The organism is Exiguobacterium sp., assembly GCF_020832205.1.
In the GTDB taxonomy this organism is placed as follows: Bacteria; Bacillota; Bacilli; order Exiguobacteriales; family Exiguobacteriaceae; genus Exiguobacterium.
In genome coordinates this window covers 57,672-171,596 of record NZ_JAFIFD010000033.1, presented here as the reverse complement: position 1 = coordinate 171,596, position 113,925 = coordinate 57,672, and the positions used below count along the sequence as shown (strand labels likewise).

The window sequence follows — 113,925 nt, the reverse complement described above, 5'->3', positions numbered from 1 at the left end:
GCCGAGGCGTTTCGAAATCGAGTCACGACCGTTTTTAGTCGATCCTACTCCCTTTTTCGATGCGAAGAACTGAAGGTTCAATTGTAACATGAGGTCCACCTCCTATTGTTCAATTTGGATATAATCACCGTAACTATGGGCGATCGTGTCTAGTTGCACGAGCATCCCTTCTAATAACAGTTGGGTGCGAGCCGCGTCCTCCGGTGATACATCAGGATACGTCTCGACATAAAAGTAGCCACCCTCTGTTTTGTCTGCCATTTCTACAAGAAGCGACTGGCCTGCGAGTACCTCGACAGCGTTATACGCCCCAAAGATGATGGCGGAAACGCCGGCACACACTAAGTCAGAACCGGGTTCAGCAAAGTTGGCGTGACCTGTCACTTCGACGGAACGAATCGACTTCGTCTCGTCTCGTCTGACCGTTACTCGAATCATAAATTACGCTTCGATTTTCTCGATGCGAACTTTCGTGTAAGGCTGACGGTGACCTTGCTTACGACGGTAGTTTTTCTTAGCTTTCATTTTGAAGACAGTGATCTTCTTCGCGCGACCGTGTTTAACGACAGTTGCTACGACTTTAGCGCCCTCTACGAGTGGAGCTCCGACTTTAACATCGTCACCACCAACGAAAAGAACTTCACCGAATTCTACAGTACCCTCGACATCAGCATCGAGTTTTTCGATGTAGATCTCTTGACCTGCTTCAACTTTGATTTGCTTACCACCAGTTTTGATGATTGCGTACATATACGTGCACCTCCTTGTTTAACTCAGACTCGCCATCCAGGGCAGGGCAAAACCGTTTCAACCCGTTCTGTGCGGTTGTAGCCATTTGGGTGCTTCCAAACGAACTAACGTTATAGATGATACCACTCTCGTTCAAACGTTGTCAACGACGTTGTACGAAATTTTGACATTCCTCGACCGTACCGAAAAAGGCGATGCCGGGCTCTCCGTCAACGAACAGTACTTCAAAGCCGAACGCGTCCCAGTTCCCGTCTTGCCATTTCTGTGGCAGCGACAACACGACGGCGTCGTGCGTCCCTAAATCGAGCAACGCCCGTTCGAGCCGCGAGAAGACGGCGAGCTTCGACGGACGCCCGTCACGCACCATCCGGTCTTGAATCGAACGGCCGGTCCGCTCCCGTGACAGTTCGAACAATCCCATCTTCGTGAAGCCGTACACTTCGACGCGGCGCGGGTCGCGCGCCCCGACTTCTTTCATTTTCTTCAATAGGCGTGTCTGTCCGTCTTTGGAGCCGCGCAAAAAGTCGATGACGACCATGCCGCCGATGTTGCGCAGCCGGAGCTGTTCCATGACCGTATAGAGCGCCGCCTCGTTGATCGTGTCGGCGGCCCGCCCTTTGTCTTTGACCGCGACGTTTTTGCCGCTGTTGACGTCGATGACGGTCATCGTCTCGACTTGTTCGATCAAGACGTACGCCCCGCCTTCGAGCCAAGCGACACGGCTCTCGAGTTTCTCGATCGCATCGTCCAGTCGGAGCGCTTCTTTCATCCGTCCTTTGCCGACGTGGCGCTCGACCGGGACGTCGAGCCGCTCAAGGCGTCGCTTCGCCTCCGCGTCGTTCGTCATGACGGACTCGATCGCGTGTCGGCGGGCGAACTGCTCACAGAGGAGCTCGTCTTGGCCGAAGCGGTTCTGTTCGACGTCCCGGGCCCGGGCGCGCAAGAGCTCGAGCTCTTCTTGCAGCGCCTGAGGGCTCGCTTGTCCCGACTCCGTCCGGAACAACACCCCTTCAGTCTCGTTGAGCGTGAACACTTTTGACAGCCGGTCTTGTGTGACGAGGTCGAGCTTGCGGCTGTACAGTTGCCGCCGCCCGTACGGGAAGTAGACGACATAGCGCCCACCGAAGCGGATGTTCTCCGTCACTTTATGGTGTTTGCCGTTGATGCCTTCTTTCGTCACTTGGACGAGCCGTTTCTCACCGACGACCGCTGCTTGTCCGATCGTCGGGACGTCCGGATACGCGGCGAGCGCTCGGAGCGTCTCGGCGATCGGGAGGAAGAACGTCGTCGCACCGTCGGTCAAAAACGCGGCACCGAGCGACGGGTGAATGCGTTCGACCGCCGCCTCGACGATCGTCCCGACTGACAGTTGGTCGATGAACCGTTCCTCGACCTCGAGCAATCGCTCCCCGTCAACGAGCATCGCCCGTTCGATCGACGGCGTCCGTTCATAGATGAGTTTCATGCACGTCTCTCCTTTCGACACAAAAAGGCAACTTTCGTTGCCTTCACGCTTTTTTCATTCCAAATTTCATCATGAGCCGTGTCCAGAAACCGACCGGCTTTTTATCTGTTTGAATCGACATGAGCGGAACCGACTCGCCGAGGATACGGCGCGTAATGTTCCGGTACGCTTGTCCGGCGTTGTTGTCCGGATTCATCGTCACCGGTACCCCGCGGTTCGCTGCGGCGATGACTTCCTCATCGTCAACGACGACACCGAGGAGGTCGATCGACAAGATGCGCATGATGTCATCGATGTCGAGCATGTCGCCCGATTCGACGAGGTGGTTCTTCACGCGGTTGACGATCAGTTTCGGTGCGGCGACGTGTTCGGCTTGCTCGAGCATGCCGATGATGCGGTCCGCGTCTTGGACGGCCGCCTTCTCCGGCGTCGTCACGACAACGGCCTCGTCTGCCCCGGCGATCGCGTTCATGAAGCCTTGCTCGATGCCGGCCGGGCAATCGATCAACACGAAGTCATATTCTGTCTTCAACTGGTCGATGATCTCTTTCACTTGTTCCGGTTGAACCGACGTCTTGTCTTTCGACTGGGCGGCCGGGAGCAAGTACATCTCTTCGAACCGCTTGTCGCGGACGAGCGCTTGATGCAGCTTACACTGGCCGTTAATGACGTCGACGAGGTTATAGATGCTTCGGTTGTCGAGTCCGAGGACGATGTCTAAGTTCCGAAGACCGATGTCCGTATCGACGAGACAGACCGAGTGTCCGGATAACGCAAGACCGGTCCCGAGGTTCGCGGTCGTCGTTGTCTTACCGACGCCACCTTTTCCCGACGTCACGACGATGGCCCGACCTTTCTTCACTTCTTTCGCTGTATGTACAGGCTCTACTACTTGCTCCATCAAACTCACCCTCTCTGTAATTCCATTGCATATGCGTCTTTTAATCCTGTCATCACTTGACGAAGACGCGTCATTTCAATGCCCTGATTTGTCTGATACGCGCAACCCATCTCGATTTCCGGAAGCGGTTCGTCGCCGTCTGACGCGAGCACGTGCTCGCCGATTGCCAGAAACTTTGGATGGAGCAGACTCGCGGTGATCACCGCGTCCTCCCATCCTTCGACACCGGCCCGGACATTTCCTCGTATCGTGCCTAAACAATAGATGCTTCCCGTCGCCCGGACTTCTGAACCCGGGTTGATATCCCCGATGATGAGCACCGAGCCGTCGAACGAGAGCACTTGTCCGCTGCGGATCGTCCCGCTATGGTAATGGAACGTCTTCTTGCCGTACGTCGCTTTCGCCTCTTCGGTCAACATGACCTCGCTCGAAAGCTCCTCGATATAAAAAACGCCATGACGAGCAACGACTTCACGAATTTGACGTGACAGCTCCTCGTCCAAATAACGAGTTCCCGCGTGCAATTTGAGTGCAATCTTCCCAGAGGGCGGCTCCATTTCTTGCAACGTGGCCTCTAACTCTAGGAGCACCTCATCGATGCCACTTCTTGGATTGAAGTGGATTGCAATCCCGTTGCGATGTCCTTTAATCGTAATGTGTCGTTTACGCTCCATCATGGCTACCCTCTCTTCGCTACAGGTCGCGGCGCCACGTATCGCGTCATCGGGTAATACAGTACCGCGATGGCGATCGCATTGACGACGAGCGTCCCTGGAATCTGTTCAACTAATAGTGTTTGAATGGTCATGGTCGTCCCGCCGATCGCTGCCATCACACTGTAAATCGTGAAAGAGAAGACAAGCATCATAAACGTGAACGTGATGACGACCGAGAAGAAGTTCTCACCTATATATTTTAACACGAAGCTGACTAAGAGAGGAATGAGTGAAAAAGTAAATAAGTAAATTCCGAGCAAGTCGGTGTAGACGATGTCATACAGTAATCCGAACACGAGCCCGAAACCGAGTGCCGACTCCCAGCGGCCATACAAACTGATATACATGAGCCCGATCAACGTCAAAGACAAAAACGGGGTCATGTAGTGCCACGAATAAATGGCGGCCCATGTCCCTTCAATAAGAAAGAGGAGGAACAGGGCGATGAACACTCTCATGTTACTCACCGGCTGCTCCTCCTTCCTCAGGACCCGTCAAGAACGGCTCTACGAGCGTTCGATCGATGACGAACATTTGTGAAAACTCGTTGAAGTCCGCCTCTGGCTTGATGCGGGCGACTTGAGACACGCCGTACTCGTCGGTCTCGATCGATTCGACCGTCCCGATGACGAGACCGGCCGGATAACGTCCGCCAAGCCCTGACGTTGACACGATCTCGCCTTCTTTCAACTCGACGCTATTCGAGATCTTCGTGAAGAAGAGCTCGTTCGTCTCGCTGTCGAAGCCGTCGATCGTCCCGTACGTCGCTTTGCCGTCCGCGTCTTTCACGACCGCCGAGACGTTGTTCGTCCGGTTGTTGTCGCTTAGGAGCTGGACTTGCGACGTGTAGGCGCTCGCCTGGATGACCCGACCGACCATACCGCCGGCGGCCGTGACGGCCATCCCTTTCTCGACGCCGCGTTCTTGACCGACGTTGATCGTCACGTAACGCTGCCAGTCGTTCGGCGTGCGCCCGATGACTTCGGCCGGGATGAGGTCGAAGTCACGAAGCGACGTCTCGCTCGCGTCGATCATTCGGCGCAGCTCCTCGTTCTCCCGGCGAAGGTCGTCGGCCTCGACCGACACTTCCGCATATTTCGTCAAATGTTGTTTCAACTGACGGTTCTCTTCATAGATATCCCGGACGTCCGAAATCGAGGACACCGTGCTGTCCATCCAGCCGATCGGCACGGTGAACACCCGTTGGAACGTCCCGACCACATCACGCGTGACGTCTTGGTACCAGGCGGATTCCGACCGTCCTCGAATCGAAACCCCTAAAATGACGACGAACAATATAATACCGATCAGCGTGATGATGAGCTTTTTATTGCGTACGAACCGGCTCATCGCTTTTCACCTCTCATCGACGCGACGAGATGCCTGATTTTGAACGGAGGACGTCCATCATTTCGAGAGATTTTCCTGTCCCGATCGCGACGCAGTCGAGTGGCTCATCCGCGACGAGCGTCGGGATGTGTGTCTCATCCGAGATGACATCGTCTAAGTTTTTAAGGAGCGCCCCGCCGCCTGTAAGGACGATTCCGCGATCCATGACGTCAGCCGCGAGTTCCGGTGGCGTCTGCTCGAGCGTTTGTTTCACGCCGGCAAGAATCGCTTCGACCGTATCCGACAACGCTTCACATACTTCAGAAGCCGAAACTTCGATTTGTTTCGGAAGACCCGTCACGAGGTCGCGACCGCGGATTTCCATCTTCTCGCCTTCGTTCGAGGCATCGATGCGGGCCGAGCCGATTTCCATCTTGAGCGACTCAGACGTCCGTTCCCCGATCATGAGGTTGTATTTATTTTTGATGTAACGAATAATGGCGTCATCCATTTCGTCACCGCCGACACGAATCGATTGGCTCGTCACGATGCCGCCGAGTGAGATCACTGCGACTTCGGTCGTACCGCCACCGATATCGACGACCATCGAGCCTGTCGGTTCCCAAACCGGGAGACCGGCGCCGATTGCTGCCGCGAACGGTTCTTCGATTGTATACGCTTCACGTGCGCCCGCTTGCTTGGCCGCATCTTCGACGGCACGTTTTTCAACAGACGTGATGCCGCTTGGTACGCAGATCATGACGTTCGTCTTCGACGAGAACAAACCGCTCTTTGACTTTTGTGCTTGCTCCATGAAGTACTTGATCATCGTTGCTGTCGTTTCAAAGTCAGCGATGACCCCATCTTTCATCGGACGGCGTGCCGTGACGTTGCCCGGCGTACGTCCAATCATATCCTTGGCCTGGTTACCTACGGCCTCAATTCTACCTGTATCTGTACGGAACGCCACTACGGACGGTTCACGAACGACGATGCCTTGACCTTTTACATAAACGAGCGTGTTAGCCGTTCCAAGGTCGATTCCGATTTCTCGGTTAAAACTACGAAACATACGTGCTGCTCCTCTCTTGATTACACTATTTTTTATTATAACGGAAAAATCATGTTTGAAAACGTTCATTCGATTACAGGTTATTTACAATCCCTGCATCTCAGTCCTGTCTCACCGTCTATTAGTGTGCCTTCTTTTTACGAAAAACGCAAATCAAAAAGCAAGCACGTGTAAGCGCCTGCCACAAGAACTCTTTCATCGTCGTCAAATCGTTTTCAAGGCGAGAAGCACTGCCGTTTGAAGAGTTTGCCGGTTCGTCTCGTGCGATTTGATGAACAAGCTCTTCAAGAACGTTCTCATATTATGGACGATGTGCCAATACTGTTCGGGTTCGAGTTGCTGTTTTTGGGCGCGCAACGTCGCTGGCAACTCCTCTAACAGGACGAGTACTTCCTGCTCGTCCATGCCTCGGTCGAGCAGTGCGAAGATCGGGTTCAAGAGCCGCTCATCCTCGTCATGCACATACACAGTCGGAACGAGCACTTTGTTCCATAGCGCCTCAAGCACCTCACCAAACTCCGTCTCGTCAAGCTGCGGATGCAAGACGAGCTCTTCGAACGCGTCGGCTACATGAGCGATGGAATGGGCCCAACCTTTTCCTGTCACATATCCTCTCGTGTCGATTTCACAGTCGAGATACGCCAACAGCTTCGCTTTTAACATGTCGATGTCCGTTTCAGACAAGAAGCGCTGTTGACGGTCTTGACCTAGAATCAGCGCAATCAATAGAGTCGAGAATGATCGGGTGAAGACCGTATCTGTCCCTGCTTCGCCGATGCCGTGGAATAAGTGATATTTGAGCGTCGTATGGAACATGTCCGCCAATTGCTCGCTCGTCAATTGCTCGTCTTCGATGATGAACCGATAAAAGAGCGTGTAAATCAACTGGTCTCGAAGCTCGGGATCCGTCGAACCGATATGATGAAGCATCGATTGGATGACCCGTTCCTCGTCAAGTTCCTGCAGACGAATCGTCCCGTTCTTGATGTCCGTCAACATCAATTTCAAATCCCGCTCCTGATCAATGATATCCTCATTCATGCTGCCTCACCTTCCCTCTCAATTCACCTGATGGTAACGTTTTCGACACCGTGTTGAACGAGTCCTCTACACACAAAAAGCAGGCGCGTATACGCCTGCTTCATATGGATGATCAACTCCGCGTCGAAAGGGACAGCAACAGCATCGCCCCGTAACAGATGACAGAGATGACGAGAACCGGTTGAAAGAACCGGGACGGCTTTTGCCGTGTCGCCCCGGCCATAAAGCCAGACACTGTTACTACGAATAAGTACACCCCGACGTACGTGAAGACGAGTTGCCCGATCATCTGAAACACTTGTGAATCGAGCGTAGCGTTCCCCCATGCGAGAAACAATGCCAAATAGGCGATGAAGGCGACGATCCCGAGTCCAACGATGATGAGCGGGGACAAGCGGTCGGCCCAGTGGCCTTCTCGAAGACGTTGAAACAACGCCATACTGATCAAGACGAATAGCACGAAGACGACGAACGTCAACACGAGCGGTTCGAGCGGGACGAAGCTCGCTAGAAACGCGAAGCTGATGATTAAAAGCCAAAGCAATTTTTCCATTGTGAACACCTCGTCTGCCAGTATAGCAAACTTAGCACACATTTGGAAAACTTTTCCCAAATTCAGCCATTCATATACCCACGCTGTTTCATGCTGACGTAATGGTCCTCGCCGATAATGACGTGGTCGAGGCAAGCGATGCCGACGATGTTACCGGCTTCGACCAATCGCTCCGACACTTCGATGTCTTCCCGGCTCGGGGTCGCGTCGCCGCTCGGATGGTTATGCACGGCGATGAAACATGCCGCCGACAGCTTGAGCGCCTCACGGAACACGTCCCGTGGATGGACGATTGACGAGTTCAACCCGCCGACGAAGAGCGTCTTCCGGGCAATAAGCTGATTTTTCGTATTCAAATACAGACAGACGAAATGCTCTTGATTGAGGAGCCGCAGCTCGTCCCGGAGCAGTTCATACGCGTCTTGCGGCGAGCGGATCGTCGGCATCTCCGACTTCGGTTCTTCGACATAACGGATGCCGATTGTGAACGCCGCAAGCAACTGTTCGGCCTTCTTCTTCGTCATCCCTTCGATTTGACAGAGGTCGCTCACGGACGCCTGCGACAGCGCCCGAAGCGTCGGATATACGTCGGACAGCCTCCGGGCGGTCGCACGCGGGTCACCGCCCCGTCCTCCGATTTGAAGCAGTCTGGCGATGGCGGTTTCCACACTTCGGTCGAGCACCATGGTCATTCCTTCACCTACTTTCGCATCATTCACAGAAAGCGCGGCGTCACCCCATGGCCTTCAAGCGTCCGGACGAGCGGCTGGAGCGGCAGTCCGACGACGTTGTAATAGTCGCCTTCTAACCGCTCGACGAACAGACCGCCTGACCCTTGGATCCCGTAGGCGCCGGCCTTGTCATACGGCTCCGCTGAATCGAGATACCCGTCGAGCCACGCTTCCGGGATGTCGATGAACGTGACGCGTGTCGCCGTGACGAACAAGTCCTGCCGCTCGGGTCCGAGGATACTGACGCCGGTGAGCACGTCATGCGTCGCCCCCGACAACTGCTCGAGCATCCGTCGCGCCTCTTCCCGGTCGCTCGGTTTCTCAAGAATGTTCCCGTCTAATACGACGACGGTGTCCGAACCGATGACGATCGCGTCACGATTGTTTCTCGCCACGTCGAGCGCTTTCTCACGGGCGAGACGCCCGACATAGTCATCTGGCGCTTCTTGTCCGTTGACGCCCTCGACGACGTTCGATGGAATCACTTCGTGGTGAATGCCGGCCTTGGCCAATAGTTCGGTCCGCCGCGGTGACATCGAGGCGAGGATGACACGTTTCTGTGTTGATTTCATTGTATCGACTCCTTCTCATCTGTTGTAACGGGCTTCCTTCCCGTTTCACGCTTCCCTGTTGATTGTAGGCAAAACGGCAGCCGAACACAATGTCAGCCGACTGAAAAACGCCCCTTCTTTTTGAAGGGACGTCTCGTTATGGCGAAGTATAATCGTACACCGGGATGTCTTTTCGCGGGAACGTTTGCGTCGGCACGAACCGGTCTTCGATGAGTTGCGTCAAGTCCGGACGATAGAAGGCGTCGAGTTCGACGGTGAAGTCGAGCGGCGCGATCACGTCCGTCGTGTTCGGTCCCGTCTCGGCCGGTCCAGTGAATTGAACGGTCCGCAAGATGTGGATCCGGTTCATCGACTCGACCGACTCGAGGAAGAGGACGAGCGCGTCATACGTCTCGGCTTGGAGCGAAACGGTCGCCCGCACCGAGGACGCGTTCACCGGAGTGATGTCGACCGGTCTCGCCGGTTCAGACGTCGCACTGACGTCCTCCGGGTCAATCGGTTCGATCGTCTCGGGCACTTCCGACTCGGCGAGGATTCCGTCCGCGAAAGCGATGCTCGTCACGTTGACGCTTGAAAGCTGGCTCGCCTGTGACAGCGCCTCGACGACGGTGTCTAACGCAGGCTCGGCCGGCACGCGCGTCTGGAGTCGCTGCGAATCGGCGACATCGACGGCGCGGCCTTCTTGCCGCATAAGCTCGAGCTTCGTCTGTTCAAGCGACAGTTCGCGCTCGAGTGCTTTCACGTCACTTTGTTTCATCACGTACGTGTAGCCGAAATAAGCCGGGACGGCGATGGCCGTGAACAGGCACAGTGTGAACAACAAATAAATCGTCGAGCGTTTCATTGGCTCACCACCTCCTCATCGGTCGTCGCTTCGGTCTCTGGCTCTTCGGCGTCAACGAACGTGAACGTGAATTCGCCGATGTAACGCGGGAGCGGCTCGTCGGTCAGAGGAGTCGGTTCGTCCGTGTCCGTCTCTGTGTCGGCTTTCGTCTCGGTCGTGACGCCGAGCAGTTTGACGTTCTCAAACCGCGGGTCGGTCAAGAGCGCGCGTTGGAACGCGTTCAAGTCCGGCAACGTCTCGAACTGGGCACGGACGCTCATGAGCGAGCCGTCGGCGTAGTTGTACGTCAAGACGTACCCGGTCGGCGGCAATTGCTCGGTGAGCGCACGAAGCGCCGGCACCGCTTGTTTCTCTTCGTTCGCAAGCGACGTCACCGTCTGTTCGAGCGACAGCACTTGCTGCCCTTTCGAATTCACTTGCTCCGTCTGATAAATGCGCACGAGCTGCAACTGTTCGTTCACTTGCGCTTCTTGCCGTTCGAGCCCTTGCACTTCATAGTACAAGAAGCCGGCGAGCCCTCCACCGATAAGGAGGGAGACGAGACTCGCGACGATCGGCCAGCGGAGTGTGACGTCGGTCGAATTAATGAAGTTCGCGTCACGGTCACGGTCGAGTGTCGCCATCCCGAGGAGCGGCAACATCTGGTGCGACAGCGGCGTCGCGTGTGACAACGGGAGCGGGTCATCGCTCCGTTTGACCGGCACCATCGCTTCCGCCTCGATTGTCTGGACGAGGTCATCGAGTTCCGGGATCGTCCCGGAGACGAGGAGCTCGTCGATCGGGCGACCGTCCGTGCGGAGCGAGTAGCGGTAGAAGTCGAGGAAGCGTGACAGCTCGTTCAACCAGTCGTCGGTCTGGCTCGCGAGCGTCTCATCCGAACCGTTGAACGTGTATGTAACCCCGCCGTCTGTCGTGTCCGAGCGGTACGAGAGGTCGGTCTCGATGGCGCGGATGAAGCGGACCTGTCCTTCCTCAAGGACGAGCAACTGGTGCGCGAACGGCGTCACGTGCCAAAGAAGCGTCGACTTGAGCGGGTCGAGCGTCTCAAGGCGGGCCACACCGTTAGCGACAGCGACCGGGCGCGGAACGATCTTCTTCAAGACGAACCCGCGTTTTTTCATATAACCGCGAATCGCTTTCGTCAACTCGACCGAGACGGCGTGCAGCATGACTTCGGTCTTCGTCTCCGTTTCGCCGAGCACCTCGTAGTCGAAGGCGACGTCGTCGAACGGCAAGATGATCGAACTGCCGATCTCCATGAACAAATAACCGCGGATCTCGTCTTTCGGGATGTTCGACGGGATGTCGACTTTTCGAGACAACACTTCCGTCTCGGCCATGTCGACGGCACAGACCATCCCTTTACGTACTTTCAATTTTCGGCACAACTCGTCGAAAGCGAGGCCGAACGCGTTCTCGTCTTGGATCCGTCCTCCGGCATAGGCGTTTTTCGCCAACTGGACGGAAGCGCTCCGTTTGAAGACGCCTTGTTTGATCACGGCCCCGTGGATGCTGAGCGCATCGAACGAGAAGTACGCGACCGTTCCTTTCTCTATAGCCCGGCTCATGCTAGTTTCCCCCTACAATAAATCAAAATACCAATCAAAAAAGCGTTCGCTGAACCAAAACGTCAGCATCGTCCCGAGTGCGATTGACGGGACGAACGGGATCGGCTGTTTGCGGCCGATCCGTTTCAGCCCGATCAACGCGAGACCGACGACGGCACCGATCAAGCTCGCGAGGAACAACGCGACGAGCACGTCACGCGGTCCGAGCACGAGTCCGATCACTGTAAATAGTTTGACATCGCCGGCCCCAAGTCCCCCTTTTGAGACGAAAAAAACGGTGGCGAGGACTGAAAATCCTAACAACGCCCCGGCGAGCGGCCCCCACCACGTCGCCCCTGACAGATAGGCGAGTGCGAGCAGGACCGGTGCCGTATAGAGCAAGATGACGTTCGGCACGAGCATCGTCGACAAATCCGACATCGCCAAAGCGAGGAGTGTCGACAAGAAAACGAACGCGAGCAGCGTCGTCCCCGAGAAGCCGTACAGCCAAAAACTATAACCGTAGCCGATCGCCCCGAGCAGTTCGAACAGCGGATACGTCGGCGCGATCCGTCCGCCACAGCCGCGGCATTTGCCACGGAGGAACAAGTAGCCGAACACGGGAACGAGTTCCCATGCTGACAAGACGTGGCCGCAAGACGGGCAGTGCGACCGTGGCGTCACAATCGATTGCTTCTGTGGCATGCGGAGCCCGACGACGTTCGTGAACGAAGTGATGATTGCTCCGAGCACGATGCTGTAAATGAGTCCAATAAGGTCAACCAATTTGGTCACTCCTTCTGTAAGTATATGCCAAAAATAGAAAACCGGCTAGGCTGAGCGAGTGCCCAGCGCCAGCCGGAGGGATTATTCGGTGTCTACGATTGCATCTTTATTAATTGCTGATTCTGCCACAGGTGTAGAAGCACCAATTGCTTTTTTCCCAACGAGTTGAACAGAATAGCTGTATTTGTTGCCATCTGGTGTAATAGTTACAAGTGCTTTAGAGTATTCATCTCCAAAAGGATCGTTAAGCTTGGAAATATAACTTTGTCCAACTTCTTTTGTAAAATCTAGACTTGCAGCTTCAGGGTTCGATGCTGTATGTAACTTCGCCGCACTCACCATCTGTTTCGCATCCGCAACCATCGCATCCTTCTTCGAGTTCTCAATAATTCCACCAATCGCGACAACAGCGATGGCTGCAATAATTCCTAAAATTACGACGACGACGAGTAACTCGACGAGTGTGAGGCCGCGCTCATCTTTCAATTGTTTCGCATCTTGCCAAATCATTTTCATTTTATCCAACATGACTGATTCTCCCCTTTTGTGTGTTGTGCTGTGTATTGTGCTGTATTCATTACCTAAGACCTAGAACAAGTAGAACAATTTTACTATACATTCAAAATTTGGTGTTGAAAAGTAGTTTATGTGCATAAACTAAGAATTTTCTACTGATTTTGGATATCCCCATAAATTTGGAACATCGGGACGACGATGGCGATGACGATGACGCCGACGATGCTTGCGAGCACGACAATCAGGAGCGGCTCAATGATTGACTTCAACCGGTCCGTCGTCGTCTCGACTTCAGTCTCATAAAACTCGGCGACTTCGTTCAACATCGAGTCCAAATCCCCGCTCTCCTCGCCGACCGCGATCATTTGGGTCATGAGCGGCGGGAAGTTGTTGTTGCGCATGAGCGGCTCGTGGAGCGGAATCCCTTGCGCCATACTGTTGCGCGCCTCACCGAGTCCTTTACGGATGACACGGTTCGAGACGATCTTTTCCGTGATCTCGATCGCCGACAAGATCGGTACGGCCGCTTGCAGCAAGACGGCGAGACTGCGCGTCAGTAACGCGATTTGCGACTTCAGGACGATTGGCCCAAAGATCGGCAGCTTCAACAACAGACCATCGATGATGAATCGTTCTTTATCCCGCTTCAACATCCACGTGAAAATCAGTATGCCGAGGAGCGCCACCCCGAAGATGAGCCACCAGTAGGCGGCGACAAAATCGGAGACGGCGACGACGAGACGGGTGATGAGCGGCAATTCGCCGCCGAGCTGTCCGAAGATGCTCGCGAACGTCGGCACGACGTTCACCATGAGGAAAGCGACGACACCGATGGCAACGATCGAGACGACGAGCGGATACGTCAACGCCGAGATGACTTTTCGTTTCACGTCGTACTGCTTTTGAAGCTGCAGCCCGATTTGATCGAGCGCTTCCTCTAAGTTCCCGCTCGCCTCGCCCGCTAGCGCCATCGAGCTGAAGAAGTTCGAGAAGACGCGCGGATGCTTTTTGATCGCCTCGGAATAGGCGATCCCTTCTCGAAGATCGTCCTCGACTTGGCTGAGCGTTTTTTTGAGCACTTTTGATTCGGTCTGGACGCGCAAAATCGACGTCGCCCGGACGATCGGCACGCCGGCTCGGATGAGCGTCGCGAACTGGCGCACGTACATAATCAAATGTTCGATTTTCACCCGCTCCGGGAGCAGGTTGATCTCCGTGTTCAGTCCGGTCGACTCGAGTTCAGACAGTTCGGTGACGAGAATCGACTCTTCGCGGAGCTTCTCTTTCGCCTCGCGAATCGAGACGGCCGTGATGCGTCCTTTTTTACGACGTCCGTTCAACAGCTTGCCTTCATATTGGAATATGGCCATACGGTCACCTCATTTCTTCGTTCGGCACGGCGTTCGGGTTAATGATGCCTTGCCGGACAAGTTGCTCGATAGATGCGTCCATCGATTGCATCCCGCTCTGCCGGTTCGTCTGGATGACAGTCGGGAGCTGGAACTCTTTTTCGTTGCGGATCAAGTTGGCGACGGCCGCGTTCCCGAGCATGATCTCCATCGCGGCGACGCGTCCTTTCGGGACGTCGACACGCGGGAACAACCGCTGGCTGACGACGCCTAACAACACGTTCGCGAGTTGCGTCCGGATTTGGTCTTGCTGCTCGGCCGGAAACGCGTCGATGATGCGGCTGACGGTCGACATCGCGCTCGACGTATGGAGCGTCGCCATGACGAGGTGTCCCGTCTCGGCCGCTGTCATCGCCGTCGAGATCGTCTCGAGGTCACGCATCTCACCGAGCAAAATGACGTCCGGGTCTTGTCGTAGCGCGGCCCGGAGACCGTTCACGAACTTCATGACGTCCGAACCGATCTCACGCTGGTCGACGATGCTCTGGTTATGGGAATGCAAATACTCGATCGGGTCTTCGAGCGTGATGATCCGTTTACGCTGCGTCCGGTTGATTTCATGGATCATCGCGGCGAGCGTCGTCGATTTCCCCGATCCCGTCGGCCCGGTCACGAGGATGAGGCCGTGCGGTTTCTCGATGAGCCGTTTCAATACCGGCGGCAAATCGAGCTCGTTTAGCGTCGGGATTTCCCCGGAAATGGAACGGAAAGCGATGGCGACCGTTCCCCGCTGGTAGTAGGCATTGACGCGAAAACGCGACACGCGCGGGACACCGAACGAGAAGTCGAGGTCACGCTGGACTTCTAAGCGTCCCCGCATCTCCTCGGTCATGATCTCTTTTAAATAACTTTCGATGTGATTCGGCAACACTTTCTCCTCGCCCATCGTGACGAGGCTGCCGTCGATGCGAAAAATCGGCGGCGAACCCGCGGTCAGATGAATGTCCGAGGCGCGCTGTTCGACCGCTTTCGTCAATATCACTTCAATCGATTGATGGATCATCTCATCACTCCGTTATGACTGTTCTAAGGATCTCCTCGGTCGTCGTCAATCCTGACGCGACTTTCTCTAACCCGTCGGCGAGTAAAAACCTCGCCCCGTTTTGTTTCGCGTAGTCGACCATCTCGGCCTCGGTCGCCTGGTTCATGATCATCCGGCGTAACCCTTCATCAATCGGTACGACTTCGTGGATGGCTAGGCGTCCCCGATAACCGGTAAAGTTGCACGACGCGCAGCCGCTGCCGCGGACGACGTGCTCGATCGCCACCCCTTCGTTCGCGAACAGTTCTTGCTCGCGTTTCGAGACAGGCTGTTCGTGACCGCAGTCGCGGCAGACGCGGCGCACGAGCCGCTGGGCGACAAGGCCGGACGTCGAAGCGGCGACGAGGAACGGTTCAACCCCCATATCGACGAGTCGGGTGATCGAGCTGATCGCCGAGTTCGTATGGAGCGTCGAGAGCACCAAGTGACCGGTGAGCGAGGCGCGGATCGCGATCTCAGCCGTCTCCGTGTCGCGGATCTCCCCGACCATGACGATGTTCGGGTCTTGGCGGAGAATCGAGCGCAGCCCTGAGGCGAACGTGAGACCGACTTTTGCGTTCACTTGCACTTGGTTGATGCCGTCAAGCTGATACTCGACCGGGTCCTCGACTGTGATGATGTTTTTCGATTCATCGTTCAGTTCTTTCAACGACGCGTACAGCGTCGATGATTTCCCCGACCCCGTCGGCCCCGTGATCAAGATGATCCCGTTCGGCCGTTTGAGCATGTCGCGGTAGACGAGTTCGTTGTGCTCGCCGAAGCCGAGCTTCGTCAAATCGGTCAGCCCTTCTGACGAGTCGAGCACCCGGATGACGATTTTCTCGCCGTACATCGTCGGGAGCGTCGAGACGCGGAAGTCGTACGGCCGGTCGCGAAGCGTATATTTGATGCGTCCGTCTTGCGGTAAGCGGCTCTCGGTAATGTCTAAGTTACTCATGACTTTCAGCCGCGTCAGCATGACGCTTTGAATCTTCTTCGGGTACACCGCCTCGGTGCGAAGGTCCCCGTCGACCCGGAAGCGGACGTGGAGCTGCTTCTCGTGCGGGTCGAAGTGGATGTCTGAGGCGCGTTGGTCGATCGCGCTCAAGAACAGCTGGTTGACGAGCCGGATGACCGGTGCGTCGTCACGCGATGCCGTCTCTTGGCGTTCGATCTCGGGCGCTTCGTCTTTTAAAATCTCAATGAGCGAGGCGTCCATTTCGTAATAGCGGCTGATCGTCTTGCGAATCTGTTCGCGCGTGGCGATCCCAACTTCGATGTTCATCCCGGTTTGCAGGCGAACATCGTCGATCGCAATCAAATCAAGGGGATCCGCCGTTGCTACGAACAGCGTGTTCCCCTGTAATTCGATCGGCATGATGTCGTGCTTTTGGGCGATCGCCTTTGGCACAAGTTTTGTCACGGTCACGTTGATGTCTTGTGCGTATAACGCGATGATCGGCACGTTCAATTGTTCGTGGAGCACTTGAATCAACTGCGTCTCCGTCAAATAGTTGAGCCGCATGAGCGTATCACCAAGTTTTTCCCCGCGCCGTTTTTGGGCGAGTGCCTCATCGAGCTGGGCCGTCGTAATCATGCCCGACTCAATCAACATTTCCCCTAATCGTTTCTTCGTTCGTCTCACCTTACTTCACCATCCTCTGAGGTACCTCCTGGGCGACGTCTCGTCGTTCGATGAAGACGCTCAAGGCGGCGCCGCCCGCGATTCCGAGGGCGAGGACGAGCCAAGCCCACCACGACCGTTCGAGAGATTCCATGTACATCGTGTACACCCCGAACGAGAGCACGGCCACGAGGAGAGCGAGCAACAGCTTCGTCTCACGCTTCCGTACGTACGGGACCGACAAGGCGAACAGCGTCAGCGTGGCAAGCACCCAGAAGGCGAGCAAAATCAAATATCCAATCATCCGACTGCCTCCTCGCTTGTTTCCGGAACGGTTTCGAATACCGGCGGTTCTTCTTCAAATTCATACAATCCGTCATTCTCTACATCGTCACCGAACGGGTCATCTTCCAGTAATTCATCCGGAAAAGTTGGAATGACCGGCTCGACCGGCTCTGGCGGCGGAAGCGGGACTGAACTTTTCGTCACGATCTCAGGGACCGGTTCATAGAAGTCGAAACCGAGCAACTCGAGTGTCTCGCCGGCTTCGGTCACGCGGACGCGGTACAGCTTCCCGGACTCACCCGCTTGACCGGATTGCGTCACAGACGAGCTGCCGGCCGGGAGCGACGGGCTGAAACGGACGACGTTTTGATACGGTACGCTCACGACTTGTTCGACGCGCGACTCGTACGCCGCTTCGAACGCTTTCCCGAGCAATTGCACGGTCATCGTGTTCCCTTCGTTCAAGACGATGAGGGCATATGCCGTCTGTTCCGTGTTTTGAACGGCGAAGTTCGACCGCTCGTCGACTAAGACGTCGTAGCCGAGCTCGACATCACTCGGGAGCGTCTCGTGCGGGACGCGCTCTAAAATCTTGAACGGGGTCGCTGCGAACAGTTTATAAAGCGACTGGCCGATCGTCGTGAGTGCGTCAAAGTCGTCCCCGAACGCTTTTAGGCTGAACATGTCGCCCGCGTTCATCTCATATCCGTTCATCCGTTCGAGCGCCGAACGCATCGCCGGTGTCGGACTAATCGTCACCGTGGTGACAACTTCGTTCTCTTCGGCGATCGTCTCAAGTGCGACGTTCGAATCGAGCTTAGATGCCGATGATGTGAGCGGACCGGTCACCATCGTCATCGTCACCGGCTGATTGTCGAGGTACGGTGTGAGCCGCTCCTCATCGAGCGCTACGGCGAGCGGATAATCGCCCGGTTCGGTGATGGCGTCGAGTGTGCCGTCGACGTTGAACGTGACGACATCTTTCCCGACCTCGAGCGCCGTCCCGTCGACCATCGCGACGGTGAACGGCGTATTGTTGAAATCTTTGACGGCGTTGTCGAGTCGGACGACCGCCTCTTCTTTCGTCATCCCCGACACGTCGATGCCGGCGACACGCGTGTCTTTATATGTAGAACTCGTCTTCGCGGCCACGTCCAAATAGTTGACGAGCCCGATCGTCGGCAACGATACGAGCAGTACGAGACATGCCAGGATGAAAAAGTGCATCCCATATCGCTTCATTCCAATTCCCCCTAGTTGTGAATCCATGAGACTTTCGATGGACTATCCGAAATCACTGTAACTTTAGTATAATATGCATTGTACAGAAAATAACAATTAAATCATGGAATTAGACTGTTTTTCCCTACAGTTTTACTTTTTTTGAAAAGGAGGTCAACGTGTTGAAGCGTTCTGAACAAGGTTTTACGCTCGTCGAAGTACTCGTCTCGATTGTTATTCTATCAATTGTCTCTTTCTCCTTGTTAAATATATTTAGCCAAAGCTTGAAAACGACGAATGATAATTTGAATCGTACGATTGCCAATCAAGTCGCACAGAATACGTTACATACGTTAGATCGAAGAGCCTCTTCGCTCGAAGAAGCGCTCTCACTTACGACGCTGACACCGAGCGGGCCTTGTCCGTTTTGTGCGGAGATCAACGGACAATCTTTCAATGTAGACGTGACAGAGATCGGCCCCACCCAATCCGGTCATACGATTGAGCTTGAAGTATCTGTCACGACAGACACAATGTCCTCCCCCGTCCGATTGAAAGGAGTGATCTCGAATGCGACGTTACGTGAGCCGTTCCCTGAAACGGCTGTCCCAGAAAGCGAAAACGTTAAGTAAAGAATCAAACGGGTTCACTTTAGTCGAATTGCTTGTGACAGTCGTCGTTGCCTCCATCTTGAGCGGCGTCATCATAACGGCCTTCATCTCAGGCACGCTCGGATTCCGCTTGACGAATGAAACAAGTGAGCTCCGTAGTGAGGCGGACTACTTGGTCTCATCCATCCTCTCGGAGGTGAACCGAAGTCAATTCGATGCGGTCACTCAAATCGATGACACGTTTCAATTCCATCGCCTGTCAGACCCAAATATAGCTGAATCAGGCATGATTTATCGTGAGGCCGGCTATGAAGCCATCCCACTCAACCTATCAAACGAGTCATATGAACCGAGCAATCCAAACATCGTACTTGAAGCAATCTCAATTCAACTTATCGATCCAACTTATGACAAGCGTCGTCCGAGTTATATGACAAGTGGCTTACTTGAAATCGAGATGCGGTTATCGCTCGCTACTAATCCTGAATCAGCGAAGACGTTTAAAAGTTCTATCCCATTCTAAAGAAAGGAGGTCCTCCTCATGCAAAAACGTGAAGAAGGATACGTGCTCGTCCTTGTCCTCGTGACGATGGCAGCACTCGCGGTGCTGTCACTCGCCGCGATGCAAGTCAACCTCGTCACGAACAAGTTGACCGTCATCCGAACCGAAGACACACAGTTAAACGAGGATGCGAAAAGCGCCCTCAACTTGATTGCGGCGGACGTTCGCAACAAATTCCCACTCCATGACGCACAAGCCGTACCTGAGCACATGGTGTCAGAGGCCGCGTTCGATAGCGCGATTCAAGACGTGCTCGCAGTGAATTCGCCATTTGAATCGTTAGCTGAAACGAGCGACAGTACTATCACCTACTCGATTCGTCTTAAAGAAGACGAAGCCGCAAATCTGCTTGAGACAGCTCCTTTCACAAAGATTTTGCAAGTGAATGTCATCGCGAGCCGCCAGATGAACCCCGAGCAGCCACGCTTATCCGTCGAGTACACACAAGATCTCTATTTGACGGCGTTGCCCTCTTTCTTATACTACGTGCTCGGTTCCGACCAGCAGTTAGCCGTCAATGGTATGCCCACCGTGAAAGGGAATATTTACTCGGGTGGTCCGTTCACGTTGACGCGCCCTGCCAACTACCAATTGAACGGCGAGGCAAAGCAACTCCAAAACTTGTCCACAAGCCGCTTTTATTTAGATGGACGAATCGACGTGCCGGACCTTTCCTCCTGCAATGTGTGTCGTCAGCCGAACTATTTCACAACCGGAAACAGCGTCGCGAACGAGTTTCCAGACGCCGGACCGGTCACGAGCCAATTCTCACCGTTCCAATTTGATTATTCTATTATCGAGTTCGTGAACCGGCGACTGTCTCAAAAATTACCATACACGAACACGGTCGAAGCTACACTTTTCAAACAGTCGACACTTCCTCGCACGAACCTCGTGTTCGAGACAGAACGTGTCATCAGTGACGATGGCTCAACCATTATCGAACGTCCGAGTCCTTATTTGGCAAAACGGCTCTATGACCGTTTGACCAATCCGACTATCGTGACGCTACCGCCTTCTTTGACGGGAAGCGCGATGGTGATTACCGAGTCAATTGCGAAAAACGAGAATCCGCTCCTGTTTGACGGCGACCTCACGATTGATTCACTTAACCATATTTCAATCGATCGGCCGCTCATCGTAAACGGTGACTTGACGATTCAAGGAAACGTCTCGTTTGAATCTACCGTCTATGTGCTCGGTGATAGCGTGATTGATCGTGCAAACATTCGTCCACTCAATGAAAATGACCTCAACTCGCTCGTCCTTCTTTCAAAAGGAAAAATCTTACTGAATCGGATTAACGAGTTTGAAACAGGTTCGACGTCCCTCCAAGCCTTTTTATATAGTGACTCCTTAGAAAAGACGCAAGTGTATGCGGTGGGGTCGGAGCTCCAAATAAAAGGTGGACTGTATAGTCGAGGTCCGCTCGACGTGAACGTCTTCCGTGGCCGTTACCCAGAGGCGAAAGGACTTTCGGCGACTCAGTACTTTGAGCAAAACGTTCCCGAGCAAGCGCCTGAGCATTCTCGACTCCAATTGACGTATAACGATGCGGTCTTTAATCAATTGAACACGTTGCCTGTTACCAATCAGCTTCAATTTTTCGTCAGCCAACCAGTCCAACTTCAATAGACAGCTAAGACCCGCGCTCAACCGACTGAGCGCGGGTCTTTTTTAACGTTGATTCATCCAATTCAGGACGGCATCTGATCGAAAATCACGGGCCAACTGTTCGTGTGTCGACGTCCATAGCGCCCCGTTCGCGATTAACCGTTCGATGAGCGTCACATGATTATGTCGAACCGCTTGATATAAAATCGATTCTTTCGCTTGTATCGGAATGTCCGCATCTGCATCAAGTAATGAAGTAACGGCGTCCAAGTCAAGCGCATCGGCTGCGAGTACGAGCAGCCGATCATCGCGTACTTCTTCATGTACGACTTTCCATTTCTCGGCATCGGCGTTCTCGCCGTATACTCTTGCCATCAACGGCTCACCGTTCACTTCTGCGAACGGGTTCGCCTCATGATTCAAGTAGGTCCGAACCACCTCGCTCGTTCCAAGTTGTAACGCTTCTAGGAATAGCTCCGGCGTCGGCTTGACTTTCTCTGACTGAATCGCGAGTTCAACCGCTTCCCACTCGCCTCGCTGTTGAAGCCGGTGAACGTCTTCCGTAGTCAAATCGCGTTTCGAAGCAATGGCTTCTTGTAATTCGTTACCTTCAAGGGAGTTGAGATCGACTGTCGCTATGTTCCAAACGTATAGACCAAGTAAAACAACGACCACTAACGCAAACAGCATCCATTTTCGTTTCAATTGATTTCCAACCTTCCTGGATCAATAGCGATCATCTTTACTCTCCCCAGACGTCTCGATGACGCGGACATAGAACGTGTCGGTGACAGGGACGAACGTTCTGCCGCTCGGAAGCGTCGTGTACACTTGGACTTTCGCGATGCCCGGCTTGATTGGAACGAGCTGTTTCCCAGATCCGTTCACTTTCACAAACGCCTCACCTGACAATACGTTCAATCGATAGTCTCGCCATGTCGAGGTGGTCGGCCAGAACTGGAGGGATGGGTTTCTAGGTGCTTCCCCCTCCCCGATATTAATTGTCACATCTTGTGCCAACACTTGATTCGGATACTCATTTACACGAATCATCGTCGGATTGGATATAACGTTCTTAAGTGCCGTTTCGACAAAGGTGGTCTGTAACGAGATTGCAGTCGCAATCCCATTCGATCCATGCCCGTGGTTGGCACGAACCGTGTATCCAGATTCAGTTTTCGTCACCGTCAACGCAGCGGGTACTGTTCCAATCAACGTCGTCTCTTTTCCGACTTCCGGGTTTGATACAATTTGAATCAAGGCCGTGTCGTTCACACGCTTCTCAGCGTCAAGGCTATCCCACACCCATAGGTCGAGTTGTTCCGGCGTCTGTGTCAATGAAGGGGCTAAAACGTTTACGGTGAATGTCGTGGACGGCATGCTTACATTCAGGTTGCTGAACACATCACCAGCGTCCACCGTCGCTCGAATTACCGTATTGCCCGGTTTTAGTCCGCTAATTTCGAGCGTCGCGCCTTTTTGAACGAACGAGACGCTGTCACCTGATACGGTTTCATAGCGCACTGTCTCGTATTGTGCCGTACTTGGCATGACACTTGGGTTAACCGTCACTTTTTGGCCGACGTATAACGATTGCGCATTGATTTGGATTTGCTCGGGCGGGCTGATAACTTTCACAATCGATTCAGCTGTAATCGCCTGACGTCCTTCTCCTGGTTCAATCGTTAAGCGTAGTTTCGCTTGCCCGGTCTTGATCCCTTTAATAACAGCGTTATTTCCCGATCCGCTCAATTGAACGAAGCCGTCGTTGCCCACGACTTCCCACTTCAGTGTTCTCCAGTTCGGGTTCGTAAACACGTTCCCTTTCGCATCCGTGATGACCGGACTGACGACTTGTTCCGCTCCGATTTGTAGCGTCACGTCTGGAATCCTCGCCTTATAAGCGAACGGAGAACCGATGTTGATAAAGAGATCTGGGAACGTTGAGGTGATGGTCGTCTCTTTATCCCAGTCGTTATGTTTATCCAAAATATGATCTTGCTTCTTCGAATATTCGATGTCCGTCTTGAGGACGTTATCGTCTTGTTTCAACTGAAGGATGGAAGCGGAAGGTTGTATGGCTCGGACAACGACGTCAAACGCAAGACGGCGGTCCCCACTCTCTTCTGGTAAAAAGACATTAATCGAGCCATTTCGTAAATAATATAGTTCTAACGGGAACGAGACCTCAATTTTTTGAGCGTTTGTGACGGGCAACTCATTTCCTGCCGCGTCGCGAATCGCCACGACTTCAAGTTCTTTCGGCAACTGTTCCGTGAATGACGCCATGTTGATGCGGATGAACTTATCTCCTAACTGGTTCGGTAGGCGGTCGAACTGTTCAGGATACTCGATTTGATACTTGATTGTCCCTGTCTCATAAAGCGATATGGTAGAAGGGTTAATCGAGCGCGTCACTTTGATGAGATCTGTGACCGACTCAGGCCGTTTGACGTTGATCGTCAACGTATCGGTCACTTTCGCATTCCGTTTGTCCGTCGTCTCAATCGAAACGGATAACGGTTTCCCTTCGATGACGTCAGCGGCCGGAATGACGAACTCTCTCACTTCGTAGTTACGTAAGTTTTCAAACGTCGTCGATTTGCCGTTGTACGTGAACGTCGAAGTGAGTGACTGGTCTTGGAAATCATAATCGCTCGGCCGCCACATGATCCGGACATCACGTCCGGCCGTCACTTCGAGGGTCTTTGTTTTCATGTCTTCTTTCGAATACGCATTCACTTGATCACTGACGGACTCGATGACGTTATAGGGCTTGTGGTTGGCCCCGATGAAAGCCCGATACATCGTATTGATAAAGATTTTTTTCTCATCGGACTGCGTGAAGCTATTTGTGTGCCCGGCACCCGAGTAAGTGAAGTTATTTTTCGTATACGTGTAGTAATGGTTGTTCGCGTCTCCATATACCCGATTTCCACCTGTAGAGTACAAGTTATACCAAGGTGTTACTTCAGGGTCATTTAAATCGAGCGTGAAATATTGATTATGGGTATTTGAAATATTTTTTGGCGCGTCATCCAACTTGAACGGATAGTTCGTGAAAATCCCGTCTTGCACTTTGATCGCACGTGACGTTTGTTCCGGTGCACCGAAGCCCATATTCGTATACGTCCGTTGACCTGAAACGTTCAAGGCAGGATCTTGGTGAACGAACTGACGCTCCCACTCTGATGTCGGCGCATCCGCACTGTTCGTTCGGAAAATCGTGTCATGCGTCAACATAACCCCTTGTCCGGTCTCACTGAACCGTTTCACTTTATTCGTCGCGGTCTCACTCATGCTCCCTGAGACGTTATACGAGTCTTGGAAGCCGAAGATCAACATGTCGTAGTCGTTCGCCTTGAGCGCGGCGTCGTACAACCCCTTACCGAAGCTGTCGGTGTTCCCGTTCGTCAGTTTAAACGCATAGTTTCCGGCCGGGTCGACGAGCATGTCCGACAAGTCTCGCGAGATTTGTCCGTTCGTGCTCGTCCCTGCCGTTAGTTGTAAAATGTTCGCTTGTACTTGTTGGTCCAAGTAGACGAAACTTCCTTTTTTATAGTCGGCTCGTCCTGTGATCGTGTCTTTTACAACGAGCATCCAGTTCTTTGGACCACTGAACGTCGGGCGAGATAATGTGAAGTCGATTGTGCCAGAGAGTTTGGCCGCTTGCTCGACGACTTTCTCTTGCGGTTGGAAGCGATCGTTATGGTCGAAGTCGATATACAGTTCGACGATCGTCGAGGCGTTCGGTTGCGCCGCCAGATTGTATATGAAATTGATTGGGGACCGAACGTCGTTTCGCACCGTGATCGTATTATTCACAAGCGGTTGTTGATTATACGTGACGTTCGTCGTCTTTAATCGTGGGCGGACACTCGACACTTTATTGAGTTGTTGCGCCATTTCTTGATCGATGTTTTTATTCGTCTCTTTCGGGAATAATTTCACATTCGAATAGGTCGCATAAGAGGCGAGCCGCTTCAATTGCGGGCCGCCCGTAGCGGCATCTTCGTGCAAGTAAAGCGGTAAGCCGACACGGACGATGGTGTTGAACAGCTCATCGACTTTGAGGGCAGTCAAATCGTTGAACAGAAGGGTCGTATCGTGATTGGTGCTACGTCCAATTGTTCCCGTCTGATATTTTGTCGACAACGGGCTACTCCCGATCATGACAGCGTCATACGCCCCGCTCATTGGGAAACGGGAGGCGTTGAATTCTTTAATCGTCATAAACTGTACGTTCAGTCTTGACGTATCTAGATTTAACGAGCTTCGATACGAATCGATTGCCGCTTTGTATTGATCGACGGTCAGAATTTTTGAGGAACTGTATGCATCTCGTAAAATAAGGATGTTCAATAAAGGCTGGTCTGTATTCGCGTGGCTGGTTTGAGGCACGGTTGATCCGAGCATGACGACAATGATAAGTACGTGCAGAAACTTACGCAACGTGAGTTCCTCCTCAAATTTGATGTTTACTCTTCATTATCACACCACTTTACCAGAACTTACATAGCTTTCTTTAATCATTGGTAAATGTTTCATGCAAATACGTTCTTACTTCGCTGATGAAGTAAAGTGACCCCGTCACGACGAGCGTCTTCGACTGCGGCGCCTTCACCCAACTGTCGAGCCAAGCTTTCCAATCGACGTAGTCGGCCCCGTCCTCGATCAAGCTCTCTTTCGTCCGCGTCCGCGGGAAATCGAACGTCGTCTCATACACTCGTCCGACCGTCCGGAGCGACGCCACCATACTGGCTCGGTCTTTATCGGCGAGGATAGCCGCAAGGATCGTTACGTCGTCTTCGAGTTTTACTTGCTCGATGAGTGCGGCGACCCCTTCCGCGTTATGCGCCCCGTCGAGGAGGATACGCGGGGTTTTCGACACGAGCTCGTACCGTCCCGGATGTTGGGCCGTCGCAAGACCCAACCGAATCGCTTCTTCTCCCCATCCGAGTTGCCGTGCGACCGCGACGGCGCACGCCCCGTTTCGCGACTGGTGATGCCCGGTCAGCCCGAGCGTCACTTTCTCCAACCCTTCATACGTGACGACCGTCTCGCGTCCGTCCTCGATCGTTTTGATGAGCGGTGTGATGTCGACGACTTGTGAAGCGAACGCCGTCGCTTGTTGTTCTAACACGTGAATCAAGCGCTCGTCGTCAAGACTATGGAACATCGGCACACCGTGCTTCATGATCCCGAACTTCTCTTTGGCGATTTCTTCGAGCGTATCCCCTAATATGCCTTGATGGTCGTGCCCGATCGACGTGACGACGGTCGCGAGCGGACGCTTCAACACGTTCGTCGAGTCAAGACGGCCGCCGAGCCCGACTTCCCAGATGACGAGGTCGGGCTGTTGCTCGTGGAAATAGAGCCATGCCATGACCGTGAGCAACTCAAACTCGGTCAACGTCTCTGGGGATGAGCTCGCACAGTCTTGGACGCGGTTCGCGATCCGGACGAGGTCATCCTCCGCGATAGGGTGTCCGTTCAACATGATCCGCTCCTCGAACTGGATGATGTATGGGGAGATGAACGTCCCGACACGCAGCCCTTCCGCGACGGCCATCGCCCGCAAGAAAGCGACGGTCGAGCCTTTCCCGTTCGTCCCCGCGACATGGACCGACGGCAACTCTTCAATCCCGAGCCTCTCTAACATCCACTCGATTCGTGCCAGTCCCGGTTTGATCCCGAACCGAAGCTGTCCGTTCAACCAATTCAATACGTCTTGTCTCGTCTCCATCTCCATCCACTCCTATATGTACACTTCCTCCCCATCTTACCAAAATTCGCGATTCCTTACGTAGGGAATCGGCTGTGCTATACTCGAGGCGAAGAAGGAGGGATCGCTATGACAACCAATTGGAACTTCGAGGCGACGTACCTTGAACTCCGTGACATGTTTTATCATCGTGGACCGATTCATCCGGTCGACACACCTGAACTCGTCTTATTTAACGAGGCCCTTGCCGCCTCACTTGGACTCGACGCCGAGGCGGTAAAAGAAGACGTCGCGCTCTTAGCTGGCAATATTCAGACCGACACATCGTTCTCTGAGGCGTATGCCGGGCACCAGTTCGGTCACTTCACGATGCTCGGGGACGGGCGCGCGCTCATGCTCGGGGAGCACGTAACCCCGAACGGAAAACGAGTTGACGTGCAATTGAAAGGATCTGGCCCGACCGAATACTCGCGTGGCGGAGACGGGCGGGCGGCCATCGGCCCGATGGTTCGTGAATTTCTCATCAGTGAGGCGATGCATTCGCTCGGTATCCCGACGAACCGTGCCTTAAGCGTCGTCAAGACCGGCGAACCCGTCATGCGGCAACGTCCGGAGCAAGGCGCTGTGTTGACACGCGTCGCCTCGAGCCACTTACGCGTCGGCACGTTCCAATACGCGGCCGCGGCCGGCTCCATCGATGACGTCATCGCGCTCGCCGATTATGCGATTCGTCGTCATGACCCGGATTTAGCCAATCAGCCGAATCGCTATGAACAATTTCTCGGGCGCGTCATCGCGCGTCAGGCGAAACTGATTGCCGACTGGCAGCTCGTCGGCTTCATCCACGGTGTCATGAACACGGACAATACGTTCATCAGCGGCGAAGGACTCGACTATGGCCCGTGCGCTTTCATGGACACGTACCATCCGCAAACCGTCTTCAGCTCGATTGACCGCGAAGGCCGATATGCCTATGCGAATCAGCCGTATATCGGGTCGTGGAACCTGGCCCGCCTTGCTGAGACGTTGTTGCCACTTCTCGCGGACACACAGGAAGTCGCGATCGACATCGCCAATCGTTTGTTGAATGATTACACGGAAACCTATAAAACCGCCTACTTCACGGGCCTCGCCCATAAGATCGGCCTCTACGTCCGGAAAGAGGAAGACGACGCGCTGACGGACGAGTTGCTTCGACTCATGATGGAGACCGAGTCCGACTTCACGAACACGTTCCGCTCGCTCACGCTCGGTGAGTTCGAATCGCTTCCGTTCGCTTCACGCGACGACGGGAAAGCGTGGCTTTCGGCATGGCAGAAACGTCTCGGCGAACAAGGCTTGCCGGACGAAGACGTGACCCGGCTCATGCGCCAGCATAACCCGGCCGTCATCCCGCGCAACCATCACGTCGAGTCAGCGATTCAAGCGGCCGCTCGCGGCGACTTCGCACCGACCGAGATGCTGCTCGCCGTGTTGCGTAAGCCGTATGATTACGAGACGGACCACGGGCGATACGTCTCACCAGGACCGCCGCGTTCGTACCCGTACCAGACGTTTTGTGGCACATGAACCATCCCGCTCGCGCGGGATGGTTTTTTTAGGAACCTCTCCGTTCCAATCGACGTATATGTGAATATCAACGATTAGGAGGTTCCTTATGCGTCTACTTGCGTCACTCATCTCACTCGGCTTCGCTTGCCTCATCTCGCTCGAACTGTGGCAGCTCCCGTTCGTGAACGGTTGGATGTGGGGCATGCCACTCTTTTTCCTCGGCGTTTCGTTCTTCCAATTCATGAAACATGTAAATGAACTCGAATGGAATGAAACAAAGTGAAGGTCATGATCCCTGTACTGATTTTCCTCATCGTTTCGGCGTCTTATACGGTGTATAGTCTTTACCTATCCCTCACTGGACAACCGATTCAACCACAATTGACCGGACTTGCCGTCGGGGCTTTGTTCACTTCATCGTACTTCCTATTGACCAAACAGCTACCAGGTTGGGACGGAAGTGATTACGAATGAGGATTGTCTACTTCATTTTGATGCTGCTCGCAGCGTTCCTGTATGCCGTTTACCTCGTCCATTTGTATCGGGTCGGACTGACCGATTCGCTCTACATGCATGTCCTATGGATCACCGGATTTGGCTTGTATGTTTTATGGCTACGCAAACGAACCCCCAAACGTCATTCCTGACGTCGGGGGTTCGTTTTGGTTAACTGCCAAAGTGAAGCAAGTCTTATTTACGCAACTCTTCCAAACGCGCGCGGACCGCGTCTCGCTTGTCGAGGTAGTCTTTTTCTTTCGCTTTCTCTTCGTCGATGACGTGAGCCGGCGCCTTGCCGGTAAAGCCTGGGTTGCCGAGCTTCTTCTGAACACGCTCGACTTCTTTCTCATACTTCGCCACTTCTTTTTCAAGACGGGCGATCTCTTCTTCGAAGTTAATCAAGTCAGCGAGCGGGATGAACAGTTCCGCACCCGTCATAATGGCCGACATCGATTTATCTGGAGCCGTCAAGCCACGCGCGATTTCGAGCTCGGTCGCGTTCGTGAACTTGCCGATCGTCACTTCGTTCTCGCTCAAGTAACCTTGCGTCGTGTCGTCACTCGTCGCGATGAAGAGCTGGATCGGTTTCGACATCGGGGCGTTCACTTCTGAACGGATGTTGCGGACCGAACGGATGACGTTCATGACCGCTTCGAACGCTGGGACCGATTCCGCGAAGTGGAGATCGTCACGACGTGTCGGGTAGCTCGCCCGGACGATTGAATCGCCTTCGTGCGGCAAGTGCTGCCAAATTTCTTCCGTCAAGAACGGCATGAACGGATGCATGAGACGCATGATCGAGTCGAGCGTATGCGCGAGCACTGAACGTGTCGTCGCTTTCGCCGCCTCGTCCTCACCGTAAAGCGTGAGTTTCGCCATCTCGATGTACCAGTTACAGAACTCTTCCCAAATGAAGTTGTAGAGGTAACGACCGGCTTCGCCGAACTCGTACTTGTCGACGAGACGCGTCACTTGGTCGACCGTGTCGTTCAAGCGCGTGAGGATCCACTTGTCGGCGAGCGTCTTCTCGCCTGAGAGGTCGATGTCCTCGAACTTCATGCCGTCCATGTTCATGAGAGCGAAACGGCTCGCGTTCCAAATTTTGTTCGCGAAGTTCCATGTCGACTCAATTTTCTCCCAATAGAAGCGGAGGTCGTTCCCTGGCGTCGATCCTGTGAGAAGGAACCAGCGGAGCGAGTCGGCACCGTACTGGTCGATGACTTCCATCGGGTCGACACCGTTTCCGAGCGACTTCGACATCTTGCGGCCTTCCGAGTCGCGGATGAGACCGTGGATGAGCACGTCGTTGAACGGTTGCTTCCCTGTGAACTCGAGCGATTGGAAGATCATACGCGATACCCAGAAGAAGATGATGTCGTAACCGGTGACGAGCGCGCTCGTCGGGAAGTATCGTTTGAAGTCTGCTGAATCCGTGTCCGGCCAGCCCATCGTCGAGAACGGCCAAAGCGCTGACGAGAACCATGTGTCGAGGACGTCTTCGTCTTGCGTCCAGTTCTCGCTGTCAGCTGGTGCGTCTTTCCCTACATATACTTCACCTGTCTCATTGTGATACCAAGCCGGGATGCGGTGGCCCCACCAAAGTTGACGGCTGATACACCAGTCGCGGATGTTCTCCATCCAGCGGAGGTACGTGCCTTCGAACCGTTCTGGGACGAAGTTGACTTTCGTGTCAGCGTGGCCTTGTGCTTCGAGCGCTGCTTTCGCGAGCGGCTCCATGTCGACGAACCACTGTTTCGAAAGATACGGCTCGATGACCGCGCCTGAACGTTCCGAGTGACCGACCGAGTGCGTGTGCGGCTCGATCTTGACGAGCGTGCCGTCCGCTTCCAAGTCTTTGACGAGCTGTTTGCGGCATTCGAAGCGGTCGAGCCCTTCGTACTTGCCTGCGTTCTCGTTCATCTTGCCGCCTTCGTCCATGACGAGGACGCGCGGAAGGTCGTGACGGTTCCCGATCTCGAAGTCGTTCGGGTCGTGCGCCGGCGTGATCTTCACGCAGCCCGTTCCGAACTCCATGTCGACGTAGTCGTCAGCGACGATCGGGATCTCACGGTTCATAACCGGAAGCATGATCGTCTTGCCGACGAGGTGAGCGTAACGTTCATCTTTCGGGTTGACGGCGACGGCTGTATCGCCGAGCATCGTCTCCGGACGCGTCGTCGCGATCTCGATGTGGCCTGAGCCGTCAGCGAGCGGGTACTTCATGTGGTAGAACGCGCCTTCGACTTCTTGATAGATGACCTCGATGTCTGAGACGGCCGTCTTTTGAGCCGGGTCCCAGTTGACGATATACTCGCCGCGGTAGATCATGCCTTTCTCATACAGGCGGACGAACACTTCCTGGACCGCTTTCGAGAGCCCTTCGTCGAGTGTGAACCGTTCACGTGAGTAGTCGAGACCGAGGCCAAGTTTTGACCACTGGGCACGGATCGTGTCCGCGTACTCGTCTTTCCACTCCCACGTCTTCTCGAGGAACTTCTCGCGACCGAGGTCGTAACGCATGATGCCGTCCTCGCGGAGTTTCTGTTCGACTTTCGCCTGTGTCGCGATGCCGGCGTGGTCCATCCCTGGTAACCAGAGGACGTCATAGCCTTGCATGCGTTTCAAGCGCGTGAGTAAATCTTGGAGCGTCGTGTCCCACGCGTGGCCGAGGTGAAGTTTCCCTGTCACGTTAGGCGGCGGAATGACGATCGTATACGGCTCTTTCGAGTCGTCCTCGTCTGCTTTAAATACGTCGTTCTCTAACCAGTAGTCGTACCATTTCGCTTCCGTCGCACTCGGGTCGTACTTCGTCGGCATGGTAATTTCGTTTGTCTCGTTGGCCATGTGTAATGCCCCCTCTATTAAATGTAAACACAAAAACGGCTTCTCTCGTCCTATACGCTAAGGACGAAAGAAGCCGAATCTTCCGCGGTACCACCTTAGTTCGCCAAACACGTTGGCGCCCTCAAAATCGAATAACGGTCGATGGACCGGACCTCTCTACTTGCGTTCAAAAGGTCAGCTCCGAGGCGACTTCCGCACCATCCTTCGCGGCCTCGCACCAAGCGGCCGCGTCTCTGGGAAAGGATGTTTGTTGCGTACTATTCCTCATCATAGCTTTTGTTCGTATCTGTTAAACAATTGTAGCGACAGAAGATGTTTCCGTCAAGATTAGAGTGAAAACTCTTCTTGCAACTCTTTGAACGTCGCTTCGACGGCCGCGATTGTCTGCTCGATATCCTCGTCCGTATGCACGGTCGAAAGGAACAAGCCTTCGAACTGCGACGGTGGCAAGAACACGCCGCGTGCCGCCATCTTCTGGTAGTACGAGCGGAACATCTCGAGGTTGGCCGATTTCGCCTTCTCGAAGTTCGTCACTTTCTCGTTCGTGAAGAAGAAACCAAACATCGAGCCGGCACGGTTCGTGTCGTGCGGGATGTTGTACGTCTCGCCCGCTTTAGTGAACCCTTCAGCGAGACGGTCGGCTTTACGCTCGAACTCCGCATAATGCTCAGGCTTGAGTTGCGACAGCGTCGTGTAACCGGCGATCATCGCGAGCGGGTTACCAGACAGCGTTCCGGCCTGATAGATCGGGCCTTGCGGAGCGATCTGTTCCATGATCTCGCGTTTCCCGCCGTACGCGCCGACCGGAAGGCCGCCGCCGATGACTTTCCCGAGGCACGTGAGGTCAGGCATCACGCCGAAATAGCCTTGGGCACAGTTGTAGCCGACACGGAAACCGGTCATGACCTCATCAAAGATGAGGAGCGCGCCGTTTTGTTCCGTGATTTCACGGAGTCCTTCGAGGAATCCGGGCTGCGGCGGGACGAAGCCCATGTTGCCGGCAGCCGGCTCGACGATGACGCCGGCGAGGTCGTCGCCGTACTTGTCAAAGACGAGACGAACGGCGTCTAAATCGTTGTAAGGGACCGTGAGCGTATGGCTCGCGAGCTCTTTCGGCACACCTGGCGAGTCCGGGAGACCGAGCGTCGCGACGCCGGAACCGGCCTTGATGAGGAGCGAGTCACCGTGGCCGTGGTAACAGCCTTCAAACTTCAAGATCTTCGTCTTGCCCGTGTAACCGCGAGCGAGGCGGAGTGCCGCCATCGTCGCTTCCGTACCCGAGTTGACCATGCGCACCATCTCGATCGATGGGACGCGGTCGATGACGAGTTCGGCCATCTTCGTCTCGAGTTCTGTCGGCGTCCCAAACGTCCAGCCTTTTTCGGCTTGTTCTTGGATCGCCTTCGTGACGACAGGGTCACGGTGTCCGAGGATGAGCGGTCCCCATGAGAGGACGTAGTCGATGTACTCGTTGCCGTCGATGTCGTAGACGCGTGAGCCTTCACCGCGTTCGGCGAAGATTGGGGTCATACCGACCGATTTATAGGCACGGACCGGGCTGTTGACACCGCCCGGCATGAGCGGACGTGCTTGTTCGAACGCTGCTTCTGAGCGTGTTTGTTTGTATGTCATGAGTAGTCTCCTTCCAAGTAGCGACAGACGTCTTTTGCGAAATACGTGATGATGAGGTCAGCGCCGGCCCGTTTGAAGCCGACCATCGTCTCCATGACGATGCGCTCTTCATCGACCCAGTCGTTCAACGACGCGGCTTTGATCATCGCATACTCCCCGCTCACGTTATACGCCACGATCGGCATATCGAGCGAGTCACGCATGTCACGAATGATGTCCATGAACGCGAGCGCCGGTTTGACGATCATGAAGTCAGCCCCTTGCTCGACGTCCGATTGTGATTCGCGGAACGCTTCGCGGCGGTTCGCCGGGTCCATCTGATAGCCTTTCCGGTCGCCTTCACCCGGTGCCGACTGCGCCGCGTCACGGAACGGTCCGTAGTACGCCGATGCGTATTTGACACCGTAGCTCATGATCGGGATATGGCTGAACCCGTGTTGGTCGAGCCCTTCGCGGATGGCGGCGACGAAGCCGTCCATCATTGAGCTCGGCGCGATGATGTCTGCGCCCGCTTGCGCTTGCGTGATCGCCGTCTGGACGTGGAGCGGTAGTGACGCGTCGTTATCGACGTCACCGTTCTTCACGATGCCGCAATGGCCTGTCGACGTGTATTCACACAAGCACGTGTCGGCGACGACCGTGAGCTCAGGTGCCCACTGTTTCACTTTACGGATCGCTTCTTGGACGATGCCGTGGTCGTGATACGCCTCGCTGCCTTCCGGGTCTTTATGTTCCGGCACGCCGAACAAAATGACCGACTGGATGCCGAGGTCGACGATCTCCTTGATCTCGTCTTCGAGACGGTCGAGCGAGAAGTTGAAAACGCCAGGCATCGAGCTGACTTCGCGTTTCACGTCTGTCCCTTCGATGATGAAGAGCGGGTAAATCAAATCTTCTTTCCGAACATGGTTTTCACGTACGAGTGCACGCATCGACTTCGATGAACGAAGGCGACGGTGACGGTCGAACTGGTTCATGAAAAATCCTCCCCTACACACTGTATTAATGCATCCATAGTATAACATTCTGGTACTCGGACCGGTAACGTCGACACTTCCCGGACAGCCCGCTCGGTCACTTCACCGATGGCGTACCACGTTCCGTGGAAGCGGTCGAGGTACGGTGCGAGCGCGTCGACGGCCGACGGACTGAGGACGAGCATCGCTTTCACATGCCCGAGCGCCTCGAATTGATCGGGCGTGAGCGTTCGTTTCACCGTCTCATAAACGACCCAGTCGCATACGTGAGGCAACTGCTTCATATGTTCCGTGTTCGCCAAATCGCCCCGGGCGAACAAGACGACATCGTCCGCTTTGACGACAGCCGCCATATCCCGGAACAGCGCTTCGCCTGTATACGTCTTCGGCATGAGCGAGACGGTGAATCCTTCTTCGATGAGGGCGCGTCTCGTCTTCTCCCCGACCGCCGCGACGCGGACGTCGCGCGATACGTCACGCAGCGCTGGCACCGCGTTCTGGCTCGTGACGACGAGCCAGTCGAACGCACGCGTCGGTAACGGTGCGTCGGTCAATCTCGTCTCGATGAGCGGGACGTGATGAACGGAAAGACCGCTCGCCTCGAGCATGGCCCGTTGCGAAGCGGTCAATCGTTTTGTCCCTGTGTACCAGACGTCACACATTGACCGAGGCGAGAATTTCACGCCCGCCGCGCCCGAGAAGGTCATCTGCCACTTCTTGACCGAGGGCGACCTCGTCTGTCGACGTCTTCGTCACGCGGAGCACTTCTTTCCCATCAACCGAGGCGATGAGGCCTGTGAGCGTCACGTCGTTCCCGTCGACCGTCGCATAACCGCCGACCGGCACGTGGCAGCTGCCTTCGATCGCTTTGAGGAACGTCCGCTCCGCCGTCGCCGCTTTCGCTGTCACGTCGTCGTGCAACAGTTGTAAAATCGCGGTCACTTCAGCATCGTCTTTCCGGCTCTCGATCGCGAGAACGCCTTGTCCGACGGCCGGGACCATCATGTCGGCGTCAAGCGCCTCAAAATCGACGCGGTCCGTCCACCCCATGCGCTCAAGCCCCGCTTTAGCGAGCAAGATGGCGTTGAAGTTCTCCGTCTCGAGCTTCTTCAAGCGCGTGTCGATGTTCCCGCGAATCCATTGAATCTCGAAGTCCGGACGTGCCGCGAGCATTTGCGCCCCGCGACGGAGCGAACTCGTCCCGATGACGGCCCCTTGCGGAAGCGTCTCGAGCGTGTAGCCGTTCTCGCAGATGAGGACGTCACGGGCGTCGACCCGTTTCGGCATACAGCTGATGTACAGCTCTTCCGGCAGTTCGGCCGGTACGTCTTTCATGCTGTGGACGGCAAAATCGATGTCACCGGCGAGCATCTGTTGTTGGATTTCTTTGACGAATAGACCTTTACCGCCGACTTTTGACAGTTGGACGTCGACGATTTGGTCGCCTTTCGTCACGATTTCTTTAATCTCGAACTCGTTTTCTGCTCCGGCTTTCTTCAATTGCTCGATGACCCATTTCGTCTGTGTCATCGCAAGTTGTGAACGGCGTGAGCCGACAATGATTTTACGCATCATAATATCCCCTTCATAGAAAAAGGCGACGGACCTCGTCGCCTTAAGATTGTGTTAGCGCATCAATGCGCGAAGTGGTGCTTTCGCCGAGATGGCTTCAGTTTCTTCCACTTCTCGTTCCGTCTCCGTTTCCGGCAATTCGACGTCTAGTCCGAACGTCTCGACGAACTGCGCGATGCGCGTGTTCGCGTCCGGTTGGGCGGCGGCGTCTTTAATGTAATCGATCGGTTCACGAAGCATCTGGTTGATGATGGACTTCATATGCTTGCCGATGACTTTCTTATCCCGGTCTGACAGGTGGTCGAGCTTGCGCTCGAGACTCTCCATCGTCTCTTCTTGAACGTTGAGCGCGCGGGCGCGCAACTCGTTCATGATCGGGACGACACCGAGTGTGACGAGCCACGCCTGAAACTCATTGATCGCTTCGTCGATCTTCACTTCAATCTTCTCCGCTTCGACGAGACGGGCCGCCAAGTTTTTATTGACGATGCCGTTCAAGTCATCCACATCAAACAAATGCACGCCCGGAAGCGCACGGACCGCTGGATCGATATCTCGCGGTACAGCAATGTCGATTAACAAGAGCGGGCGTTCCCGGCGGAGCAGTTGCGCCGCAGCCACATCATCATACTCGATGACGGCTTGTTTCGCCCCGGTCGAACTGATTAAAATATCCGCGTCAAGGAGTCCGCAGGCGATCTCGCGGATCGAGTGGGCCCGGCCTTTGAACTTGTCGGCGACCGCTTTCGCCTTGCTCTCGGTCCGGTTGAAGACGGCGATTTGTTTCGCCCCGGCCTCGAATAAGTTGAGCGTCGTCAACTCACCCGTCTCACCGGCACCGACGACGACGACTTGTTTGTCGTCAAGCGACGTGTACATCTCTTGGGCGAGCGTGACCGCTGCCGAGCTGACCGATACCGACATTTCCCCAATTTGCGTGTCCGTATGGGCGCGTTTGGCGAGCGTGACCGCTTCTTTGAACAACTTATTGAACACCGTGCCTGTCGTGCCGTTCTCTTGGGCACGGAAGAAGCTCGACTTCACTTGTCCTAAAATTTGTGTTTCCCCAATAATCATCGAGTCGAGCCCCGACGTGACGCGGAACAAGTGGCGAATCGCCTCTTCCCCTTCACGAATCGACAAGTATGGTGTGAACTGGTCCATCTCAAGGTCAAACCAATTCGCTAGAAAACGTTTTGTATAATAACGACCCGTATGGAGCTGGTCGGTGACGACGTATAGCTCCGTCCGGTTACAAGTCGACAAAATAACCGATTCAAAAATGCTCTTCTCTTCGCGAAGCGCAATCATCGCGTCCACGATTTCTTGCTCCCCAAACGAGAACTGCTCCCGAATCGCGACAGGGGCTGTCTTGTTATTCAGTCCAACGACGACAATATGCATGTACCTCTTCCCCTCATCCAAAATCCACCGACGGTTGTCTCTTCTTTATTCAATCTCTACCGTACATTATAACAGTTCTTATCTGGTAACTATAATCTTCTGTTTGATTTTCCTGAAATAAAATAAGAACTTTTTGTGACGAAAAAAAGTAGAAACGGACAAAGATGCCATTTCTACTTTTTCAGTCATTTGAGCGTCGAAGAATCCGTGATAATCGTGCTTTCTGGTTTCTCTTCTTCTTCCGCTTCCAAGTAATGCTTTTGTTCCCGCAGTTTGTAAATGCGGACGATGTTTTGGACGACGACTTTCGCCACCGCATACGTCGGTACGGCGATGAGCATCCCGATGATGCCGGCGAGGTTGCCGGCGACGAGCAAGACGATGATGATCGTGAGCGGGTGTACTTTGAGCGACTTCCCTTGGATGAGCGGGGAAATGACGTTCGATTCGATCTGCTGCACGATGATGATGACGACGATGACCCAGACGGCCATGATCGGCTCTTGAATGAAGGCGACGACGACAGCCGGTGCGGCACCGAGGAACGGACCGACGTACGGGATGATGTTCGTCACCATCATGAAGAGGGCGAGCAAAATCGCATAGTCGACGCCGACGATCCAAAGCCCGATGAGCGATGTGATCCCGACGAAGAAAGCGACAAGCAGTTGCGCATGCACGTAGTTTTTGACCGTCGTGTGCATGTCGTTCAAAATTTTGCGAGTCTCTGACTCGTAGCTCTTCGGCAACCACTTGACGATCGAGTCCGGAAGACGCTTTCCATCGAGCAGCATGTAGATGAGCATGAACGGAATGACGACGATCGTGATGACAGCCGACGTGATGAACCCGACCAAGCGGCCGACCGACGAGGCGACGTTTCCGAAGATGTCACCGAGGTACGCCGTGACGTTGTTCGTGAACTCGGTGAACATGTCATCGTTCTCGTTGACGAACCGTGACAAGAACTCGTTTTCCATGAGCGAGTCACGGACGGCGAAGATTTGAACTTGAAGTTCCTTCGCGATGCTCGGCAGCGCGTTCACGAGCGATGTCACTTGTTCGACGAGGAGCGGGCCGAGCACGCTGAAGACGATCGTGATGATGAGCAGAAGCGATGTCAACGTGATCGCGACGGAGACGCCGCGTTTCCCGGAGCGCTTCTCCAAATAGTCGACGATGCCGACGAGAAAATAAAAGAATAGTCCAGCAAGAATGAGCGGTACGGTGACGAGCGCCAAGATGACTTTCACCGGCTCGAACACGAATGAGATCTGTGTCCCGACCCAGATGACCAAGAAGATCGTCAGCGCCCAAAATAAGGCGCGGTACCATTTACTTTCAAACATAATATGCATCTTTCCACCCCGTTCAATATTCTCTTGTCCTGTATGTAGACAATTATACGCTACTTACCCGCTGCGGTAACCCTGAAAACAAAAAAGACGAGGGGTTGCCTCGTCTTCCATCAGTCTTCTTCGCGCGTCAACAAATCGTAAATCGCTTTCCACGCTTCGTCTTTTCCTTCTGCCGTCTCCGCCGAGAAGGCGACGAACCGGTCAGTCGACTCAAATTGTAGCTTCCGCTTCACGGCCGCTTCATGCTTTTGACGCTGTGCTTTCTTGATTTTATCCAGCTTCGTCGCCACGACGATGACCGGAATCTCGTAGTGCTTCAAGAAGTTATACATCGTCACGTCGTCATTCGACGGCTCGTGGCGAATGTCGACTAACAACACGACACCTTTGAGCGCGCTCTGCGACGTCAAGTACTGCTCCATCATGACGCCCCACTTCTCACGCTCGGTCTTTGAGACTTTGGCGTAGCCGTAGCCCGGGACGTCGACGAACATGATCTCATCGTTAATGTTGAAGAAGTTGAGCGTCTGCGTCTTCCCTGGTTTTGAAGATGTGCGGGCGAGTGCTTTACGCTGACAAATTTTGTTGATGAACGACGACTTCCCGACGTTCGAGCGGCCGGCAAGGGCGACTTCCGGCAACTCGTGCACCGGATAATGGTCCGGCGCGACGGCGCTCGTGATAAATTCTGCTTTAGTGATTTTCATTTAATTTCCTCCAAATGCTACTTCTAATACTTGATCGAGCATCGTCACAGGCACGAACGTCAGTTTTTCACGGACCGTGTCTTGAATGTCATCGATGTCACGTTCATTGTCTTTCGGGATGATGATTGTCGTGAGCCCGGCCCGGTGTGCGGCGAGTGCTTTTTCTTTCAAGCCGCCAATCGGCAGGACGCGGCCGCGGAGCGTGATCTCACCGGTCATCCCGATGTCGCGGCGGACTTTCTTCCCGGTCAGTGCCGAGATGAGTGCTGTCGCGATCGTGATGCCGGCCGACGGACCGTCTTTCGGGACGGCGCCTTCTGGTACGTGGATGTGGACGTCTTGGCGCTCATAAAACGACGGGTCGATGCCGAATCGTTCGGCGTTGGCACGGACGTAACTGTACGCCGTCTGAGCCGATTCTTGCATGACGTCGCCGAGTTTCCCCGTCAACTGCAGCTTGCCTTTCCCCGGAGCGAGTGCGACTTCGATCGTGAGCGTGTCGCCGCCGAACGCCGTGTAGGCGAGGCCGGTGACGGCACCGATCGAATCTTCCGTCTCCCCTTTTCCGTAACGATACTTCGGTTTCCCGAGATAGTCGCCTAGGCTCTTCAAGGAGACGGTGACGCGTTTCTTCTCACCGATGGCAATCTGTTTCGCTGCTTTCCGGCACAATGAGCCGATGACGCGTTCTAAATTACGGACGCCGGCCTCGCGTGTGTAGCGACGGACGACTTCGTAAAGTGCGTCTTCTTTGATCGTCAGCTGGCTCTTTTTCAAGCCGTGTTCTTTATATTGTTTCGGGATCAAATGGCGTTTCGCGATCTCGACTTTTTCGAGTTCGGTGTAACCGCCGATTTGAATGAGCTCCATCCGGTCGAGGAGCGGCGCCGGAATTTGCGAGACGTCGTTCGCCGTCGCGATAAAGAGGACGTTCGACAAATCGAACGGTTCTTCGATGTAATGGTCGGAGAACGAGACGTTTTGTTCCGGGTCGAGCACTTCGAGCATGGCTGACGCCGGGTCGCCCCGGAAGTCGGACGCCATCTTGTCGATCTCATCGAGCAAGAACACCGGATTTTTACTCTCAGCTTGCTTCAAGCCACGGATGATCCGGCCCGGCATCGCCCCGATGTACGTCCGGCGGTGCCCGCGAATCTCGGCCTCGTCACGTACCCCGCCGAGCGAGACACGGACGAAGTGGCGTTCGAGCGCCGAGGCGATCGAACGGGCAAGTGACGTCTTCCCGACCCCTGGAGGTCCGGCGAGACAAAGGATCGGTCCGCGCAGCGAGTTCGTCAATTGACGGACGGCCAAATATTCGAGGATGCGGTCTTTCACCGATTCAAGCCCATAATGGTCGTCATCGAGCACGTCAGCCGCGTGTTTGACGTCAAGTTTATCCTCGGTCTCGATCCCCCACGGAAGCGAGGCGACCCAGTCGAGGTAGTTGCGGATGACGGCATATTCCGGGGACGTCGCCGGGACGACGTTCAACCGTTCGGCTTCCCGCATGACGTTCTTGCGCGTCACTTCCGGCAAATCGAGCGCCTCGAGCTTCTCGCGAAGACGGTTCGGCTCCGAATCTTGCGACTGGTCCCCGAGCTCTTGTTGAATCGTCTTCATCTGTTCGCGCAAGTAATATTCTTTTTGCGCTTGCTCGATCGTCTTCTTCGTCCGTTCCCGCAACTCTTGTTCGAGCTCGATGATTTCGACTTCATGCGTCATGATCTCGAGCAGCTCGAGGCCGCGCTTGACGGCGTCCGGTTCTTCGAGCATCGCTTGGCGCAAATCGACATCGATATCTAGTTTCGAGGAGATGTAGTCGGTGAGCGACTCGAGCCGCTCATACATCTCGAAGCGGCGCCGTTCATCCGGCGACAATCCTTTGATCGTGTTGACGAGCTTACCGAACTGCTCTTTGAGCAACCGGACGAGTGCCGTCCGTTCGACTTCTTCACCTTCGACGAGTTCGAGCGGTTCGACTTCAGCGAACCAACCGTCTTTCGTCTCTTCGATCGAGGTGATGTTGACGCGTTCTTTCCCGACGAGTCGGACGCGGACCGTCTCGTTCGACAGTTCGCTCATCTTCGCGATGTGGACGCGCGTCCCGATAGCGTATAAGTCTTCCGGTTCAGGTGCTTCTTTCCCTGTCTCTTTTTGTGTCACGACAATCAAATCTGTCTCGTGTTCCTTTGCGGCGAGAAGGGCCCGTAACGAGAGCGGACGCCCGACATCGATCGTCACGCCGATCAACGGATAGACTACGACGCCACGCAAAGGAAGGATTGGTAATTGTTCCATAACAACGCCTCCTGTGCAAAAAGGCCCAAAACTCGGATGTGCCGAGTGTTTGAGCCTTTTTCGTTAAAAGTTATGCTGTCTCTTTGTTGTCGCCTGTCTGTTCGACAGTACCATCGCGAAGGACGTATTTCGGACCGGCAAGACCCGTAATCGTTTCATCCGTGATGATGACTTTCTCGATATCGTCGCGCGATGGGACAGTGAACATCACATCGAGCATCATTTCTTCGATAATCGAGCGGAGACCGCGTGCGCCAGTCTTACGTTTGATCGCAAGTTTGGCAATTTCAATCAACGCCTCATCGGTGAACGAGAGTTCGACGTCGTCGAGTTCGAGCATCTTCTCGTACTGACGAACGAGTGCGTTTTTCGGCTTCGTCAAGATCTCAACGAGCGCTTCTTCATCGAGCGTCGTGAGCGTCGCCATGACCGGCAGACGTCCGATAAATTCAGGGATCAATCCGAATTTTTGAAGATCTTCCGGTAACGCGCGGGCGAGCAAGTCTTCTTGCGTCAACTCGCGGTTCTCTTGGTCGTTCCCGAAACCGATGACTTTTTTCCCGATACGGCGTTTGACGACCGCTTCGATACCGGCGAACGCGCCGCCGACGATGAACAAGATGTTCGTCGTATCGATTTGGATGAACTCTTGATGCGGATGCTTCCGTCCACCTTGTGGCGGTACGCTCGCAGTCGTTCCTTCAAGAATTTTGAGCAACGCTTGTTGGACACCTTCACCAGACACGTCACGCGTGATCGATGGGTTTTCCGACTTGCGGGCAATCTTATCGATCTCATCGATATAGATGATCCCTTTTTCCGCCTTCTCGACATCGTAGTCAGCCGATTGGATCAGCTTGAGCAAAATGTTCTCGACGTCTTCCCCGACGTAACCGGCTTCCGTCAAGCTCGTCGCGTCCGCGATTGCGAACGGGACGTTCAAGACGCGAGCCATCGTCTGAGCGAGAAGCGTCTTACCGCTACCTGTTGGTCCGATCATGACGATGTTCGACTTCGAAAGTTCGACATCATCCGAACGGCCACCGGCGTTGATACGTTTATAGTGGTTATAGACAGCTACCGAAAGCGCACGTTTCGCCCGGTCTTGACCGATGACGTATTCGTCAAGGACGTTGCGGATCTCTTGTGGTTTTGGAATGTCTTTGAATTCGACTTCTTCTTCGACACCGAGCTCTTCCTCGACGATTTCGTTGCAAAGTTCGATACATTCGTCACAAATGTATACGCCTGGACCGGCGACTAGTTTACGGACTTGTTCTTGCGATTTTCCGCAAAACGAGCACTTGAGTTGCCCCTTTTCCTCGTTAAATTTGAACATTCGGTACACCCCTTCTAAATGGAAATGGATGTAAGTGCGATAAATCGCCTATTTGTATTTCCAGGTGCGCCTGCACCATGAAAAGACATTTACATCTCTGCGTTGCAATAATTGTAGCATGAACAAATCACTTCATCAAAGATAAACACATCTAAAGTGTCATGACGAAAAAAAGGACGACTGCGCGGCAGTCGTCCTTTCAATCCAATTACTTCGCTTTACCGTTTTCGACGAGGATGTCGATTGCCTTACGGAACTTGAGGTCACCTTTAAGTGTCTCGATTCCGCCTTGTGGCGCGAGCATCGTGCGGAGTTGGTCTGGTGCGATGTTGTAAAGCTTCGACATTTCTTCGAGCTCTTTCTCAGCATCTTCATCAGACACTTCGATCGCTTCTTTTTCAGCGATTGCTTTCAAGACGAGACGAGCTTTTACGCGCTCTTCAGCTTGCTCTTTCATCTCTTCACGCATTGCGTCTTCAGAAGTTCCAGTAAGTTCGAAGTACATGTTGAGGTCGATGCCTTGTGAAGATACACGAGTGCCGAACTCTTGAACCATGCGGTCTACTTCTTGCTCAACGAGGACAGCTGGTACGTCGATTGTCGCGTTAGCCGTCGCTTGCTCAACGAGTTGGTCGCGCATCGTGCCGTCAGCTTCTTGTTTCTTCGCTGCTTCTAAACGCTCACGGATTTTCGCTTTCAATTCGTCGAGTGATGAAACTGACTCGTCGATATCTTTTGCGAACTCGTCGTCGAGCTCAGGTACTTGCTTCGCTTTGACTTCGTGAAGCTTGACTTTGAATGTCGCTGGTTTACCCGCCAAGTTGTCAGCGTGGTACTCTTCAGGGAATGTTACTTCAACGTCTTTTTCTTCACCAGCCGTCATGCCGACCATTTGCTCTTCGAATCCAGGGATGAATTGGCCTGAACCGATTTCAAGCGTGTAGTTCTCAGCTGTGCCGCCTTCGAACTGCTCGCCGTCAGCGAAACCTGCGAAATCAAAGACAGCTGTATCGCCGTTTTCGACTGCGCCTTCTTTAACAGCAAGCTCAGCGCCTTGCTGTTGAAGAGCGTCAAGTTCTGCTGTGACTTCTTCGTCAGTGACTGTTGTTTCAACAGCTTCGTACTCGAGGCCTTTGTATTCGCCAAGCTCTGCTTCAGGCTCAACAACGAACGTTACTTTGAACGTTACAGGTTTGCCTTTTTCGAGCGTGCCGTCTACATCGATGTTTTCGAGTGCGATTGGTTCGAAACCAGCTTCTTCGACTGCAGATTGAACCGTGTCACGGTAGAGGATGTCGAGTGCGTCTTGGTAGAGCGCCTCTTCACCGTACATTTTGTTGAACATTGGGCGTGGCAATTTCCCTTTACGGAAGCCAGGCACGTTCAAAGTTTTGACGACGTCTTTGAATGCTGCGTCGACTGCTTTATCAAAAGCTTCTGCAGGTGCTTCGTACGTGAGTACGCCTTGGCTACCTGATGTTTTTTCCCATTTTGCTGTCATGCTAAGTCCCTCCAACAATTCATTTATACGTACAAGAATGTACAACAATCCGTATTATAGCATAAATCAGACACGAGCACACAACGATTTAGTCGAGGAGCGACCGTGTGAACGAGGCGTCCGCCTCTAGTATTTCTCGGGCGAGAGCCTCTGCTTCCGTACCTTCGAGCATCGCCCGCTTCGCTTCAAGGACGGCCGGTTCCAACTCATCGGCGAGGTGGGGTACGAACGGATAATGGACGTAACAATAGTTCGTCGATAACTGTGTTGCGATCTCATCGCCATAAAATCGCTTTTGCAAATCACCGAACGTGAAGCCCCATTCGCGCGCGAACGTGCTCGCCTCGCTTCGGTCATACGTGTACCGTTCCCCACGGTCGACCCATTCGATCGTCTCGAGCTCGTCGATCGCTTTTTCGAGCACCATCACTTTGATCACTTTCGGCCGCTCTTCGAGAAGATACGCCTTCAACACGTTATCGAGCACGTCGTCGATGTTGAAATGGACGTGCGCGAGCATCTCGATCTGTTCGCCGACGCTCCCTTGATGCAACGTCCGCTTCAACTTCGCAATCGCCGCCGGGAATTCGGTCAATTTCAACACTTGGAGCACTTGGTACGCCTGTGTGTTCACTTGGTCGCCGTCTTGGCTGGCGAGATACTGCTCGATCCAATGCGCCGCCTCGAACGGCTGGTCACGCATGATGTAATATTGGGCGATCTGCAGCCCGCATGATTCCGGCTGTTCCGACTGTTCCATTTGCGTCGTGACGAGATCTTCAAGCTTTTCTAGCGTCTCCGGCTCATCAGGGCGCTCCATCAAACATTGAAAGATTTCCATGAACAAGTACGTGTCCCCTTCGAGTTCCTCGTACCAGTCCCATAACACCGGTTCGATGCGTTGCCGTTCTCCGGCCACGTCGGCTTCTTTCACCATCTTTTGAAGTCGCGTCCAGTTCCCCGGAAACGGATACTGCTGGTTCTTTTCCATCTCCCCACACCCTTTCTTCCACTCTTCTCCATCTTCCTTAGGAAAAAGCCGATTGTCAAATGTTTCCCGAGAAAAACGAAAAAAGAGACAGCCCCCGTGGAGGCTATCTCTATTTTAAATGGAAGTGTCCCAAGAGGGATTCGAACCCCCGACCGACGCCTTAGCTTACCACCATGGCTTTCGCCACCAACGCATGTTGTTTGTAGTCTGGACTATATCTTCACCGTTTCAGGTGCGACACGTGTAGTCTCTACGGAACCTCGCGAACGTCTCCGTTCCTTTACCGACTCTACCACTGAAAAGATGTCTCTTCAGTCCTTCGAATCAGCTTGATCTCGAAAGATACAAGTTTCCTCGGTATTACCATCAGCATGATCTGTTAAGGCTTCACCGATATAGTGTCGTCCACTTTATAGGTTTTGGTTTCCCTATAAAGGCTCCTATTTGTCTTGAAGGGCGTTGCTCTATCCAGCTGAGCTATTGGGACATTGACAAGAAAACTATAATAGAAAAATGGTTTGCTGTCAATTCCTTCTTTTCATTCCGTCACAGCTTTCCGCTCACATCGAGGTCCGGTACGGCCGAGCCGTCCTCAGACCGGAAAAAGTGGACCGAAGCCTGTCCGTTCTCGAGGTCTAGGAGCGCATACGTCTTGTCACTCCGACCGCGCGGCATCCGTATCGAGCCTGGGTTCACGTATAGGATCCCGTCTTCGATCAACGCACCGGCGACGTGGGAATGGCCGAACAAGACGACGTTCGCCCCGACTTCCTCGGCGCGGTAACGCAACCGGTTCAAGTCGTATTTGACGTCGTGGTGATGGCCGTGGACGATCAATATCGTCCCGGCCGGCGTCGTTTCGACCCGCTCGAGCGGCAAGTCCCCGCCGAAGTCGCAGTTGCCGCGCACCGTCCGATACGGGAGCAAAGGCTCGTCGACGAGCGCGAGCTGTGAATCGCCACAGTGGAACGCGTCGTCAATCTCTTCTTCGTGCCGGTTGAAGATGGTTACTAGCTCTTCTGTCAATCCGTGACTGTCACTGACTACGAGAAAACGCATACGGCTCATCCTTCCATAAACGAAATGATTTCTGCCTCCAACTTACGTAACGCTTGGCCGCGGTGGCTGACCGCTGCCTTTTCATCGCGCTCGAGCTCGGCCGCCGTCTTATGAAGCGACGGGACGATGAAGAGCGGGTCGTATCCGAATCCGTTCTCACCGTGCGGCGCGTAGCCGATCGTCCCTTCGATCGTGCCTCGAACGGTGAGCGTCTCCCCCGACGGTTTGGCGAGACAGAGGGCGCAGATGAAACGGGCCGTCCGGTCGGTCGCTCCGTTCAACTTTTCGAGCAGGAGCGCGTTGTTTGCTTCGTCCGATTTCTCAGGTCCGGCGAAACGGGCCGAATGGACACCTGGTGCCCCGTCGAGCGCATCGACTTCGAGCCCGGAGTCATCGGCGAGCACGGCGTGACCGAAGTAACGGGCCGCCTCGGTCGCTTTTAGTTCGGCGTTCGCCTCGAACGTCGTCCCGGTCTCGTCCGTCTCCGGTGCGTCCGGATAGTCGAGCAACGACTCGACTTCAAAACCGAGCGGCGTGAGCATGCCTTCGATTTCGACGACTTTCCCTTTGTTTCGTGTTGCTACAATCAATTTCATGTCGTTTCCTCCATCTGTTCACCGACGTACCACCATGAGGCGCCGAGCGCATCTTCCGCTGCTTTGAACAGCTGCTCGATCCCGCCTTGGGCGAGCAAGAGCATGTCGTTCATCTCTTGGAGCGTGAACGTCGCCTCTTCACCTGTGCCTTGCACTTCGACGAAACGACCGCTCGCCGTCATGACGACGTTCATGTCGACTTCGGCCGCCGCGTCTTCCTCATAATTCAAATCGAGGACGAGCACATCGGTCCGTCCGACCGAGATGGCGGCGACGCCTTCTTTGATCGGGGTGTCCGCCAGTTTCCCTTGGCGGATGAGCGCGTCGACCGCGAGGACGAGCGCACAAAAACCGCCGGTGATCGAAGCCGTCCGTGTGCCGCCGTCCGCTTGGATGACGTCACAGTCGATCCAAATCGTCCGCTCGCCGAGTCGTTCCAAGTCGACGACCGAGCGTAAACTTCGAGCGATCAACCGTTGAATTTCCATCGTCCGACCCGACTGTTTCCCGCGTACCGCTTCGCGCACGGTCCGGTCCCCCGTCGCGCGGGGGAGCATCGCGTACTCGGCGTTGATCCACCCTTGTTTTTTCCCGCGCAAGAAGTTCGGGACGCGCTCCTCGACAGTCGCCGTACAGATGACTTTCGTGTCGCCGATTGAGATGAGGACCGAGCCTTCCGCATGTTTGTTCACGTGCGGAATAATCTCGACTGTTCTTAATTCGTCGTGTTTACGTTCGTTACGCATTTAGCGACACCTCCACTTTCTCCGCCTCGACGGAAAGACCGAGCCACTCTGTCGCCAATCGATTGAACATGTCGACGTCCCCGGTCGCGTAAAACTGGTGAGCCGGGACGGTGTCGAGGTCGTTCTCGAGCTCTTGGAAATCGAGAATGGCCGCCACTTCGAGTGCCGTCTCATCCCCAGACGAGATGAGGTGGACGTCCGGACCGACGACGTCCTGGATGACCGGTGCGAGAAGCGGATAATGCGTGCAGCCGAGGATGAGCGTGTCCATCTCCGAAGGTTGGAGCGGACGGAGCGTCTCCTCGACGATCGACCGGACACGTTCCCCGTCAAGTTCCCCCGCTTCGACGAGCGGGACGAACGGCGGGCAAGCGAGCGAATAGACGTCGACTTCGCCCGCCACGTGACGGAGTGCCGTCTCGTACGAGTTGCTCTCGATCGTCATCTTCGTGCCGATGACACCGATATGTTTGTTGCGCGTGCCTTTGACGGCAGCGCGGGCACCAGGATCGATGACCCCAATGACCGGGATGTGAAGTCGCTTGCGCGCTTCTTTCAAGACGACGGCCGTCGCCGTGTTGCAGGCGATGACGATCATCTTCACGTTTTTGCTGAGCAGGAACTCGATCAGTTCCCACGTATATGCTTCAATCTCATCGTGCGGGCGCGGTCCGTACGGACAACGTTCCGTGTCACCGATATAGATAATTTCTTCTTTTGGGAGTTGGCGCATCAGTTCTTTGACTACCGTCAAGCCGCCGACCCCGGAATCGAGTACTCCAATCGCTCGTTTCACTATTGATCACTTCCATTCCCATCTATCTTACCAAAAAAGCCGTTCCGGCAAAAGAAACGGTCCCGTGACAAACAAAAAGACGAGGTAGCCGATTGGCCGCCTCGTCCGTTGCCCGAATTACTGAGCAAGACCTTCGCTAGTGAGCATGTCAGAAAGCGTGTTGATCGCTTCTTCTGCATCGTCACCTGCTGCAGTGATTTTGATTGTTGAGTCTTTCGCGATTCCGAGTGAAAGTACACCCATGATCGACTTCAAGTTAACTGTCTTACCGTTGTACTCGAGGTTGATATCTGATTGGAACTTAGAAGCTGTGTTTACGAGCTGAGTAGCTGGACGAGCGTGAATTCCTGAATCAGCAACGACTGTGAATGTTTTTTCCATGACGTGATGGTCTCCCTTCAAATTTCAATTCTGCGGGCGAACCGGCAGAATAATTGTTTGTGAACTCATTATCAAATGATAGCGGATTCGCAAAAATTCTGCAAGCGATTTTTATATTCTGGAGTCCATTCCGCCGGACGGCCGTCTTTCGACAAATGCACGAGGCTCGTGCGGCCGGCAAATAGCAGTTGATCTCCGTCATACGCCCCGTAATGAATATCACATGAAGTGTTTCCGACCGTCAAGACATTGGCATACACGCTCAGCTGTTGACGCGGCATCACTTGTCTTACATAGTCGCACTGGGCGTCCGCCACGACGACGAAGCCGTCTTTCAACGAAAAACCTGTCGTCTCGAGCAACTCGATCCGCGCATCTTCAAAATAGATGAACGGAATCGTGTTGTTCATGTGGCCGTACGGGTCACACTCGGAGAAGCGGACCTTGACGTCGAGGGCGACCCCTCTTTTGACACGTGTTTCCCAATCGGGTTCGCGGAAGTATTTCGTCATCGGCGACCCTTACGCCTCAACCGCAGAACCGGTGCGGCCTTTGTCGCTTCCGAAGAACGATTTGAACGAGTGAAGCGTCGTCTGACGGTTCATCGCAGCGATTGACGTCGTGAGCGGGATGCCTTTCGGACAAACCTCGACACAGTTTTGTGCGTTTCCGCACTGCATGATGCCGCCGTCTTCCATGAGCGCCTCGAGACGATCTTCCGCATGGAAGGCGCCTGTCGGGTGCGAGTTGAAGAGACGGACTTGCGAGAGTGCCGCCGGCCCGATAAAGTTCGACTTGTCGTTGACGTTCGGGCACGCCTCGAGGCAGACACCACACGTCATACATTTCGATAGTTCATACGCCCATTGCCGTTTGTTCTCAGGCATCCGCGGTCCTGGACCGAGGTCGTACGTGCCGTCGATCGGGACCCACGCCTTCACTTTTTTCAAGGCGTCGAACATGCGCTGACGGTCGACTTGAAGGTCACGGATGACCGGGAACGTCTTCATCGGCGACAAGCGGATCGGTTGCTCGAGCTTATCGACGAGCGCCGTACACGATTGGCGCGGTTTGCCGTTGATGATCATCGAACAGGCGCCACACACTTCTTCGAGACAGTTCATGTCCCAGTTGATCGGTGTCGTCTTGTTGCCTTCGGCGTTGACCGGGTTCCGGCGGATTTCCATGAGTGCCGAGATGACGTTCATGTTCGGACGGTACGGAACCATGAACTCCTCGGTATATGTCGGTTGATCCGGTCCATCTTGGCGTTCAATGATGAAACGGATATCTTTTTGTTCAGATTGCATCGGCGTCGTCATTTCGTCTTCGCCCCTTTCTTCGAGTAATCCCGTTTACGTGGCGGGATTAACGAAACGTCGATCTCTTCATACGAGATATCGACTTCCCCTTCGTTGTAACGTGCCATCGTCGTCTTCATAAACTGCTCGTCATCACGCTCCGGGAAGTCCGGTTTGTAATGGGCCCCACGGCTCTCGTCGCGTTTGAGCGCGCCGAGTGTGATGACGCGTGCGAGGTCAAGCATGTGGTCGAGTTGTCGGATGAACGATGCCCCTTGGTTGCTCCAGCGCGCCGTATCGGTCGCTGAGATGTTGTTGAAACGAGCGCGGAGTTCTTGAAGCTTTTTGTCCGTCGCGATGAGTTTGTCGTTGTAGCGGACGACGGTGACGTTGTCCGTCATCAATTCACCGAGCTCACGGTGGATTTGGTAGGCGTTTTCTGTGCCGTCCATCGCGAGGATGTCATTGAACCGCTCGATTTCCTCACGCTCGTTGAAGTTGAAGAGTGCTTCCGGCACGCTCTCGGTCGCTTGATCGAGACCGCGCATGTAGTTGACTGCCGACGGACCCGCTTCCATCCCGCCGTAAACGGCCGAAAGAAGTGAGTTCGCGCCGAGACGGTTCGCCCCGTGCATCGAGTAGTCACATTCCCCTGCTGCGAACAGTCCTGGAATGTTCGTCATCTGGTCGTAGTCGACCCAAAGTCCGCCCATCGAATAGTGAACGGCCGGGAAGATCTTCATCGGCACTTTACGCGGATCGTCCCCGACGAACTTCTCATAAATCTCGAGAATGCCGCCGAGTTTGATGTCGAGCTCTTTCGAGTCTTTATGCGAAAGATCGAGGTACACCATGTTCTCGCCGTTGACGCCGAGTTTCTGGTTGACGCAAACGTCAAAGATCTCACGCGTCGCGATGTCACGCGGCACGAGGTTTCCGTAAGCCGGATATTTCTCTTCGAGGAAGTACCAAGGCTTGCCGTCTTTGTACGTCCAGACGCGGCCGCCTTCCCCACGCGCCGACTCACTCATGAGACGAAGCTTGTCGTCGCCCGGAATGGCCGTCGGGTGGATTTGGATGAACTCGCCGTTCGCGTAGACCGCGCCTTGGCGATAGACCGCACCGGCCGCTTGACCGGTGTTGATGACCGAGTTCGTCGATTTTCCGAAGATGACGCCCGGTCCGCCCGTTGCGAGGATGACCGCATCCGACGGGAACGCTTTAATTTCCATCGAACGAAGATCCTGACAGACGGCACCGCGGCAAACACCCGCCTCATCGATGATGGCTCGGAGGAACTCCCAACCTTCATATTTCTCGACGAGACCTTGGGCTTCGAAACGCCGGACCTGCTCGTCTAGCGCATAGAGGAGCTGTTGCCCTGTCGTCGCACCGGCGTAAGCCGTCCGGTGATGGAGTGTGCCCCCGAAACGACGGAAGTCAAGGAGACCTTCCGGCGTCCGGTTGAACATGACACCCATCCGGTCAAACATATGGATGATTTTAGGTGCCGCTTCTGCCATCTTTTGAACAGGTGGTTGGTTGGCAAGGAAGTCCCCGCCATAAACCGTGTCATCGAAGTGTTGCCAAGGAGAATCCCCTTCCCCTTTCGTGTTGACGGCACCGTTGATGCCGCCTTGTGCACAGACCGAATGTGAACGCTTGACCGGTACAAGCGAGAATAGTTTAACCGGAACACCCATCTCTGCCGACTTGATTGTCGCCATGAGTCCAGCTAGACCGCCACCGATGACGATCAAACTTTGATTTGCCATGTAAATTTCCCCCTATTACAAGATGCCGGCGAACGTCAAGATTGAACGAAGTCCGACAAAAGATAGTGCCAAGAACACGGCACCTGACACGTAGCTCATGAAGCGTTGCGAACGAGGTGACTGTGTGATACCCCACGTGATCGCAAACGACCAGAGTCCGTTCGCGAAGTGGAACGTAGCCGAGAGGATCCCGACTATGTAGAAGATGAGCATGAGCGGGTTGTCGACGATGTTTTGCATCATCTCCGCGTTTACCTCGACCCCACGCATCTTCGCCAAGCGCGTTTCCCAAACGTGCCATGCGATGAAGATGACGAGGAAGACGCCTGTGAAGCGCTGTAAAATATACATCCAGTTGCGGGCGTACGAGTAACGGTTCGTGTTGATCGATCCGAGAAACGCATAGTACACGCCATACACCCCATGGAAAATCATCGGCAAGGCGATGATCGTCACTTCAAGGAAGTATAAATACGGTAAGCTCTCCATGAATTTTGCTGCCTTGTTGAACGACTCCACCCCATCGACAATATAGTAGTTGACCGATAAGTGAACGATCAAAAACAAGCCGATTGGGATGACCCCAAGTAGCGAATGGACTTTACGACTGAAATAGTCACGACGCGATGCCATTCTAGTTCCCCCTTTTTACGAGCAGTTGGCTCGTTTTGTCAATAAAAGCGTTTTCAAATCTAAATATAGCTTTCTGACTCCTATTCTACTCTTGTGAAAATTGTATGACAAGACAACCTGACCGATTTCCGGCACATTCTTTTAGAAAATTCTCGGTGACCAAATCCCAATTCGTCGTTATAATGGTATAGAGAGATTGGAGTGATGGAAGAAGATGGAAACCATGAGCCAACCCACTTTCGCGATCGAATTGCTACGCGATTATGTGTTGACAGACTTGCTCGGAGACGATTACGGCCAAGTCATCTATTGGTCCGGCAAACGGATCGCCCGCAAGTTCCCGGTCATGCCGGACGAGGAGTTGTGCGCATTCTTTGAAGAAGCCGGTTGGGGACAATTGTCGCTTATAAAAGAGAAAGGGAACAAGTTCGTGTTCGAACTCGTCCCCCCTCCTTCGACGCAACAAAAAGCGACAGGTTATTACCAGCTCGAGGCTGGTTTTTTAGCCGAACAAATCGCCGGTCGTCTCCAATGCGTGGCCGAAGGTTATGCCGACCCGGCACGTGAAGCCGTCCACATCACCGTCCAATTAGACCGAAAAGACACGTACGAATGACAAGAGCCGATGCGACCGCATCGGCTCTTTGTTATTTGAGTGAAAGATGAGTGCGCACAAAATTATAGAATACGTCTAACTCATCTGCTGCAAAGTGAATTTCTTCCCCGGCATACGCGCCAGCTGCTTTTGCAACCGTTCGGGAAACATCCGAAGGGAAACCCTTTCCTCTCGACCATTCGTATGCCTCTTGTTTCGATAGAATTAGCTGGTCGGAGCAATAGGCAAGGACGCGCGTCAGATTGAGTACGCTGTACACCGGCGCATCATGGACTGAATCAAGACAGTCGAGTGCGTCAGACATGATGGCATCCCTATAGTTTTCTTCTTTGAAGCCACTGAGCAGACTTTTGAGCGGTCGCCCATAGAGGACAATGCCACGCTCACATGTTATTCGCACATGGGCCGCCAAATCTGGGTCAGTCAGTCCTGATTGAAGCGTCGACACTTCACTGCTTTGACCTGCCAACTCGAAGCGAGTCCGCCAGCCTTCGCTGTAATGAAAGTCGAACGGGCTCGGATGTTGCCAGTTGGTCAATTCATGGACGGTGAGGACACTCAGTTCGATTGGATACGGATCATTCGATGACGTGAGGCAAAGATGAGTCAAAGCGAGCCTCTCTTCGTCAGATAACGGCCGGCCCGCGACAATCAGGAAGTCAAGGTCGCTATGGTCAGGATGAAACCCTCCCATCGCTACCGAACCATGCACATAAACGTGTGCGATCGGGACGATTTCCTTTAAGCGGTCAACGAATGCCTCAATGACGGGACGGACGAGGATTGGCAACGCTTGAGTGGCATCGTCATTCATTCATCCGTCTCCTCGTGCACGTGCTCGAGCACAATCTCGGCGAGTTTCTCGGGCAAGCCTGCCTCTTTCAACTGTTCGAGTGACGCGAGGCGGATCTGTTTCATCGACCCGAAATGGCGAATCAACTGCTGACGCCGCTTTGGACCGACACCCGGGATGTCATCGAGCACCGACTTCGTCATCTTTTTCGTCCGCAGACTGCGGTGGAACGTGATGGCGAAGCGGTGGACCTCGTCTTGCATCCGTTGCAACAAGTAGAACGCACTCGAGCGCGAGTTCAATTCGATCACTCCGCCGCCTTCACCGAACAAGAGCTGGCTCGTCCGGTGACGGTCATCTTTCTTCAGCGATCCGACAGGCAAGTCGAGGCCGAACTCGTTATGCAACACATCGAGCGCCGCGTTCAACTGCCCGATCCCCCCATCGATCAACAGCAAGTCCGGCAGCCGTTTCTCTTCAGTCAACAAGCGACGGAAGCGGCGACGGACGACTTCACGCATCGTCTCGTAATCGTCCGGTCCTTGGACGGTGCGAATCTTATATTTCCGATATTCTTTTTTGAGCGGTTTGCCGTCCTCGAAGACGACGAGCGCCGAGACGGCGTCAGCCCCTTGGATGTTGGCGTTATCGATGATGTCGACGCGCGACAAGTTCGGGATGCCGATCGCCTCACCGAGCTCACGCATGGCGAGGAGCGTCCGTTCTTCGTCACGGGCGAGCAGTTCGAACTTCTCATTCAAGGCGATTTCCGCATTCTTCGTCGCGAGGGCGAGCAGTTGTCGCTTCGCTCCCCGTTTCGGCTGCATCACTTTCGTCCCGATCGCATCAACTAACAAGTCGACGCGGACGATTTCTGGGACGAGCACTTCTTTTGGCAACACGTTTTGTTCATAGAACTGGACGATGAAGCTTTCGAGTTCTTCTGATGGTTCGCCGTGGAGTGGGAAGAGCGAGACGTCACGCTCGATCATCTTGCCGCCGCGCATGTAGAACACTTGGACACACATCCAGCCTCGGTCGAGCGTGTAGCCGAAGACGTCACGTGCCGTCGGATCGGCGGTGATCATGTTTTGCTTGTTCATGATCGACTCGACGGCCCGGATTTGGTCACGCAGTTCGGCCGCCCGTTCAAACTGCATCTCTTCGGCCGCCTTGCCCATATCGATTTCAAGCTTCGCGAGCGTCTCAGCCGTCTCGCCGTTCAAGAACCGGCGAATCTCCTGGACGATTTTCTTTTGATCGTCCGTATCGACCGCGAGCTCGCACGGGCCGAGACATTGCCCGATGTGATAATACAGGCACAACTTCCTCGGCATCGGCTGACACTTCCTTAGCGGATACAACTTGTCGAGCAGACGCTTCGTCTCGTTGGCGGCATAGGCGTTCGGGTAGGGTCCGAAATAATGGCCCCCGTCCCTTTTCAGCTTCCGCGTCGTCAACAGGCGCGGGTACGGTTCATTCGTGATCTTAATGTACGGGTACGTCTTGTCGTCTTTCAGACGGATGTTGTACTTCGGGTCGTGCTTTTTAATGAGCGTCATCTCAAGCAACAGCGCCTCGAGTTCGCTCGCCGTGACGATGTACTCGAAGTCGCGGATCTCGGCGACGAGCCGCATCGTTTTAATATCGTGCGCCCCGGTGAAGTAGGACCGGACGCGATTCTTCAAATTTTTCGCTTTCCCGACATAAATGACCTCGCCGTACTCGTTCTTATGCAAGTAACAGCCGGGCTCATCCGGGAGCAGCGCTAGTTTATGTTTAATATGGTCAGTCTGACTCAAGTTCGATCACCTCAGTTTAGCTTCCTCTAGGACGGGAAAAATATGATGAAGTCTCAGAGGGAGGGAATTGTATGAAACGGTACGACGTCATCATCCTCGGGAGCGGGTCGGCAGCGAGCCAAGCCGCTAACGTTTTGTGCGACGCCGGTAAACAAGTTGCCATCGTCGAGAACTGGACGTTCGGCGGGACGTGTCCGCAACGCGGCTGCGACCCGAAAAAAATGCTCGCGGAAGGAGTCGAGCTCATCACCCGCATCGATCAAATGAAACCGCTCGGCGTCAAAGGGGACATCACGCTCGACTGGAGCGTGTTCAAGCGGCGCATCGACGAATATCGTTTCGCCGTCCCGACGACAAAGACGCATAATTGGAAAGAGCGCGGCATCGATTTGTTCGAAGGCGAGCCCCATTTCATCGACGAAGACTCGATCGTCATCGAAGGACATGAGGTGTCAGCGCATCAATTCATCATCGCGACCGGCCTCATCCCCCGTCCGCTCGATATCCCAGGCGGAGAAGGTGCCCTCACGAGTGACGATATTTTCGACCTTGAGGCGTTGCCAGAAGCGATCACCATCGTCGGGGCAGGCTATATCGCGTTCGAATTCGCCCATATCCTCCGTCGGTTCGGGAGCCGTGTCACGCTCCTCATCCGGTCGCGGGCGCTTAAATCATTCGACCGAAAAATCGTCAACCGTCTCGTCGACGAGACGGTGCGCATCGGCATCGATGTCCGGTACGGCGTCGAACCGGTTCGGCTCGACGGGGACGTCTTGACGTTGTCAGATGACTCTACCCTTGCAGGAGTCGTCCTTAACGCCTCGGGACGCATCCCGAGCATTGAGCGGCTCCGTTTGGACGCTGCTGGCATCGCCTCCGACAAAGACGGCATTCGCGTCAACGAGTATTTACAGACGACGAATCCGTTCGTCTACGCGGCCGGTGACGTCAGTGCAAGCGACAATCCGCCGCTCACGCCGTTCGCCGGTCAAGAAGGCCGGATCGCCGCGCTCAACTTGATTCGGGGCAATACACGTCCGTTCCCGGAACGCCCGGCCCCGACCGTCGTCTTCACGTCCCCTCCCATCGCCAAGGTCGGCTTGACGATCGATGAGGCGAAAGCGCAAGGCATCGACTTCGAGTGCAAAGACAATGACTTGTCCCACTTTTTGACGTATGAGCGCATCAACGACCAGACCGCTTTCTCTCGCGTGTTGCTCAGCCATGACGGCCATGTGCTCGGCGCCCATCTGATCGGCCAGCATGCTCCGGAACTGATCAACATGTTCTCATTCATTATACAGAACAACATCAGCCATCAACACGTGAAACACTTACAGTTCGCGTATCCGACGTCCGCGTCCGACTTGTCGTACCTCATTTGAACGAAACACACAAAAGCAGGGAAGCCCCGATTGGGACTTCCCTGCTTTTTCGTCGAATCGGATTACTCGATTCCTTTATCCTTATCTTCTTTCAACGCATCTTGAAGCGACTTTTCCCAAAGCGGGACGCCTTTCGTATGGGCGGCCCGGGCGATCAAATGTCCGCCGACCGGTGCGGTCAATAGAACGAAGAACAACCCGAGCAAGAGGCGCGCATCGAACACGCGCTGGTCGACCCAGACGTGCAAGACGGCCGCGAACAACACGAACATGACGCCGAGCGTCGCCGACTTCGAGGCCGCGTGGGTCCGAGAGTAGATGTCCGGAAGGCGGATGAGGCCGATCGCCGCAACGACCGTGAAGAACACCCCGATGATCGTGAAAATGCCGGTCAATATATCAAAGATCATTGTCGCGGTCATGATGGATGATCTCCCCTCTCTCTAAGAATTTCGAGAACGCCACCGTCCCGATAAAGGCGAGGATACTAAGCAAAAGAATAACCTCGAAGAACATCGTCGTGTCGAGCAAAATCGACAAGAGGGCGACGACCGAGATGAGGGCGATGCCGATCGAGTCGAGGGCGATGACCCGGTCAGCCGTCGTCGGTCCTTTAACGACACGGTACAGCATGAACAACATCGCGAGAAGCAAGATGGCGAGCGAGATGTAAATCAAAATGTCCAAGATGTCCATCATTCCGTCGCCTCCTTAATGCTTGATTCGAAGTTATCGTAAATGTCTTGTTTCAACGCCTCTTTATCCGGCATATGGAGTGCATGGATATAGAGAGTCTTGCTGTCTTGCGAGACTTGGACGACGAGCGTCCCTGGCGTAAGCGAGATCAGCATCGACAAGAGACTGATTTTCCAACCCGTCTTGAGCGTCGTCTCGTAGCGAAAGATTCCTGGTTGAATCTCGAGCTTTGGACTGAGGACGAGGCGCAACACCTCGAAGTTCGCCATGACGAGCTCGCGAGAGAAAATGAGCAGCAACTTGAAGAGCTTGATCACGCGGGTGAAGTAAAAGCCTGTTCCGGATTCACGGAAAAAGCGGCGCATCATGAAGATGACGAGAAGACCGAGCAAGTAACCGATCAAAAAACCGTATGTCGTGAACGATCCCGTGAGGAACATCCAGATGAACGCCAAGAAAAAGTTAATCAATATTTGATAGGCCATCTTGTAGTCACTCCTTTAACACGGCATCGATGTAGAGTTCTGGCTGCGTGAGCGGTTCGATTGCCTGGGTAATATATGGATGCATCAACTCGGCACCGAAACCGTACGCGACCGCCACGGCGAGCAATAGACACACCGGGACGAGCAAGCGGTTCGTGAATGGGATGAGCGGTCCGTCATACTGCCGGCGCTCTTCTCCCCAAAAACCGTTCAAGAAAATCTTAATGACAGAGAACAAGACGAACAGGCTCGAGATGAGGACGAGGATCGGACCGAACAAGTCCCCTTCCCCGACTCCGCCTTGGACGATCAATAGTTTCCCGAAGAAACCACTGAGCGGCGGAATCCCTGCGAGCGAGAGCGCCGCAATGAAGAACGTCCAACCGAAGAGCGGGAAGCGTGTGATGAGTCCACCCATCTCGCGGAGCTGGCCGGACCTCGTGATGCCGATCATCATCCCGACGAGCATGAACAAGACGGCTTTGATCATCATGTCGTGGATCAAGTAATAGAGTGCCCCTTCGAGCGACGTCTGCGTGTTGATCGCAATCCCGTACAGGATGACCCCGACGGCGATCATGATGTTGTAGATGATGATCAGTTTGACGTCGTTGTAAGCGATCGCCCCGACCATCCCCGTAATGATCGTCAAGACGGCGAGCACGATCAAGAACGTCTGCAAGAACGTCCCGTTCACATCGAACAAGAGCGTGTACGTCCGAAGAATCGAGTAGACGCCGACTTTCGTCAAGAGCGCCCCGAACAATGCGAGGATCGGTGTCGGTGCGACGACGTACGAACCAGGTAACCAGTAATGGAGCGGCACGAGCGCCCCTTTCAATCCGAAGACGATAATGAACAGCACACCGATGACGGAGATGACGTTCGGGTTATCGACGAGCGGGATCTTCTGGGCGAGGTCCGCCAAGCTGAGCGTCCCGACAGCCCCGTAAAGATACGCGACGGCCATGACGAACAGCGCCGAGGCGAGGACGTTGACGAGCAAGTACTTGATCGACTCGCGCAACTGGACGCCTTTCCCGCCGAGGACGATCAAGACGTAAGACGAGATCAAGAACACCTCGAAGAAGACGAACAAGTTGAAAATATCGCCTGTCGTGAACGCGCCGTTGACACCGACGAGCAAGAACATCATCGCGACATACAAGTAGTTCTCTTCATACGCCGTTGAGAAGTAATGGACGGCGAACCAGATGATAAAGAATGTGAGCAGCGTCGACGTCGTGACGAGGAGCGCTGACAACATGTCTGAGACGAGCGTGATCGAGAACGGCGCCGGCCAGTTCCCGAGGTTGAGGGTCAAGATGCCCTCTTGTGACACGGTGTGCACTAAAAAGAGCGACACGAGTAACGTGACAAAAATTGATCCAAGTGCCAGGCCGCGCTGCAAGCGCACGTTCTTTGGCAGGAACATCATGATGATCGCCGCAAGCGCCGGGATGACAATCGGAAACACAGGTAAGTTAATCATTCGATTCCGTTCCTTTCATTTCCTCCATATTATCCGTGTTCAGTTCTTGGTAGGTGCGGTATGCGAGTACCAAGAAGAACGCGGTCACCCCGAAACTGATGACGATCGCCGTCAAGACGAGCGCCTGTGGTAACGGGTCGGTATAGTCGGTCACTCCGTCGACAAGGACAGGTGCGGCGCCTGTCTTCAGTCCTGACATCGTCAAAACGAGCAAGTGGGCGGCGTGACTGAACAGTGACGTGCCGATGATGATGCGTAACAAACTCTTTGAGAGAATCATATAGACTGCACACATCGTCAAGGCACCGATAATGATGCTAACGAAGATTTCCATTATTCACTCTCTCCAATCGTTTGAATGATCGTCATCGTGACACCGATGACGACGAAGTAGACACCGAGGTCGAACGCGATCGCCGTATGGAGCGTCTCTTCGCCGAGCAACGGCAAATTGAACTTATCATAGGCGTGCGTGAAGAACGGCAAGTCGAAGAAAATCGAATGCATCGCCGTCAATACCGCGATGAGCGCCCCGAGCGCCGTCATGCGGCGATAATCAAACGGCAAGACGTTCGCGAGCGTCTTCGAGTCGAAGGCGAGCAGCAAGAGCACGAGTGCCGCCGCCGTCATCAAGCCCCCGATGAACCCACCACCCGGAGAATAGTGCCCCGAGAAGAACAAGTGAATCGAGAAGACGATGATGATGAAGAAGATGATCACCGCGGCCGTCTGTAAAATGACGTCGTTGACGCGCTTATTACTTTTTGGCTTCATGTCCATCTTCCCCTTTCGTACGTTGTACCGTCGTTCTAAATTTAATCATCGTGTATATACCGAGACCTGCGACGGCGAGGACGATGATTTCAAACAGCGTATCAAAGCCACGGAAGTCGACAAGGACGACGTTGACCATGTTCTTCCCGGCAGCCAAGTCATACACGTTTTCTTTATAGTATTCCGAGATCGAGCTCGCCGACTTGTTCGAGAGGGTCATGAAGCTGAGCAACATGACGGTGACACCGACAAGGACGGAGACGATGGCGTTGCCGATTTTAAAGCGCATCCGTGATTCTTTCTTACTGATCTCCGGCATGTGATAGAACACAAGCAGGAACAACGCGACCGACACCGTCTCGATGACGAGTTGGGTGAGTGCGAGGTCCGGTGCTTCGAAGAAGACGAAGAAGAGCGCGACGCCGTAACCGACGACACCGAGCAAGATAATCGCCGGCAGACGCGAACGCATGAACAGAATCGCGAACGCGCTCAAGACGACGACCGCACCGAGCACGTACTCGTACGGGGTGACCGTAGCCATTTCTCCGAACGAGAAGTTGAACATGTCATACCACCACATCGAGATCAAGAGCATGCCCGACATGAAAACGAAAATATAAATCAAGTACGAACGGATGAAGCCCGTCATGTAATTGTCTTTAAAGCGGTACGCCGCCTTGTTCGACCAGACGAGTGAACCGTCGTACATCCCGTTGAGCGTCAAGCGGTACGGGATGCGGTTATAAATCCCCATCCATTTGTTGATGGTGAAGAATAGAATCGTCCCGAGTGCGACGATCCCGATCGTCATGAGCAGCTCCGGCGTGATGCCGTGCCAGAAGTACAGATCGACCTCGACCGCTTGCCCGCCTTCGACGAGCGTCGGATAGATCGATTCGACGGCCGGGCGGATGAGCGTGTTCGACAACAAGTTCGGCACGAAGCCGAGCACGACGACGAGAACAGCGAGGATTGCCGGTGGAATGAGCATCCCAATCGGTGCCTCATGCGGCTGTTTCGGCAGTTGATCGAACTTCGCCTTGCCCATGAACGTGCGTGTGAAGATGAGCAGACTGTAGACGAACGTGAACACGCTCGCGATGAACGCGACGACCGGGATCAATAAACCGATCGTGTCGAGCGCGAAGAAGTCTGCTGAAAACACTTTCGTCGTCGCCTTCAAGAACATCTCTTTACTGAGGAAGCCGTTGAACGGTGGTAGCCCTGCCATCGATAACGAACCGATGACGGCAATCGTGAACGTGATCGGCATGACGGTCATGAGACCGCCGAGCTTTCTGACGTCACGCGTGCCCGTCTCGTGGTCGACAATACCGACCATCATGAAGAGCGAGCCTTTGAACGTCGCGTGGTTGATCAAGTGGAAGATCGCAGCGATCGTCGCGACCATGAAGACGTTGTCGTCAATCCCGTCATAATGAAGCGCCGCGGCCCCAAGGCCGAGGAGCGACATGATGAGACCGAGCTGACTGACGGTCGAATAAGCGAGGATCCCTTTCAAATCGGTCTGTTTGACCGCGTTGAACGAACCCCAGAAGAGCGTGAACGTCCCGAACGAGACGATGATCCACAACCAGAGCGAAGACTCTTGGAAGACCGGACTCATCCGGGCGACCAAATAAAGCCCCGCCTTAACCATCGTTGCCGAGTGGAGGTACGCACTGACCGGGGTCGGTGCTTCCATCGCGTCCGGCAACCAGATGTGGAACGGGAACTGGGCCGACTTCGTGAACGCCCCGAGCAAGATGAGGATCATCGCCGGGACGAAGAACGGACTGTCGACGATGACCGCTTGGTTCGCGACCATCTCACGGATGCTGAACGAGCCGACCATCGACTCGAGGATGACGATCCCTCCGAGCATCGACAGACCACCGAAGACGGTGATGAGCATCGATTTTTGCGCCCCGTAACGTGAGCGCTCTTTCTCATACCAGTAACCGATTAACAGGAACGACGAAATCGATGTCAGTTCCCAGAACATGTACATGACGACCATGTTGTCCGACAAGACGACCCCGAGCATCGCCCCCATGAATAACAACAAGTACACGTAAAAGTGGCCGAGCGATTCTTTGTCTTTATTCAAATAGTAAATCGAATACAAGACAACGAGCGCACCGATCCCCGTGATCAGGAGCGCAAACAAGAGCCCGAGCCCATCGACATATGCCGTAAAGTTGATACCGAGCGAAGGCATCCAACGTACCGTCTCGGTCACGACACCTCCGTCACTCGTCACGCTGATAAAGCGGAAGAAGTACGCGAACAGAAGCGTAGGCACGACCAGTACGAACCAACCCGTATGTATTCGCTTCACTGCCCGAAATAGAAACGGGATAAACGGCGCCGCGAGAAGCGGCAATAAAATAGCGAGATGTAACACCGACAAGAAAATTCCTCCTTCGAACAGAGTCGTACAAGCGACGTAGCGTGCCCTTGGAAAAAAGTAGGGTCATCTGACTACATCACGTCTCTACATGAGTATAGCGCAAATTTTCCGTTCTTAGCCATGATTAAAACTTCCCTGTTTCTTCACAAATTCAAACAATTCTTAAACTATTAAATATGAAGGAACACGTCGGTAAATGTAAAAAAAATCTCACGATTCATCATCGCGATCGAAACCAAAAAAACAACCGACCGGAAACCCGATCGGTTGTTTTGGACATTATTGTGCTGTCGCGATGAACTCTTTGAGTGCTTCTTTTGGTTGGAAGCCCATTGTTTTAGAAACAGGTTGTCCATCTTTGAACATCATGAGTGTCGGGATGCTTTGAATTTGGAAAGCGCCCGCTACTTCTGGGTTCTCGTCAACGTCGAGTTTGACGATTTGGACTTGGTCGCCCATCTCTTGGTCGAGCTCTTCAAGAACCGGTGCGATCATGCGGCACGGTCCACACCAAGCTGCCCAGAAATCGACGAGGACGACGCCCTCTTTCACTTCTTGTTCAAACGTTTGAGTCGTTGCGTGTTTAATAGCCATATTGGTAATACCTCCCCAGTAAGATGAGAAAGTTCAGTTACGAACTCTCTTGCAATTCATGTTCAGAGTATACCACGGAGGGTAAGTTTCCCCAAACGTTTTGCCCATCAGCTATTGACGAGGTGTTTCCGGAACTCTTCTGTCAACAGCGGGACGACGTCGAACAAGTCGCCGACGATGCCGTAGTCGGCCACTGTGAAGATGTTCGCCTCCGGGTCTTTATTGATGGCGACGATGACTTTCGCGTTGCTCATGCCGGCCAAGTGTTGGATTGCCCCGGAAATACCGCAAGCGATGTATAAATCAGGGGTGACGACTTTCCCGGTCTGACCGATTTGAAGGGCGTAGTCGCAGTAGTCGGCGTCACATGCTCCACGTGAAGCGCCGACCGCGCCGCCGAGCAGCTCCGCGAGTTCTTCGAGCGGTTTGAAACCGTCCTCGCTCTTGACACCGCGCCCACCGGCGACGATGACTTTCGCTTCGGCGAGGTCGACTTTTCCAGTCGCTTTACGGACGACTTCTTTGACGATCATCGCGAGGTCTTTCAATTCCACACTCGGTGTCTCGACTGACACGCTCGCTCCAGCCGTGCGCGGCAAGGCGTCGATGTTGTTCGGACGGATGGTGAAGAACATGACCGAATCTTTGAACTTCACTTTCTCGAACGCTTTCCCCGAGTAGATCGGACGGACGAACTCGGCGTCTTTGCCCGATCCTTCGATTGAAACGACATCGCTGATGAGTCCGGCGTCAAGACGGGCCGCGAGTTTCGGTGCGATATCTTTTCCGAGCGCTGTATGGCCGAGGACGATCATGTCCGGGCCTTCTTGGTCGATGAGTTGACGGAGCACTTGTCCGTAACCGTCCGGCGTATAATGTTTGAGGCGTTCGTCTTCGACGACGAGGACGCGGCCGGCCCCGTATTCTCCGAGCTCATTCGCGAGCGCTTTGACGTCTTCCCCGATGACGACCGCCGTCACGTCGTCCGTCAATTGCTTCGCCGCGGCGATCGCTTCAAATGATACGTTCCGTAACGCGCCTTCGCGCGCTTCTGCGAGTACTAAAGCTTTCATATGTGATATCCCCCTTAAATGACTTTGGCTTCCGTGCGAAGTAATTGAACGAGCTCGCTCACTTGTGACGCCGTATCCCCTTCAAGGATGCGACCGGCTTTCTTCTCTTCCGGCAAGAACCGTTCAATCGTCTCGATTTTTGCTTCGATCTCATCTTCATCGAGATCGATGTCGGACAGCTCAAGTTCCTCGAGCGGCTTCTTCTTCGCCTTCATGATTCCCGGAAGGCTCGGATAGCGTGGTTCGTTCAACCCTTGTTGCGCCGTCACGAGGAGCGGGAGCGCCACTTCGATCACTTCCGTGTCCCCTTCGACGTCACGAGTGACCGTCGCTGTCGTCCCGTCGATTTCAAGCTCGGTAATCGTCGTCACGTAGTTCATGTCGAGCAGCTCGGCGACGCGCGGTGCAACTTGGCCGCTGCCGCCGTCGATGGCGACGTTTCCGGCGAAGATGAGGTCTGGTGCTTGCTCTTTTAAATACGTCGCGAGCACTTTCGAGATCGTCACGTGGTCCGCGTCCTCAACGTCGTCCTCGATCGAGATACGGACCGCTTTGTCCGCTCCCATCGCGAGCGCCGTGCGCAATTCTTTGTCCGCGTCTTCCGGTCCGACCGTCACGACCGTGACTTCTCCCCCGAGGTCGTCACGTTTTCGGATCGCTTCCTCGACCGCGTACTCGTCGTACGGGTTGATGATGAACTCAGCGCCGTCTTCTTGGATTTCCCCGTTCTCTAGCTGAATCGCTTCCTCTGTATCGAACGTCCGTTTCAGCAATACAAAAATATTCATCGTAGTTCCCCCTTTAAGTTGTTCGCACCATCATTCATGAATCAGCATTCATTTTTTGGGCCAATGAGAGGGCTTACGGTTAAGCAAGCCCTTTTTTCAACATATGGTGTACTTTCGGAAGCGTCGACATCAAGTCGTACTTGAAGCCGCTCGCCATCCAACTCGTGACCACTTCATCGATCGTGCCGAAGATCATTTGTCGGGCGAGCCGGTAATCGAGCTCGTTGTCGAACTCACCCGTCTCGATCCCATGCGTGACGACCGCATCGATCAAATTCAAATATGGTTTCAACACTTCGCTGATCTTTTGGCGAAGCGCCAAGTTCGACTGCCGTAGCTCGATTTGTGTCACGACGGCGAGGTCGTAATCGGCCGACAGCTGTTTCAGATGTGACTCGATCAAGCGGTAAAGCTTGTCCCCGGCCGTCGTCTCCTGCTCGATTTGTTGCTTCGAGTAGTCGATGAACAGCCCCATCTTCGTCTGGAACAACTCAATCAAAAGATGCTCCTTGTTTTTAAAATACAGATAGATTGTTCCGTCCGCGACGCCCGCCTCTTTGGCGATGGCTGTCACCTTTGCACCGTGATAGCCATGGTCCGCAATCACTTTCACTGCCGCATCGATAATGCGGTCACTCTTTGATCCATTCTTTGTCATAAACCCCAAGCTCCTTACCGCTGCAGAAAAATGAATGATGGTTCATTCATTTATTATTCTATCATGTGTGAAGGCAGTGTCAACTGCTTTGTTTCACTTGTTTCGCCTTCTCTTCGTCGACGAGGACGCGACGCAAAATCTTACCGACGAACGTCTTCGGCAACTCATCGCGGAACTCATATAGCTTCGGTACTTTATAAGCAGCGAGCTTTTCCCGGCAATGCTTGTCGAGTTCTTCTTCCGTCACGTTCACGCCGTCACGCGTGACGATGAACGCCTTGACCGTCTCTCCGCGATACGGGTCGGGCACGCCGATACAGACCGCTTCTTTGACGGCCGGATGTTCGTAGAGCACTTCTTCGATCTCGCGCGGGTAGACGTTGAAGCCGCCGGCAATGATCATGTCTTTCTTCCGATCGACGATATAGAAGAAGCCATCCTCGCCCATGTAGCCGAGGTCACCCGTCGCGAGCCAACCGTCTTTCAAGACGGCCGCCGTCTCTTCCGGCTTTTGCCAGTACCCTTTCATCACTTGCGGACCGTGAAGCATCACTTCTCCGATCTCACCGATATCAGCCGGCGTCTCGCCGTCCGCTTTTACAATTTTAGCAGAAGTGTCCGACAGCGGCACGCCAATCGAGCCGACGATGCGCTTATCCCATAAGAAGTTCGCATGCGTTACCGGTGACGTCTCCGACAAGCCGTACCCTTCGACGATACGTCCGCCCGTGATGCTCTCGAACTGTTCTTGCACTTCGACCGGGAGCGGGGCCGAACCGGAGATACACGCCTCGATCGACGACAAGTCGTACTTCGATAATTTCGGATCGTTGAGAATACCGACATACATCGTCGGCGCACCCGGGAAGAAGTGTGGCTTTTTCTTATGAATCGTCTTCAAGACGTCGGTCACGTCAAAGCGCGGCACGAGGACGAGCTCATAACCGTTCTCCATCCCGAAGTTGAGGCAGCACGTCATCCCGTAGACGTGGAAGAATGGGACGACGCTCAAGACGCGTTTCTCGTCCCCGCGATTGTATTTATAGAAGAAGTTCGAAATCTGATCGACGTTCGCCGTCAAGTTGAAGTGCGTCAACATGACGCCTTTTGGCAAACCGGTCGTCCCGCCCGTATATTGCAAGACGGCGACGTCTTCTTTCGGGTCGACCTCGATCGGTTTGACCGGACCAAAGTTTTTAAAGTCTTTGAATAAGACCGATCCCGTCGTATCGATGACGATGTTGTTCTCGCGTTTCACTTTAATCGGGTACAGTTTGTTTTTCGGGAATGGAAGGTAATCAGCGATGCTCGTCGTGATGATCGTTTGAATATCCGTCTTCTCTTTCACGCGGAGTGATTTCGGATAGAGGAGGTCGAGCGTGATGACGATCTTCGCGCCCGAGTCGGTGATCAAGTTCTCGAGTTCATGCTCAGTATAGAGCGGGTTCGTCTGAACGACCGTCCCGCCGGCGTACAAGACGGCATAGAACGAGATGACGTATTGCGGACAGTTCGGGAGCATCAGGCTGACCCGATCCCCTTTTTGCAGCCCTTTTGACTGAAGCATCGTCGCGAGGCGGTGCGCCGCATCATCGACTTGGGCGAACGTGAGCGTTTTTCCGATGAACGAGACGGCCGTCCGGTCCGGGAAGTCTTTTGCGGCTCGGCTGAGCGCCTCATAGAGCGGCTTCACCTCATAGTCAATCGTCTTCGGCATGTCGGCTGGGTAATCTTGCAACCACGGTTTGTTCATCGCTGTTCCTCCTTGTGAATGAATAGTGATTCAGTTACATCCATTATAATGCTAAGAAAACGCTTTCATCTACCCTTTACCCAATAATTTTCAGAAAATATCGAAAAAAAGCGATTGGATGGTAATATCCAATCACTTTCAGATGCGTTTGAAGTAGTCCTCGGTCTGTTGTTCGTTGCCGATTTTCTCATCGAGCCGTTCCTGCAAATCTTTTTCCCATTTGATCGACGAGAAGTCGATGCCAAACCACGCTTCCATCTCCGGACGAGAGAACGCGTACGTCCGGTTCGGAAAAGCGAAGCGAACGATCTCCGCGTTCTTGACGAGTGTGAAATACGTCGCAGCGTTGCGGATGGCGAGCCGTTCCTGCTCGATCCGGTCAAGCTTCGGGTCGTCATAGCGGACGGTGAGGCCGTACGGCCGTTTCTTCGTCTGCAACTCGACCGATTTGTAACAGTCATGCATCGGTAAGCTGTTAGCAATCCCGACAACGGCGCTATTGTCGCCGACGTAGGCGCCTTTATACTGGAACGGATTCGGGCGACCGGTCGACGAATCCGCACATCCCGTTAATATAACGAGCAGCAATGCGAGCAATAGACTGAGCCGTTTCATGGGAATGCCTCCTTATGATTTGAGTTGCAAGTTGAAGCGGTAGAGCAGGCGTCTCGCGAGCAAGTGGGCGAGGAAGCCGCCGATCAAGAAGCCGATGACGTACAGCGTGACACTCGTCGGGTACGAGAATGCCGAAAGAATAATGCCACCGAGCATGGCGAAACAAATGACCATGATGACATGGACGAGCCAAATCCAGCCCGTGAACATGAAGAAGCGGCCGTTATTCTCCTGCGGGGCCCGGTTGAACATGAGAAGACCAAGACCGAACGTCAACCCGATGAAGAGGAGTGAACTGAATATCCCGACTGTCGCAAAGTCACGCCACACCGAATTGTCGGTAAACAAGTTATACGTGTCGACGTTCGCGATGTTCACAAGCGGTGACAAGATTCGCATCGGGAGGCTTTCCATCGTTGCTGAGAACCAGTCGTACGAGACATATCCTGTAATCACTTGAATCGACCCGTTCACCAACGACAATATTCCAATCGGGAACAAGAAGGCAACGATTGACCAGAGCACTTGAGAGATCGCCTCGCCTCCGAACGAGCCCATCCAAAGCGACAGCGTGAAGACGGAGATGCCAATCAAGACGACCAAACCGAGGACCGCCATCACTTTCAACGTCTGTCCTTCGATTAAGAACGCGTAGCGGGACGAATAAATCACGCCGAGCATGATCGCCCCGCCGATCAGTGACGAAAGGACGATGCCGCTTACCCCGATCAACCATTTCGATATGTACAGCTGGTTGCGGCTGAATGGGAGCGACATCGAAAAGTCGGACATTTGGCTGTTGCGCTCACTGCCGATCAAGACAGAAGCCATTAAGAACCCAAACACGACGTAGAGGAAGACGACCGTCTCAATCGGCAAGAGCGTCCCTAATTCACCGATCGCATACCCGACTCCCGGAATTGTCGTGAAGAAGTCTTCCGTCTCGAGTGAAGCGACGTCACTAGGAATCACCCCGTCATCATATTGGGAAGGGTTCTGTTGAATATCACGAATCCGTTCATCGTAGTACTGCATCTCATTAAACACCGGCACCGTGTAAGCGAGAATTCCGAGCCCGATGAGTAAAATCCATAAGAGCGATACTTGTTTCCAATCTTTTTTAAGTAGCACCTTAGACAACATTCGCTTCACCTCCTAATTGGACGCGGAACACGTCTTCTAGCGACATCGGAATTTCTTCGACGAGCATCGGTTTGTAGCTGTCGACGAACGCCTCGAGCTCATCCGACCGCTCGCGCGCCATGAACAAGACGACACGACCGGTCACGCTCAAAATCTCGATATCTTTTCGTTCAAGCAATGCGACCGGCACCTCGTCTTGGAAGACGACTTGCCACTTGACGCTCAAGGCACGCGCCTCTTCAAGCGTCATCACGGCTTTGACCCGTCCCTTTTCAATCATGACGACACGGTCGGCGATGCGCTCGAGCTCGTGCAATTGATGACTTGAGACGATGATCGAGCAATCACGCTGCTCGATTTGCGTGATCATGAGTTTTAAGACGTCACTCTTAGCGACGACATCGAGTCCGTCGGTCGGTTCGTCGAGAAGATAGTACTTCGCCTGGACCGCGAACGCGAGCGACAGCGTCACCATCGCCTTCTGCCCTTTCGAGAGCTGACGAATCTTCTTATTGTCGATGTTGTATCGCGTGAGCGTCTCACGGAACGTCGAGCGGTTGAACGACGGATAGATGGATTCGTATAAGGCAGCCGCCTCGTTCACCGTGTAGTGTTTGAGCGCATCGGCCGAGTCTGGCACGAAGATGACGTCCCGCTTCAATTCCGGTGCATTAAAAATACTCGTCTTTCCATATAAGACGTCACCTGTGTCCGGACGGATAATCCCGACCATCGTCCGAAGGAGCGTCGTCTTGCCGGCCCCGTTCCGTCCGACGAGCGCGACGATCTCGCCGCGATGGACGGTAAAGTCGACCCCGTCGAGGACAGTCTGTCGATCAATTTTCTTCGTTAGTTGCTGGACTGTCAGCATGTCTCTCCCCTACTTTCTTATATTCAGTCTCGAACAACGTCACCGCTTCGTCGAAAGAGACGTTCGCGTAGTGGCAATCGATGGCGAGTTTTTGAATGGCTTCAATCACCGGTCCGCGCGAGGCGTCCTGGTCGACCCAATCTTTGGACACAAACGTGCCGCGGCCGCGATGCATCTCGAGAAGTCCTAACCGCTCGAGCTCCTGATACGCCTTGCTGACCGTATTCGGATTGATGACGAGGTCGGTCGCAAGTTCGCGCACCGACATGACCTTGTCCCCGGGCCGTAAAATGCCGCGGATGACGAGTGCTTTCGTCTGATTTACGATTTGCTCGTATAAAGGTTCCGAACTTTTCATATCGATTTTGTAAAGCAATGGCTCACACCCTCTCCCTTATCCGTTATAAGTGTATTATATGTATTAGTACACGTAAATGCAATAGTTCTTCGAGGGCATCTTTAGTTTACAGGTAATTGGAAATAATTTGTATACGCCTTTAGACCGAGACGGCTTCGGACTTTTCGGGTACATTGGAGGAGAGGTGAAGGACATATGAAAAAAAGATTGTTGATCGGCGCTGCCGGCCTTTTCGTGGCAGGCTCGATGTATGGCCGCGGCGAAGCGACGGAACGCTATGAGACGTATATTTATGAAACATATGGGGAAAATGTCGAGGTGGACGTGTCCCGTGATTGGAAAATGGCGAACTTCAAAGCGACGTTCGAACTCGAGCGTCCCCCGCTCAAAGGCACGTATCACGCCCGGACGTACGGTGACGGGTCGATCCATGACGACGTGATGCCGACTTACTGGGTACAGGAAGCGGAGTCGACAATCCATGCCCGGCTCGTCGACGCGAACGCGTTATCGGAAGCAGAGACGGTGCGCGCGACCGTTTTCGAAGGTGCCGGTCGAGGACAAGACATCGAGACGATGCCGGCAACGTCCGTCTTCGAGCTCGATACGCAGAGGTTTTTAGGTGTCTCGGTCATGTTGCATGAGGCGTGGGACGATACGGACGAGCAAAAACAGCGCGTCTTAGACATCATCCGTCTGCTCGAGGACGATGTAAGGTCGATTCATTTCTCGTTCGACGGGACACCGGACGAAGATGACGACTTCACGGAACGTTACTTGAACGTGACGCAGAACGGGCGCGCCGGTGATCCCTCGTTCGCTTCGCTCCAGACGATCGACGACTTGAACGACCATGATCGCTTATACGGATTCGACGAGGCGACGTTCATCTCTGAATACCGGTTTGACGGGACGAAGATCGACCGCGACACTGCCGACTGAGTCGGTCGTGTCTCGGTGGAGTCGCCTCGCTTTACATGGGGCTTGTCCCTTGTTATCATTTGACAAGTCAATGATTGATTTATCAAATGAGAAAGGTGGGACGCTATGGAGCTACGAGATGTGAGCCGATTGCTTTATCAAATCAAACTCGCCGATCAACGTGTCGCGACGGCGTTCGAGAACGAGACAGGCTTCAGCCTGACCCGCTATGAGATGCTCATGGTCGTGAGCGACAAAGGTGTCTGCTCACAAAGCGAGATCAAAGACGCGATGAACATCGACCACGCCGCCGTCACCCGTCACTTGAAGATCCTCGAGGAGAAAGGCTACGTCACGCGAGAGCGGAACGCCGCCAACCATCGCGAAGTCGTCGTGCGATTGACCGATAGCGCTGCTGAAGATTTGAAATCGTGTGAACGGGATCATGACGCGTCGAACCATTTGATCAGTACCTTGTCGGACGCTGAAATGAGACAATTATCCGACCTGCTTGAAAAATTGAACCAAGTCTAACAGAGAGAAAGAGGAGATTTCCCAATGGCAACTACATTTACAAACGATACATTCCAAGACGTCGTACTCGGACGCAAGTCGATCCGCGTCTACGACGAGAACGTGAAAATCTCGCAAGAAGAGATGCTCGAGATGATTCAAGAAGCGACGATGGCCCCATCATCGGTCAACATGCAACCGTGGCGCTTCGTCGTCGTCGAGAGCCCGGAAGCGAAAGAGACGCTCAAGCCGCTCATCAAGTTCAACGTGCGTCAAAACGACACGTCGGCCGCGATGGTGCTCATCTTCGGAGACATGGAATGCTACGAGCTCGGCGAACAGATTTACGACCAAGCCGTCGCCGAAGGCAAGATGCCGCAAGACGTGCGCGACCAACAGCTCGCTGCGATCATCCCTTACTACAAGAACTTGTCGAAGCAAGAGATGAACGACATCGTCAAGATCGACTCGAGCCTCGCCGCGATGCAGTTCATGCTCGTCGCCCGAGCGCACGGCTACGACACGAACCCGATTGGCGGTTTTGAGAAAGACCAACTCGCCGAGACGTTCGGTTTAGACAAAGACCGTTACGTGCCGGTCATGATCCTCTCGGTCGGGAAAGCGGCAGAGGAAGGGTACCAATCGGTCCGCCTCGACGCTGAGACGATCACTAACTTTAAATAATCGGAGGGATATCTATGATCTTAGTGAACGCCATCTTTGACGTGAAAGAAGAAGAGTTCGACCACTTCTTAGCGGATATCAATAAGCTCATCGACTCGTCGAAACAAGAAGCCGGTTGCTTGAGCTATGAGCTGTTCCAATCGACGACGTCTGAGAACCGGTTCGTCATGATTGAGAACTGGGCCGACCAGGCGGCAATCGAGCAGCATAACCAAAACCCGGACCTCATCGCCTTCGCCCAAAACGTAGGAAACTACGTGACGGCGAAGCCGGTCTTGCATGTGACGGAAGTCAACTGAATACAAAAAAACTCCGTTCCTACATCACGTAGGAGCGGAGTTTTACTTATAGGCCGATGATTGCGACCGACACACCGAGAACACCGATGAGCGCCATCGCGTAAACCGGTACGCGTGGCATCTCGCCATTGTTGTCGAGCGCCTTCCCGAACATAAAGAATACGAGCGGGTGGACGAGGAACGGCATTGAGAAGATGAGCGGGATGAGAAGCGACGCTTCTGTCCCGAACATGCCGCCTTGGATCGCCGCGAACAGACCGAAGTGCGAGATCGCTGACGACTGGGCCATTGCCGAGTAGTCGAATGCGATCGTGCTGAAGCTGAGGAGCACGAGTCCGCCGAAGACGGCCATGATCTGCCAGCCGAACGAGAACTGCATGAGCGCCTTCACTTCTTTCAAGTCTTCGCCGTTCGCACTGCGCAAGTTTTTAAGCGCGAGGAACGTGAGCGTGAGACCGACCAAGACGATGATGACCGTCGGCCAAATCCAGAGCGCCCCGTTATCGGCACTGATCGCCAAGATCGAGAAGACGAAGATGTGACCGAAGAACGGGATGTTGATCATAATTGGGGCACGTTTCGCTGCGACTTTCCCGAAGTCACCAGCCGTACATGCACCTGTAAGACCGCTGTGCGAGAGTGATCCCGCCATACCTGGTGCGAGGTTACGGATGTGTCCCGTACGGGCGAACCACATGAGGAGCGCGATCCCACCGAACATCCAGAACAACTGGCCGAAGAAACCATAGAAAAGGACCGAGTTCATGCCTTCGATGGCGAACGCGTCACCGATGCGTGAGCCGCCGACCATGAAGTTCGCTGCCAAGACGACCGGAATCCCGGCGAAGAGGAGCGCGCGAACCGTCGGCCCGTACGTCCAGTTTTGGAAGATGGCACCGAGCGCTGATGAGACGATCATCGCGAAGAAGATTTGTGGAAGCGCGATGACGGGCTGCACGAGCGTAGCGATCGCATATGAGATGAACAAGATGGCGATCAAGATCACCGTCTCGATCAATCCTTTACGCATGTACACTTGCTTGTCGTCGATTTGAGCCTTGTGGTCGATCAACAGGAACGACGCCGCGAGACCGATCAACGCGAGGATCGGATAGTAGAGCATGATCCCTTCTGCCGTTCCCGGTTGAATCATCATGCGGAAGAACCCTTCCAATCCAACGAGCAAGAAGAATGAACGGAGGATGAAGATGAACTGCGTCCGTCCCGTTCCGAGGAACATCTCTTCTTTTGACGGCACGACGATGTCTTTCACGTCGAGCGCCTGCTTGCTTAAGATTTTACGAAGCTCTTGCCCACCGACGAAGAACGATACGACGAGCGCGATGATCGTCGTCCGTGACAGGAAGTCGACGAGCGGGAACTCAGGGAGACCCGGAGTCGCGATACCCATCTCGACCATGACAAAACCGAGACCGAGACCGAAGATGACGATGACGAGGATTGGCGAGAACCGTGAACCGGCCACGACCATCCGTGACAAGATGACCATCGGGATGACGAAGGCCATTAACAACCAAAACTGGTTGAGTAATTGAACTTGAGATAACTGTTGTACAATTTCCATGGATAAACCCCTTATACATTTTTTTCACACTGTCTCGAAGTGTAACGTATTGTCGATTTTGTGACAAGGGGGTGTGACGTATTGTAACGATTGAAAGCGGAACCAAGTGATTTGGTCCCGCTTTCGATTAGTTATTCTGTTGGCGCAAGCCCCAGATGCCCTTGTTTCCCGTAGCATAAAACAAGTCTTCTTTGCCGGCGAAACTGGCTGAATCGCTCGAGTGGGCCCGAATCTGCTTGTTTACGTGCGCCTTCCAGTCTTTGTAGCGATCAAGCTCGAGTTGATAGTATGACTTCTCGATGTAGTCATAGATTTCTTTCAATGATGCCTTCCCGCCATGATGCTGGAGGGCGAATTGGATTTTGCGAAGTAGTGCGCGTTTCAAGTTAAAGACTCCTTTCCCAATCACTCTGAAGCTTTCCGACTGAAATAGTGATGCAGTCGAACTTCGACGATTTGACTGACCCATTCGTAAACCAAAGGATGAGCAAATGCTTCATTATGCTCGATATGTAATGATTCCTCTGACACGAAGAACGGTCCCTTAGCTATTTTATCAAATGGCATCCGTAAGAGTAACTTTTCACTCTTTTGCTGATTGAACGGCGATTTGAAGTCTTTCGTGTTCCCGTCAATCTGTTGCCGATATGGAACCGCATTGATGAAGTCATAAAACGGTTGGGCCGCCTCACTCGCTGAAAGTGGTTGAAGCCATCCATCGACCCCACGGCTTAACATGATTGATAACACAATCATCTTGTAACTCTTCGTCATGTCCGTGTATTCGACCTCGAACAACAATGATTTCGATTCTTCAAACAGATGACTCTCTTCATCACTTAGCTCACCCATCCGGTCAAGGAACCCGTAAAAGCCGCCATCTTTCTTCCATTCAGAACGATAGGCATCGATTGAGTATTCGCCTCGTTGAATCAACTCTAGGTAACTCGGTCTTCTCCCCAACTCTTCTTTCACCATGTTGTAGTTCCGCTCCAACTGTTGCCGGCGTGTCGAAGAACGGGTCACCATCCTCTTCAATAAGTCGACGGCTTGTAAATCAAACTCGATCGTACATCCGTTTGGTAAATCGACTCCTGTAGGAAGTGATTTGACAAGCGGCTGCCGCTTTCTCGTCAGGAGCGCCAACTTCTTATCGATATTCTTATAGTTCCCAATCAAATCGATGATTGTGCAGTGTGTTTTTCCGCTCAATAGTCGAAGTCCGCGACCAATCTGTTGCGTGAAGACGGTCAACGATTCAGTTGGACGGCAGAATAGTAGCGTATCGATTTCCGGGACGTCGACACCTTCATTGAACAAGTTCACTGCAAAGATGATATCGAGATGCCCTTCCTTCAACTGTTTGATGACGTCCGCTCGATCATATTCGGTCTGGCTATGTAACGCGACAGCCTGCACGCCTTGCATCCGGAAATAGTCGGCCAAGTACTCAGCCTGTGGAACCGACGAACAGAAACCGAGCGCACGCGTTTGATGATGCATCTGCCATGCCTCAAAGATTTTTCGGGCGACACTCTCCTTTAATTGCTCCATCAACAGTTCATCCTGGTCATAACGACGACCGTTAATCAACCTAATCTGCGAATAGTCGATTTCATCATAAACCCCGACGTAATGGAACGGTGTCAAATACGACTCTTCAATCGCTTCGGTGAAGTGCATCTGATAGGCGACATTGTCATCGCACAAAGCATAAACGTCTCCCCCGTCCAAGCGGTCCGGTGTCGCTGTCAGTCCGAGCAAAAACTTTGGCTCGAAATAGTCGAGGACACGTCGATATGACGGCGCTGCCGAATGATGAAATTCGTCGACGACAATCAAATCGAATTGGTCTGGTTTGAACTGTTCCATTCGATGTTTGGATGCCAACGTTTGAATCGAGGCGAATAACACGTCGGCCGACTCCTCACTTCTCGAATCGCCACCGAGCAAAAGACCTGTTTCCCATTCACTCGAGACTTTTTTAAAAGAAGCCTCAGCTTGAAGCAGAATTTCTTTTTGGTGGGCAATGAAAAGCACTCGTTTGAACTGTCGGGCGAAGAAGGCACTTAGATACGTCTTCCCTAAGCCGGTGGCGAGCACGAGCATCGCCTTACGTCTTCCTTCGTCCATCGTTTCTCGTAACGCCTTCAACGCAGCATCTTGAACCGTATTCGGGGTGATCGTATCGTCCTCGATATAGACCGGCGTCGGTTCTGCGATTTGCTCGTTCTCTTTCATCCGGTCTTGACCGGCATTATACTCTTCCCGATAAGGCTGTATCGAGATGGCATTCATAATTTGAGCGTAATCGCTATAGAAGAGGTCATGGAAGGATTCGACCGATTGCTCGAACACGTCCTCTGAGATACTTGCCGGAATCTCTACATTCCATTCGACACCTCGATTCAATGCACTATGTGACAGATTGGACGAGCCGACAAAGAATGTACCACCATCTTCTGTACGGAATAAATACGCTTTCGGATGGAATGACTGACCTTTTGATCGATAAAGCCGCAGCTCTAATCCCTCGATGTTCATCAGCATCTCGAGCGCGTCTGGGTTCGTCAAATAGAGATAATCCCCAATCAAAATGCGGACTTGCACACCGCGTTTGACTGCGTCCTTAAGGGAAGCGGCAATCTCTTGCACACCCGATACTTGTGCAAACGCGACGACCATATAAATTTCAGTCGCCGCGTTGATTTGATGTTGCAAAGGGATGCGTAAGTGGCTGGTGTGCAGGCGTAATTCACTCATGATCAAGAACTTCTTCCAGGAAGAGACCTTTTTCAAAACCGCCCCGCTTCTCACGCTTCTCCTCACGGATGCGATTTAATTCTTCAAAACTCGCACCATGCATTTTTCCGAGCGTATAGACGAGTTCCAAAATATCAGCAAGTTCTTCAAGCGATTCTTCATCGATGTTCGTTTCCTCGTACTCCTTGATTTCTTCGTAGAGCTTCAGGCGGGCCTGTTCGAAATGTTCGGCTTGATTGAGGTGTTTAACGACAGGAACCTTCCCTGCTTCGTGAATGATTTCAGGGATGCGATCGCGGATTAGTTTGTTATATCGCTCCATAATTTATTCATCCTTTCTATAAGGCCTGATGGTAGATCCACATTCGATTAAATATTATACTTTCATTATATCCAATTATTTGGAATAGCGCTTTAAGTGCAGGGAGGTATTTTATGATAACGTCAGAAATCCAATCAATATTTAATGTATTTAACAATAACTATGTATACGAAATACCTGATTTTCAACGAGATTTTGTCTGGGGTGAACACGAAGTAACTCAATTGTTCAAAGACTTTAACGAAGATACAGAGGAGTTTACAAAGGAAAGTTCTTTGTTAGATGGATATCTATTGGGAAATATCGTTTTAATTAATAATGACGCAACTACAACGAGCAAAATTGTTATCGATGGTCAACAAAGACTCACTACACTTTCTCTACTCTACAAAGTACTAGAAGAAACAATTGATCATCGTCTTCATCGAAAAGAAAATAGTATTGAAACCATGCAAAAATGGATGAATATGCGCGGAGAATTAAATAAAGGTTATGGTTTATTTGATGATGAAGCAAATTTTAAAAATTCAAAGATACAACATCATAAGAGTCTAGAGTTCGGAAGTATTTACCGACACATCATACGTCCAGATTCAAGTGCAAAGAATAGTTTTCAACAATCTAGTCAAATCGAAGAAGTCTATGAAGTTTTAAAAGAAGAGCTCTCAAAGTTGAGTGACCAAGAACTACCTAAATTTGTGAACTACATTAAACATAAAGTGATGCTTATTGTAACGACCGCTCCAACGTTGTCTAAAGCTTTTCAGTTATTTGAAATCTTAAACAACCGCGGTAAAGACTTGGAACCTTTAGATTTGATAAAGAATATGCTTCTCAAAAATTTGGCAAAAGAACATTATAGTGAAGATGAACGTGATAAATTTACAGAATTATGGCGGAAGTTTAATGATAACCTTGCGCTGAATTCTAAGAAGAAAATTGAGTCTTCTACTTTCCTGAAACATTATTTAGTCGGAACAACAGGAGAGAATGTCCGCAAAGATAAATTGTTTAACTATTATTCAGAATTGAACCCATCAAAAGAAAACGTGCTAATGATGGTTTCAGAAATGCATGACGTTTCTTATACTTATGGAAAACTTGAACGAAAAGAATTCGATGGCTTTATCAAAAATACACACCTGCTAGATATCCTTTTTAAACTTTTAAGTCTAAAACAAGCACAAACTATCCTGATCCCATTCTACAACGAATCTGAGCAACGTAAGTCAGAAGTCGTTGACTTAGCAATTCGTTTAGGAGCTAGTGTTATCTTCTCTTATACTCAAACAAACTATATCGAGGCTGAGATACCTTCACTAATCAAAAAATATTATGCCACTTTGGATAGAGAGGGTTCAGATCGAGCATACTTCCAATTCACAAATGAGTTAGAGCGTCGCATTCAGGAAAAAGCAAAGCTAGCTAAAGATGCTGTATCTACAAGAAGATTTGAAAATACTCGTGGAAATTATAACAAGAAAGGTTATGACCTTTTACGTTTTATTGAATCATATGGTCACTTAGATAGTGCTGTGCTTTTAACATCAAATCGAAGTAAAAAAATCACTTTAGAACACATCATGCCGAGAACACCTGTTAATCAAGAATTTATAATCGATTCCGGCTTTACAGATATCGAAGAATATAAAGAATACGTGAATCGAATCGGTAATTTTGCTTTAATACACAATGATGAAAACTCTGCTCTTTCGAATAAAAGTTTTGATCAAAAGCGTCTTGTATACGCTCGCTCGTCAATTTGGACAACCCAAGTACTTAACAATATGCTAGTTTCGACAATGAAATCTGGAAAAGAAGTACATCAGTATGAGGTAATTAATGAATCTTTGTTTGTCCATGCAGAAAAAGGAATTTGGACAAAGGAAAATATTACTGATCGTTCAGAGAAAATCGCACTCTATTTGGAGTTAATTCTTACTAAAGGCGGTAACAATTAATTTGTCTACTCCAAACATCCATTAAAGAAAGAAGCGACCTTTTAAGGGTCGCTTTTTCACTCCACAATCTCAAACGCCTTCACATACGCCACATGGTCGAGGAACAGAATCATCTCTTCATCAAACTGGACGAACCCGTCCGATGCGTGCCGGAACGCTTGATAAATCGATTCGAGCGCCGCATAGCGACTCTCTGCCTCGACGGTATACGTCAAAATCTCCTCGTTGATTAAATGAAACTCGATCTCGAACTGTTTCATCGTCTCCACTCCTTTCTCACTCGTTTCCATACTTTCTCTTACCCCTTTTCCCTATTCCGCTCGATTCTCCTTCACTACATCAAATAATACTCTGTCTTGGAAGAGATGAATTTCTTACAGGTCTCTATGGAACGGATTCTCTTTATTTCGGCTCATATCGAAACTCTGACACTTTTGCGTGTGTGCGCGAGTAGAGCGTGTCCATCCAAAAGCGATTAGGGAGACTTACGCTTCCCGCAGACACGTTCTCGATTGTTTGTTCGATATACACGTTTTCTACTTCTAGATATTCGATGACCCAGTCTTTATATTCATCGGCGGCAGCATTTTCATGCTGTAAGCCCTGAAGTTCGGCTAAATACATGTTGTTATTTGCTTGCATGCCCTCCAATTCTTCAATCGCTCCGGGAACGTTGACATCATCTCTCGGAATGCTCGATAACATGACCATCTTGATATGATGATCGCGTGCTGACGAAATAATAGAAGCGGCATCGAAATGAACGACCGGTCGATCGTCCATCATTTCGACCGTGTGCGTTTCACCGCAAGCCGATAAAGCCATCGTTGACCCTGCGAACAGTGAAGCAATTAATAGTAACTTTTTCATCAGCAATCCTCCTTCGCGCTCGTTAGACTTTTTAAGAAAGTTCATCCACGACTTCAACCACTACTCCCGTATCCCCGACTTTCCCCAAGTCTTCAACGATCGGGTCTTCATACGCCATGATGTGAAACTCTTGCTCAATCGTGCGGATCACGTAATGCGCAAGCGTCCCCCGCTCCGTGTTGATGCGCGCTGTACCCATATGTTCTGCTGCGAAGCGCGCGAAGCGAGACGTCTCCAGCTTCACGATCGGATAGGCGTTGCGAAGCCCTGCTTCATTCATCCCATGCTCTTCCAACGTGCCGAGAAACACGGCGTACTTTTCGAAACGAATACGGATTCGGTCGCGTTCCGCATCCCACGTCAGTAGCATCGTCGCGTCCCGTGCCCCAAAACACGTCCACTCGAGCGGGTAATACGTCTCGCCTTTCATTTGAAACGACTCGATGTCGAGCAGATAATCTTCGGTCGTCATCAAAAAATCCAAATCGATGCCCATTCAATCTCCTCCTGTTCAAAAAAAGCGACGTCCGCAAACGTCGCTTTCAATCAATAAAAGATATACCACAGTGCCGCTGCCACTAAAAACAGTCCGGCCCCGATGAAGAGGATCTTTGCCAATCGTTCATATACCATGTCTTCACCTCACTAACGCCGCACCGACGATGAGCGAGACGCCGATCGAGAGCAGGAACGCGAGCAAACCGACGGCGATGTTCCCTTTCCCGATCTCCTCGTTCACTTTCAAGGACGGTGTCAAAAATTCAAACAACCAATACGTGACGAGGAGCAGGAAGAATCCGAAGCTCCCGCCGACTAAAATATCGACCATGCGCTCGTGATGACTCTCGACGACACGGAAGATGTTGGCGAGACCGACGACCTTTCCCCCGGTCGCGAGCGCCACGGCGATATTCCCTTTTTGAATCTCACGCCAATTGCTGTACGGTGTCGTCACCTCGAAGATGGCGAGGCCGACGACAATCATGAGCCCGGCGATCGTGTATAAACCGAACGACTCGAGCATGACGTTAAACGATACGTTCCCCATTGTCACCATTTCCTCACTTCAACTCGACGACCGTGACCCCGAGTCCACCTTCTCCCATACCCCCTGGGCGCTGACTCTTCACGTGGCGATGTCCTTTCAAGAACTCTTGCGTCGCTTGCCGCATCGCGCCCGTACCGAGCCCATGGATGATGCGGACGTTGTCATAACCGGACACGAGCGCCTCGTCGATGTATTTGTCTAGGCGCGAGAGCCCTTCTTCGACCCGGACACCGCGTAAGTCAAGCTCCGACTTCGTCGAACTCTGACGCTTCAACGAGCTGCCTTTCGACTGGAGCGACTGCTCTTTTGACGGGCCAATCTTTTGAAGGTCGTCCGCTTTGACGTTCACTTTCATGATCCCGACCTGGACGTTGTACTCGTTGTCGTTAATCTGGTTCACGATGTAACCTTTTTGGTTGAACGTCGTCACTTTCACTTCTTCGCCTTTACTGAACGTACGTTTTTGTTGCGCTTTTTGTTTCACTTTTTGGATCTTTTTATCTTGGAGCGTCGGTTTCGCTGATTCGAGCTCTTTCTTCGCGGCGATAATCTCATGTTCTTTGACGATACCTTGCTCACGCAGCTTCTTCAACCGCTCGATGACTTCGTTCGCTTGGCGCTTCGCCTGTTCGACGGCTTTGTCGGCTTTCGCCTCGGCCTCGCTATATAACGTGTCGCGTTCTTTCTCGAACGAGGTCATCTTCGCCTCGAACGCCGTCTTCTCTTCTTCGAAGTCGTGGCGTTTCACGATGAGTTCTTGTTCGAGCTGTTCGGCACGTTGTTTCGCCGACTCGAGTTCGTTGATCATCGATTCGACCGACTCCGCGTCGGTGCCAACATGGCTCCGCGCCTTGTCGATGACGTCTTCGGATAACCCGAGACGACGGCTGATCTCGAACGCGTTCGAACGTCCCGGTACGCCGATCAATAGACGATACGTCGGGCTGAGCGACTCGATATCGAACTCCATCGACGCGTTCATGACGCCTTCCCGGTTGTAAGCGTATGCCTTCAATTCCGAATAGTGGGTCGTCGCCGCCACGCGGGCGCCGCGCCGTTTCACTTCGTCGAGGATGGCGATGGCGAGTGCGGCCCCTTCTTGCGGGTCGGTCCCGGCCCCGAGCTCATCGAACAAGACGAGCGACATGAAGTCGATCTTGTCGAGCATGCTGACGATGTTCGTCATGTGCGAGCTGAACGTCGAGAGACTTTGTTCAATCGACTGCTCGTCCCCGATGTCGGCGTAGACGGCGTCAAAGACGGATAGCTCCGTCCCGAACTCGGCCGGGACGTATAGACCCGACTGCACCATGAGCTGGAGCAGACCGATCGTCTTCAGCGTGACCGTCTTCCCGCCGGTGTTCGGCCCGGTGATGACGAGCGACGTGAACGCTTCCCCGAGTTCGACCGTGATCGGGACGACCTCGTCACGAGGAATGAACGGATGACGTGCTTGTTTCAACTTGATCTCCCGAGCGTCATTCAGCTTCGGCTCGGTCGCCTTCAATTCATGTCCGTACGCGACTTTCGCGAACACGAAGTCGAGCGTGGCGAGCACGTCGAGGTTCGTCACGACCGAATCGGCGACGCCTCCGACGAGGTTTGATAACTCGCTCAAGATACGGTCGATTTCGGCCCGCTCTTTCAAACGGACTTCTTGAATCTCGTTGTTGATCGAGACGATCGCTTGCGGTTCGATGAAGAGCGTCTGACCGGAAGCCGACTGGTCGTGGACGATTCCGCCGAACGCTTGGCGATACTCCATCTTGACCGGGACGACGTAACGGTCGTTCCGAATCGTGACGATCGCATCCGACAACATCTTGGCGTTGTTGCGGAGAATGTTATCGATGCGGGAGCGGACGCTGCCTTCGTAGCTACGGAGCTGGGTCCGGAGGCCACGGAGCTGTGAGCTTGCCGAATCTTGGACCGTCCCTTGGTCGTCGATCGCGTGACGGATCGATTGTTCGACCTCGATCAGCTTCGTCAACCGTTCCGCGTACTCGTCGAGGCGCGGGATGCGGAGGTCTTCGTTGTCCTCGTGAAGCTTCTCAAAGAAGTTTTTCACTTGGCGCCCGCTGTACATAACGGCGGCGACGGCGAGCAGTTCACTCGTCGAGAGCACCGAGCCGATCGCGGCCCGTTTCACTTCGGCACGGACGTCTGTCAGCCCGCCGAGCGGCAAACGGTCACGGAGACGGACGACCTCAGTCGCTTCCTTCGTGACGTTCAAATTGGCGAGCACCCGGTCGTACGAGTAATCGGGTTGCATCGTGAGCGCCCGTTCTTTCCCGAGCGAGCTCGCGGCGTGGCCGGCGAGCTGCTGGCGTAGTTTTTCATATTCTAAAACGCGTAACGCGTGGTCCATCTAGCATGTTCCTTTCTGTCGCTTCGCGTCGAAGAACGCTTTGGCGTCCTTAAACGAGAGGCAGTTGATGATGTCGGACGGTTCGAGATAGGCTTTACGGGCGTGCAAGACGCCGAGTGCCATATCTTCCATCATGTCCGGGTGGTGTGTGTCGGTATTGATCATCAGCTTGACACCGGCTGCTTTCGCTTTCTTCAGCGTCGACGCCGTCAAATCAAGCCGGTTCGGGTTGGCGTTCAACTCGAGCGCCGTGCCCGTCTCTTTCGCGAGGGCGATCAAGCGCTCCTCGTCGATCGGATAACCGTCGCGACGTCCGATGAGACGTCCGGTCGGATGGGCAATGACGTTGACGTAAGGCGAACGGCAAGCGTTCTCGAGCCGGGCCATAATCTCGTCGACCGATTGGTCCATCTTCGAGTGGATCGAGGCGACAACGTAGTCAAGCGTCGCCAAAAACTCCGGCTCATAGTCGAGCGTGCCGTCCGGTCGGATGTCCATCTCGACGCCGCGCAGGACGTGCATGTCGTGCTTCTTCGCGGCTTCGAGAATCTCTTCGCCTTGCGCTTCAAGCCGTTCCTCGGTCAAGCCGTTGACGAACGTCATATACTTGCCGTGGTCGGTGATGGCGATCCACTCGTAGCCGCGCGCTTTCATCGCAGCGACGAGCTCGTCGACGGTCAACTTCCCGTCCGACCAGACCGTGTGCATGTGGGCATCGGCCTTGATGTCATCGAGTGTGACGAGCTTCGACAAGTCGTGCTCGAACTCAAGATTCCCTGCCCGAAGTTCCGGCGGGATGAACGGGAGACCGTAGCGTTCGAACAGCTCCGCTTCCGTCTCCGGTTGCCAGAGGCCGTCTTCTGTCTCGACCCCGTACTCGGAGATCGACTCACCTTTTGCTTTGGCGAGTTGACGCATGCGGACGTTATGGTCTTTCGAGCCGGTGAAGTGGTGGAGCGTCGCGGCGAAAGCGCCCGGCTCGACCATGCGGAAGTCGACCGATACCATCTCTTCACGTTCGAGGACGAGCGACACTTTCGTCTCCCCGGCCGCGATGACTTCATTGATGAACGGGAGCGCGAGCAGTTTGTCTCGGAGCGCGACCGGCTCCTCGGTCGCGATGATGAAGTCCAAGTCTTTGCACGTCTCTTCGGCCCGGCGGAAACTGCCGCCGACTGAATGCCGGAGGACGAGCGGCTCGGCTTCGAGCACGGTCTCGATCTCTTCGACGACCGGGCGCATCATCGCATAAGCCAGGCGCTCCGGCCGAGATTCCAAGTTGCGTGCCGCGGCGAGCAGTTTCTCGACGCTCTTCGCACCGAATCGAGGCAGCTCTGAAGCCGTCCCGTCTTCTAGGACACGGATGAGCGACTCGAGGTCGACAACGCCGATCTCCCGAAGCTGGGCAAGTTTCTTGCCGCCGAGCCCTTGGATTTTAAGCAGTTTCATCAATCCGAACGGAATCTCTTCTTGGAGCGACTCGAGCACTTCGCTCCGTCCCGTGTCCCGCCATTCTTCGAGCACGGCAGCCGTCCCTTTGCCGATCCCGGAGATCGTCGTCAAATCGTCGATCTCGTTGAGTTCAAGTTCTGAGTTCTCGAGCGCCGTCGCCGCTTTCCGGAAGGCGTTGATTTTGAACGGGTTCTCCCCCTTGATTTCCATATATTGCGCGATTTTCTCTAACAACATCATCGCTTCTACTTTATTCATGACTTTTCCCCCTTATCCATACAGAAAAGGCCGAGACACAAGCACTTGCTTGCATTCCGGCCTGTCGTGTCACAGCATCTTATTCGAGAACCATTCTGAAAGATACGGCGTATCTTGAATGATGAACGTCGCGAGCGACGAGTTGTCGACGGCGTTTTGTACACCGGCCATCGGGACGAACGCGATCACCCAAAGGATGAAGAATGTGATGACGTATGACTCGAAGAATCCGAGCACGGCACCGATGATCCCTTTCAATTGACGCAAGATCGGCAAGTCTGTCAAGAAGTCGAGCATCGACAAGATGAGATGCAAGACGAGCTTCGTGATGACGAACAAGACGACGAACCAGAAGACGTTATAGAACGTCATCTCGATCCCTGAGAGCGAGTTCAAGTCGAGCACGCCTCCAGGCAACGTCCCGTCAAGCTGGGACGGGTACGGGATCCAAAGCTTGAACGCTTCGGCGAGGTCCCGGTAATAGGCGTTGGCGACGAAGAAACTGATGAGAAGCGCGACCCAATGGCCAAGCTGTAGAATCGCACCACGGCGGAAACCGTTGACGATTCCGATAAACAAGAAAAACAGTATAAGTAGAGTAACCATATAGTAATTTATTCTCCCGTATTTCGTTTAGATTTGACGTGATCGCTCGCGATTTGAATGGCCGCGAGAACCGCCGCCTGACGAGCGTCTAAATGAGGGGACTGTTCACGAATCTCACGGATCTTACTATCGACGAGAAAGCCCACTTCCCTCACATGATCGGCTGGCTCCTCGCTTACAATCGTATAATCTTGACCCGCGATGTGGATCGTTGTTCGTTGTACCTGCACGCGTCACCCCTCCTTTTCGTCTATTCAAAATTAATCATAACATCGATTGTATATTAGGAAAAGAAGAAGCCCCTTCCTTTTATGCGACAACAATTTATGTTACCCTATTTCAAAGTTGTCAAACGTCAATCTTCGTTGAAAATGAAAAGATAGGGTGGCAACTGCGCTGGAAATGTGCGAAAATAGCAACAATTCAAACATTTAGAAAGGATGATTTTTTTGAAATTACGAATTGGCCTTCTAGGTCGCATCATCATCGCTATCGCGTTTGGTATTTTAATCGGTAGCCTCGTACCAGAAAGCCAGAACTGGATTGTACGGACGTTTGTCACGTTTAACACGATCTTCGGGCAGTTCTTAGGCTTCGCTATCCCACTCATCATTCTCGCTTTCATTATCCCGGGCATCGGGGAGCTCGGAAAAGGTGCAGGAAAACTCGTCGGCTTGACGGCCGTCATCGCCTACTTGTCGACAATCGTCGCCGGTACGCTCGCTTACTTTGCGACGAGCAACTTGTTCCCGCAAATCTTGTCACGGGACACAGCGTCAGCTGAAAACCCAGAAGAAGCACTGCTCAGCGGATTCTTGAACTTCGAGATTCCACCTGTGTTCGGTGTCATGACCGCGCTCGTCCTCGCTTTCGTTATCGGAATCGGGATCGCCGCGATCGAGAGCAAGCGTTCACTCGACCTTGCCATGGACTTCCGCGATATCATTGAACTAGTCATCAGCAAAGTCATCATTCCACTCTTACCGATTCACATCGCCGGAATTTTCATGAACATGACGTACGCCGGTCAAGTCGCCGAGATTCTCTCGGTGTTCTCGCTCGTCTTCGTCACGATCATCGTCCTTCATGCGACAATGCTCATGATTCAATACTCGATCGCAGGCGGCCTCAACAAAGAGAACCCGCTCAAGTTGCTCAGAACGATGATGCCGGCTTACTTCACAGCCATCGGGACGCAATCATCGGCAGCGACGATCCCGGTCACGCTTCGCCAAGCGAAAGCGAACAACGTCGACGACGGTGTTGCCAACTTCGTCGTTCCACTCTGTGCGACGATCCACTTGTCAGGTTCGACGATCACACTCACGTCGGTCGGTGTCGCACTCATGTACTTGAACGGCATGCCGATGTCATACGCGATCGTACTTCCGTTCATCCTCGCCCTCGGCGTCACGATGATCGCAGCACCGGGTGTCCCTGGTGGAGCCGTCATGGCCTCACTCGGACTCTTCGGTTCAATCCTCGGTTTCGACGCGACGATGCAGAGCTTGGTCATCGCGCTCTACTTGGCGCAAGATAGCTTCGGTACGGCGACGAACGTCACAGGGGACGGCGCCATTGCCAAAATCGTTCACTACTTCAAACGTCACACGAAACTCCTTGACGACCCAAAAGCACGCGAAGAAATCGCGTAATGCACCACACGTCAGACAACGGGCAAGCCTAACGGTTTGCCCGTTTTCCATACATATGAGGGGGAAACAAAATGGAATTCAAAGTTTGGGGGGACCCTTACGCGTTCGCGGAGCGCGTGCTGCCGGAATTGATGAAGCGTGAAGCCGAGCACAGTTTGATGATCGGTGTACTTGACGACATTAAGCAAGGCAAATATGATGACTTCACACAGGTTACAATCGAAGCGAATGGCCGTCTTCTTGCATCATTGCAAGTTACCCCACCCCATCCGCTCAATTATGTCCTGTTTGATGAACAGGCGGCCGATGATGTCATGAGGTTTCTAATACCGGTTTTACTCGAGAGCGAGCTAATTTTCGATGATGTCGTATCAGAGAGGACACAGGCGATGAATTTTTATGCCTTATGGACTCACTTCACTGGAAATGAGCCAAAAATATTCATGGAACAAGGTTTCTATCGGCTTGAACGCGTGAACGATGTTGCGCTTGCAGAAGGTCGTATTCGTCAAGCGACCCCGGCCGAACGTCCGCTTCTTGAGCAATGGTATAACGCCTTTGCACATGAGAACGGGCTCGACCGTTCTGACAAGGACAAGGTGAGCCGTGTCGTCCAGGCGATGGTCGACAATGGCGACGCCTACGTCTGGGAAGTTGATGGGAAGACTGTCTCATGTGCGAAGAAGTCTCGACCGACCGAGAACGGCGTGACCGTCTCGTTCGTCTACACGGTGCCTGAGAGGCGCGGGAACGGCTACGGACGCTCCATCGTCGCCGAGCTAAGCCGCGAGCTGTTGAAGACGAAACGCTTCTGTACGCTCTATACCGATTTGACCAATCCGACTTCGAACAAGATCTATCAAGAAGTCGGGTACGAACCGATCATGGAATCTTCATGGATCCGACTCGCTAGATGAATCGCCCCGCCTCCCCTATACTGATAGGTGGAGGCGATTTTTATGAGGCAGTGGTGGAATCAAATCCCGAAACGGATCCGTCTCGTCGTAACGACCGTCCTTATCGGATCGATCGTCGCGTACATGATGATCGTCGGCGGTATGAGCGTCCTGGACGATCCGAATTGGGACACACTTTGGTTGAGCGTCATCGGCGCCGCTTTATTGACGTTCATCAGCTATCAGGCAACAAAAAAGTGATCGACGCGTTCGTCGATCACTTTGTCTGTGATTAGAAGAATGAAGCTGGGTTGACCGTGTTGCCCGCGCTCGAAGACGAGTACGAGTATCCACCACGGTGAATCTCGAAGTGAAGGTGTGAACCTGTCGAGTTACCTGTGCTACCCATGCCACCGATATGTTGACCTTGCGAGACACGTTGTCCAGCCGAGACCGACACTGAGCTCAAGTGAGCATATACTGTCGTCCACACTTGTCCGTTAATGACGTGTGTGATGATGACGTGGTTCCCGTAAGCGCCACCCCATCCTGCAGTCGTGACCGTACCCGTTTGTGCCGCACGAATCGGTGTGCCGACTGGTGCTGCAAGGTCGATCCCGTTATGGAACGTGTAGCCGTTCACGCCGCTTGCTGGTCCCCATCCTTGCGTGAGACGTCCACCTGACGGACGTTGGAACATACCACCGCTCGCTGGAGCAGATGCTGCTGGCGTCGTTGCCGCTGCGTTCGATGAAGACGCGGTTGCGTTCGATGCTTGTTTTTTCTTCGCTGCCGCAGCCGCTGCTTCCGCTTCAGCCGCCGCTTTGCGTTTCGCTTCTTCAGCCGCACGGCGTTGTGCTTCGATTTCAGCCTTGATTGACGCTTCTTGTGCTTGAAGCGTTGATTCCATCTCTTTCAAGCTCATCAATTTCGACTCGAATTTGATTTTCTCGGCGTTCAATTTCTTTACTTTCGCTGCGCGCTCTTTCATTTTCTTGTCGAGTGCCACTTTGCGTTCTTCAAGTTGCTCTTTTTGTGTCACGAGGGCATCGCGCTCTGACTTGAGGTCCGCCTGTGCTGCTGCGAGCTTCTCTTTCGTCGCTTGATACTCTTCGAAGATTTGCTTGTCGTTCTCTTGGATCGTACCGGCCGTGATCATACGTGTGATCAAGTCACCGAAGTCTTTCGAACCGAAGATGAACTCCGCCCAGTTGATCGACGTGCCGCCGTTCTTTTGCATCGTCGCCATACGCTCTTTCATGAGCTCTTCTTGGGCTTTCATTTTTGCTTCGTACTTTTTGATTTGCTCTTCAAGCTTCGCAATCTTTTCTTGTGTCGCACGAATCTCAGCTTTCTTTTGAGCCACGTCGTTGATGACGTCTTGGAGTTCAGCGTCTAGCTTGTTGATTTCTTGCTGCTCTTTGCTGATCGCTTGCTCACGCGATTGGATCGACGCGTTCGCTTTTGACTGTTCAGAACTATTCTGTTGTTGCTGCTGCTGGACTTTCTTTTGCTTGTCTGTGAGTGACGCCGCAAAACCAGGAGTCGTGCCGCTGATAAGAAGAGTCCCTAGAGTGACGGTTGCCGCAAGTTTCTTCAAGTTAACCAATGTGCTTCCCTCCGCTGAGTCGTGTGAATTTCTATATATAATAGATCAATGTTTGTCGATTTATGACGAGAACCATTCTCGCCCTGTGACTCATTATAGCAATCTAAACCTAAAGTTATTTTACACTTATATTTCATTCGCATTACATTGACCTGATTTAGGTTTTATTGTTTAAAAAACGTGGGTATATAGGGAAATTTGCTCATTTTCTTGTCACAAAGAAGATTTATAAAAAAGAAAAGCACTTCGTGGAAGCGCTTTTCACATAACAACCTATCACAATTTTGTTTTACCTCGTTGTAACGTAGCCAGCCCGGCTCCGTCTTTTTCCTTTTCGTTTGGCCAAGTAAATCCCTCCGACGAGCAACACCCCGCACAACGCACCGACACTGTCCAAGACGACATCTTGGATGAGCGGCGTCCGCTCCGGTGTCAAACTTTGGTGGAACTCGTCATAAATGGCGACCGTATTGGCAAGCGTCCAGGCGAACAACAGGATGAGTCCGGCATGGAGACGCACGCGCGCCACCGCTTTGACGAAGAGCGCCCCGAGGATGAAGAAAATCGTGAAGTGGGCCGCTTTTCGAATGAGAAACTCGATCAACCCGACCGTCCCTTTCGCCTCGAGCGACACCGGGCTGCCGTCGTATTCAAAATCGATGTCCGCGAGCACTGGTTCAGCCCAGCCCCAGTCGAATCGTTCGAGCGGCGAGACGATGCTCTGGTCTGAATAAGGCGTCGAACTCGAGAAGAACAAGCCGACGAGAATGATGGTGATCCAAATAAATTCATTTTTCAATATGTACATAACACCGTTCCTTTCATCAAGACTTTCATTATAAGAGTTTCTTCACATTTCATTGTAACAGCGACATCATCGTTTCGTGACAAATTGATTGCGGACAACCGATTCAAAGTCGAATCCATAAAACGAGATTGATATAATGAAGAAAAAGGGGGAATCCATATGATTTACCATTATGAAGCGGCCGATATGAGCGGCAAGCTCCAACCGTTGTCGAAATACGAGGGGGACGTGCTCTTGATCGTCAATACGGCGAGCAAGTGCGGGTTTACGCCACAACTCGATGGCCTCGAGAAAATGTATGCGCAATATAAAGACAAGGGACTCCAAATTCTCGGTTTTCCGTGCAACCAGTTCGGCAACCAAGACCCGGGGACGAACGAAGAGATCAACGAGTTTTGCCAACTGAACTATGGCGTGACGTTCCCGATGTTCGCCAAAGTCGACGTCAACGGCAAAGACGCGCACCCGCTCTTCCAATACTTAGCGAAAGAAGCGCCGGGACTTCTCGGTTCGAAAGCGATCAAATGGAACTTCACCAAGTTTCTCGTCGACCGGCAAGGGAATGTCATCGAGCGCTTCTCGCCACAGACGACGCCTGATGAGATCGAAAAAGCCGTCAAAAAGTTAATTTAAGTGAAACCTGTCCCGTCCTCCGTTCGTAACGTACAGAAAGGGGGATGGGACAGATGCGTTTTCATACATATGAGCGATGGCGAAGTGTCTTCCGCACCGCCGCTCTCCTCCTGATCTTATTTATCGGCTTCGAACTCGCCTTTCAAGGAACGACCGACTATATGACGGGCTTTCCTGAAGCGTCACCAAACTGGTTGCCCGAGGCGTGGACTACGAATCGCATGCTCGTCCTCTACCTCGGTGTCCTCGCCGTCCTGATCGTCGACCTCGTCGTCTCGAGCGTGATCTATCAAAAGCTCGCCTCGGCTCCATACGTGCGTCGCTTCGCCGGCCTTCAGTTGCTCGGTGTCTTGCTTCTCACGAGCGCCTACCTGGTCGCGGAACAGATCGAGGCGCGTTGGCCGTTCACGTTCATCGTCGCGTTCAGTATGATGATGTACCTCGGGCTGACCGAGAAGTACTTGAAGCCGCTCCAACCGACAAAACAGGAAGATCTCCCGAATCAAGGGTGACCTTCCTGTTTTTTAGCGTGGCGTGATGAAGTTGATCGTATAGAACGGGCTGTTGTCGTCGTTGTAGACGAGCCCGACCGAGGCATGGCTGAAATCGGGCTTCAATATGTTCTCGCGGTGCCCGAGCGAGTTCATGAGCCCCCAATGGGCATGAAAGACGCTCATCTGCCCCATCGCCAAGTTTTCACCGGCAAGGGAATACGTGAGACCGTATTCGTTCATCCGCTCGAACGGGTCACGTCCTTCCGGGTCGGTGTGGCTGAAGAAGTTGTTCGCCGCCATGTTCTCGCTGTGGGCCCGGACGACCGGGAGCAGCGGCTCATAGTCGGCGAGTGCGGACAGCCCGAACTTCTGACGGTCCCAGTTCATGAGGAGACGCATGAGCGTCTCGTTCGCCACTGTACTTTCTGCCGAGACGTCTCCGTAGTAGCCTTCGCTCGACTCTTCGACGCGACGCTCGACGGCGAGAACGGCTTTCAACTTGTCGTCATCGTGTTCGTCGAAGAAGAACGTCACGTAGCTCCCGTTGATCGCATAGACCGAAAACGACGGGTCGTCCGGGATCAAATAGCGGCGCATCCCTTTGTCGTACGAGCGCACCGGGTCGAACCCGATCCGCTCGACGTCCTCCCGGGTCATCTCATCGAGGATGAGCCCTTCATACGTGCTGCCCGTCTCGAACTGATAAAACCCTTTCTTCGCGCCGTCGGCGTCAATCAATTCGAGCGCGCGGTCACCGTTTCGTTCGAGCAAGTACCAGTCGTGACCGGCGTACTGGCTAGCGAAACGAGGCGCGTCAGTGGCGACGTCTTCCGTCTCCCCCGCTTCTTCTACGACGTCCGACTTCACTTGGACGCTCGTCGGCGCCGACACGTTCGGCACTTCATACTTCCAGGCGGCATAGACGCCGATTGCCATCAATAAGATGATAAGTTTACGGATCATCTTGACTCCTTTCGTGGAAACCTTACCCTTGGTGCTCACCAAACGCTTTCAAGCGTGACTTGATGTCGATGAGCACCTTCATATAGTCGACATATGTCGCTTCATCTATATTCAGCATACCACTCACTTTGAGCGGTACCTCTTCCGCCTGCTCACGCAACGTGCGTCCGGCCTCTGTCAACGTCAAGAGGACACGGCGCTCATCGTCCGTCGCCCGTACTTTCTCGACATACCCGATTTGCATCAACCGTTTGACGAGCGGAGACAGCGTCCCCGAATCGAGCGTGAGCCGTTCACCGAGCTGTTTCATGTCGATGCCGTCTTCTTCCCATAATACGAGCATGACCAAGTATTGGCTGTACGTCAGGTTCAACGGGGCGAGGATCGGCCGGTACAGGCGAGTGAGCTCTTTTGAAGCGGTATAGAGTTGAAAACAGATTTGATGCTCTAATGTTAACGAACTTTTCATATAAATTCCTCCGGCTGTAGTCTTAGACCAAGCATATCATTTGCACATTCATTTGACTGCCTTATAATTAGATTGTGCACAATATAATTGTTAAAAACGAAACGGAGGAAATGAATCATGAAACCATTATTCACAGCTTCTGCAACAGCCATCGGTGGCCGCGAAGGTCGCGTCACTTCAACGGACGGTGTCATTGACTTAAACGTCGCGATGCCTGGGGCTAAACAAGCGGACGAGTCGACGAACCCGGAGCAACTGTTCGCTGCCGGCTACGCGGCTTGCTTTGGCAGCGCCTTGAACCTCGTCATCGGCAAAGAACGCGTCAAGACGGATGGGACGAGCGTCACAGGCCATGTCACGCTCAACCAGAACGACGAAGGTTTCTTCATCTCTGTTGAACTTGAAGTCGAAATCAAAGGCGTCGACCAAGAGACAGCCGACCGTCTCGTCGAAGCGGCGCACCAAGTATGCCCGTATTCGAAAGCGACACGCGGCAACGTCGACGTGACCCTTAAAACAAAAGTAGCTTGATCGTGTCCCGCTCCTCGTCGAGCGGGATTTTTTTCACGAAACCATGTTCGCGGGATGACTGACGATTCTTTGCTTCCGCCCCCGAGTCCGAGTAAAATGAAAGGACCGAAGAGACGAGGAGGGACGACATGTTCAAAGGCAAACGCAAATACATCACACTCTTCATCATTGCCGCATTTTTAGTCCTCGCCTTTTATAACGGACTCGTCGTCCGCACGTACGATGTGTCGACGGACAAACTCGAGGCCGGTCAGTCGCTCCGCATCGTCCTCCTCTCAGACTTGCACGGCTACTCGTACGGGAAGGAACAGAGCGCCTTGATCGCAAAAGTGAAAGAGCAAAATCCCGACTTGATCGCGCTGCCTGGCGATATGCTCGACCGCAATCGTCCGCCAGATGCCGCCTTCGACCTCGTCAAAGGCCTCGAAGGCTACGTCCCGATTTACTTCGTGACCGGTAACCATGAGATTGATGAATCGGACGACTACGTTCGGCACGATGTGAAAGATGTGTTCCGCTCCTCCGGGGTGACCGTCCTCGAGAACGAGGCGGAGACGGCGACGATCAACGGAATCGACCTCGTCATTGGAGGGGCGGAAGACCCGCTGCGGACGTATGCTGAAGATCTTTACGGAAATTGGCAACAAGACGTCTTGACGGCGCTCGCCGACATCGACACGAGGGAGACGTTCAGTCTGTTGCTCTCTCACCGGGCCGAACAAGTCGAAACTTACGCCGAGCTCCCGTTCGATCTCGTCTTGTCCGGCCACGCCCATGGGGGGCAAGTTCGGATCCCTTATCTTATGAACGGTCTGTACGCCCCGGATCAAGGGTTCTTCCCGAAATATGCTGGCGGGCTGTATGAACACGAGACGTTCGATCACGTCATCGGCCGCGGTTTCAACTATGGAATCAGCGTGCCGCGCATCTTCAATCCACCCGAGATCGTCGTCATCGACGTGACTGGGACCGGGACTCCACAGTGAGTCCCTTTTCCTATTTCCGCCAATTTTTAGATTCAGGTGGAATGGAAGCGGGTACAGTACACATGTTGTGATTGACCCGTTTTTTGAAAAAAGGAGGAATGAACGTATGCGTGCAGTGACGTATCAAGGTGCAAAGAACATCGAAGTGAAAGACGTGAAAGACCCGGAGATTGAGAACCGAGAGGAGATCATCGTCAAGATCACCTCGACGGCCATCTGCGGCTCGGACTTGCACATCTACTTAGGCAACATGCCGACCCGGCACGGTTACGTCATCGGTCATGAACCGATGGGCATCGTCGAAGAAGTCGGTCCGGACGTGACGAAAGTGAAAAAAGGCGACCGCGTCGTCTTACCGTTCAACGTCTCGTGCGGACACTGTTTCTACTGCGAAAACGAGATGGAGAGCCAATGCGACAACTCGAACCACGCACCGCATACGGACGCGGGCGGCTACTTCGGCTTCACGGAACAGTTCGGCAACCACCCTGGCGGCCAGGCCGAATATTTGAAAGTTCCTTACGGCAACTTCATGCCGCTCGTCATTCCGGAATCGTGCGAGCTCGAGGACGAGGCACTCCTCTTCTTGTCCGACGTCATCCCGACCGCCTGGTGGAGCCTAGAAAGCGCCGGTATGAAGCCTGGGGACACGGTCGTCGTCCTCGGTTCTGGTCCGGTCGGACTCATGACGCAAAAGCTCGCCTGGGTCCGGGGTGCCAAACGTGTCATCGCCGTCGACCCCGAGCTGTACCGCTTGAATCGGGCGAAGCTGTCGAACAACGTCGAGACCGTGCTCATGAAAGACCCGATCGACACTGGCAAGTATATTTACGAGATCACAAACGGCGGCGCCGACGTCGTCATCGACTGTGTCGGCTTTGACGGCAAGATGTCGCCGATCGAGAAAGTCGAACAGAAGTTGATGGTGCAAGGCGGGACGCTCAGCGCCATCAAAGTCGCAAAAGAAGCGGTGCGGAAGTTCGGAACCGTTCAGCTGACCGGGATTTACGCCATGAACTATAATCAATTCCCGCTCGGTGACTTCTTCACACGTAACGTCAGCATCAAGACGGGGCAAGCGCCGGTCATCCACTATATGCCGGAACTGTTCCAAATGATCGTCGACAAGAAGTTCGACCCGACCGACATCATCACGCACCGGATGCCGCTCGACCAAGCGGCGGACGCGTACAAGATGTTCAATGACCACCTCGACGACTGTGTCAAAGTTGTCCTCAAACCATAAGACAAGCGGTCCCCGAGCCAAAGCTCAGGGACCGCTTGTTCGTTACCAAATCGTCCGTTCTTCGCAACATTGCGGCGCCCGTTCGATTTGGACGGTCGAACGTTTGAACGTTCCGAACCGTTTCATACGGTCCGTCACTTCGTGCAACACTTTCTGGTCATCGGTCGCTTCGCCGATCAAGACGTGACACGTGACGGCCAATTCGTTCGAGGTGATCGACCAGACGTGCAAGTCATGCACCTCTTTCACGCCGGCGACGGTCATCAAGTCTTGTTGCATCGCGACGACATCGACTTCCGCCGGTGCCCCTTCCATCAAAATATGGACAGCGTCACGCGTCACCCGGTAACCGCTCACCATAATCAGGACGGCGACGAACAAGCTCGCGATCGAGTCGGCGAGCGTCCAACCGAACAAGAAGATGAGAAGGGCCGCCGTGATGGCACCGACCGAACCGAGCAAGTCCCCGAAGACGTGGAGCAACGCGCTGCGTACGTTCAAATTGTCCCGCTCACCGCGCATCAAGATCCAAGCCGCGAGTATGTTAACGAGCAAGCCGACGACGGCGATCACGAGCATCCCTTCACTCAAAATCTCAGGCGGTGCGAACAGGCGCTTGTACGCCTCGATGATGATGTACATCGAAATGACGAGCAACGTCACCCCGTTCACGAACGCCGCCAATATTTCAAAGCGTCGATATCCGAACGTCTGTCTCGGCGTCGCCGAACGCACACCGAAGCGGACGGCGAGAAAACTGAGGCCGAGCGCGGCTGCGTCTCCGAGCATATGTCCGGCATCGGACAGTAAGGCGAGGCTGTTCGTCCATAGTCCGCCGATGACCTCGACGACCATGAACGTCGCAATCAACACGAACGCCCAGAACAGCGCCCGTTGGTTCGATGCATGATGATGGTCGTGTACGTGATGATCATGTCCAGCCATATGACTCCCTCCCTTTTCTCTCATTATATTCCTCTCACCCTAAACATTCAAACGCACATTTGATTGTAAGGGCAAAAAGACGCTGAAAGGAATCCCCTTCAGCATCTCATCGTTATTTTTGTTCGAGGCGGACCCGCATGATGCCGCTGTAAGGGAACAGCTTCAATTGAATCGTCTCCCCTTCATACCAGCTGCCGGAAGGCTGCTGACTCGTTGCCGCCACATCTGGTGTCGCAACAGTCTGACGGTCCCAGTCAATCGCTCTCACTCGGCCGTCGCGCATCATCAAGAAGTAGCCGTCATAGAAGTGGTACTCGTTTACTTGGTCACGTTGCACCGCTTTTGGTGCGCCGAGCATCGCCCGGATGGACTCACGATCTTTTCCGAGCAAATCGAGCGCTGACTCGGACGCCGTCGGCAACACTTGTTGCCATGCGGATTTGATGTCCTCATCCGATTGTGACGTCGCTTCGGTCGTCACCCGTTCCTCGGTCACCCAACCCGTCATCCGTTCATTCAGTTGCAGCTTGACGAAGCCGCTTACCGTTTCGAGCCGCTCATAGCGGTCGCCGAGGTCGGCCTCATAGACGACGGTCACCCGGTCGTCGGCATACACTTTCGTGTACGGCGCCTCGATATAGACGACGTCTTCCGTTTCTTCCTCGACCGCCGGCTCGTCTTCAGACTCCGCGCCGACCATCTCGGTTGCGATGTCGTCTGATTGCGGCAGTGCCGTTTCTTGCTTCTTCGAATCCATGAGAGCCGCCAATGCGATCACCCCGACTAAAGACGCGATCAACACGAGCGCCGTCAACGATCTTAGCAGCCGCTTTCGCTTCCGCGATGCGGCCCGTGATGCCCGAACTTCTTCCTTCATGCTTCCCCACCCCTACTCGTTTCGTCTCATCTGTTCGGATTCGTCAAACGGTAATACGTTTCCTGCCTCGTCGACAAATTTTTGTTCATCGTTCGCGAGCGCCTCGATCGTCCGGAGGGCAGCATCGACGTCGACCGGAGGACCGGTATCTTTCGCATGGACCGTCACCGTCTCTCCGAGTTCGATGACCCGGTCGGTCAATCGATGGAACGTGCGGTCGTGTGAGATGAGGATCAACCCGCCCCGGTACACTTCGAGCGCGGCCTCGATTTGTTCACGTGTCGCCACGTCCAAGTAGTTGGTCGGCTCATCGAGGGCGAGCAAGTGTGCGTCCGAGAAGTAGAGGATGAGGAAAGCGATGCGACACTTCTCCCCCATGCTCGCTTCCCGTATCGGCTTATACACCTCGTCGCGCCGGAACAAGAAGTGGGCGAGGAGCGTCCTCGCTTCCGTCTCCGGAATCTCGCTCTCGCCGAGCAAGGCGTCGAGCAACGTCCCCTCGTCCGGCAATTTGGCGAGCGTTTGCGAAAAGTAGCCGATCTTCAGTCTCGGATGCCTTGTCACTTCTCCCGATGTCGGGACGAGCTCGCCGGTGATCAGTTTCAAGAGCGTCGTCTTCCCCGATCCGTTCGGTCCGACGATCGAGATGCGGTCACCGCGGTTGATCGTGAACGAGAGCCGTTCGAACAGCGGATGCCGATAGCCGAACGAGACGTCGTCAAACGACAGCCACGTGTTCGCTTCGAGCGGGTCGGCTTGGAACCGGACGTGAATATGGGCCGCTTCTTTCGGCTTGTCAGGACGCGCCGTCTCGAGCTGCTCGAGCTTTCGTTCCCGCGCCTTCATTTTAACGGCGAGATTGGCCGCCCCTTTTTGAGCGCCGGGGCTACGTACGCTCGCCGTCGCTTTCGCTTTCAAATGCCAGCCCTTATACCGGGCGATCATATCGAGCAGTTCCGACTTCCTTGCCACATAGCGGGCATGGTCACGTGCGTCACGTCGTTGTTCTTCTCGTTTTTGAGCCGTGTACGCCGTATAATTTCCCGGGTAACGCGTGACGCGCCCTTCCTCCAACTCGAGGATGACGGTGGCGATCTCGTCGATGAATTGTCGGTCATGAGAGATCACGACCACCGTCCCGTCGAACGAATTGACCCAGTCGGTCAACCATTCGATCGAATCGACATCGAGATGGTTCGTCGGTTCATCGAGTAAGACGACATCGACTTGACGCATCGACAGTCGTGCGAGCTGAACGCGCGTCTGCTCCCCGCCGCTCAATTCACGGAGCCGGCTCGTCTCATGTGTTTCGAGACCGAGCTGTTTGAGCGCCCGTCTCGCTTCGTCCTCGAGTCCGAACGCATCGACCGCCAGCGCCTCGTCGTATACGGAGAGCACTCGTTGCGCGTCACCCGATGTGACAGCTACGTAGAGCGGATAACGTTTTGCGTCCCCTTGCATGACGTATTCGAGTGCGGTCGCGTCACGTTCTAACACCGCCTGTTCGACGACGCCGACTGTCCCGGCCACTTCAATTTTTCCAGCCTCGGGCTTGAGTTCTCCGACGAGCAATTTGAACAGTGTCGTCTTCCCTGACCCGTTCTGTCCGAACAAGACGGCCCGTTCCCCTATTGATACATCGAACGAGACGTTGTCGAATAGCGGTTGCCGGTCGTGGTCGAACCGGACTTGATGTACAGATAACATAGTTGTCTCACCTCGCTTATTAGTCCGATACGCGATGAAACAAAAAACACCATTCGCGCGTAGCGATGGTGTGAAGATCTCCGGTCAAGCGGAAAGAAGGGTCATCCCCCGCGGCTTGAAATTGGACACACTTCACCCGTGACTGTTCGTGCGAACAGTGATGATTCGTTTCATCGGTTGAGTGAATGTGACTTTTTCATGGCACACGGTACCTTCCTTTCCTAATCTAATGCCACCGTACCAAATTGAAAGCGGATTCGCAAGGGCCGATTCACAATCTCCCATCGTTTCTACGGCTTCGGGCTGATGCGGGTTCGACGTTCGAGCGGTATGATGAAACCATCTTATACGATGAGGTGAGTCCCATGAAACTAAGGAACCTACTCGTCCCGAGCGCCGTCTTGGCGAGCGTCGGTACGTTCTTCTATACGCGATTGCAACAAAAGTTGCCCCGGCCTGATTTTAAACGGCCGACCGTCAAGCCCGACTTAGCCGCTTTCGACGAGACGAGTGTCAGCGCGACGTGGATTGGACATTCAACCGTGCTCATCCATTGGTATGGGCTCAAGATTTTGACCGACCCTGTATTCTCGAACCGGATCGGCGTCCATCTCGGTCCCGTCACGTTCGGGATGAAGCGGCATACCGCCCCGGCTCTTTCAATCGAAGAAGTCGGCCATATCGATGTCATCTTGCTGAGCCACGCCCATATGGACCATTTTGACCATAAAAGTTTGAAACGGCTCATCACGCGCGACACGGTCGTCATCTCAGCTCCCGGGACGAGCCGGTTGCTCCGGCGATACCCGAGCCTGCAGACGCTCGAGATGCATCCGCACGACAAGTTGACGCTCGCAAACGGGCTCAACGTGCAAGCCGTCCCCGTCGCCCATTGGGGCAACCGCTTCCCGTGGGACAAGCATATGGGGTATAACGGCTACGTCTTGAAATATAAAGGCGTCCGCATGCTGTTCGCAGGCGACACGGCCTATACCGAATCATTTAACGGACTCGCGAGCAAAGAACCGATCGACCTCGCCTTCTTCCCAATCGGCGCCTATCAGCCCGACTCGTTCCAAGAAGCGCATTGCACACCGGAACAGGCGTGGATGATGTTCAAACAGAGCGGGGCGAAACGGTTCTTCCCGATGCATTGGAATACGTTCGTCTTGTCGTACGAACCGGTCGAGGAGCCTTACACGCGCCTCGTCGCCGCGGCGAAACTCGAACGTGACCAAATCGTGATCAAAGCGCACGGAGAAAGCATTCAGCTGTAGCTTTCACTTTCACTTTCGACCGAATTTCGGTAACGTTAGAAGTGATAGGGAGGGAATCAATATGGAATGGACAACACTTAATAACGATGTATCGATGCCGATGCTCGGACTCGGCGTGTACAAGGTCGAAGACGGATCGGTGACGGTCAACACGGTGAAGGCGGCACTCGACGCCGGATACCGATTAATCGACACGGCCGCCATCTATCAGAACGAGGAAAGTGTCGGACGCGCGATTCGCGAATCCGACGTCCCGCGAGAAGAGATTTTTGTGACGACGAAACTGTGGAACGAGTACCACGGGTTTGACGAGGCGCTTCAGGCGTTCCAAGACAGTCTCGACCGGCTCGGCCTCGACTATGTCGACTTATTTTTGATCCATTGGCCGATGCCGCGCTTCGGCAAGTTCGTCGAGACGTACAAAGCGCTCGAACAGTTATATGAAGAAGGCAAAGTGCGAGCGATCGGCGTATCAAACTTCGAGGTCAACCATCTCGAACAAATCATCCAATCGTGCTCGATCGTGCCGGCCGTGAACCAAGTCGAGATTCACCCATACTTGTCCCAAAAAGAGTTGATCGCGTTTTGCAAACGCTACGACATCCAAATCCAGGCGTGGAGCCCGCTCATGAAAGGCCGCGAGGCACTCGAGGATCCGGTCATCACCGACATCGCGACGAAGTACGGCAAGTCGCCCGCTCAAATCATTTTGCGCTGGCACTTGCAAAACGGTGTCGCCGTCATCCCGAAATCGGTCACTCCGAGCCGAATTCGCGAGAACATACAAGTGTTCGACTTCACGTTGACGAAAGAAGACATGGCAGCGATCGACGGACTGAACCGGAATGAACGGACCGGATCCGACCCGAACGAGATGCATAAAATCCACTACTGAGGAGCGATAGGACATGTTCAAAAAACTAGCTTCCGACTTGACCGGCTTCAGCGATATCGGTGAAGTCATCGACCCGAAAGATTTCGATAAGGCGGATTCGGACGATTACGTCCTCCATGAGGACAACGAGAAAATATACTTCTTGATCAAGTCGAAATCGGACGAGTACTGTTTCACGAACCTCGCCATGATTCATCTCGACGGAACGAGCGCGATGAGTTCGAAACGTGTCTTGTACCGTTATCCGTACGCGCAGTTCCCGCTCCACGACGTCATGTTCGAGACGGCCGGAACAGTCGACCTAGACGTCGAGATCAAGTTCACGATCGGCGACAAACCGTACTCGATCGATGTGAACAAAAAGCAGATCGAGCACGTGAAAGACTTGTACAAGTCACTTCTCGCGATTGCCGAGAAACAGCGCGAGGGCCGGAAGATGATGGAGTTCGCCGACTCGTCGCTCACCCACTCGGTGTCGATTTTGAGCGGGCTGCGTCAAGGCGATATGGACGTCGCTTCGACGTTCAAGCAGTTGAACGAACAAGGCTTTGATTGGCTCAAAGGTCACTATTACGAATGGAACCGGAAAGATTTCGGTGATGTGTTCGAAAAATATATCAATAACTAATAGGCGGTGACGTATGGACGTGATGTGGCTGTTGATTTTGTTCGGCTTGTTTATGCTTTCGATTTTGACCGTATTCATCAGTAGTGTGCTCAATGCGCTGTTCCGAAAGCTTCATCCACTCGTCCACGTCGTCATCGTCGCCGCACTAAGTTACTTTTTCTCGAACCTCTTCTATGACCAACATACATTTTGGCCAGTGGTCTTTGTCGTCGCAATCAGTTACGCGGCGCCACTACTCGTCGTAACGCTTTACAACAAGGGCGAGCGCGTCGAGCGTGAGCGCCAGACGTAAAAAAGTCCGCTAGACTCCCGACATGGGTTCTAGCGGACTTTTTCATTTGCCTTCGTCTATCAACCGTTCGGCGAGCCGCTGATACAAATGGCTCATATGGACGGCCGAGGCGATGGCGAGTGCGCGCTGGATGTCGCTGTCGTTCGAGAGGACGTTGTCGAGTAACGTCTCGGCTTGCGTTTCGAACGCCTGCATGTTCTGTACTTTTTGCGTTTGATACGCGTCATAGAAGTCCTCGAGCGAGAACGCCTCGTCCGATTCGTTTAACGGACGGAGCGTTTCCTTGATGTCGCTAATCGACAACAAACCTTTCATCTCGTAAATCAGACTGAGGAGCATCAAATGCTCGTTCGTATACTTTTTGTTTTTGACGGGATGGAACAGTTTGCCTTTGGCGTAGTTGTTGATCATCGTCTTCGTCAAAATCGTCTCGTCTTCATCGCGCTTCATCTTGCCGTAATGCTGCTCGAACAGCTGGATGACTTGGTCCATGTATAAATCGATCGTCGGAAGCACTTGCTTCGGGAGCGTCCCTTCCGTCTGGACGATATCGGTCGGTTTCATCTACATCACCTCCCCTTTAGTATACGGACAATCCCGATTTGTCGAAACAAAAACCTTGTCGTTCTGACGTATACGGTTTATCATGTAGTTATGGATACTACATGATGTGATAAGGAGTGTTTTACATGAATTCGATTTTTCGGGAACCGATTAACGCACTGACCCATTTGGCTGGGGCCGTGCTCGCGTTCGTCGCGTTGATCGCGATGACGGTGAAAGCATCGATGCTCGGGGAGCCGCTCGCCATCATGGCGGCGATTTTATTCGGCATCAGTCTCGTCTTTTTATACTTGTCGTCCGGTCTTTACCATAGCATCATCGCCTCGCCGAACGTGATCGCCTTCTTCCGAAGAATCGATCATGCGATGATTTACGCCTTAATCGCCGGGACGTATGCCCCGCTCACCCTCCTCGCGCTCGAAGGTCCGACGCGTTGGGTCTTGTTCGGTACCGTCCACGCACTCGCCTTATTCGGGATCATCTTCAAACTCGTCTGGTTCCACGCGCCGCGCTTCTTGTCGACGGCGCTCTATATCGGCATGGGCTGGCTGTCCGTGTTCTTCATCGGCCCGCTCCATAACGTCATCGGTAACGCCGGCATCTTCTGGTTGTTGCTAGGGGGATTCATGTACACGATCGGCGGCCTCATCTACGGCTTCAAACCGAAGTTCGTCAACTGGCGCGGTTGGGGCTTCCACGAGGTGTTCCATTTGTTCATCTTGTTCGGTAGTTTCGCCCACTTCGTCTGCGTCTTCTGGTACGTTTTTTAAGTCCTCCTCGTGAGGGCTTTTTTTAGTGAGCAGTTTCGTTTACTTTGATTTCAAGACATCCTACACTCATGTTAGGAGGGATTATAATGAAAATTGAAGTTTGGTCAGACTACGTCTGCCCGTTCTGTTATATCGGCAAGCGCCGTTTAGAAGAAGCACTCGAACAGTTCCCGCACGCGGACACCGTCGAAGTCGAGTTCAAAAGCTTCGAGCTCGACCCGAACGCCCCGACGACCGACTCGCGCTCGATTTACGAAGTGCTCGCCAAGAAATACAGCATGCCGCTCGAACAGGCGAAAACGACGACGGCGCAAGTCGCCGCCCAGGCCCGCACGGTCGGTCTCGATTACGACTTCGACAACATGGTCGTCACGGGCACGCTCGACTCGCACCGGTTGACGCACTACGCGAAGACGGTCGGGAAAGAGAAAGCATTGTCAGAAGCGCTCCTCAAGGCATACTTCATCGAGGCGAAACATATCGGCGACCACGACGTCCTCGTTGAGATCGCGGTGAGTGTCGGACTCGATGCTGACGCCGTGAAAGACGTGCTCGCTTCTGACATCTATACAGAAGACGTCCGCGCTGAAGAGAAGCGCGCGAGCGACCTCGGCATCACCGGCGTCCCGTTCTTCGTGTTCGACAATAAATACGGCGTCTCTGGCGCGCAACCGGCCGAGGCGTTCACGCAAGTGCTCGAGAAGACGTGGGCCGAATCGGCACCGACGCTTCAAGTGATTTCAGGCGGTGCGACGTGCACGGATGACAACTGCGATATTTGACTTCAAAAGAACGACAAAGAAGCATTCGTCTGAATATGGACGAATGCTTTTTAGGTTTTATTAAATAGCCCCTATGTATACACAATGTTTTACTTATATATGTCTCAGCGATGACCGATTTCTAAAATTAGAATCGTGATTGTCTCGTCTTGAATATCTGCAATTAGACGATAACCCCCGATAAGATACTGCCATTCGCCAGAGTGGTTGGCAACTAGTCCTTTTCCATGACGGCGTGGATCATCTGTTCCGACCAAATATTTCTAAATCCAGGACATGATGATCCGCGCCAGCTGAGGATTCATTTTTTTCAATGTTTTTTGAGCATTTCGTTCGAACGCGGCTTGATAAACTTTCATTTCAAGTTTAAATCCTTCATCATGTCGTCAAATGAGATTGCCTCAGAATACTCTTGATGCGCTTTCATCGCTTCATGATACAATTCTAAATCGAGTTCATCCTCAATTCGTTCTAAAACAGCATCCCGGACGAGAGTGGAAAGGGTAAGATTCTTCGCTTTCGCATATTCTCTAATAAGACGAGCATCCTCTTCGTCGAGTCGAACAGATATTGTACTCATAAGATCGTCCCCCTTTGTAATACACCGTATTACAAAGTCCCATATTTGTATAGCCGAACCTCGGTTTTTTTATAGCTTTCTAAATCGTTCTGAAGGATAATTATTATTAGCTAATAAGAATCGAGGGCTTAACCATATGTGGAAAAATCGCAACGTCTGGATCATTTTAATCGGGGAGTTCGTCGCCGGTCTCGGGCTTTGGCTCGGCATCATCGGCAACTTGGAGTTCATGCAGGAGAAAGTGCCGTCTGACTTCGTCAAGGCGCTCATCCTTGCCGGTGGCCTGCTCGCCGGCGTCGCCATCGGACCGCTCGCGGGGCGCCTCACCGATCAAGGGTCTAAGAAAAAGATCATGCTCATCTCGAGCGTCGTCCGGGCACTGAGCGTCTTGTTCATGTTCGTCGCCATCGAGACGGGAAGCGTCTTCTGGATGGTCGTCTTCCTCGTCTTCCTACAAGGGTCGGCCGCATTTTACTTCCCGGCGCTCCAGGCGGCGATCCCGCTCATCGTCAAGGAACGGGAGCTGCTCGCCTTGAACGGCATTCATATGAACGTGTCGACGTTGTCTCGCGTCATCGGAACGGCCATCGCCGGCATCTTGCTCACGCTCATCTCGCTGCGGGACGTCTACGCGCTCTCACTCGTCGCCTATCTGCTTCTAGCCGTCGCGACATGGTTCTTAAAGATTGACGAGACCGTCGCCCCGTCCGCGAAAAAAGTGGATGCGAAGGCGGCTGGGGGCTTTAAAGACGTCTTCCCGATCATCAAGTCGATTCCCGTCATCTTCATGACACTCGTCATGACGCTCATCCCGCTCCTCTTTATCGGCGGGTTCAACTTGCTCGTCATCAACATTAGCGAACTGCAGGAATCGACGGCGATCAAAGGTTGGATTTATACGGCAGAAGGAATCGCCTTCATGATCGGCGCCTTCGTCATTAAACGAATCGGTGAGAAGTTCTCCGTCTTCTCAATTCTGTTCACGTTTTCTTTTTTAATCGGGGTCGCCCAGCTCATGCTCTACTTCGCCGATATCCCGGCCATCTCGATCGCGGCTTTCGTCTTGTTCGGTTTCTCGGTCGGTTGTTTCTTCCCGACCGCCGTGACGATTTTCCAGACACGGATGCCAAAAGACTATCACGGGCGGTTCTTCTCGTTCCGGAACATGCTCGATCGTATCGTCTTCCAAGTCGTCTTGCTCGTCACCGGTTTCTTCCTCGACTTGATCGGACTTCAGCTCATGGTCGTCTTGTTCGGGATCAGCTCCATCCTCATGACGGCGACGTTCCTCGCCTATACGCGAAAACACAAACTTCATATCGAAACGGACAAGACCGAACGGCTCTCATCCTAAAAACAAGCGGTGACCGATTCGGTCACCGCTTGTTCATGTCTTCAAGATCGCGCCACCACGTACGTGTGTCATTGCGTCCGTCAAGCGTGACGCGCTCCCCGATCATCGGCGTCAAGACGTCGTCTTTCGGTAAGAGCGACACCATCTGCTCGGCCGGGTCGAACCAGTCATGGAACGAGAGCGTGAACGCACCCCAGTGGATCGGGAGCACTTTATCGGCCCGCACGTCGTGAAACGCTTGCGCCGTCTCATGCGGCTGCATGTGCACGTCCGGCCAGCGCTCATCGTATTGACCGCACTCGAGCGCGGCGAAGTCGAACGGTCCGTATGCGTCACCAATCTCTTTGAAGTGCGGACCATAGCCCCCGTCTCCGCTGAAGAACAGACGGTCCGTCTCGCCGATGACGATCCAAGACGCCCATAGTGTCGCGTTGCGGTCAGTGAGCGAACGGCCTGAGAAATGACGGGCCGGTGCGCAAACGAACGTCCATGACCCGAACGTGTACGTGTCGCCCCAGTCGCGTTCGACGATGCGTTCTGCCCCAATGCCCCATCGTTTCAAATGGCTGCCGACACCGAGCGGGACGATGAACGTCGCGACTCGTTCCTCAATCGCTTGAATCGTCGCATAGTCTAAATGGTCGTAATGGTCGTGCGTGAGCAAGACGACGTCGATGTCCGGCAAGTCATCGAGCTCGAACGGTAACTGTTCACTGAACCGTTCGTTCTTCGCGAACGGGAGCGGCGACGGGCTGCGGCCGAACATCGGGTCGACAAGCATCGTCTTCCCGTCCATTTGAACGAGCAACGCCGAATGGCCGAGCCAGTAAATGCGCGTGAAACTTGAACCGAGCTTCTCGGTAAAATCAATCGGGATTATCGGCAGCGGCTCGCTCGGCTTACGCCGCGAGGTCGCGTTCATATAGTCTTTCGACATCGAAATGAAATCGTCCGATGAGAAATGCATCGGCGTGTCGAGCAAGTTGCGGAACTTACCGTTCACGAGGTGGGGCGACTGGAGCGCCTTCGGTTTTCGTCCGAGTGGTTTGTACTGCGTGAGCACGGTGCCTGTTACGGCAGCCAGGCCCATCAATGAAAATAAGAGCGTCTTTTTCACACTGATCCTCTTCTCCATATGAATTCGTTTGTCTCATTATACGACGAAGAAAGGGAATTCGCATGATTCTTCATTTCCTAAACGTGTCGAATCTTCGCTTATGCCGCCGTTCGTTTATATTGATTCGCTCGTCTCCAGTTTAAGATCAAAGAGCCGATCCATAGTCCAAACCAACCACCTAAGGAATTTAACAAAAGATCGTCGACATTGAACCCTCGGTATAGGAAACCGAACTCTGTTAAGACGAGTTGAGTCAGTTCAATGACGACCGTTGTCAGAATGACAAGCACGAGTCCCCGTCTAGGTCGAAGTTTATAGAGTGAGGTGAGATATACGCCAAGCGGGATCAGTAACAGGAAGTTATACGTAGTCAACTTGACCGAGTTCCAAAAGAACCACGACCCGTGCATACTGGCCATGTACCAATCATACACAAATCGGAACGGGACAAGTTGAACGCGATCAATCATCAGCGTTTGTGCAGGAAATTGAAGAAAACCGATGGTGAGGTGAACGACGACAATCATATAGGCGATCGAACTGTGAATGAATGCGCGGCGCCATCGTTTTGTGAATCGATGTTTGTATATGTCGTACGCGAGATAAACTAACCATCCTACTAGTCCGATCAACGTGAACACAGGTATGGCGATATACATGATTATCCTCCTTTCAATTTCAATTGGTAATAACAAGAATATATTGCATTACTTTTATTACTATAATAGTTTTAAACTTACAATTCAAATCATCATTCTTCCAATAAAAAAATACCCCGACGCTTTCGCATCGGGATACTTGTTAAGACTTCTGCAAAATTTTAATATCGTTGACGATGTCTTCATACGGCACGTCTTGGAAGCCCGGGTACGCTTTAATGATGTTCCCCTCTTGGTCGACAAGATAGAACCATGTCGCATGGTCGACTTGCGTCCCTTCGTCCGGCTTCCGAACGAGCGCCTTGAAGTTCTCTTGCGCGAACGTCTCGATTTCTTCTTGTGAGTAGCCCGTCAGGAACTGCCAGTCGGCCTCCGCCAAGTCATAGTTCGCCATGAAATCTTTAATCTTGTCTGGCGTATCGACGGTCGGGTCGACGCTGAACGAGACGAACTGGACGTCCTCGACGCCTTCCTCGACGAGCGCATCATTTAATTTGGACATGTTGAACGTCATCGGCGGACAGACCGTTTCACAGTTCGTAAACACGAAGTCGGCCATCCACACTTTTCCCTTCAAATCGTCGAGACTGACCATCTCTTCCTCTTGGTTCATATAGTCGAACGACTCGATTTCCCAATTGAGCGGGTCTTCGATCTCGTTGCCGCACGCGGCGAGCACGACGAACGCGCTCATGAGCGCCATCAGTAAACCTTTTTTCAATCCATCCAACTCCTTAACGTTTTTTCACGGAAAGCACGAATAGTGTGATAAGGGTAAACGCCGTTAGCGCCAAAAACGGAATCGTCACGAACCCGAACCAATTAATGTATTGGACGTTGCAGGGCACACCTTGAGCGCACGGTTTGATATCGGCGAAACCGGGTACTTTTTGCACTAAATAATGGTAAAGTGAAATGAGACCGCCGACGATCGACAGCGGCAATACATATTTCTTGACCGAGCGGTCGTCCGTGAACACGGCGATGCCGAGCAAGAACGTGAGCGGATACATAAAGATGCGTTGCACCCAGCAAAGTTCGCACGGGACGAATCCCCGAATCTCACTGAAATATAGGCTCCCAAGCGTCGCCGTCAGCGCCACGAGCCAAGCGGCGTACAAACCGTACCGATTGAAGAACGACTTTGTCATAAGTCGTTCTCAATCAAGCGCTTGATCATGTCATAATCGAACGGGTTGTCGAGGACGACCCCGTTGATCATAATCGTCGGCGTGAGACGTACGTCGTTCTCTTTGACGAGACCGTCATCGTGACTCACTTGTTCGAGCACGCTCGAGTTTTCACTCAAGTCCGTCTCAAGCTGGGCGACGTCGACCGACGTCGTCGCTGCGGCAATCTCAGTCAGACGCTCGACCGTCACCCATGCCTCATCATGGTTTTGGCTCGCCGGTTGCGCGTCATAGATCGCCTTGTGGAAGTCCCAAAACGAATCCGGGTCTTGCACGTATACCGACTCCGAGGCGAGTGCCGCCAAAATTGATTCTTGTCCGTGGAACAAGACGTTGATGTAGCTGAAGCTCGCTTTGCCCGTGTCGATATAGTCTGCTTTCAGTTGCGGGTAGATTGTCTCTCCCCACTGTTTACAAGACGGACATTTGTAATCCCCGAACTCGACGATCGATACCGGAGCGTCAGCGTCTCCGATTGTCGGTTGCCCGTCCGTCGAGACGTGCTCACCTTTTGTCGCCGTCTCGGCTTGGTCTTTCGGCTGGTTCAACATGACGACGACCGCAACGATGAGCACGACGGCGACGAGCGTCAGGAGGACCAACAATTTATTCTGTTTCACTGTCTTCACCTCTATGTATTTGTGTCGTCTCCATTATAACGAAAGCGTTCCCGCAATCCACGAAATCAACTTATCTTTTTCAAAACTTCACTTCATCTCGACGCCACGGCGGTCGATGAGATGAATGACTGTGTCCATGTAGGAGGAATCATTGATATGAAATTTGTTACGATGCGGCTCGGCCTCATCTTGGCGCTCAGCATCGCCACGCTCGTGTTTTTACTCACTGTCACGTTGACGTATATGATCAGCCAGCGCTCTGGCGCTTCACTCGAGGAAGAGATTGGGGAACGGTTGTCGATGACGTCGCACCAGCTCGTCGACAAGCTCGATTTCTATATGTGGTCGCGATATCAAGACGTGCAACTGCTCCAAGGGCTCGACGCATTGGACAACCCTGCTTCAAGCCGTGAACTGCTCGACCAAGTTCAATCCAACATTCCCGCCTTCTCGTGGATGGGTGTGACCGACGCTTCTGGAAACGTCGTCGCTTCGACGAACGGCATATTAGAAGGCGCGAACATCGGGGCACGTCCCGTCTTTTTAGAAGCGCAGACCGAACCGTTCATCGGCGACGTCCACGAGGCCGTGCTGCTCGCCGAGCTGTTGCCGAACCCGAGCGGAGAACCGCTCCAATTCGTCGATATTAGCGTCCCGCTGTTCCGTGACGGTGCGTTCCAAGGTGTGCTCGCGACCCACCTCAGTTGGGAATGGGGCAAAGAAGTGCTCCGTCACTTTGACCGGACGCTCCATCATCAGTCCGGCTATACCGACTTATTCGTCATGAGTGAGCGAGACAATCTCGTGTTGCTTGGACCGGACGAACTCGTCGGTAAGCCGCTCGGCCTCACACTTGAAGACGGATGGCACGTGGTGACGTGGCCGGACGGGACAGACTATTTGACCGGCATCGCCAAAGGGGAAGGCTATGACGATTACGCCGGGCTCGGTTGGAGCGTCGTCGTGCGGCAACCGGTCGACGTCGCCTTCGCTCCGGTCACTTCGCTCGAACGGAACATCTTGTCGATCGGGCTGATGGCAGCGCTCGTCACCGCCATTCTCGGTTGGCTCCTCGCCTCGTTCATCACACGTCCGCTCCAAAAAATAACGGAGACGGCCGCCTTAATGGAACAAGGAAAAGCGAAGACGTTCCCGCACCAATCCGGGATTCACGAAATCGAATCGCTCGCCTTCGCCCTCGAATCGCTCGTGACGTCATTGACCGAGGCCGAGACCGAACGCGTCCGTTTCGAGACGCTCGCCAACCGTGACGTCTTGACCGGTCTCGCCAACCGGACGGCGCTCCGCAAATACTTGAATGACGCGCAATTGACGACGAATGACTACGTCTGTTTTTATATCGACCTCGATGGATTCAAAGCGATCAACGATACGTACGGGCATGCCGCAGGCGACGACGTGTTGATCGCAATCGCCGACCGGCTGAAGCGCCTCCCGCTCGAAGGGGTCTACCCGGTCCGGTTGAGCGGAGACGAGTTTTTCCTCTTGTTCGAACGAAACGGAAATGATGACGATGCCATCGCGCGAATCGGATTCGACCTCATCGCTGCCCTGTCCAAGCCGATTCCGATTGAAGGTGGGAAGACACGTGTCGGGGCGAGCATCGGGGCCTCACTCTGGAGCTCGGACACGGTACCGCATGCGGCAATCGAACGGGCCGACCGTGCGCTCTATCGCTCGAAAGCGAACGGTAAAAGCCAAATCACGCTCGATGAGACGCTCATCGCATAAGAAAAGGTCCATGCCGCTTGGCATGGACCTTCTTGCTTACGCTTCGAACAACAACTGTTCTGGGTCTTCAATCATGTCTTTAATGTGTTTGAGGAACGTCACGGCCTCACGACCATCGACGATGCGGTGATCGTATGAGAGCGCCACGTACATCATCGGACGGTTCTCCATCGTCTCAGCATCGATCGCAATCGGACGAAGTTGAATCGAGTGCATGCCGAGAATGGCGACTTGCGGCCCGTTCAGAATCGGTGTCGACAAGAGTGAACCGAACACGCCGCCGTTCGTGATCGTAAACGTGCCGCCCGTAAGGTCGCTCAACCCTAGCTTGTTGTTGCGTGCCTTGTCGGCGAGGTGAAGGATATCCTTCTCGATTTCCCCGAAGTTTTTGCGATCCGCTTCACGGACGACAGGCACGACGAGACCGTCTGGTGCCGATACGGCGATGCCGATATCGTAGTATTTCTTCAAGACGATCTCATTTCCTTGAATCTCAGCGTTCAAGTACGGCATCCGCTTGAGTGCCGCGACGGCCGCTTTCGTGAAGAACGACATGAAACCGAGTTTGACGTCGTTGTCTTTGACGAACTTCTCTTGACGGCGTTTGCGGAGCGCCATGACGGCCGACATATCGATCTCGTTGAACGTCGTCAGCATCGCTGCCGTCTGTTGCACTTCGACGAGACGGTTCGCGATCGTCTGGCGACGACGCGTCATCTTGATGCGCTCTTCTTCTTTGCCACTTGCTGCCGGTTGCGGTGCCGCCGCCGGTGCTTTCGGTGCTTCTTGCTTCGGTGCCGGTTTTGA

123 protein-coding genes and 2 other annotated features (2 of these 125 running past the window's edge) are annotated in these 113,925 nt (G+C 53.4%); of the genes, 31 read left to right on the top strand and 92 right to left on the bottom strand.

Annotation, left to right across the window (positions count from 1 at the left end; translation table 11 throughout):
* The 22 genes from rpmA to JJU47_RS08250 all read right to left on the bottom strand — a co-directional run.
* Positions 1-90, bottom strand: partial view of a 50S ribosomal protein L27 gene (gene rpmA / locus JJU47_RS08355; protein WP_016508537.1) — the beginning only. The gene continues 192 nt to the left of window position 1, outside the view; the window shows 90 of its 282 coding nt (coding positions 1-90); it begins with the start codon at positions 88-90; the stop codon falls past the left edge of the window.
* A 12-nt stretch (positions 91-102) separates the two neighbouring features.
* Positions 103-438, bottom strand: a complete 336-nt coding sequence (locus tag JJU47_RS08350) for a ribosomal-processing cysteine protease Prp (protein WP_228618156.1) — start codon at positions 436-438, stop codon at positions 103-105.
* Positions 439-441: 3 nt separating this feature from the next.
* The gene (gene rplU / locus JJU47_RS08345) at positions 442-750 is read right to left on the bottom strand and encodes a 50S ribosomal protein L21 (protein ID WP_016508528.1); all 309 of its coding nucleotides are present in this window, start codon (positions 748-750) and stop codon (positions 442-444) included.
* Positions 751-765: 15 nt separating this feature from the next.
* Positions 766-837, bottom strand: a sequence feature (ribosomal protein L21 leader region).
* A gap of 55 nt (positions 838-892) precedes the next feature.
* Entirely contained in the window at positions 893-2,215 is a 1,323-nt protein-coding gene (locus JJU47_RS08340; protein ID WP_228618154.1) for a ribonuclease E/G, read from the bottom strand.
* A 43-nt stretch (positions 2,216-2,258) separates the two neighbouring features.
* Positions 2,259-3,116 carry a septum site-determining protein MinD gene (gene minD, locus JJU47_RS08335; RefSeq protein WP_228618152.1) on the bottom strand — a complete coding sequence of 286 codons (858 nt, stop codon included), beginning with the start codon at positions 3,114-3,116 and terminating at the stop codon, positions 2,259-2,261.
* A 5-nt stretch (positions 3,117-3,121) separates the two neighbouring features.
* Positions 3,122-3,790, bottom strand: a complete 669-nt coding sequence (locus JJU47_RS08330; protein WP_228618150.1) for a septum site-determining protein MinC — start codon at positions 3,788-3,790, stop codon at positions 3,122-3,124.
* 5 nt (positions 3,791-3,795) lie between these two features.
* Complete coding sequence (gene mreD / locus JJU47_RS08325) at positions 3,796-4,290, bottom strand: rod shape-determining protein MreD (RefSeq protein ID WP_228618245.1); 495 nt, start codon at positions 4,288-4,290, stop codon at positions 3,796-3,798.
* A 1-nt stretch (position 4,291) separates the two neighbouring features.
* A complete protein-coding gene (gene mreC, locus JJU47_RS08320; protein ID WP_228618148.1) occupies positions 4,292-5,182 on the bottom strand; it encodes a rod shape-determining protein MreC in 891 nt (296 codons plus the stop codon).
* Positions 5,183-5,195: 13 nt separating this feature from the next.
* A complete protein-coding gene (locus JJU47_RS08315; protein WP_024369864.1) occupies positions 5,196-6,233 on the bottom strand; it encodes a rod shape-determining protein in 1,038 nt (345 codons plus the stop codon).
* A 204-nt stretch (positions 6,234-6,437) separates the two neighbouring features.
* Positions 6,438-7,274 carry a DUF2785 domain-containing protein gene (locus JJU47_RS08310; RefSeq protein WP_228618146.1) on the bottom strand — a complete coding sequence of 279 codons (837 nt, stop codon included), beginning with the start codon at positions 7,272-7,274 and terminating at the stop codon, positions 6,438-6,440.
* A 112-nt stretch (positions 7,275-7,386) separates the two neighbouring features.
* Positions 7,387-7,827, bottom strand: a complete 441-nt coding sequence (locus JJU47_RS08305) for a hypothetical protein (protein ID WP_228618144.1) — start codon at positions 7,825-7,827, stop codon at positions 7,387-7,389.
* 62 nt (positions 7,828-7,889) lie between these two features.
* Complete coding sequence (radC, locus tag JJU47_RS08300) at positions 7,890-8,519, bottom strand: RadC family protein (RefSeq protein WP_228618142.1); 630 nt, start codon at positions 8,517-8,519, stop codon at positions 7,890-7,892.
* Positions 8,520-8,542: 23 nt separating this feature from the next.
* The gene (locus JJU47_RS08295) at positions 8,543-9,130 is read right to left on the bottom strand and encodes a Maf family protein (protein ID WP_228618140.1); all 588 of its coding nucleotides are present in this window, start codon (positions 9,128-9,130) and stop codon (positions 8,543-8,545) included.
* Positions 9,131-9,266: 136 nt separating this feature from the next.
* On the bottom strand, positions 9,267-9,974 hold the full coding sequence (locus JJU47_RS08290) for a hypothetical protein (protein ID WP_228618138.1): 708 nt from the start codon (positions 9,972-9,974) through the stop codon (positions 9,267-9,269).
* Positions 9,971-11,542 carry a pilus assembly protein PilM gene (gene pilM / locus JJU47_RS08285; RefSeq protein WP_228618136.1) on the bottom strand — a complete coding sequence of 524 codons (1,572 nt, stop codon included), beginning with the start codon at positions 11,540-11,542 and terminating at the stop codon, positions 9,971-9,973. Before pilM ends, JJU47_RS08290 begins: the two co-directional genes overlap by 4 nt.
* A gap of 12 nt (positions 11,543-11,554) precedes the next feature.
* Positions 11,555-12,316, bottom strand: a complete 762-nt coding sequence (locus tag JJU47_RS08280) for a prepilin peptidase (RefSeq protein ID WP_228618134.1) — start codon at positions 12,314-12,316, stop codon at positions 11,555-11,557.
* A gap of 72 nt (positions 12,317-12,388) precedes the next feature.
* Complete coding sequence (locus JJU47_RS08275; protein WP_228618132.1) at positions 12,389-12,835, bottom strand: prepilin-type N-terminal cleavage/methylation domain-containing protein; 447 nt, start codon at positions 12,833-12,835, stop codon at positions 12,389-12,391.
* A gap of 140 nt (positions 12,836-12,975) precedes the next feature.
* On the bottom strand, positions 12,976-14,193 hold the full coding sequence (locus tag JJU47_RS08270; protein WP_228618130.1) for a type II secretion system F family protein: 1,218 nt from the start codon (positions 14,191-14,193) through the stop codon (positions 12,976-12,978).
* Positions 14,194-14,197: 4 nt separating this feature from the next.
* Positions 14,198-15,235, bottom strand: coding sequence for a type IV pilus twitching motility protein PilT (locus JJU47_RS08265; RefSeq protein WP_228618128.1), 1,038 nt, complete (start codon positions 15,233-15,235; stop codon positions 14,198-14,200).
* Positions 15,236-15,239: 4 nt separating this feature from the next.
* Positions 15,240-16,898, bottom strand: a complete 1,659-nt coding sequence (locus JJU47_RS08260) for a GspE/PulE family protein (RefSeq protein ID WP_228618126.1) — start codon at positions 16,896-16,898, stop codon at positions 15,240-15,242.
* Between the two features lies 1 nt (position 16,899).
* The gene (locus JJU47_RS08255; RefSeq protein ID WP_228618123.1) at positions 16,900-17,181 is read right to left on the bottom strand and encodes a hypothetical protein; all 282 of its coding nucleotides are present in this window, start codon (positions 17,179-17,181) and stop codon (positions 16,900-16,902) included.
* Positions 17,178-18,404 carry a G5 domain-containing protein gene (locus JJU47_RS08250; RefSeq protein WP_228618121.1) on the bottom strand — a complete coding sequence of 409 codons (1,227 nt, stop codon included), beginning with the start codon at positions 18,402-18,404 and terminating at the stop codon, positions 17,178-17,180. The genes JJU47_RS08255 and JJU47_RS08250 overlap by 4 nt, the downstream gene beginning before the upstream one ends.
* A gap of 161 nt (positions 18,405-18,565) precedes the next feature.
* Between JJU47_RS08250 and JJU47_RS08245 the strand changes: the two genes are divergently transcribed.
* Genes JJU47_RS08245 through JJU47_RS08235 form a run of 3 tightly spaced genes read left to right on the top strand, consistent with a single transcriptional unit; the run spans position 18,566 to position 21,191 of the window.
* Positions 18,566-19,015, top strand: coding sequence for a type II secretion system protein (locus JJU47_RS08245; RefSeq protein ID WP_228618118.1), 450 nt, complete (start codon positions 18,566-18,568; stop codon positions 19,013-19,015).
* Positions 18,954-19,517 (top strand): prepilin-type N-terminal cleavage/methylation domain-containing protein, encoded by a 564-nt coding sequence (locus tag JJU47_RS08240; RefSeq protein WP_228618114.1) that lies wholly within the window; start codon positions 18,954-18,956, stop codon positions 19,515-19,517. The genes JJU47_RS08245 and JJU47_RS08240 overlap by 62 nt, the downstream gene beginning before the upstream one ends.
* A gap of 18 nt (positions 19,518-19,535) precedes the next feature.
* Positions 19,536-21,191 (top strand): hypothetical protein, encoded by a 1,656-nt coding sequence (locus JJU47_RS08235; protein WP_228618113.1) that lies wholly within the window; start codon positions 19,536-19,538, stop codon positions 21,189-21,191.
* Positions 21,192-21,233: 42 nt separating this feature from the next.
* Here JJU47_RS08235 and JJU47_RS08230 read toward each other — a convergent pair whose 3' ends face one another.
* The 3 genes from JJU47_RS08230 to JJU47_RS08220 form a co-directional block, all read right to left on the bottom strand.
* Positions 21,234-21,875: a hypothetical protein gene (locus JJU47_RS08230; RefSeq protein WP_228618112.1), complete on the bottom strand. Its 642-nt coding sequence runs from the start codon at positions 21,873-21,875 to the stop codon at positions 21,234-21,236.
* Between the two features lie 21 nt (positions 21,876-21,896).
* Positions 21,897-25,622, bottom strand: coding sequence for a DUF5057 domain-containing protein (locus tag JJU47_RS08225; RefSeq protein ID WP_228618111.1), 3,726 nt, complete (start codon positions 25,620-25,622; stop codon positions 21,897-21,899).
* Positions 25,623-25,695: 73 nt separating this feature from the next.
* Entirely contained in the window at positions 25,696-26,916 is a 1,221-nt protein-coding gene (locus tag JJU47_RS08220; protein WP_228618102.1) for a bifunctional folylpolyglutamate synthase/dihydrofolate synthase, read from the bottom strand.
* A gap of 108 nt (positions 26,917-27,024) precedes the next feature.
* Here JJU47_RS08220 and JJU47_RS08215 point away from each other — a divergent pair, with 108 nt between their 5' ends.
* From JJU47_RS08215 to JJU47_RS08200, 4 genes are all read left to right on the top strand, one after another.
* On the top strand, positions 27,025-28,464 hold the full coding sequence (locus JJU47_RS08215) for a protein adenylyltransferase SelO (protein WP_228618099.1): 1,440 nt from the start codon (positions 27,025-27,027) through the stop codon (positions 28,462-28,464).
* 88 nt (positions 28,465-28,552) lie between these two features.
* Positions 28,553-28,729 carry a hypothetical protein gene (locus tag JJU47_RS08210; protein WP_228618097.1) on the top strand — a complete coding sequence of 59 codons (177 nt, stop codon included), beginning with the start codon at positions 28,553-28,555 and terminating at the stop codon, positions 28,727-28,729.
* Positions 28,726-28,920, top strand: coding sequence for a hypothetical protein (locus tag JJU47_RS08205; protein ID WP_228618095.1), 195 nt, complete (start codon positions 28,726-28,728; stop codon positions 28,918-28,920). Before JJU47_RS08210 ends, JJU47_RS08205 begins: the two co-directional genes overlap by 4 nt.
* The gene (locus tag JJU47_RS08200; RefSeq protein WP_228618092.1) at positions 28,917-29,093 is read left to right on the top strand and encodes a hypothetical protein; all 177 of its coding nucleotides are present in this window, start codon (positions 28,917-28,919) and stop codon (positions 29,091-29,093) included. The genes JJU47_RS08205 and JJU47_RS08200 overlap by 4 nt, the downstream gene beginning before the upstream one ends.
* 43 nt (positions 29,094-29,136) lie before the next feature.
* On the opposite strand, the gene JJU47_RS08195 is transcribed toward JJU47_RS08200, so the two are convergent.
* The 21 genes from JJU47_RS08195 to JJU47_RS08095 all read right to left on the bottom strand — a co-directional run bounded on the left by JJU47_RS08195 (position 29,137) and on the right by JJU47_RS08095 (position 52,857).
* Entirely contained in the window at positions 29,137-31,788 is a 2,652-nt protein-coding gene (locus JJU47_RS08195; RefSeq protein ID WP_228618090.1) for a valine--tRNA ligase, read from the bottom strand.
* Between the two features lie 56 nt (positions 31,789-31,844).
* Positions 31,845-32,068 (bottom strand) — a binding site (T-box leader).
* A gap of 47 nt (positions 32,069-32,115) precedes the next feature.
* Positions 32,116-33,420, bottom strand: coding sequence for a glutamate-1-semialdehyde 2,1-aminomutase (gene hemL, locus JJU47_RS08190; RefSeq protein ID WP_228618088.1), 1,305 nt, complete (start codon positions 33,418-33,420; stop codon positions 32,116-32,118).
* Positions 33,417-34,397, bottom strand: coding sequence for a porphobilinogen synthase (hemB, locus tag JJU47_RS08185; RefSeq protein ID WP_228618085.1), 981 nt, complete (start codon positions 34,395-34,397; stop codon positions 33,417-33,419). The genes hemL and hemB overlap by 4 nt, the downstream gene beginning before the upstream one ends.
* Positions 34,394-35,026: a uroporphyrinogen-III synthase gene (locus JJU47_RS08180; RefSeq protein WP_228618083.1), complete on the bottom strand. Its 633-nt coding sequence runs from the start codon at positions 35,024-35,026 to the stop codon at positions 34,394-34,396. The genes hemB and JJU47_RS08180 overlap by 4 nt, the downstream gene beginning before the upstream one ends.
* A 25-nt stretch (positions 35,027-35,051) precedes the next feature.
* Positions 35,052-35,969 (bottom strand): hydroxymethylbilane synthase, encoded by a 918-nt coding sequence (gene hemC / locus JJU47_RS08175; protein WP_228618081.1) that lies wholly within the window; start codon positions 35,967-35,969, stop codon positions 35,052-35,054.
* Positions 35,970-36,023: 54 nt separating this feature from the next.
* Positions 36,024-37,373 carry a glutamyl-tRNA reductase gene (gene hemA, locus JJU47_RS08170; RefSeq protein ID WP_228618079.1) on the bottom strand — a complete coding sequence of 450 codons (1,350 nt, stop codon included), beginning with the start codon at positions 37,371-37,373 and terminating at the stop codon, positions 36,024-36,026.
* Positions 37,374-37,558: 185 nt separating this feature from the next.
* A complete protein-coding gene (locus JJU47_RS08165) occupies positions 37,559-38,731 on the bottom strand; it encodes an AI-2E family transporter (protein ID WP_228618076.1) in 1,173 nt (390 codons plus the stop codon).
* 110 nt (positions 38,732-38,841) lie between these two features.
* The gene (gene yihA, locus JJU47_RS08160) at positions 38,842-39,438 is read right to left on the bottom strand and encodes a ribosome biogenesis GTP-binding protein YihA/YsxC (protein WP_228618074.1); all 597 of its coding nucleotides are present in this window, start codon (positions 39,436-39,438) and stop codon (positions 38,842-38,844) included.
* The gene (gene lon, locus JJU47_RS08155; RefSeq protein ID WP_228618072.1) at positions 39,439-41,739 is read right to left on the bottom strand and encodes an endopeptidase La; all 2,301 of its coding nucleotides are present in this window, start codon (positions 41,737-41,739) and stop codon (positions 39,439-39,441) included.
* A 70-nt stretch (positions 41,740-41,809) separates the two neighbouring features.
* Positions 41,810-43,078: an ATP-dependent protease ATP-binding subunit ClpX gene (gene clpX / locus JJU47_RS08150; protein WP_228618070.1), complete on the bottom strand. Its 1,269-nt coding sequence runs from the start codon at positions 43,076-43,078 to the stop codon at positions 41,810-41,812.
* A gap of 208 nt (positions 43,079-43,286) precedes the next feature.
* A complete protein-coding gene (tig, locus tag JJU47_RS08145) occupies positions 43,287-44,579 on the bottom strand; it encodes a trigger factor (protein ID WP_228618068.1) in 1,293 nt (430 codons plus the stop codon).
* 88 nt (positions 44,580-44,667) lie between these two features.
* Entirely contained in the window at positions 44,668-45,570 is a 903-nt protein-coding gene (locus JJU47_RS08140; protein WP_228618066.1) for a hypothetical protein, read from the bottom strand.
* Between the two features lie 546 nt (positions 45,571-46,116).
* Entirely contained in the window at positions 46,117-46,629 is a 513-nt protein-coding gene (locus JJU47_RS08135; RefSeq protein WP_228618063.1) for a metallophosphoesterase family protein, read from the bottom strand.
* 5 nt (positions 46,630-46,634) lie between these two features.
* A complete protein-coding gene (locus JJU47_RS08130) occupies positions 46,635-47,225 on the bottom strand; it encodes an XTP/dITP diphosphatase (protein ID WP_228618061.1) in 591 nt (196 codons plus the stop codon).
* A complete protein-coding gene (gene rph / locus JJU47_RS08125; RefSeq protein WP_228618059.1) occupies positions 47,222-47,971 on the bottom strand; it encodes a ribonuclease PH in 750 nt (249 codons plus the stop codon). Before rph ends, JJU47_RS08130 begins: the two co-directional genes overlap by 4 nt.
* Positions 47,964-48,767 carry a glutamate racemase gene (racE, locus tag JJU47_RS08120; RefSeq protein ID WP_228618057.1) on the bottom strand — a complete coding sequence of 268 codons (804 nt, stop codon included), beginning with the start codon at positions 48,765-48,767 and terminating at the stop codon, positions 47,964-47,966. The genes rph and racE overlap by 8 nt, the downstream gene beginning before the upstream one ends.
* A 117-nt stretch (positions 48,768-48,884) precedes the next feature.
* Entirely contained in the window at positions 48,885-49,148 is a 264-nt protein-coding gene (locus JJU47_RS08115; protein WP_024369826.1) for a phosphocarrier protein HPr, read from the bottom strand.
* A gap of 71 nt (positions 49,149-49,219) precedes the next feature.
* Positions 49,220-49,660, bottom strand: coding sequence for an acyl-CoA thioesterase (locus JJU47_RS08110; protein WP_228618055.1), 441 nt, complete (start codon positions 49,658-49,660; stop codon positions 49,220-49,222).
* 9 nt (positions 49,661-49,669) lie between these two features.
* On the bottom strand, positions 49,670-50,458 hold the full coding sequence (gene sdhB, locus JJU47_RS08105; RefSeq protein ID WP_228618243.1) for a succinate dehydrogenase iron-sulfur subunit: 789 nt from the start codon (positions 50,456-50,458) through the stop codon (positions 49,670-49,672).
* A gap of 8 nt (positions 50,459-50,466) precedes the next feature.
* On the bottom strand, positions 50,467-52,224 hold the full coding sequence (gene sdhA, locus JJU47_RS08100; protein ID WP_228618053.1) for a succinate dehydrogenase flavoprotein subunit: 1,758 nt from the start codon (positions 52,222-52,224) through the stop codon (positions 50,467-50,469).
* 15 nt (positions 52,225-52,239) lie between these two features.
* Complete coding sequence (locus JJU47_RS08095; protein ID WP_228618051.1) at positions 52,240-52,857, bottom strand: succinate dehydrogenase cytochrome b558 subunit; 618 nt, start codon at positions 52,855-52,857, stop codon at positions 52,240-52,242.
* A gap of 223 nt (positions 52,858-53,080) precedes the next feature.
* Between JJU47_RS08095 and JJU47_RS08090 the strand changes: the two genes are divergently transcribed.
* Positions 53,081-53,473 (top strand): YslB family protein, encoded by a 393-nt coding sequence (locus JJU47_RS08090; RefSeq protein ID WP_228618047.1) that lies wholly within the window; start codon positions 53,081-53,083, stop codon positions 53,471-53,473.
* A 31-nt stretch (positions 53,474-53,504) separates the two neighbouring features.
* Here JJU47_RS08090 and JJU47_RS08085 read toward each other — a convergent pair whose 3' ends face one another.
* Together JJU47_RS08085 and uvrC are read right to left on the bottom strand one after the other, a co-directional pair.
* Entirely contained in the window at positions 53,505-54,287 is a 783-nt protein-coding gene (locus JJU47_RS08085; protein ID WP_228618043.1) for an aminoglycoside adenylyltransferase domain-containing protein, read from the bottom strand.
* The gene (uvrC, locus tag JJU47_RS08080; RefSeq protein ID WP_228618039.1) at positions 54,284-56,068 is read right to left on the bottom strand and encodes an excinuclease ABC subunit UvrC; all 1,785 of its coding nucleotides are present in this window, start codon (positions 56,066-56,068) and stop codon (positions 54,284-54,286) included. Before uvrC ends, JJU47_RS08085 begins: the two co-directional genes overlap by 4 nt.
* A 71-nt stretch (positions 56,069-56,139) precedes the next feature.
* On the opposite strand from uvrC, the gene JJU47_RS08075 reads away from it, so the two are divergent.
* Entirely contained in the window at positions 56,140-57,453 is a 1,314-nt protein-coding gene (locus tag JJU47_RS08075; RefSeq protein WP_228618036.1) for a dihydrolipoyl dehydrogenase family protein, read from the top strand.
* 62 nt (positions 57,454-57,515) lie between these two features.
* On the opposite strand, the gene mnhG is transcribed toward JJU47_RS08075, so the two are convergent.
* The 7 genes from mnhG to JJU47_RS08040 are packed head-to-tail and all read right to left on the bottom strand — an operon-like array spanning position 57,516 to position 63,316.
* A complete protein-coding gene (gene mnhG, locus JJU47_RS08070) occupies positions 57,516-57,875 on the bottom strand; it encodes a monovalent cation/H(+) antiporter subunit G (protein ID WP_228618034.1) in 360 nt (119 codons plus the stop codon).
* The gene (locus JJU47_RS08065; protein WP_029335664.1) at positions 57,853-58,152 is read right to left on the bottom strand and encodes a Na(+)/H(+) antiporter subunit F1; all 300 of its coding nucleotides are present in this window, start codon (positions 58,150-58,152) and stop codon (positions 57,853-57,855) included. Before JJU47_RS08065 ends, mnhG begins: the two co-directional genes overlap by 23 nt.
* On the bottom strand, positions 58,149-58,634 hold the full coding sequence (locus JJU47_RS08060) for a Na+/H+ antiporter subunit E (protein WP_228618031.1): 486 nt from the start codon (positions 58,632-58,634) through the stop codon (positions 58,149-58,151). Before JJU47_RS08060 ends, JJU47_RS08065 begins: the two co-directional genes overlap by 4 nt.
* Positions 58,635-58,641: 7 nt before the next feature.
* The gene (locus tag JJU47_RS08055) at positions 58,642-60,126 is read right to left on the bottom strand and encodes a Na+/H+ antiporter subunit D (RefSeq protein WP_228618029.1); all 1,485 of its coding nucleotides are present in this window, start codon (positions 60,124-60,126) and stop codon (positions 58,642-58,644) included.
* Positions 60,119-60,460, bottom strand: coding sequence for a Na(+)/H(+) antiporter subunit C (locus JJU47_RS08050; protein ID WP_024369813.1), 342 nt, complete (start codon positions 60,458-60,460; stop codon positions 60,119-60,121). Before JJU47_RS08050 ends, JJU47_RS08055 begins: the two co-directional genes overlap by 8 nt.
* On the bottom strand, positions 60,460-60,900 hold the full coding sequence (locus tag JJU47_RS08045; protein WP_228618027.1) for a Na(+)/H(+) antiporter subunit B: 441 nt from the start codon (positions 60,898-60,900) through the stop codon (positions 60,460-60,462). Before JJU47_RS08045 ends, JJU47_RS08050 begins: the two co-directional genes overlap by 1 nt.
* Positions 60,884-63,316, bottom strand: coding sequence for a Na+/H+ antiporter subunit A (locus JJU47_RS08040; protein ID WP_228618025.1), 2,433 nt, complete (start codon positions 63,314-63,316; stop codon positions 60,884-60,886). The genes JJU47_RS08045 and JJU47_RS08040 overlap by 17 nt, the downstream gene beginning before the upstream one ends.
* Positions 63,317-63,492: 176 nt before the next feature.
* On the opposite strand from JJU47_RS08040, the gene JJU47_RS14680 reads away from it, so the two are divergent.
* Positions 63,493-63,615, top strand: coding sequence for an HNH endonuclease (locus tag JJU47_RS14680; protein WP_366511946.1), 123 nt, complete (start codon positions 63,493-63,495; stop codon positions 63,613-63,615).
* On the opposite strand, the gene trxA is transcribed toward JJU47_RS14680, so the two are convergent.
* The 9 genes from trxA to JJU47_RS07995 all read right to left on the bottom strand — a co-directional run bounded on the left by trxA (position 63,596) and on the right by JJU47_RS07995 (position 71,187).
* Positions 63,596-63,910 carry a thioredoxin gene (gene trxA, locus JJU47_RS08035; protein WP_021066822.1) on the bottom strand — a complete coding sequence of 105 codons (315 nt, stop codon included), beginning with the start codon at positions 63,908-63,910 and terminating at the stop codon, positions 63,596-63,598. The genes JJU47_RS14680 and trxA overlap by 20 nt on opposite strands.
* Positions 63,911-64,017: 107 nt before the next feature.
* The gene (locus JJU47_RS08030; RefSeq protein WP_228618023.1) at positions 64,018-64,983 is read right to left on the bottom strand and encodes an electron transfer flavoprotein subunit alpha/FixB family protein; all 966 of its coding nucleotides are present in this window, start codon (positions 64,981-64,983) and stop codon (positions 64,018-64,020) included.
* Between the two features lie 14 nt (positions 64,984-64,997).
* The gene (locus JJU47_RS08025) at positions 64,998-65,771 is read right to left on the bottom strand and encodes an electron transfer flavoprotein subunit beta/FixA family protein (protein WP_029335670.1); all 774 of its coding nucleotides are present in this window, start codon (positions 65,769-65,771) and stop codon (positions 64,998-65,000) included.
* A 79-nt stretch (positions 65,772-65,850) separates the two neighbouring features.
* Positions 65,851-66,429, bottom strand: coding sequence for a fatty acid metabolism transcriptional regulator FadR (locus JJU47_RS08020; protein ID WP_228618021.1), 579 nt, complete (start codon positions 66,427-66,429; stop codon positions 65,851-65,853).
* Between the two features lie 79 nt (positions 66,430-66,508).
* Positions 66,509-68,182 carry an AMP-binding protein gene (locus JJU47_RS08015; protein ID WP_228618019.1) on the bottom strand — a complete coding sequence of 558 codons (1,674 nt, stop codon included), beginning with the start codon at positions 68,180-68,182 and terminating at the stop codon, positions 66,509-66,511.
* Positions 68,183-68,320: 138 nt separating this feature from the next.
* Complete coding sequence (locus JJU47_RS08010) at positions 68,321-68,797, bottom strand: DUF4825 domain-containing protein (RefSeq protein ID WP_228618016.1); 477 nt, start codon at positions 68,795-68,797, stop codon at positions 68,321-68,323.
* 12 nt (positions 68,798-68,809) lie between these two features.
* Positions 68,810-69,940: an ABC transporter permease subunit gene (locus JJU47_RS08005; RefSeq protein ID WP_228618013.1), complete on the bottom strand. Its 1,131-nt coding sequence runs from the start codon at positions 69,938-69,940 to the stop codon at positions 68,810-68,812.
* Positions 69,930-70,811 carry an ABC transporter ATP-binding protein gene (locus JJU47_RS08000; RefSeq protein WP_228618011.1) on the bottom strand — a complete coding sequence of 294 codons (882 nt, stop codon included), beginning with the start codon at positions 70,809-70,811 and terminating at the stop codon, positions 69,930-69,932. The genes JJU47_RS08005 and JJU47_RS08000 overlap by 11 nt, the downstream gene beginning before the upstream one ends.
* A complete protein-coding gene (locus JJU47_RS07995) occupies positions 70,777-71,187 on the bottom strand; it encodes a GntR family transcriptional regulator (RefSeq protein WP_228618009.1) in 411 nt (136 codons plus the stop codon). The genes JJU47_RS08000 and JJU47_RS07995 overlap by 35 nt, the downstream gene beginning before the upstream one ends.
* A 177-nt stretch (positions 71,188-71,364) precedes the next feature.
* On the opposite strand from JJU47_RS07995, the gene JJU47_RS07990 reads away from it, so the two are divergent.
* The 4 genes from JJU47_RS07990 to JJU47_RS07975 all read left to right on the top strand — a co-directional run bounded on the left by JJU47_RS07990 (position 71,365) and on the right by JJU47_RS07975 (position 73,586).
* Entirely contained in the window at positions 71,365-72,111 is a 747-nt protein-coding gene (locus tag JJU47_RS07990; protein ID WP_228618007.1) for a hypothetical protein, read from the top strand.
* Positions 72,112-72,216: 105 nt separating this feature from the next.
* Positions 72,217-72,624 (top strand): MarR family winged helix-turn-helix transcriptional regulator, encoded by a 408-nt coding sequence (locus JJU47_RS07985; protein WP_228618004.1) that lies wholly within the window; start codon positions 72,217-72,219, stop codon positions 72,622-72,624.
* 24 nt (positions 72,625-72,648) lie between these two features.
* The gene (locus JJU47_RS07980) at positions 72,649-73,287 is read left to right on the top strand and encodes a nitroreductase family protein (protein WP_228618002.1); all 639 of its coding nucleotides are present in this window, start codon (positions 72,649-72,651) and stop codon (positions 73,285-73,287) included.
* 14 nt (positions 73,288-73,301) lie between these two features.
* Positions 73,302-73,586: a putative quinol monooxygenase gene (locus tag JJU47_RS07975; protein WP_228617999.1), complete on the top strand. Its 285-nt coding sequence runs from the start codon at positions 73,302-73,304 to the stop codon at positions 73,584-73,586.
* 46 nt (positions 73,587-73,632) lie between these two features.
* Here JJU47_RS07975 and JJU47_RS07970 read toward each other — a convergent pair whose 3' ends face one another.
* From JJU47_RS07970 to JJU47_RS07955, 4 genes are all read right to left on the bottom strand, one after another.
* Positions 73,633-75,171, bottom strand: coding sequence for a hypothetical protein (locus JJU47_RS07970; RefSeq protein WP_228617997.1), 1,539 nt, complete (start codon positions 75,169-75,171; stop codon positions 73,633-73,635).
* A 127-nt stretch (positions 75,172-75,298) separates the two neighbouring features.
* Entirely contained in the window at positions 75,299-75,556 is a 258-nt protein-coding gene (locus JJU47_RS07965; RefSeq protein WP_228617994.1) for a hypothetical protein, read from the bottom strand.
* Positions 75,557-75,576: 20 nt separating this feature from the next.
* Entirely contained in the window at positions 75,577-77,934 is a 2,358-nt protein-coding gene (locus JJU47_RS07960) for a DEAD/DEAH box helicase family protein (RefSeq protein WP_228617992.1), read from the bottom strand.
* A complete protein-coding gene (locus JJU47_RS07955) occupies positions 77,927-78,256 on the bottom strand; it encodes a nucleoside triphosphate pyrophosphohydrolase (protein WP_228617989.1) in 330 nt (109 codons plus the stop codon). The genes JJU47_RS07960 and JJU47_RS07955 overlap by 8 nt, the downstream gene beginning before the upstream one ends.
* 113 nt (positions 78,257-78,369) lie before the next feature.
* Here JJU47_RS07955 and JJU47_RS07950 point away from each other — a divergent pair, with 113 nt between their 5' ends.
* A complete protein-coding gene (locus JJU47_RS07950; RefSeq protein WP_228617987.1) occupies positions 78,370-80,217 on the top strand; it encodes a DUF262 domain-containing protein in 1,848 nt (615 codons plus the stop codon).
* 56 nt (positions 80,218-80,273) lie between these two features.
* Here JJU47_RS07950 and JJU47_RS07945 read toward each other — a convergent pair whose 3' ends face one another.
* From JJU47_RS07945 to zapA, 8 genes are all read right to left on the bottom strand, one after another.
* Complete coding sequence (locus JJU47_RS07945; protein WP_228617985.1) at positions 80,274-80,507, bottom strand: hypothetical protein; 234 nt, start codon at positions 80,505-80,507, stop codon at positions 80,274-80,276.
* Positions 80,508-80,619: 112 nt separating this feature from the next.
* Positions 80,620-81,087 carry a hypothetical protein gene (locus tag JJU47_RS07940; protein ID WP_228617983.1) on the bottom strand — a complete coding sequence of 156 codons (468 nt, stop codon included), beginning with the start codon at positions 81,085-81,087 and terminating at the stop codon, positions 80,620-80,622.
* A gap of 31 nt (positions 81,088-81,118) precedes the next feature.
* A complete protein-coding gene (locus tag JJU47_RS07935) occupies positions 81,119-81,583 on the bottom strand; it encodes a hypothetical protein (RefSeq protein ID WP_228617980.1) in 465 nt (154 codons plus the stop codon).
* Positions 81,584-81,724: 141 nt separating this feature from the next.
* Entirely contained in the window at positions 81,725-82,135 is a 411-nt protein-coding gene (locus JJU47_RS07930; RefSeq protein ID WP_228617977.1) for a DUF350 domain-containing protein, read from the bottom strand.
* 13 nt (positions 82,136-82,148) lie between these two features.
* Complete coding sequence (locus JJU47_RS07925) at positions 82,149-84,503, bottom strand: endonuclease MutS2 (RefSeq protein WP_228617975.1); 2,355 nt, start codon at positions 84,501-84,503, stop codon at positions 82,149-82,151.
* Entirely contained in the window at positions 84,504-86,213 is a 1,710-nt protein-coding gene (gene polX / locus JJU47_RS07920; protein ID WP_228617972.1) for a DNA polymerase/3'-5' exonuclease PolX, read from the bottom strand.
* A gap of 69 nt (positions 86,214-86,282) precedes the next feature.
* Positions 86,283-86,819, bottom strand: coding sequence for a CvpA family protein (locus JJU47_RS07915; protein WP_228617969.1), 537 nt, complete (start codon positions 86,817-86,819; stop codon positions 86,283-86,285).
* Between the two features lie 8 nt (positions 86,820-86,827).
* On the bottom strand, positions 86,828-87,049 hold the full coding sequence (zapA, locus tag JJU47_RS07910; RefSeq protein ID WP_024369779.1) for a cell division protein ZapA: 222 nt from the start codon (positions 87,047-87,049) through the stop codon (positions 86,828-86,830).
* Between the two features lie 210 nt (positions 87,050-87,259).
* On the opposite strand from zapA, the gene JJU47_RS07905 reads away from it, so the two are divergent.
* The 3 genes from JJU47_RS07905 to JJU47_RS07895 all read left to right on the top strand — a co-directional run bounded on the left by JJU47_RS07905 (position 87,260) and on the right by JJU47_RS07895 (position 89,631).
* Positions 87,260-88,474 carry a dicarboxylate/amino acid:cation symporter gene (locus tag JJU47_RS07905; protein ID WP_228617966.1) on the top strand — a complete coding sequence of 405 codons (1,215 nt, stop codon included), beginning with the start codon at positions 87,260-87,262 and terminating at the stop codon, positions 88,472-88,474.
* A 71-nt stretch (positions 88,475-88,545) separates the two neighbouring features.
* Entirely contained in the window at positions 88,546-89,391 is an 846-nt protein-coding gene (locus JJU47_RS07900) for a GNAT family N-acetyltransferase (RefSeq protein ID WP_228617964.1), read from the top strand.
* A gap of 42 nt (positions 89,392-89,433) precedes the next feature.
* Positions 89,434-89,631 (top strand): hypothetical protein, encoded by a 198-nt coding sequence (locus JJU47_RS07895; protein WP_228617962.1) that lies wholly within the window; start codon positions 89,434-89,436, stop codon positions 89,629-89,631.
* 31 nt (positions 89,632-89,662) lie between these two features.
* Here JJU47_RS07895 and JJU47_RS07890 read toward each other — a convergent pair whose 3' ends face one another.
* Positions 89,663-90,979 (bottom strand): murein hydrolase activator EnvC family protein, encoded by a 1,317-nt coding sequence (locus tag JJU47_RS07890; protein WP_228617959.1) that lies wholly within the window; start codon positions 90,977-90,979, stop codon positions 89,663-89,665.
* Positions 90,980-91,268: 289 nt separating this feature from the next.
* Positions 91,269-91,787, bottom strand: a complete 519-nt coding sequence (locus tag JJU47_RS07885) for a VanZ family protein (RefSeq protein WP_228617957.1) — start codon at positions 91,785-91,787, stop codon at positions 91,269-91,271.
* Between the two features lie 159 nt (positions 91,788-91,946).
* On the opposite strand from JJU47_RS07885, the gene JJU47_RS07880 reads away from it, so the two are divergent.
* Positions 91,947-92,420 carry a glutathione peroxidase gene (locus tag JJU47_RS07880; RefSeq protein WP_228617955.1) on the top strand — a complete coding sequence of 158 codons (474 nt, stop codon included), beginning with the start codon at positions 91,947-91,949 and terminating at the stop codon, positions 92,418-92,420.
* A 53-nt stretch (positions 92,421-92,473) separates the two neighbouring features.
* Positions 92,474-92,932, top strand: a complete 459-nt coding sequence (locus JJU47_RS07875) for a hypothetical protein (protein ID WP_228617952.1) — start codon at positions 92,474-92,476, stop codon at positions 92,930-92,932.
* Positions 92,933-92,944: 12 nt separating this feature from the next.
* Here the strand turns inward: JJU47_RS07875 and JJU47_RS07870 are convergent, their stop codons facing one another.
* Positions 92,945-93,877 (bottom strand): CAP domain-containing protein, encoded by a 933-nt coding sequence (locus JJU47_RS07870; protein ID WP_228617949.1) that lies wholly within the window; start codon positions 93,875-93,877, stop codon positions 92,945-92,947.
* Positions 93,878-93,899: 22 nt separating this feature from the next.
* Positions 93,900-94,346 (bottom strand): MarR family winged helix-turn-helix transcriptional regulator, encoded by a 447-nt coding sequence (locus JJU47_RS07865; RefSeq protein WP_228617947.1) that lies wholly within the window; start codon positions 94,344-94,346, stop codon positions 93,900-93,902.
* Positions 94,347-94,463: 117 nt separating this feature from the next.
* On the opposite strand from JJU47_RS07865, the gene JJU47_RS07860 reads away from it, so the two are divergent.
* The 3 genes from JJU47_RS07860 to JJU47_RS07850 all read left to right on the top strand — a co-directional run bounded on the left by JJU47_RS07860 (position 94,464) and on the right by JJU47_RS07850 (position 97,109).
* Positions 94,464-94,877, top strand: coding sequence for an organic hydroperoxide resistance protein (locus JJU47_RS07860; RefSeq protein ID WP_228617945.1), 414 nt, complete (start codon positions 94,464-94,466; stop codon positions 94,875-94,877).
* A gap of 128 nt (positions 94,878-95,005) precedes the next feature.
* Complete coding sequence (locus tag JJU47_RS07855; RefSeq protein WP_228617943.1) at positions 95,006-95,863, top strand: metallophosphoesterase; 858 nt, start codon at positions 95,006-95,008, stop codon at positions 95,861-95,863.
* Positions 95,864-95,969: 106 nt separating this feature from the next.
* Positions 95,970-97,109 (top strand): zinc-dependent alcohol dehydrogenase, encoded by a 1,140-nt coding sequence (locus tag JJU47_RS07850; protein ID WP_228617940.1) that lies wholly within the window; start codon positions 95,970-95,972, stop codon positions 97,107-97,109.
* Between the two features lie 42 nt (positions 97,110-97,151).
* Here the strand turns inward: JJU47_RS07850 and JJU47_RS07845 are convergent, their stop codons facing one another.
* The 3 genes from JJU47_RS07845 to abc-f form a co-directional block, all read right to left on the bottom strand.
* Positions 97,152-98,054, bottom strand: a complete 903-nt coding sequence (locus JJU47_RS07845) for a cation diffusion facilitator family transporter (protein ID WP_228617937.1) — start codon at positions 98,052-98,054, stop codon at positions 97,152-97,154.
* A 112-nt stretch (positions 98,055-98,166) separates the two neighbouring features.
* Entirely contained in the window at positions 98,167-98,931 is a 765-nt protein-coding gene (locus JJU47_RS07840) for a hypothetical protein (RefSeq protein WP_228617935.1), read from the bottom strand.
* A gap of 12 nt (positions 98,932-98,943) precedes the next feature.
* Complete coding sequence (gene abc-f, locus JJU47_RS07835) at positions 98,944-100,638, bottom strand: ribosomal protection-like ABC-F family protein (protein ID WP_228617933.1); 1,695 nt, start codon at positions 100,636-100,638, stop codon at positions 98,944-98,946.
* Positions 100,639-101,003: 365 nt separating this feature from the next.
* On the opposite strand from abc-f, the gene JJU47_RS07830 reads away from it, so the two are divergent.
* The 4 genes from JJU47_RS07830 (at position 101,004) to JJU47_RS07815 (ending at position 103,730) form a co-directional block, all read left to right on the top strand.
* Positions 101,004-101,915, top strand: a complete 912-nt coding sequence (locus JJU47_RS07830; protein WP_228617930.1) for an MBL fold metallo-hydrolase — start codon at positions 101,004-101,006, stop codon at positions 101,913-101,915.
* A 61-nt stretch (positions 101,916-101,976) separates the two neighbouring features.
* On the top strand, positions 101,977-102,810 hold the full coding sequence (locus JJU47_RS07825) for an aldo/keto reductase (protein ID WP_228617928.1): 834 nt from the start codon (positions 101,977-101,979) through the stop codon (positions 102,808-102,810).
* Positions 102,811-102,823: 13 nt separating this feature from the next.
* A complete protein-coding gene (locus JJU47_RS07820) occupies positions 102,824-103,438 on the top strand; it encodes a PH domain-containing protein (RefSeq protein WP_228617926.1) in 615 nt (204 codons plus the stop codon).
* A 13-nt stretch (positions 103,439-103,451) separates the two neighbouring features.
* Positions 103,452-103,730: a hypothetical protein gene (locus JJU47_RS07815; protein WP_228617924.1), complete on the top strand. Its 279-nt coding sequence runs from the start codon at positions 103,452-103,454 to the stop codon at positions 103,728-103,730.
* 42 nt (positions 103,731-103,772) lie between these two features.
* On the opposite strand, the gene JJU47_RS07810 is transcribed toward JJU47_RS07815, so the two are convergent.
* Positions 103,773-104,294: a DUF1836 domain-containing protein gene (locus JJU47_RS07810; protein ID WP_228617921.1), complete on the bottom strand. Its 522-nt coding sequence runs from the start codon at positions 104,292-104,294 to the stop codon at positions 103,773-103,775.
* Positions 104,295-104,419: 125 nt separating this feature from the next.
* Here JJU47_RS07810 and trhA point away from each other — a divergent pair, with 125 nt between their 5' ends.
* Both trhA and JJU47_RS07800 read left to right on the top strand, forming a co-directional pair.
* Positions 104,420-105,064: a PAQR family membrane homeostasis protein TrhA gene (gene trhA / locus JJU47_RS07805; protein ID WP_228617918.1), complete on the top strand. Its 645-nt coding sequence runs from the start codon at positions 104,420-104,422 to the stop codon at positions 105,062-105,064.
* Positions 105,065-105,150: 86 nt separating this feature from the next.
* A complete protein-coding gene (locus JJU47_RS07800) occupies positions 105,151-105,846 on the top strand; it encodes a DsbA family oxidoreductase (protein ID WP_228617915.1) in 696 nt (231 codons plus the stop codon).
* Between the two features lie 104 nt (positions 105,847-105,950).
* On the opposite strand, the gene JJU47_RS07795 is transcribed toward JJU47_RS07800, so the two are convergent.
* Together JJU47_RS07795 and relB are read right to left on the bottom strand one after the other, a co-directional pair.
* Positions 105,951-106,103 (bottom strand): type II toxin-antitoxin system RelE family toxin, encoded by a 153-nt coding sequence (locus tag JJU47_RS07795; RefSeq protein ID WP_228617912.1) that lies wholly within the window; start codon positions 106,101-106,103, stop codon positions 105,951-105,953.
* Between the two features lie 98 nt (positions 106,104-106,201).
* A complete protein-coding gene (gene relB, locus JJU47_RS07790) occupies positions 106,202-106,426 on the bottom strand; it encodes a type II toxin-antitoxin system RelB family antitoxin (protein WP_228617910.1) in 225 nt (74 codons plus the stop codon).
* A 136-nt stretch (positions 106,427-106,562) separates the two neighbouring features.
* Between relB and JJU47_RS07785 the strand changes: the two genes are divergently transcribed.
* Entirely contained in the window at positions 106,563-107,780 is a 1,218-nt protein-coding gene (locus tag JJU47_RS07785; RefSeq protein WP_228617907.1) for an MFS transporter, read from the top strand.
* A 22-nt stretch (positions 107,781-107,802) separates the two neighbouring features.
* Here the strand turns inward: JJU47_RS07785 and JJU47_RS07780 are convergent, their stop codons facing one another.
* The 5 genes from JJU47_RS07780 to JJU47_RS07760 all read right to left on the bottom strand — a co-directional run bounded on the left by JJU47_RS07780 (position 107,803) and on the right by JJU47_RS07760 (position 111,366).
* Complete coding sequence (locus tag JJU47_RS07780; protein ID WP_228617905.1) at positions 107,803-108,897, bottom strand: MBL fold metallo-hydrolase; 1,095 nt, start codon at positions 108,895-108,897, stop codon at positions 107,803-107,805.
* A gap of 98 nt (positions 108,898-108,995) precedes the next feature.
* Entirely contained in the window at positions 108,996-109,556 is a 561-nt protein-coding gene (locus tag JJU47_RS07775; protein WP_228617903.1) for a VanZ family protein, read from the bottom strand.
* Between the two features lie 142 nt (positions 109,557-109,698).
* Complete coding sequence (locus JJU47_RS07770) at positions 109,699-110,259, bottom strand: SCO family protein (RefSeq protein WP_228618241.1); 561 nt, start codon at positions 110,257-110,259, stop codon at positions 109,699-109,701.
* Between the two features lie 31 nt (positions 110,260-110,290).
* Positions 110,291-110,707: a disulfide oxidoreductase gene (locus JJU47_RS07765; RefSeq protein WP_228617901.1), complete on the bottom strand. Its 417-nt coding sequence runs from the start codon at positions 110,705-110,707 to the stop codon at positions 110,291-110,293.
* Complete coding sequence (locus JJU47_RS07760; protein WP_228617898.1) at positions 110,704-111,366, bottom strand: DsbA family protein; 663 nt, start codon at positions 111,364-111,366, stop codon at positions 110,704-110,706. The genes JJU47_RS07765 and JJU47_RS07760 overlap by 4 nt, the downstream gene beginning before the upstream one ends.
* A gap of 156 nt (positions 111,367-111,522) precedes the next feature.
* On the opposite strand from JJU47_RS07760, the gene JJU47_RS07755 reads away from it, so the two are divergent.
* Positions 111,523-113,118 (top strand): diguanylate cyclase domain-containing protein, encoded by a 1,596-nt coding sequence (locus JJU47_RS07755; RefSeq protein WP_228617896.1) that lies wholly within the window; start codon positions 111,523-111,525, stop codon positions 113,116-113,118.
* Positions 113,119-113,154: 36 nt separating this feature from the next.
* Here the strand turns inward: JJU47_RS07755 and odhB are convergent, their stop codons facing one another.
* Positions 113,155-113,925: the 3' portion of a 2-oxoglutarate dehydrogenase complex dihydrolipoyllysine-residue succinyltransferase gene (gene odhB / locus JJU47_RS07750; RefSeq protein ID WP_228617894.1), read on the bottom strand. Its footprint extends 501 nt past the window's final position; 771 of the gene's 1,272 nt are visible here — the last part of the coding sequence; its start codon lies beyond the right edge, outside the window; its stop codon occupies positions 113,155-113,157.

Bases quoted from the DNA above. Each gene is read 5' to 3' on its own strand.
- JJU47_RS07830 (WP_228617930.1), top strand. From the start codon at position 101,004: ATGAAACTAAGGAACCTACTCGTCCCGAGCGCCGTCTTGGCGAGCGTC.
- JJU47_RS08015 (WP_228618019.1), bottom strand. From the start codon at position 68,182: ATGAACAAACCGTGGTTGCAAGATTACCCAGCCGACATGCCGAAGACG.
- JJU47_RS07905 (WP_228617966.1), top strand. From the start codon at position 87,260: ATGATTTTTTTGAAATTACGAATTGGCCTTCTAGGTCGCATCATCATC.
- JJU47_RS08050 (WP_024369813.1), bottom strand. From the start codon at position 60,460: ATGGAAATCTTCGTTAGCATCATTATCGGTGCCTTGACGATGTGTGCA.
- JJU47_RS07855 (WP_228617943.1), top strand. From the start codon at position 95,006: ATGTTCAAAGGCAAACGCAAATACATCACACTCTTCATCATTGCCGCA.
- JJU47_RS08310 (WP_228618146.1), bottom strand. From the start codon at position 7,274: ATGAATGAGGATATCATTGATCAGGAGCGGGATTTGAAATTGATGTTG.
- polX (WP_228617972.1), bottom strand. From the start codon at position 86,213: ATGAATAAAGTAGAAGCGATGATGTTGTTAGAGAAAATCGCGCAATAT.
- hemB (WP_228618085.1), bottom strand. From the start codon at position 34,397: ATGAACCAGTTCGACCGTCACCGTCGCCTTCGTTCATCGAAGTCGATG.
- JJU47_RS07870 (WP_228617949.1), bottom strand. From the start codon at position 93,877: ATGATCCGTAAACTTATCATCTTATTGATGGCAATCGGCGTCTATGCC.
- JJU47_RS08130 (WP_228618061.1), bottom strand. From the start codon at position 47,225: ATGAAATTGATTGTAGCAACACGAAACAAAGGGAAAGTCGTCGAAATC.
- JJU47_RS07930 (WP_228617977.1), bottom strand. From the start codon at position 82,135: ATGGGGAACGTATCGTTTAACGTCATGCTCGAGTCGTTCGGTTTATAC.
- JJU47_RS07755 (WP_228617896.1), top strand. From the start codon at position 111,523: ATGAAATTTGTTACGATGCGGCTCGGCCTCATCTTGGCGCTCAGCATC.
- JJU47_RS07785 (WP_228617907.1), top strand. From the start codon at position 106,563: ATGTGGAAAAATCGCAACGTCTGGATCATTTTAATCGGGGAGTTCGTC.
- JJU47_RS07925 (WP_228617975.1), bottom strand. From the start codon at position 84,503: ATGGACCACGCGTTACGCGTTTTAGAATATGAAAAACTACGCCAGCAG.
- JJU47_RS07975 (WP_228617999.1), top strand. From the start codon at position 73,302: ATGATCTTAGTGAACGCCATCTTTGACGTGAAAGAAGAAGAGTTCGAC.
- JJU47_RS08210 (WP_228618097.1), top strand. From the start codon at position 28,553: ATGCGTCTACTTGCGTCACTCATCTCACTCGGCTTCGCTTGCCTCATC.
- relB (WP_228617910.1), bottom strand. From the start codon at position 106,426: ATGAGTACAATATCTGTTCGACTCGACGAAGAGGATGCTCGTCTTATT.
- sdhA (WP_228618053.1), bottom strand. From the start codon at position 52,224: ATGGCAAATCAAAGTTTGATCGTCATCGGTGGCGGTCTAGCTGGACTC.
- JJU47_RS08005 (WP_228618013.1), bottom strand. From the start codon at position 69,940: ATGTTGTCTAAGGTGCTACTTAAAAAAGATTGGAAACAAGTATCGCTC.
- JJU47_RS08165 (WP_228618076.1), bottom strand. From the start codon at position 38,731: ATGCATATTATGTTTGAAAGTAAATGGTACCGCGCCTTATTTTGGGCG.
- JJU47_RS07990 (WP_228618007.1), top strand. From the start codon at position 71,365: ATGAAAAAAAGATTGTTGATCGGCGCTGCCGGCCTTTTCGTGGCAGGC.
- JJU47_RS08305 (WP_228618144.1), bottom strand. From the start codon at position 7,827: ATGGAAAAATTGCTTTGGCTTTTAATCATCAGCTTCGCGTTTCTAGCG.
- JJU47_RS08315 (WP_024369864.1), bottom strand. From the start codon at position 6,233: ATGTTTCGTAGTTTTAACCGAGAAATCGGAATCGACCTTGGAACGGCT.
- JJU47_RS07880 (WP_228617955.1), top strand. From the start codon at position 91,947: ATGATTTACCATTATGAAGCGGCCGATATGAGCGGCAAGCTCCAACCG.
- JJU47_RS08270 (WP_228618130.1), bottom strand. From the start codon at position 14,193: ATGGCCATATTCCAATATGAAGGCAAGCTGTTGAACGGACGTCGTAAA.
- JJU47_RS07950 (WP_228617987.1), top strand. From the start codon at position 78,370: ATGATAACGTCAGAAATCCAATCAATATTTAATGTATTTAACAATAAC.
- JJU47_RS07875 (WP_228617952.1), top strand. From the start codon at position 92,474: ATGCGTTTTCATACATATGAGCGATGGCGAAGTGTCTTCCGCACCGCC.
- JJU47_RS08275 (WP_228618132.1), bottom strand. From the start codon at position 12,835: ATGTTGGATAAAATGAAAATGATTTGGCAAGATGCGAAACAATTGAAA.
- hemC (WP_228618081.1), bottom strand. From the start codon at position 35,969: ATGCGTAAAATCATTGTCGGCTCACGCCGTTCACAACTTGCGATGACA.
- JJU47_RS07955 (WP_228617989.1), bottom strand. From the start codon at position 78,256: ATGGAGCGATATAACAAACTAATCCGCGATCGCATCCCTGAAATCATT.
- abc-f (WP_228617933.1), bottom strand. From the start codon at position 100,638: ATGTTATCTGTACATCAAGTCCGGTTCGACCACGACCGGCAACCGCTA.
- JJU47_RS08340 (WP_228618154.1), bottom strand. From the start codon at position 2,215: ATGAAACTCATCTATGAACGGACGCCGTCGATCGAACGGGCGATGCTC.
- JJU47_RS08195 (WP_228618090.1), bottom strand. From the start codon at position 31,788: ATGGCCAACGAGACAAACGAAATTACCATGCCGACGAAGTACGACCCG.
- JJU47_RS07840 (WP_228617935.1), bottom strand. From the start codon at position 98,931: ATGAAGGAAGAAGTTCGGGCATCACGGGCCGCATCGCGGAAGCGAAAG.
- JJU47_RS08140 (WP_228618066.1), bottom strand. From the start codon at position 45,570: ATGGAAAAGAACCAGCAGTATCCGTTTCCGGGGAACTGGACGCGACTT.
- JJU47_RS07970 (WP_228617997.1), bottom strand. From the start codon at position 75,171: ATGGAAATTGTACAACAGTTATCTCAAGTTCAATTACTCAACCAGTTT.
- JJU47_RS08075 (WP_228618036.1), top strand. From the start codon at position 56,140: ATGAAACGGTACGACGTCATCATCCTCGGGAGCGGGTCGGCAGCGAGC.
- mreC (WP_228618148.1), bottom strand. From the start codon at position 5,182: ATGAGCCGGTTCGTACGCAATAAAAAGCTCATCATCACGCTGATCGGT.
- JJU47_RS08055 (WP_228618029.1), bottom strand. From the start codon at position 60,126: ATGATTAACTTACCTGTGTTTCCGATTGTCATCCCGGCGCTTGCGGCG.
- JJU47_RS08135 (WP_228618063.1), bottom strand. From the start codon at position 46,629: ATGCGTTTTCTCGTAGTCAGTGACAGTCACGGATTGACAGAAGAGCTA.
- trxA (WP_021066822.1), bottom strand. From the start codon at position 63,910: ATGGCTATTAAACACGCAACGACTCAAACGTTTGAACAAGAAGTGAAA.
- JJU47_RS07865 (WP_228617947.1), bottom strand. From the start codon at position 94,346: ATGAAAAGTTCGTTAACATTAGAGCATCAAATCTGTTTTCAACTCTAT.
- JJU47_RS07980 (WP_228618002.1), top strand. From the start codon at position 72,649: ATGGCAACTACATTTACAAACGATACATTCCAAGACGTCGTACTCGGA.
- radC (WP_228618142.1), bottom strand. From the start codon at position 8,519: ATGACCATGGTGCTCGACCGAAGTGTGGAAACCGCCATCGCCAGACTG.
- JJU47_RS07960 (WP_228617992.1), bottom strand. From the start codon at position 77,934: ATGAGTGAATTACGCCTGCACACCAGCCACTTACGCATCCCTTTGCAA.
- hemA (WP_228618079.1), bottom strand. From the start codon at position 37,373: ATGCATATTGTCGTCGTTGGACTGAATAACAAGACAGCCCCTGTCGCG.
- clpX (WP_228618070.1), bottom strand. From the start codon at position 43,078: ATGTTCAAATTTAACGAGGAAAAGGGGCAACTCAAGTGCTCGTTTTGC.
- JJU47_RS07825 (WP_228617928.1), top strand. From the start codon at position 101,977: ATGGAATGGACAACACTTAATAACGATGTATCGATGCCGATGCTCGGA.
- sdhB (WP_228618243.1), bottom strand. From the start codon at position 50,458: ATGCAATCTGAACAAAAAGATATCCGTTTCATCATTGAACGCCAAGAT.
- JJU47_RS08065 (WP_029335664.1), bottom strand. From the start codon at position 58,152: ATGATGGACATCTTGGACATTTTGATTTACATCTCGCTCGCCATCTTG.
- JJU47_RS07895 (WP_228617962.1), top strand. From the start codon at position 89,434: ATGAGGCAGTGGTGGAATCAAATCCCGAAACGGATCCGTCTCGTCGTA.
- rplU (WP_016508528.1), bottom strand. From the start codon at position 750: ATGTACGCAATCATCAAAACTGGTGGTAAGCAAATCAAAGTTGAAGCA.
- trhA (WP_228617918.1), top strand. From the start codon at position 104,420: ATGAATTCGATTTTTCGGGAACCGATTAACGCACTGACCCATTTGGCT.
- JJU47_RS07850 (WP_228617940.1), top strand. From the start codon at position 95,970: ATGCGTGCAGTGACGTATCAAGGTGCAAAGAACATCGAAGTGAAAGAC.
- JJU47_RS07815 (WP_228617924.1), top strand. From the start codon at position 103,452: ATGGACGTGATGTGGCTGTTGATTTTGTTCGGCTTGTTTATGCTTTCG.
- JJU47_RS07900 (WP_228617964.1), top strand. From the start codon at position 88,546: ATGGAATTCAAAGTTTGGGGGGACCCTTACGCGTTCGCGGAGCGCGTG.
- JJU47_RS08235 (WP_228618113.1), top strand. From the start codon at position 19,536: ATGCAAAAACGTGAAGAAGGATACGTGCTCGTCCTTGTCCTCGTGACG.
- JJU47_RS08215 (WP_228618099.1), top strand. From the start codon at position 27,025: ATGACAACCAATTGGAACTTCGAGGCGACGTACCTTGAACTCCGTGAC.
- JJU47_RS07885 (WP_228617957.1), bottom strand. From the start codon at position 91,787: ATGTACATATTGAAAAATGAATTTATTTGGATCACCATCATTCTCGTC.
- yihA (WP_228618074.1), bottom strand. From the start codon at position 39,438: ATGAAAATCACTAAAGCAGAATTTATCACGAGCGCCGTCGCGCCGGAC.
- hemL (WP_228618088.1), bottom strand. From the start codon at position 33,420: ATGACATACAAACAAACACGCTCAGAAGCAGCGTTCGAACAAGCACGT.
- JJU47_RS14680 (WP_366511946.1), top strand. From the start codon at position 63,493: ATGAAGGAACACGTCGGTAAATGTAAAAAAAATCTCACGATTCATCAT.
- JJU47_RS08060 (WP_228618031.1), bottom strand. From the start codon at position 58,634: ATGGCCTATCAAATATTGATTAACTTTTTCTTGGCGTTCATCTGGATG.
- JJU47_RS07775 (WP_228617903.1), bottom strand. From the start codon at position 109,556: ATGTATATCGCCATACCTGTGTTCACGTTGATCGGACTAGTAGGATGG.
- mnhG (WP_228618034.1), bottom strand. From the start codon at position 57,875: ATGACCGCGACAATGATCTTTGATATATTGACCGGCATTTTCACGATC.
- JJU47_RS08110 (WP_228618055.1), bottom strand. From the start codon at position 49,660: ATGACGAAATACTTCCGCGAACCCGATTGGGAAACACGTGTCAAAAGA.
- JJU47_RS08020 (WP_228618021.1), bottom strand. From the start codon at position 66,429: ATGACAAAGAATGGATCAAAGAGTGACCGCATTATCGATGCGGCAGTG.
- JJU47_RS08220 (WP_228618102.1), bottom strand. From the start codon at position 26,916: ATGGAGACGAGACAAGACGTATTGAATTGGTTGAACGGACAGCTTCGG.
- JJU47_RS08030 (WP_228618023.1), bottom strand. From the start codon at position 64,983: ATGAAAGCTTTAGTACTCGCAGAAGCGCGCGAAGGCGCGTTACGGAAC.
- JJU47_RS07940 (WP_228617983.1), bottom strand. From the start codon at position 81,087: ATGAAAAAGTTACTATTAATTGCTTCACTGTTCGCAGGGTCAACGATG.
- JJU47_RS07985 (WP_228618004.1), top strand. From the start codon at position 72,217: ATGGAGCTACGAGATGTGAGCCGATTGCTTTATCAAATCAAACTCGCC.
- minD (WP_228618152.1), bottom strand. From the start codon at position 3,116: ATGGAGCAAGTAGTAGAGCCTGTACATACAGCGAAAGAAGTGAAGAAA.
- JJU47_RS08025 (WP_029335670.1), bottom strand. From the start codon at position 65,771: ATGAATATTTTTGTATTGCTGAAACGGACGTTCGATACAGAGGAAGCG.
- JJU47_RS07945 (WP_228617985.1), bottom strand. From the start codon at position 80,507: ATGGAAACGAGTGAGAAAGGAGTGGAGACGATGAAACAGTTCGAGATC.
- JJU47_RS08000 (WP_228618011.1), bottom strand. From the start codon at position 70,811: ATGCTGACAGTCCAGCAACTAACGAAGAAAATTGATCGACAGACTGTC.
- JJU47_RS07915 (WP_228617969.1), bottom strand. From the start codon at position 86,819: ATGGTTACTCTACTTATACTGTTTTTCTTGTTTATCGGAATCGTCAAC.
- JJU47_RS07845 (WP_228617937.1), bottom strand. From the start codon at position 98,054: ATGGCTGGACATGATCATCACGTACACGACCATCATCATGCATCGAAC.
- JJU47_RS08045 (WP_228618027.1), bottom strand. From the start codon at position 60,900: ATGAAGCCAAAAAGTAATAAGCGCGTCAACGACGTCATTTTACAGACG.
- JJU47_RS08255 (WP_228618123.1), bottom strand. From the start codon at position 17,181: ATGATTGGATATTTGATTTTGCTCGCCTTCTGGGTGCTTGCCACGCTG.
- JJU47_RS07765 (WP_228617901.1), bottom strand. From the start codon at position 110,707: ATGACAAAGTCGTTCTTCAATCGGTACGGTTTGTACGCCGCTTGGCTC.
- JJU47_RS08240 (WP_228618114.1), top strand. From the start codon at position 18,954: ATGCGACGTTACGTGAGCCGTTCCCTGAAACGGCTGTCCCAGAAAGCG.
- JJU47_RS07935 (WP_228617980.1), bottom strand. From the start codon at position 81,583: ATGGGCATCGATTTGGATTTTTTGATGACGACCGAAGATTATCTGCTC.
- JJU47_RS07800 (WP_228617915.1), top strand. From the start codon at position 105,151: ATGAAAATTGAAGTTTGGTCAGACTACGTCTGCCCGTTCTGTTATATC.
- tig (WP_228618068.1), bottom strand. From the start codon at position 44,579: ATGACAGCAAAATGGGAAAAAACATCAGGTAGCCAAGGCGTACTCACG.
- JJU47_RS08200 (WP_228618092.1), top strand. From the start codon at position 28,917: ATGAGGATTGTCTACTTCATTTTGATGCTGCTCGCAGCGTTCCTGTAT.
- JJU47_RS08090 (WP_228618047.1), top strand. From the start codon at position 53,081: ATGAGCCAACCCACTTTCGCGATCGAATTGCTACGCGATTATGTGTTG.
- JJU47_RS08095 (WP_228618051.1), bottom strand. From the start codon at position 52,857: ATGGCATCGCGTCGTGACTATTTCAGTCGTAAAGTCCATTCGCTACTT.
- JJU47_RS08295 (WP_228618140.1), bottom strand. From the start codon at position 9,130: ATGAAATCAACACAGAAACGTGTCATCCTCGCCTCGATGTCACCGCGG.
- JJU47_RS08115 (WP_024369826.1), bottom strand. From the start codon at position 49,148: ATGGAAAAAACATTCACAGTCGTTGCTGATTCAGGAATTCACGCTCGT.
- pilM (WP_228618136.1), bottom strand. From the start codon at position 11,542: ATGAGCCGGGCTATAGAGAAAGGAACGGTCGCGTACTTCTCGTTCGAT.
- lon (WP_228618072.1), bottom strand. From the start codon at position 41,739: ATGGAACAATTACCAATCCTTCCTTTGCGTGGCGTCGTAGTCTATCCG.
- JJU47_RS08290 (WP_228618138.1), bottom strand. From the start codon at position 9,974: ATGAAACGCTCGACGATTTATTTGTTGTTCACACTGTGCCTGTTCACG.
- JJU47_RS08085 (WP_228618043.1), bottom strand. From the start codon at position 54,287: ATGAATGACGATGCCACTCAAGCGTTGCCAATCCTCGTCCGTCCCGTC.
- JJU47_RS07860 (WP_228617945.1), top strand. From the start codon at position 94,464: ATGAAACCATTATTCACAGCTTCTGCAACAGCCATCGGTGGCCGCGAA.
- JJU47_RS08350 (WP_228618156.1), bottom strand. From the start codon at position 438: ATGATTCGAGTAACGGTCAGACGAGACGAGACGAAGTCGATTCGTTCC.
- JJU47_RS08330 (WP_228618150.1), bottom strand. From the start codon at position 3,790: ATGGAGCGTAAACGACACATTACGATTAAAGGACATCGCAACGGGATT.
- JJU47_RS07770 (WP_228618241.1), bottom strand. From the start codon at position 110,259: ATGGCGCTCATGAGCGCGTTCGTCGTGCTCGCCGCGTGCGGCAACGAG.
- JJU47_RS07810 (WP_228617921.1), bottom strand. From the start codon at position 104,294: ATGAAACCGACCGATATCGTCCAGACGGAAGGGACGCTCCCGAAGCAA.
- JJU47_RS08250 (WP_228618121.1), bottom strand. From the start codon at position 18,404: ATGAAGCGATATGGGATGCACTTTTTCATCCTGGCATGTCTCGTACTG.
- rph (WP_228618059.1), bottom strand. From the start codon at position 47,971: ATGCGTAACGAACGTAAACACGACGAATTAAGAACAGTCGAGATTATT.
- JJU47_RS08010 (WP_228618016.1), bottom strand. From the start codon at position 68,797: ATGAAACGGCTCAGTCTATTGCTCGCATTGCTGCTCGTTATATTAACG.
- JJU47_RS08265 (WP_228618128.1), bottom strand. From the start codon at position 15,235: ATGATCCATCAATCGATTGAAGTGATATTGACGAAAGCGGTCGAACAG.
- JJU47_RS07820 (WP_228617926.1), top strand. From the start codon at position 102,824: ATGTTCAAAAAACTAGCTTCCGACTTGACCGGCTTCAGCGATATCGGT.
- mreD (WP_228618245.1), bottom strand. From the start codon at position 4,290: ATGAGAGTGTTCATCGCCCTGTTCCTCCTCTTTCTTATTGAAGGGACA.